The 113,522-nt window shown below is 69.0% G+C and carries 105 protein-coding genes, 2 tRNA genes and 1 other RNA gene (2 of these 108 running past the window's edge); 85 read left to right on the top strand and 23 right to left on the bottom strand.

Features of this window, described 5'->3' with window-relative positions; translation table 11 throughout:
* From rpsM to rplQ, 4 genes are all read left to right on the top strand, one after another.
* Positions 1-93: the end of a 30S ribosomal protein S13 gene (gene rpsM / locus AC3WS6_RS15780; RefSeq protein WP_492501966.1), read on the top strand. It extends 282 nt beyond the left edge of the window; 93 of the gene's 375 nt are visible here — the last part of the coding sequence; its start codon lies off the left edge, out of view; the stop codon is at positions 91-93.
* A gap of 31 nt (positions 94-124) precedes the next feature.
* Complete coding sequence (rpsK, locus tag AC3WS6_RS15775; RefSeq protein WP_492501965.1) at positions 125-523, top strand: 30S ribosomal protein S11; 399 nt, start codon at positions 125-127, stop codon at positions 521-523.
* A gap of 133 nt (positions 524-656) precedes the next feature.
* Positions 657-1,646 (top strand): DNA-directed RNA polymerase subunit alpha, encoded by a 990-nt coding sequence (locus tag AC3WS6_RS15770; protein WP_201471273.1) that lies wholly within the window; start codon positions 657-659, stop codon positions 1,644-1,646.
* 33 nt (positions 1,647-1,679) lie between these two features.
* Positions 1,680-2,228, top strand: a complete 549-nt coding sequence (gene rplQ, locus AC3WS6_RS15765) for a 50S ribosomal protein L17 (protein ID WP_492501964.1) — start codon at positions 1,680-1,682, stop codon at positions 2,226-2,228.
* 79 nt (positions 2,229-2,307) lie between these two features.
* Here rplQ and AC3WS6_RS15760 read toward each other — a convergent pair whose 3' ends face one another.
* Positions 2,308-3,882 carry an AMP-binding protein gene (locus tag AC3WS6_RS15760; RefSeq protein ID WP_492501963.1) on the bottom strand — a complete coding sequence of 525 codons (1,575 nt, stop codon included), beginning with the start codon at positions 3,880-3,882 and terminating at the stop codon, positions 2,308-2,310.
* A gap of 110 nt (positions 3,883-3,992) precedes the next feature.
* On the opposite strand from AC3WS6_RS15760, the gene AC3WS6_RS15755 reads away from it, so the two are divergent.
* The 12 genes from AC3WS6_RS15755 to AC3WS6_RS15700 are packed head-to-tail and all read left to right on the top strand — an operon-like array spanning position 3,993 to position 14,994.
* Positions 3,993-4,793: a sulfite exporter TauE/SafE family protein gene (locus AC3WS6_RS15755; protein ID WP_492501962.1), complete on the top strand. Its 801-nt coding sequence runs from the start codon at positions 3,993-3,995 to the stop codon at positions 4,791-4,793.
* A 60-nt stretch (positions 4,794-4,853) separates the two neighbouring features.
* Entirely contained in the window at positions 4,854-5,321 is a 468-nt protein-coding gene (locus AC3WS6_RS15750; RefSeq protein ID WP_492501961.1) for an FAS1-like dehydratase domain-containing protein, read from the top strand.
* Positions 5,321-5,719 carry a MaoC/PaaZ C-terminal domain-containing protein gene (locus tag AC3WS6_RS15745; RefSeq protein ID WP_492501960.1) on the top strand — a complete coding sequence of 133 codons (399 nt, stop codon included), beginning with the start codon at positions 5,321-5,323 and terminating at the stop codon, positions 5,717-5,719. Before AC3WS6_RS15750 ends, AC3WS6_RS15745 begins: the two co-directional genes overlap by 1 nt.
* Positions 5,719-6,867 carry a UDP-N-acetylmuramate dehydrogenase gene (locus AC3WS6_RS15740; RefSeq protein WP_492501959.1) on the top strand — a complete coding sequence of 383 codons (1,149 nt, stop codon included), beginning with the start codon at positions 5,719-5,721 and terminating at the stop codon, positions 6,865-6,867. Before AC3WS6_RS15745 ends, AC3WS6_RS15740 begins: the two co-directional genes overlap by 1 nt.
* Before the next feature lie 8 nt (positions 6,868-6,875).
* Positions 6,876-7,487, top strand: coding sequence for a nicotinamide riboside transporter PnuC (gene pnuC, locus AC3WS6_RS15735; RefSeq protein ID WP_492501958.1), 612 nt, complete (start codon positions 6,876-6,878; stop codon positions 7,485-7,487).
* Positions 7,484-8,578: an AAA family ATPase gene (locus tag AC3WS6_RS15730; protein WP_492501957.1), complete on the top strand. Its 1,095-nt coding sequence runs from the start codon at positions 7,484-7,486 to the stop codon at positions 8,576-8,578. The genes pnuC and AC3WS6_RS15730 overlap by 4 nt, the downstream gene beginning before the upstream one ends.
* A 4-nt stretch (positions 8,579-8,582) precedes the next feature.
* Entirely contained in the window at positions 8,583-10,001 is a 1,419-nt protein-coding gene (locus AC3WS6_RS15725; protein ID WP_492501956.1) for a MoxR family ATPase, read from the top strand.
* Positions 9,998-10,675, top strand: a complete 678-nt coding sequence (locus AC3WS6_RS15720; protein WP_492501955.1) for a potassium transporter Kef — start codon at positions 9,998-10,000, stop codon at positions 10,673-10,675. Before AC3WS6_RS15725 ends, AC3WS6_RS15720 begins: the two co-directional genes overlap by 4 nt.
* Positions 10,672-12,570, top strand: coding sequence for a DUF58 domain-containing protein (locus AC3WS6_RS15715; RefSeq protein ID WP_492501954.1), 1,899 nt, complete (start codon positions 10,672-10,674; stop codon positions 12,568-12,570). The genes AC3WS6_RS15720 and AC3WS6_RS15715 overlap by 4 nt, the downstream gene beginning before the upstream one ends.
* Positions 12,563-13,171, top strand: coding sequence for a phosphohydrolase (locus AC3WS6_RS15710; RefSeq protein WP_492501953.1), 609 nt, complete (start codon positions 12,563-12,565; stop codon positions 13,169-13,171). The genes AC3WS6_RS15715 and AC3WS6_RS15710 overlap by 8 nt, the downstream gene beginning before the upstream one ends.
* Before the next feature lie 10 nt (positions 13,172-13,181).
* Positions 13,182-14,561 carry an AMP-binding protein gene (locus tag AC3WS6_RS15705; RefSeq protein WP_492501952.1) on the top strand — a complete coding sequence of 460 codons (1,380 nt, stop codon included), beginning with the start codon at positions 13,182-13,184 and terminating at the stop codon, positions 14,559-14,561.
* Positions 14,562-14,592: 31 nt separating this feature from the next.
* The gene (locus AC3WS6_RS15700; protein WP_492501951.1) at positions 14,593-14,994 is read left to right on the top strand and encodes a VOC family protein; all 402 of its coding nucleotides are present in this window, start codon (positions 14,593-14,595) and stop codon (positions 14,992-14,994) included.
* Positions 14,995-15,088: 94 nt separating this feature from the next.
* On the opposite strand, the gene AC3WS6_RS15695 is transcribed toward AC3WS6_RS15700, so the two are convergent.
* On the bottom strand, positions 15,089-16,288 hold the full coding sequence (locus AC3WS6_RS15695) for a pyridoxal phosphate-dependent aminotransferase (protein ID WP_492501950.1): 1,200 nt from the start codon (positions 16,286-16,288) through the stop codon (positions 15,089-15,091).
* Positions 16,289-16,409: 121 nt separating this feature from the next.
* Here AC3WS6_RS15695 and AC3WS6_RS15690 point away from each other — a divergent pair, with 121 nt between their 5' ends.
* From AC3WS6_RS15690 to AC3WS6_RS15660, 7 genes are all read left to right on the top strand, one after another.
* Positions 16,410-17,237 (top strand): PaaX family transcriptional regulator, encoded by an 828-nt coding sequence (locus AC3WS6_RS15690; RefSeq protein ID WP_492501949.1) that lies wholly within the window; start codon positions 16,410-16,412, stop codon positions 17,235-17,237.
* 79 nt (positions 17,238-17,316) lie between these two features.
* The gene (locus AC3WS6_RS15685; protein ID WP_492501948.1) at positions 17,317-17,775 is read left to right on the top strand and encodes a cupin domain-containing protein; all 459 of its coding nucleotides are present in this window, start codon (positions 17,317-17,319) and stop codon (positions 17,773-17,775) included.
* Positions 17,772-18,638 carry an acyl-CoA thioesterase gene (locus AC3WS6_RS15680; RefSeq protein WP_492501947.1) on the top strand — a complete coding sequence of 289 codons (867 nt, stop codon included), beginning with the start codon at positions 17,772-17,774 and terminating at the stop codon, positions 18,636-18,638. Before AC3WS6_RS15685 ends, AC3WS6_RS15680 begins: the two co-directional genes overlap by 4 nt.
* A gap of 32 nt (positions 18,639-18,670) precedes the next feature.
* Positions 18,671-20,341 (top strand): AMP-binding protein, encoded by a 1,671-nt coding sequence (locus AC3WS6_RS15675; protein ID WP_492501946.1) that lies wholly within the window; start codon positions 18,671-18,673, stop codon positions 20,339-20,341.
* 1 nt (position 20,342) lies between these two features.
* Positions 20,343-22,727, top strand: a complete 2,385-nt coding sequence (locus AC3WS6_RS15670) for a bifunctional salicylyl-CoA 5-hydroxylase/oxidoreductase (protein WP_492501945.1) — start codon at positions 20,343-20,345, stop codon at positions 22,725-22,727.
* Between the two features lie 65 nt (positions 22,728-22,792).
* Positions 22,793-23,200 (top strand): RidA family protein, encoded by a 408-nt coding sequence (locus AC3WS6_RS15665; protein ID WP_492501944.1) that lies wholly within the window; start codon positions 22,793-22,795, stop codon positions 23,198-23,200.
* On the top strand, positions 23,200-24,036 hold the full coding sequence (locus AC3WS6_RS15660; RefSeq protein WP_492501943.1) for a fumarylacetoacetate hydrolase family protein: 837 nt from the start codon (positions 23,200-23,202) through the stop codon (positions 24,034-24,036). The genes AC3WS6_RS15665 and AC3WS6_RS15660 overlap by 1 nt, the downstream gene beginning before the upstream one ends.
* Before the next feature lie 62 nt (positions 24,037-24,098).
* Here the strand turns inward: AC3WS6_RS15660 and ald are convergent, their stop codons facing one another.
* The gene (ald, locus tag AC3WS6_RS15655) at positions 24,099-25,193 is read right to left on the bottom strand and encodes an alanine dehydrogenase (protein ID WP_492501942.1); all 1,095 of its coding nucleotides are present in this window, start codon (positions 25,191-25,193) and stop codon (positions 24,099-24,101) included.
* A gap of 138 nt (positions 25,194-25,331) precedes the next feature.
* Here ald and AC3WS6_RS15650 point away from each other — a divergent pair, with 138 nt between their 5' ends.
* Positions 25,332-25,841, top strand: a complete 510-nt coding sequence (locus AC3WS6_RS15650) for an Lrp/AsnC family transcriptional regulator (RefSeq protein WP_492501941.1) — start codon at positions 25,332-25,334, stop codon at positions 25,839-25,841.
* A gap of 123 nt (positions 25,842-25,964) precedes the next feature.
* Positions 25,965-27,032 (top strand): AraC family transcriptional regulator, encoded by a 1,068-nt coding sequence (locus AC3WS6_RS15645; protein ID WP_492501940.1) that lies wholly within the window; start codon positions 25,965-25,967, stop codon positions 27,030-27,032.
* Between the two features lie 465 nt (positions 27,033-27,497).
* Here AC3WS6_RS15645 and AC3WS6_RS15640 read toward each other — a convergent pair whose 3' ends face one another.
* The 3 genes from AC3WS6_RS15640 to aceA form a co-directional block, all read right to left on the bottom strand.
* Complete coding sequence (locus AC3WS6_RS15640) at positions 27,498-27,932, bottom strand: hypothetical protein (protein WP_492501939.1); 435 nt, start codon at positions 27,930-27,932, stop codon at positions 27,498-27,500.
* An 80-nt stretch (positions 27,933-28,012) separates the two neighbouring features.
* A complete protein-coding gene (aceB, locus tag AC3WS6_RS15635; RefSeq protein ID WP_492501938.1) occupies positions 28,013-29,680 on the bottom strand; it encodes a malate synthase A in 1,668 nt (555 codons plus the stop codon).
* Between the two features lie 164 nt (positions 29,681-29,844).
* Positions 29,845-31,170, bottom strand: a complete 1,326-nt coding sequence (gene aceA / locus AC3WS6_RS15630; RefSeq protein ID WP_492501937.1) for an isocitrate lyase — start codon at positions 31,168-31,170, stop codon at positions 29,845-29,847.
* Positions 31,171-31,306: 136 nt separating this feature from the next.
* Here aceA and AC3WS6_RS15625 point away from each other — a divergent pair, with 136 nt between their 5' ends.
* A complete protein-coding gene (locus AC3WS6_RS15625) occupies positions 31,307-32,758 on the top strand; it encodes a helix-turn-helix domain-containing protein (protein WP_492501936.1) in 1,452 nt (483 codons plus the stop codon).
* A 6-nt stretch (positions 32,759-32,764) separates the two neighbouring features.
* Here AC3WS6_RS15625 and AC3WS6_RS15620 read toward each other — a convergent pair whose 3' ends face one another.
* Together AC3WS6_RS15620 and AC3WS6_RS15615 are read right to left on the bottom strand one after the other, a co-directional pair.
* Entirely contained in the window at positions 32,765-34,087 is a 1,323-nt protein-coding gene (locus tag AC3WS6_RS15620) for an MFS transporter (RefSeq protein WP_492501935.1), read from the bottom strand.
* 107 nt (positions 34,088-34,194) lie between these two features.
* On the bottom strand, positions 34,195-34,848 hold the full coding sequence (locus AC3WS6_RS15615; protein ID WP_492501934.1) for an amino acid deaminase: 654 nt from the start codon (positions 34,846-34,848) through the stop codon (positions 34,195-34,197).
* 135 nt (positions 34,849-34,983) lie between these two features.
* Between AC3WS6_RS15615 and AC3WS6_RS15610 the strand changes: the two genes are divergently transcribed.
* Genes AC3WS6_RS15610 through AC3WS6_RS15585 form a run of 6 tightly spaced genes read left to right on the top strand, consistent with a single transcriptional unit; the run spans position 34,984 to position 39,995 of the window.
* Complete coding sequence (locus tag AC3WS6_RS15610) at positions 34,984-35,676, top strand: HAD family hydrolase (RefSeq protein ID WP_492501933.1); 693 nt, start codon at positions 34,984-34,986, stop codon at positions 35,674-35,676.
* 2 nt (positions 35,677-35,678) lie between these two features.
* Complete coding sequence (gene phnD / locus AC3WS6_RS15605) at positions 35,679-36,668, top strand: phosphate/phosphite/phosphonate ABC transporter substrate-binding protein (RefSeq protein ID WP_492501932.1); 990 nt, start codon at positions 35,679-35,681, stop codon at positions 36,666-36,668.
* Between the two features lie 13 nt (positions 36,669-36,681).
* Complete coding sequence (gene phnC, locus AC3WS6_RS15600) at positions 36,682-37,494, top strand: phosphonate ABC transporter ATP-binding protein (protein WP_492502326.1); 813 nt, start codon at positions 36,682-36,684, stop codon at positions 37,492-37,494.
* Positions 37,491-38,318, top strand: coding sequence for a phosphonate ABC transporter, permease protein PhnE (gene phnE / locus AC3WS6_RS15595; protein ID WP_492501931.1), 828 nt, complete (start codon positions 37,491-37,493; stop codon positions 38,316-38,318). The genes phnC and phnE (AC3WS6_RS15595) overlap by 4 nt, the downstream gene beginning before the upstream one ends.
* Complete coding sequence (gene phnE, locus AC3WS6_RS15590; protein ID WP_492501930.1) at positions 38,315-39,148, top strand: phosphonate ABC transporter, permease protein PhnE; 834 nt, start codon at positions 38,315-38,317, stop codon at positions 39,146-39,148. The genes phnE (AC3WS6_RS15595) and phnE (AC3WS6_RS15590) overlap by 4 nt, the downstream gene beginning before the upstream one ends.
* Positions 39,135-39,995: a MurR/RpiR family transcriptional regulator gene (locus AC3WS6_RS15585; protein ID WP_492501929.1), complete on the top strand. Its 861-nt coding sequence runs from the start codon at positions 39,135-39,137 to the stop codon at positions 39,993-39,995. The genes phnE (AC3WS6_RS15590) and AC3WS6_RS15585 overlap by 14 nt, the downstream gene beginning before the upstream one ends.
* 112 nt (positions 39,996-40,107) lie before the next feature.
* Here the strand turns inward: AC3WS6_RS15585 and AC3WS6_RS15580 are convergent, their stop codons facing one another.
* Entirely contained in the window at positions 40,108-41,616 is a 1,509-nt protein-coding gene (locus AC3WS6_RS15580; protein WP_492501928.1) for a PucR family transcriptional regulator, read from the bottom strand.
* A 116-nt stretch (positions 41,617-41,732) separates the two neighbouring features.
* On the opposite strand from AC3WS6_RS15580, the gene gabT reads away from it, so the two are divergent.
* From gabT to AC3WS6_RS15550, 6 genes are all read left to right on the top strand, one after another.
* Positions 41,733-43,100, top strand: a complete 1,368-nt coding sequence (gabT, locus tag AC3WS6_RS15575) for a 4-aminobutyrate--2-oxoglutarate transaminase (RefSeq protein WP_492501927.1) — start codon at positions 41,733-41,735, stop codon at positions 43,098-43,100.
* Between the two features lie 112 nt (positions 43,101-43,212).
* Positions 43,213-44,595 carry a flavin monoamine oxidase family protein gene (locus tag AC3WS6_RS15570; RefSeq protein ID WP_492501926.1) on the top strand — a complete coding sequence of 461 codons (1,383 nt, stop codon included), beginning with the start codon at positions 43,213-43,215 and terminating at the stop codon, positions 44,593-44,595.
* Entirely contained in the window at positions 44,595-45,479 is an 885-nt protein-coding gene (locus AC3WS6_RS15565) for a universal stress protein (RefSeq protein WP_492501925.1), read from the top strand. Before AC3WS6_RS15570 ends, AC3WS6_RS15565 begins: the two co-directional genes overlap by 1 nt.
* Entirely contained in the window at positions 45,479-47,023 is a 1,545-nt protein-coding gene (locus AC3WS6_RS15560) for an APC family permease (RefSeq protein ID WP_492501924.1), read from the top strand. Before AC3WS6_RS15565 ends, AC3WS6_RS15560 begins: the two co-directional genes overlap by 1 nt.
* Before the next feature lie 46 nt (positions 47,024-47,069).
* A complete protein-coding gene (locus AC3WS6_RS15555; protein WP_492501923.1) occupies positions 47,070-48,536 on the top strand; it encodes an NAD-dependent succinate-semialdehyde dehydrogenase in 1,467 nt (488 codons plus the stop codon).
* Positions 48,537-48,647: 111 nt separating this feature from the next.
* Positions 48,648-50,012 carry an NAD-dependent succinate-semialdehyde dehydrogenase gene (locus tag AC3WS6_RS15550; protein ID WP_492501922.1) on the top strand — a complete coding sequence of 455 codons (1,365 nt, stop codon included), beginning with the start codon at positions 48,648-48,650 and terminating at the stop codon, positions 50,010-50,012.
* A 252-nt stretch (positions 50,013-50,264) separates the two neighbouring features.
* Here AC3WS6_RS15550 and AC3WS6_RS15545 read toward each other — a convergent pair whose 3' ends face one another.
* From AC3WS6_RS15545 to AC3WS6_RS15535, 3 genes are read right to left on the bottom strand one after another with little or no spacing between them, the layout of a single operon-like run.
* On the bottom strand, positions 50,265-50,918 hold the full coding sequence (locus AC3WS6_RS15545) for a response regulator (protein ID WP_492501921.1): 654 nt from the start codon (positions 50,916-50,918) through the stop codon (positions 50,265-50,267).
* Positions 50,909-52,042, bottom strand: a complete 1,134-nt coding sequence (locus tag AC3WS6_RS15540; protein ID WP_492501920.1) for a sensor histidine kinase — start codon at positions 52,040-52,042, stop codon at positions 50,909-50,911. The genes AC3WS6_RS15545 and AC3WS6_RS15540 overlap by 10 nt, the downstream gene beginning before the upstream one ends.
* A complete protein-coding gene (locus AC3WS6_RS15535; RefSeq protein WP_492501919.1) occupies positions 52,039-52,782 on the bottom strand; it encodes a DedA family protein in 744 nt (247 codons plus the stop codon). Before AC3WS6_RS15535 ends, AC3WS6_RS15540 begins: the two co-directional genes overlap by 4 nt.
* 117 nt (positions 52,783-52,899) lie before the next feature.
* On the opposite strand from AC3WS6_RS15535, the gene poxB reads away from it, so the two are divergent.
* The gene (gene poxB, locus AC3WS6_RS15530) at positions 52,900-54,624 is read left to right on the top strand and encodes a ubiquinone-dependent pyruvate dehydrogenase (RefSeq protein WP_492501918.1); all 1,725 of its coding nucleotides are present in this window, start codon (positions 52,900-52,902) and stop codon (positions 54,622-54,624) included.
* 143 nt (positions 54,625-54,767) lie between these two features.
* Here the strand turns inward: poxB and AC3WS6_RS15525 are convergent, their stop codons facing one another.
* Together AC3WS6_RS15525 and AC3WS6_RS15520 are read right to left on the bottom strand one after the other, a co-directional pair.
* Positions 54,768-57,566 (bottom strand): hypothetical protein, encoded by a 2,799-nt coding sequence (locus AC3WS6_RS15525; RefSeq protein ID WP_492501917.1) that lies wholly within the window; start codon positions 57,564-57,566, stop codon positions 54,768-54,770.
* A 40-nt stretch (positions 57,567-57,606) separates the two neighbouring features.
* Positions 57,607-59,430: an HSP90 family protein gene (locus AC3WS6_RS15520; protein ID WP_492501916.1), complete on the bottom strand. Its 1,824-nt coding sequence runs from the start codon at positions 59,428-59,430 to the stop codon at positions 57,607-57,609.
* 189 nt (positions 59,431-59,619) lie between these two features.
* Here AC3WS6_RS15520 and AC3WS6_RS15515 point away from each other — a divergent pair.
* The 8 genes from AC3WS6_RS15515 to AC3WS6_RS15480 all read left to right on the top strand — a co-directional run bounded on the left by AC3WS6_RS15515 (position 59,620) and on the right by AC3WS6_RS15480 (position 64,915).
* A tRNA-Trp gene (locus AC3WS6_RS15515) sits at positions 59,620-59,692 on the top strand.
* Positions 59,693-59,731: 39 nt separating this feature from the next.
* Positions 59,732-60,004, top strand: coding sequence for a preprotein translocase subunit SecE (secE, locus tag AC3WS6_RS15510; protein ID WP_194765229.1), 273 nt, complete (start codon positions 59,732-59,734; stop codon positions 60,002-60,004).
* 41 nt (positions 60,005-60,045) lie between these two features.
* Positions 60,046-61,137: a transcription termination/antitermination protein NusG gene (gene nusG, locus AC3WS6_RS15505; RefSeq protein ID WP_492501915.1), complete on the top strand. Its 1,092-nt coding sequence runs from the start codon at positions 60,046-60,048 to the stop codon at positions 61,135-61,137.
* A 197-nt stretch (positions 61,138-61,334) separates the two neighbouring features.
* On the top strand, positions 61,335-61,766 hold the full coding sequence (gene rplK, locus AC3WS6_RS15500) for a 50S ribosomal protein L11 (RefSeq protein WP_067121215.1): 432 nt from the start codon (positions 61,335-61,337) through the stop codon (positions 61,764-61,766).
* An 11-nt stretch (positions 61,767-61,777) separates the two neighbouring features.
* The gene (gene rplA, locus AC3WS6_RS15495) at positions 61,778-62,467 is read left to right on the top strand and encodes a 50S ribosomal protein L1 (protein ID WP_492501914.1); all 690 of its coding nucleotides are present in this window, start codon (positions 61,778-61,780) and stop codon (positions 62,465-62,467) included.
* 158 nt (positions 62,468-62,625) lie between these two features.
* Positions 62,626-63,438 (top strand): amino acid ABC transporter substrate-binding protein, encoded by an 813-nt coding sequence (locus AC3WS6_RS15490; RefSeq protein ID WP_492501913.1) that lies wholly within the window; start codon positions 62,626-62,628, stop codon positions 63,436-63,438.
* Positions 63,439-63,441: 3 nt separating this feature from the next.
* Positions 63,442-64,107, top strand: coding sequence for an amino acid ABC transporter permease (locus AC3WS6_RS15485; protein ID WP_492501912.1), 666 nt, complete (start codon positions 63,442-63,444; stop codon positions 64,105-64,107).
* A complete protein-coding gene (locus tag AC3WS6_RS15480) occupies positions 64,094-64,915 on the top strand; it encodes an amino acid ABC transporter ATP-binding protein (protein ID WP_492501911.1) in 822 nt (273 codons plus the stop codon). The genes AC3WS6_RS15485 and AC3WS6_RS15480 overlap by 14 nt, the downstream gene beginning before the upstream one ends.
* 7 nt (positions 64,916-64,922) lie before the next feature.
* Here the strand turns inward: AC3WS6_RS15480 and AC3WS6_RS15475 are convergent, their stop codons facing one another.
* A complete protein-coding gene (locus tag AC3WS6_RS15475; protein ID WP_492501910.1) occupies positions 64,923-65,627 on the bottom strand; it encodes a LysE/ArgO family amino acid transporter in 705 nt (234 codons plus the stop codon).
* A 70-nt stretch (positions 65,628-65,697) separates the two neighbouring features.
* Here AC3WS6_RS15475 and AC3WS6_RS15470 point away from each other — a divergent pair, with 70 nt between their 5' ends.
* The 6 genes from AC3WS6_RS15470 to AC3WS6_RS15445 all read left to right on the top strand — a co-directional run bounded on the left by AC3WS6_RS15470 (position 65,698) and on the right by AC3WS6_RS15445 (position 69,832).
* Positions 65,698-66,570, top strand: coding sequence for a LysR family transcriptional regulator ArgP (locus AC3WS6_RS15470; RefSeq protein WP_492501909.1), 873 nt, complete (start codon positions 65,698-65,700; stop codon positions 66,568-66,570).
* A gap of 198 nt (positions 66,571-66,768) precedes the next feature.
* The gene (locus AC3WS6_RS15465; protein ID WP_492501908.1) at positions 66,769-67,398 is read left to right on the top strand and encodes a SipW-dependent-type signal peptide-containing protein; all 630 of its coding nucleotides are present in this window, start codon (positions 66,769-66,771) and stop codon (positions 67,396-67,398) included.
* A gap of 2 nt (positions 67,399-67,400) precedes the next feature.
* On the top strand, positions 67,401-68,018 hold the full coding sequence (locus tag AC3WS6_RS15460; protein WP_492501907.1) for a SipW-dependent-type signal peptide-containing protein: 618 nt from the start codon (positions 67,401-67,403) through the stop codon (positions 68,016-68,018).
* Position 68,019: 1 nt separating this feature from the next.
* The gene (locus AC3WS6_RS15455; protein WP_492501906.1) at positions 68,020-68,637 is read left to right on the top strand and encodes a signal peptidase I; all 618 of its coding nucleotides are present in this window, start codon (positions 68,020-68,022) and stop codon (positions 68,635-68,637) included.
* Positions 68,634-69,293, top strand: coding sequence for a hypothetical protein (locus tag AC3WS6_RS15450; protein WP_492501905.1), 660 nt, complete (start codon positions 68,634-68,636; stop codon positions 69,291-69,293). Before AC3WS6_RS15455 ends, AC3WS6_RS15450 begins: the two co-directional genes overlap by 4 nt.
* Complete coding sequence (locus tag AC3WS6_RS15445; protein ID WP_492501904.1) at positions 69,290-69,832, top strand: hypothetical protein; 543 nt, start codon at positions 69,290-69,292, stop codon at positions 69,830-69,832. Before AC3WS6_RS15450 ends, AC3WS6_RS15445 begins: the two co-directional genes overlap by 4 nt.
* A gap of 9 nt (positions 69,833-69,841) precedes the next feature.
* On the opposite strand, the gene AC3WS6_RS15440 is transcribed toward AC3WS6_RS15445, so the two are convergent.
* Both AC3WS6_RS15440 and AC3WS6_RS15435 read right to left on the bottom strand, forming a co-directional pair.
* Positions 69,842-70,534 (bottom strand): YqaJ viral recombinase family protein, encoded by a 693-nt coding sequence (locus AC3WS6_RS15440; RefSeq protein ID WP_492501903.1) that lies wholly within the window; start codon positions 70,532-70,534, stop codon positions 69,842-69,844.
* Positions 70,535-70,620: 86 nt separating this feature from the next.
* Positions 70,621-71,985: a glucose-6-phosphate dehydrogenase gene (locus AC3WS6_RS15435; RefSeq protein ID WP_492501902.1), complete on the bottom strand. Its 1,365-nt coding sequence runs from the start codon at positions 71,983-71,985 to the stop codon at positions 70,621-70,623.
* 51 nt (positions 71,986-72,036) lie between these two features.
* On the opposite strand from AC3WS6_RS15435, the gene AC3WS6_RS15430 reads away from it, so the two are divergent.
* The 3 genes from AC3WS6_RS15430 to rplL all read left to right on the top strand — a co-directional run bounded on the left by AC3WS6_RS15430 (position 72,037) and on the right by rplL (position 74,978).
* Positions 72,037-73,830 carry a glycoside hydrolase family 15 protein gene (locus tag AC3WS6_RS15430; protein WP_492501901.1) on the top strand — a complete coding sequence of 598 codons (1,794 nt, stop codon included), beginning with the start codon at positions 72,037-72,039 and terminating at the stop codon, positions 73,828-73,830.
* Between the two features lie 233 nt (positions 73,831-74,063).
* Positions 74,064-74,552 (top strand): 50S ribosomal protein L10, encoded by a 489-nt coding sequence (gene rplJ, locus AC3WS6_RS15425; RefSeq protein ID WP_194765244.1) that lies wholly within the window; start codon positions 74,064-74,066, stop codon positions 74,550-74,552.
* Between the two features lie 48 nt (positions 74,553-74,600).
* Positions 74,601-74,978, top strand: coding sequence for a 50S ribosomal protein L7/L12 (rplL, locus tag AC3WS6_RS15420; RefSeq protein WP_042539579.1), 378 nt, complete (start codon positions 74,601-74,603; stop codon positions 74,976-74,978).
* Positions 74,979-75,095: 117 nt separating this feature from the next.
* On the opposite strand, the gene AC3WS6_RS15415 is transcribed toward rplL, so the two are convergent.
* Positions 75,096-76,100 (bottom strand): LacI family DNA-binding transcriptional regulator, encoded by a 1,005-nt coding sequence (locus tag AC3WS6_RS15415; RefSeq protein WP_492501900.1) that lies wholly within the window; start codon positions 76,098-76,100, stop codon positions 75,096-75,098.
* 284 nt (positions 76,101-76,384) lie between these two features.
* Here AC3WS6_RS15415 and AC3WS6_RS15410 point away from each other — a divergent pair, with 284 nt between their 5' ends.
* The 8 genes from AC3WS6_RS15410 (at position 76,385) to AC3WS6_RS15375 (ending at position 85,382) form a co-directional block, all read left to right on the top strand.
* Entirely contained in the window at positions 76,385-77,701 is a 1,317-nt protein-coding gene (locus AC3WS6_RS15410; RefSeq protein ID WP_201471325.1) for an ABC transporter substrate-binding protein, read from the top strand.
* Positions 77,702-77,804: 103 nt separating this feature from the next.
* On the top strand, positions 77,805-78,944 hold the full coding sequence (locus AC3WS6_RS15405) for a carbohydrate ABC transporter permease (RefSeq protein WP_492501899.1): 1,140 nt from the start codon (positions 77,805-77,807) through the stop codon (positions 78,942-78,944).
* Positions 78,941-79,900, top strand: a complete 960-nt coding sequence (locus AC3WS6_RS15400; RefSeq protein ID WP_201471327.1) for a carbohydrate ABC transporter permease — start codon at positions 78,941-78,943, stop codon at positions 79,898-79,900. Before AC3WS6_RS15405 ends, AC3WS6_RS15400 begins: the two co-directional genes overlap by 4 nt.
* 101 nt (positions 79,901-80,001) lie before the next feature.
* Positions 80,002-81,396: a cystathionine beta-synthase gene (locus tag AC3WS6_RS15395; protein WP_492501898.1), complete on the top strand. Its 1,395-nt coding sequence runs from the start codon at positions 80,002-80,004 to the stop codon at positions 81,394-81,396.
* Between the two features lie 59 nt (positions 81,397-81,455).
* A complete protein-coding gene (locus AC3WS6_RS15390) occupies positions 81,456-82,610 on the top strand; it encodes a cystathionine gamma-synthase (protein ID WP_492501897.1) in 1,155 nt (384 codons plus the stop codon).
* Between the two features lie 118 nt (positions 82,611-82,728).
* On the top strand, positions 82,729-84,087 hold the full coding sequence (locus tag AC3WS6_RS15385; RefSeq protein WP_492501896.1) for a multidrug effflux MFS transporter: 1,359 nt from the start codon (positions 82,729-82,731) through the stop codon (positions 84,085-84,087).
* A gap of 30 nt (positions 84,088-84,117) precedes the next feature.
* A complete protein-coding gene (locus tag AC3WS6_RS15380) occupies positions 84,118-84,753 on the top strand; it encodes a phosphatase PAP2 family protein (protein ID WP_492501895.1) in 636 nt (211 codons plus the stop codon).
* A gap of 29 nt (positions 84,754-84,782) precedes the next feature.
* The gene (locus AC3WS6_RS15375) at positions 84,783-85,382 is read left to right on the top strand and encodes a GNAT family N-acetyltransferase (RefSeq protein WP_492501894.1); all 600 of its coding nucleotides are present in this window, start codon (positions 84,783-84,785) and stop codon (positions 85,380-85,382) included.
* Between the two features lie 209 nt (positions 85,383-85,591).
* Here the strand turns inward: AC3WS6_RS15375 and AC3WS6_RS15370 are convergent.
* Positions 85,592-85,679: transfer RNA gene (locus tag AC3WS6_RS15370), tRNA-Ser, on the bottom strand.
* A gap of 268 nt (positions 85,680-85,947) precedes the next feature.
* Between AC3WS6_RS15370 and mpaB the strand changes: the two genes are divergently transcribed.
* The 12 genes from mpaB (at position 85,948) to trhO (ending at position 95,570) form a co-directional block, all read left to right on the top strand.
* Positions 85,948-86,997, top strand: coding sequence for a daptide biosynthesis RiPP recognition protein (gene mpaB, locus AC3WS6_RS15365; RefSeq protein WP_492501893.1), 1,050 nt, complete (start codon positions 85,948-85,950; stop codon positions 86,995-86,997).
* Positions 86,994-88,253 carry a daptide-type RiPP biosynthesis aminotransferase gene (gene mpaD, locus AC3WS6_RS15360; protein WP_492501892.1) on the top strand — a complete coding sequence of 420 codons (1,260 nt, stop codon included), beginning with the start codon at positions 86,994-86,996 and terminating at the stop codon, positions 88,251-88,253. Before mpaB ends, mpaD begins: the two co-directional genes overlap by 4 nt.
* Positions 88,250-89,437 carry a daptide-type RiPP biosynthesis dehydogenase gene (gene mpaC, locus AC3WS6_RS15355; protein ID WP_492501891.1) on the top strand — a complete coding sequence of 396 codons (1,188 nt, stop codon included), beginning with the start codon at positions 88,250-88,252 and terminating at the stop codon, positions 89,435-89,437. The genes mpaD and mpaC overlap by 4 nt, the downstream gene beginning before the upstream one ends.
* Before the next feature lies 1 nt (position 89,438).
* Positions 89,439-89,573 (top strand): MpaA1 family daptide-type RiPP, encoded by a 135-nt coding sequence (gene mpaA1 / locus AC3WS6_RS15350; protein ID WP_492501890.1) that lies wholly within the window; start codon positions 89,439-89,441, stop codon positions 89,571-89,573.
* Positions 89,574-89,610: 37 nt separating this feature from the next.
* Positions 89,611-89,736: an MpaA2 family daptide-type RiPP gene (gene mpaA2 / locus AC3WS6_RS15345; RefSeq protein ID WP_492501889.1), complete on the top strand. Its 126-nt coding sequence runs from the start codon at positions 89,611-89,613 to the stop codon at positions 89,734-89,736.
* A 37-nt stretch (positions 89,737-89,773) separates the two neighbouring features.
* On the top strand, positions 89,774-89,893 hold the full coding sequence (mpaA3, locus tag AC3WS6_RS15340) for an MpaA3 family daptide-type RiPP (RefSeq protein ID WP_328823983.1): 120 nt from the start codon (positions 89,774-89,776) through the stop codon (positions 89,891-89,893).
* Positions 89,894-89,957: 64 nt separating this feature from the next.
* Positions 89,958-90,779: a daptide-type RiPP biosynthesis methyltransferase gene (gene mpaM / locus AC3WS6_RS15335; RefSeq protein WP_492501888.1), complete on the top strand. Its 822-nt coding sequence runs from the start codon at positions 89,958-89,960 to the stop codon at positions 90,777-90,779.
* Positions 90,772-92,445 carry a daptide biosynthesis intramembrane metalloprotease gene (gene mpaP, locus AC3WS6_RS15330; RefSeq protein ID WP_492501887.1) on the top strand — a complete coding sequence of 558 codons (1,674 nt, stop codon included), beginning with the start codon at positions 90,772-90,774 and terminating at the stop codon, positions 92,443-92,445. Before mpaM ends, mpaP begins: the two co-directional genes overlap by 8 nt.
* Before the next feature lie 13 nt (positions 92,446-92,458).
* Complete coding sequence (locus tag AC3WS6_RS15325) at positions 92,459-93,175, top strand: ATP-binding cassette domain-containing protein (RefSeq protein ID WP_492501886.1); 717 nt, start codon at positions 92,459-92,461, stop codon at positions 93,173-93,175.
* A complete protein-coding gene (locus AC3WS6_RS15320) occupies positions 93,172-93,900 on the top strand; it encodes an ABC transporter permease (RefSeq protein WP_492501885.1) in 729 nt (242 codons plus the stop codon). Before AC3WS6_RS15325 ends, AC3WS6_RS15320 begins: the two co-directional genes overlap by 4 nt.
* Complete coding sequence (locus AC3WS6_RS15315; protein ID WP_492501884.1) at positions 93,897-94,631, top strand: hypothetical protein; 735 nt, start codon at positions 93,897-93,899, stop codon at positions 94,629-94,631. Before AC3WS6_RS15320 ends, AC3WS6_RS15315 begins: the two co-directional genes overlap by 4 nt.
* A 45-nt stretch (positions 94,632-94,676) precedes the next feature.
* Positions 94,677-95,570: an oxygen-dependent tRNA uridine(34) hydroxylase TrhO gene (trhO, locus tag AC3WS6_RS15310; protein ID WP_492501883.1), complete on the top strand. Its 894-nt coding sequence runs from the start codon at positions 94,677-94,679 to the stop codon at positions 95,568-95,570.
* Positions 95,571-95,596: 26 nt separating this feature from the next.
* On the opposite strand, the gene AC3WS6_RS15305 is transcribed toward trhO, so the two are convergent.
* The 4 genes from AC3WS6_RS15305 to AC3WS6_RS15290 all read right to left on the bottom strand — a co-directional run bounded on the left by AC3WS6_RS15305 (position 95,597) and on the right by AC3WS6_RS15290 (position 103,101).
* Positions 95,597-97,852 carry a transglutaminase TgpA family protein gene (locus AC3WS6_RS15305; protein WP_492501882.1) on the bottom strand — a complete coding sequence of 752 codons (2,256 nt, stop codon included), beginning with the start codon at positions 97,850-97,852 and terminating at the stop codon, positions 95,597-95,599.
* A complete protein-coding gene (locus tag AC3WS6_RS15300) occupies positions 97,839-99,074 on the bottom strand; it encodes a DUF58 domain-containing protein (protein ID WP_492501881.1) in 1,236 nt (411 codons plus the stop codon). Before AC3WS6_RS15300 ends, AC3WS6_RS15305 begins: the two co-directional genes overlap by 14 nt.
* A gap of 11 nt (positions 99,075-99,085) precedes the next feature.
* A complete protein-coding gene (locus tag AC3WS6_RS15295; RefSeq protein ID WP_492501880.1) occupies positions 99,086-100,075 on the bottom strand; it encodes an AAA family ATPase in 990 nt (329 codons plus the stop codon).
* 95 nt (positions 100,076-100,170) lie between these two features.
* On the bottom strand, positions 100,171-103,101 hold the full coding sequence (locus tag AC3WS6_RS15290; RefSeq protein WP_492501879.1) for a DEAD/DEAH box helicase family protein: 2,931 nt from the start codon (positions 103,099-103,101) through the stop codon (positions 100,171-100,173).
* Between the two features lie 49 nt (positions 103,102-103,150).
* Here AC3WS6_RS15290 and ffs point away from each other — a divergent pair.
* From ffs to AC3WS6_RS15245, 9 genes are all read left to right on the top strand, one after another.
* An RNA gene (gene ffs, locus AC3WS6_RS15285) (signal recognition particle sRNA small type) lies at positions 103,151-103,247 on the top strand.
* Positions 103,248-103,342: 95 nt separating this feature from the next.
* Complete coding sequence (locus AC3WS6_RS15280) at positions 103,343-103,954, top strand: rhomboid family intramembrane serine protease (protein WP_492501878.1); 612 nt, start codon at positions 103,343-103,345, stop codon at positions 103,952-103,954.
* 112 nt (positions 103,955-104,066) lie between these two features.
* Positions 104,067-104,684 (top strand): hypothetical protein, encoded by a 618-nt coding sequence (locus AC3WS6_RS15275; protein ID WP_492501877.1) that lies wholly within the window; start codon positions 104,067-104,069, stop codon positions 104,682-104,684.
* Positions 104,685-104,744: 60 nt separating this feature from the next.
* Positions 104,745-106,868: a phosphate acetyltransferase gene (gene pta, locus AC3WS6_RS15270; protein WP_492501876.1), complete on the top strand. Its 2,124-nt coding sequence runs from the start codon at positions 104,745-104,747 to the stop codon at positions 106,866-106,868.
* Complete coding sequence (locus tag AC3WS6_RS15265) at positions 106,865-108,085, top strand: acetate/propionate family kinase (RefSeq protein WP_492501875.1); 1,221 nt, start codon at positions 106,865-106,867, stop codon at positions 108,083-108,085. The genes pta and AC3WS6_RS15265 overlap by 4 nt, the downstream gene beginning before the upstream one ends.
* Positions 108,086-108,204: 119 nt before the next feature.
* Positions 108,205-108,993, top strand: a complete 789-nt coding sequence (locus AC3WS6_RS15260) for an HAD family hydrolase (RefSeq protein WP_492502325.1) — start codon at positions 108,205-108,207, stop codon at positions 108,991-108,993.
* Positions 108,990-111,494 (top strand): glycoside hydrolase family 65 protein, encoded by a 2,505-nt coding sequence (locus AC3WS6_RS15255; protein ID WP_492501874.1) that lies wholly within the window; start codon positions 108,990-108,992, stop codon positions 111,492-111,494. The genes AC3WS6_RS15260 and AC3WS6_RS15255 overlap by 4 nt, the downstream gene beginning before the upstream one ends.
* A 2-nt stretch (positions 111,495-111,496) precedes the next feature.
* A complete protein-coding gene (locus AC3WS6_RS15250; protein WP_492501873.1) occupies positions 111,497-112,576 on the top strand; it encodes a DUF2207 family protein in 1,080 nt (359 codons plus the stop codon).
* A 104-nt stretch (positions 112,577-112,680) separates the two neighbouring features.
* Positions 112,681-113,522 carry the start of a DNA polymerase III subunit gamma and tau gene (locus AC3WS6_RS15245; RefSeq protein WP_492501872.1) on the top strand. It continues 1,660 nt past the right edge of the window, so the window shows 842 of its 2,502 coding nt (coding positions 1-842); it begins with the start codon at positions 112,681-112,683; the stop codon falls past the right edge of the window.

Below are 113,522 nucleotides of genomic sequence, written 5' to 3'. Positions count from 1 at the left end.
GGCCTCCCGGTCCGTGGTCAGCGCACCAAGACCAACGCCCGTACCCGCAAGGGCCCGAAGCGCACCGTCGCAGGCAAGAAGAAGGCCCGCTAAGCGCGGCCCCAGGGACTAGGAGAACACTTTCATGGCTGCACCCAAGGCCGCCGCGCGCAAGCCGCGCCGCAAGGAAAAGAAGAACATCGCGCTGGGCCAGGCCCACATCAAGTCGACGTTCAACAACACGATCGTCTCGATCACCGACCCGTCCGGCGCTGTCATCGCCTGGGCATCATCGGGTGGCGTGGGCTTCAAGGGCTCCCGCAAGTCGACCCCGTACGCCGCCGGCATGGCAGCCGAGTCTGCTGCCCGCCAGGCTGCAGAGCACGGCGTCAAGAAGGTCGACGTCCTCGTGAAGGGTCCGGGCTCCGGCCGCGAGACCGCGATCCGCTCGCTGACGGCCGCCGGCCTCGAGGTCGGATCGATCCAGGACGTCACCCCGCAGGCGCACAACGGCTGCCGCCCGCCGAAGCGTCGCCGCGTCTGACACGGCTTGTTGAGCCGCTCGCGCCTTCGGGTGCGAGCGGCTTGACGCCCGCCAGCGGGCATCGACTTCCACAACTCAAGACCTCACCCCACCACATGTCATATAGCGGGCATGTGATCGAAAGGAACACAGAGTGCTTATTGCACAGCGTCCCACACTGACCGAGGAAAAGATCGTCGAGAACCGGAGCCGGTTCATCATCGAGCCTCTGGAGCCCGGCTTCGGATACACGATCGGCAACGCGCTTCGTCGCAGCCTGCTGTCGTCGATCCCCGGTGCCGCGGTCACCAGCGTTCGCATCGACGGCGTGCTGCACGAGTTCAGCACCATCCCCGGCGTGAAGGAGGATGTCACCGAGATCATCCTCAACATCAAGCAGCTCGTGGTCTCGTCGGAGCGCGACGAGCCCATCACGGCGTACCTGCGCAAGACCGGATCGGGCGAAGTGACCGCCGCTGACATCTCGGCTCCGGCCGGTGTCGAGGTGCACAACCCCGAGCTCGTCATCGCGACGCTGAACGAGACCGCGAAGTTCGAGCTCGAGCTGACGATCGAGCGTGGCCGTGGCTACGTCTCGGCGACGCAGAACCGCAACGAGTACGCCGAGGCCGGTCAGATTCCGATCGACTCGATCTACTCGCCGGTGCTCAAGGTCAGCTACCGCGTCGACGCCACCCGTGCCGGTGAGCGCACCGACTTCGACAAGCTCGTCCTCGACGTCGAGACCAAGTCGGCCATCAGCCCCCGCGACGCTGTCGCTTCGGCTGCCAAGACGCTCACCGAGCTGTTCGGCCTCGCACGCGAGCTGAACGTCGAGGCCGAGGGCATCGAGATCGGCCCGGCGCCGGTGGAGGCTGTGAACTCCAGCGAGCTGTCCATGCCGATCGAGGACCTCGACCTGTCGGTCCGCTCTTACAACTGCCTGAAGCGTGAGGGCATCAACACCGTTTCTGAGCTCGTCGCCCTGTCGGAGACGCAGCTCATGAACATCCGCAATTTCGGCCAGAAGTCGGTCGACGAGGTGCGCGACAAGCTCATCTCGCTCGGTCTGTCGCTCAAGGATTCGGTGCCCGGTTTCGACGGCGCCCACTTCTACAGCGGCAGCGAAGACGAGTCCTTCTGATACCCGACCTTTCTGACCAGGAGTTAGACGATTATGCCCAAGCCCACTAAGGGTCCCCGCCTCGGAGGCGGCCCCGCCCACGAGCGCCTGCTGCTTGCCAACCTCGCGGCTGCGCTGTACACCCACAAGTCGATCAAGACGACCGAGACCAAGGCCAAGCGCCTGCGTCCGCTCGCCGAGCGCCTGATCACCTTCGCCAAGCGCGGAGACCTTCACGCTCGTCGTCGCGTTCTCTCGGTCATCGGCGACAAGAGCGTGGTCCACACGCTCTTCGCTGAGATCGCACCCCTCGTCGCAGACCGTGAGGGTGGCTACACCCGCATCACGAAGGTCGGCAACCGCAAGGGCGACAACGCTCCCATGGCCGTGATCGAGCTCGTTCTCGAGCCCGTCACCCCCAAGGCGAAGTCGACCAAGAAGGCTGCCAAGGCTGAGAAGCCCGCTGAGGTCGTCGAGGAGGCTCCCGCCGAGGAGACCGCCGCTGACGAGGCTCCCGCAGCCGAGGCCGGCGCCGAGTCGCAGGCCGAGGGCGAGGCCGCTGAGGCCGCCGCTGAAGACGCTGTGGAGAAGAAGTCCGAGTAAGGACCTCGCTCACGACGAAGCCCGCCGCCCCTCTTCGGGGCGGCGGGCTTCGTCGTCTCCGCGCTCGGAGCGCGCGCTCTCACACCCGGGAGCGCAGATCCTTTCGCAGGATCTTCCCGGATGCCGACTTGGGAATCGCCTCTATGAACTCCACCTGCCGTACCTTCTCATGAGGGGCGACGTGAGCCGCGACGTGCGCCATCACCGCGTCCGCGTCGAGGTGCGCATCCGGCTGCCGAACGACGAACGCCTTGGGCACCTCCTGCCCATCGGCGTCGGGGACGCCGATGACGGCGGCATCCGCGATGGAGGGATGCTCGAGCAGCACGGCCTCGAGCACGGCCGGCGCGACCTGGTAGCCCTTGTACTTGATGAGCTCCTTGAGTCGATCGACGATGCGGAAGACACCGTCGTGGGTGACGGTCGCCACATCACCGGTGTGCAGCCATCCGTCGGCGTCGAGCATCTCGGCGGTCGCGTCCGGGCGATTGAGGTAGCCCTTCATGACCTGGGGCCCTCGGATCAGCAGCTCGCCGGGGTCGCTCGCCCCCTCGGCGGGAACCTCGACGTCGCTGCCGTCCTCTGCCACGAGCCTCGCCTCGGTGTTCGCGAGCAGCATGCCGACCGAAGAGCGGTCGATGTCAGCGCGGTCGTGGGGGATCGCGTGCGTCACGGGGCTCGTCTCGGTCATGCCGTATCCCTGGCACACCGTGCAGTCGAGCCGCGCCTCGACCGCGGAGGCGAGCGCGCCGTCGAGCGGCGCCGCTCCCGAGAAGATGACCTTGACCGATGACAGGTCGTACTGGTCGACGAGCGGATGCTTGGCGAGCGCGACCGCGATCGGCGGCGCGATGAACACCCAGCTCGTGCGATGCTCCTGAACGACTCTGAGGAACTCGGTGAGGTCGAACCGGGGCATCGTCACGAGCGCAGCACGCTGACGGAGTGCGAAGTTGAGCAGCACCGTCATGCCGTAGATGTGGAAGAACGGCAGCACCGCCAGCACGCGATCGTCGTCACCCAGCGAGATGGTCGAGCGGCACTGGCTCACGTTCGCGATCAGATTGCGATGCGTGAGCATGACACCCTTCGGGCGCCCCGTCGTTCCCGACGAGTACGGGAGCACGGCGAGGTGCGTCGCGGGGTCGAATGACACGTCGGGTGCGGCATGACCCTCGCCGAGCAGCGCCGGCAGGGACGGATGCCCCTCGGCGCCGTCGAGGACGATGATGTGATCGGCATCGAAGCCGAGCGACTCCGCCGCCTTCTTCGCGCCGGGAAGCAACGGCGAGACGGTGACGAGCCAGCTCGCATCGGCATCCGTCAGCTGGTTCGCGATCTCGTCGGGAGTGTAGAGCGAATTGATGGTCGTGGCGGTGGCCCCGGCCCGAAGGATGCCGTGGAACACCGTCGCGAACGCGGGGATGTTGGGGCAGAGCACGCCCACTCTGGTGCCGACTCCGACTCCCCGGGCGGCCAGTGCACCCGCGAACAGGTCGATCTGACCGATCAGCTGGCGGTAGCTGGTCGTCGCGCCGCTGACTCCGTCGACGAGGGCGACCGCGTCGAGGCGATCCTCCTCGACATCGCCGAACAGGAATTCGTGGATCGAGACCGCAGGGATCTCGACGTCGGGATAGGAACTGCGCACCATGGAGATCTCCTTCGATCCGGGCGACATCGTCGTCGTCGGTGCGATCCAGTGTCGCATAGGAAGAGACCGCGTCCCAAGGATCGAAGCGCGGTGAGGAGTAGGCTGATCCGGTGACTGACGCAGCGACCCTGAACAGAGGGCCTCGCGCCTACACGGCATTCATCGGGGTCGGCCTGCTCGCAGGCCTTCTCTCGGGACTCTTCGGCGTCGGCGGCGGCACCGTCATCGTTCCGCTGCTGGTGCTGTTCCTGCACTTCAACCAGCGTCTCGGCGCCGGCACCTCGCTGGCGGCGATCGTTCCGACGGCGACGGTGGGCGTCGTGTCGTACGCCGTCAACGGAGCGGTGGCGTGGATCCCCGCTCTCATCCTCGCGGTGGGAGCCGTGGTCGGGGCGCAGATCGGCACCCGGCTGCTGCCGAAGATCTCGCAGACGGTGCTGCGCTGGTTCTTCGTCGGCTTCCTCGGGATCGTGATCGTCAGCCTGTTCCTCGTCGTTCCTTCGCGCGATGCCGAATTCGAGCTCGGCCTGCTCAACGGGCTCGCTCTGCTCGTGGTCGGCGTCGGCACCGGCATCCTCGCGGGTCTGATCGGCGTCGGAGGCGGCGTGATCATCGTGCCCGTGCTCATGCTGGCATTCGGCACGAGTGACCTGGTCGCCAAGGGGACATCTCTTCTCATGATGATCCCGACCGCGATCTCCGGGACGATCGGCAACCTTCGCAACCGCAACGTCGACCTCGTCGCGGCGGCGATCGTGGGCGTCTCGGCCTGTGCGACGACGGCGCTCGGAGCCTGGCTCGCCACGCTCATCGATCCGCTTCTGGGCAACATGCTCTTCGCGGCATATCTGGTGGTGATCGCCGTGCAGATGGCGATCAAGGCGATCAAGGGGCGCAAGAAGAACGACTGACGGAGTTTGACCCGGCTGCCCTGGCACCATGCTCCACGACCGAGAAAGTAGGATCGAGGGGTGGCAGTGAACCAAGATCTGGTCGGCCGGGAGTTCCCGCCGACGACCCCCTACCTCGTCGGACGCGAGAAGGTGCGCGAATTCGCTCGTGCGGTCTTCGCCGAGGCTCCGCAGCACACCGACGTCGAGGCCGCTCAGGCCGCGGGCTTCGCCGATGTGGTGGCCCCGCCGACTTTCGCGATGGTCATCCAGGACCACACGCTGCAGCAGCTGCTCGCCGAGCCCGACTCGGGCATCGTGCTCGCGCGCACGATCCACGCCGAGCAGAAGTTCGCCTACACCCGCCCGATCGTGGCGGGCGACGAGCTCACAGGGCGGCTCCGCGTCACCGGCATCCGCATGATGGGCGGGAACGCCATGATCACGAGCGAGGCTCAGATCGAGGATGCCGCGGGCGAGCACGTCGTCACCGCGACCAGCGTGCTGCTGGTCGGGGCCGACGAGAGCGCAGAAGAGGGAGCCCAGTGATGCCGTACGCCGTCGGAGACGTGATCGCCGAGCGCACCGTCCACCTCACCCGTGAGTCGCTCGTGCGCTACGCGGGGGCATCGGGAGACTTCAACCCGATCCACTACCGCGACGACGTCGCCGCTGCCGTGGGCCTCCCCGGCGTGCTCGCACACGGCATGCTCACGATGGGCATCGCCTCGTCGGTGGTCGTCGCCGCACTCGAGCCGACGGCGCGCATCCTCGACTACGGCGTGCGCTTCACGAAGCCCGTCGTCGTCGACCCCGAGTCCGGCGCCGACCTGCACGTCGTCGCCACCGTGGGCGCCGTCGACGACGCCGCCACGCGCATCGATCTCAAGGTCACGTTCGGCGACACGACGGTGCTCGTCAAGGCGCAGCTGCGCGTCGCCGTCTGATGGGCGACACCCTGGTACGCGAGATCGAGCCGCTGCAGCTCGCCACGCTCACGACCCTGCGCACCGGTGGCGCACCGGAGCGGATGGTGGAGGCGTCGACGGCCGATGAGCTCGTCGCAGCGCTCCGCGACGTCTGGGCTCGCGGCGACGAGTGGTTCGTGCTCGGTGGCGGGTCGAACCTGTTCATCGGCGACGAGACGTTCGAGGGCACTGTCATCCGCGTGCTCACCCGCGGCATCGAAGAGCTGCCGTCGCCCCACCCCGGCCGCATCCGCCTGCGCGTGCAGGCCGGGCACGGCTGGGACGATCTCGTCGCCTACGCCGTCGATCGCGGCTATGCAGGGCTCGAAGCCATGAGCGGCATCCCGGGCACCGTCGGGGCATCGCCCGTGCAGAACATCGGCGCGTACGGTCAGGAGATCCAGGAGACGCTGGTCGAGGTCGACCTCATCGACGAAGCCACCGGCGAGGTGTCGGTCGTGCCGGCATCCGAACTGGGACTCGGGTTCCGCACGTCGGTGCTGAAGCATCACTACGGCAGCGTCCCTGAGCGTCGCGCCGTGATCCTCTCGGTCACGGTCGATCTGCTCGTCGCCGGTGAGCGCATCGTGCGCGGGGAGCAGCTGCGCCGTGCGCTGGCTCTCGACTCCGACGCGCCCGTGCCGCTCGCCTGGGTGCGCGAGCGCATCCTCGCCACTCGCGCATCCAAGGGCATGCTGCTCGATGACGACGATCCCGACACCCACAGCGTCGGCTCGTTCTTCCAGAACGCCATCGTGCCCGAGGCCGTCGCGCGTGCGCTGCCGCCCGAGTGCCCGCGCTGGCCCGTGTCACCCGACCTCGACGCCGTCACCGTGATCCCGCTCGCCTCGTATGACGGTCTCGTGCCCGCCTCGAAGGCCACCGAGAAGCCCGATGTCAAGGTGAGCGCAGCGTGGCTCATCGAGCACGCCGGCATCCGCAAGGGCTTCAAGCTGCCGCGTTCGCGCGCGTCGGTGTCGACCAAGCACGCGCTCGCCCTGACCAACCGGGGCGGCGCGACCGCTGCCGAGGTCTCAGAGCTCGCGCGTTTCATCCAGAGCCGGGTGCACGCCGAATTCGGTCTGGTGCTGCAGCCCGAGCCGGTGTTGCTCGGCGTCGAGCTGTAGGCCCGGTCGTGCTCGACTGGCTTCAGGCCGAATGGCCGCAGGTGCTCGGCTTCGTCACCGGTGCGGTGTGCGTGTGGCTGGCGGGTCGGCGGAACGTCTGGAACTATCCGATCGGCATCGCCAACAACGTGGTGCTGTTTTTGGTCTTCATCGGTGCAGGGCTCTATGCCTCTTCTGCGCTGCAGGTCGTGTACCTGCTGATGGGTGCCCACGGGTGGTGGCGCTGGACGCGTGGTGCCGAGCAGAGCCGCAGCTACGTCGTGCGCACACCGAGTCGGGCCTGGCCGTGGCTCGCACTCGCCGCCGTCGCCGGCACCGTGGTGTTGGTCTGGGTGCTGACGACGTTCACCGATTCGCAGGTCGCGATCGCGGATGCGGCGACGACCGCCGCGAGCCTGGTGGCGCAGTACATGCTGAACCGCAAGTGGATCGAGAACTGGTTCGTCTGGATCTGCGTCGACATCGCCTTCGTGGGGCTGTCGATCGTCGCAGGACTCTGGGTGATCGCCGCGCTCTATCTGCTCTTCATCGGCCTGTGCGTGATCGGGTATCGGTCGTGGCGGCATGCCGCGTCCCAGGAACGCTCCGGTGTGCCCGGCGTGGCAGCTGCCCGCGCATGAGCAGCGCCGCACCGGGTCGCGGGCGGGGCCACGGCCTCGTTCTCGGCAAGTTCTATCCCTTCCACAGCGGGCACTCGCACCTGATCCGCGAGGCGCAGCGGCAGAGCGACCGCGTCACCGTGCAGGTGCTGGGAGCGTCGGTCGAGTCGATTCCGCTCGAGGTGCGTGCCGACTGGATCCGCGAGGCGCACCCCGGCGTGCGCGTGATGGCGGAGATGGACGATGCTCCGGTCGACTTCGAGTCGGAGTCGGCGTGGGACGAGCACATGACCGTGATCGATTCGCTGCTCGACGGCCCCGTCGACACCGTGTTCTCGTGCGACGCCTACGGTGGTGAGCTCGCGCGCCGACTCGGCGCCCGCTGGGTGCGCATCGACGAAGGCCGGCGTATCAATCCGATCTCGGGCACCGCGATCCGCGCCGATGTGGCCGCGCACTGGCACGAGCTCACGCCCGCGGTGCGCGCCTGGCTCACCGCACGGGTGGTGGTGTTGGGGGCGGAGTCCACCGGCTCGACGACCCTCGCTGAAGCGCTGGCCGACGGGCTCGGCACACACTGGGTGCCGGAGTACGGGCGCGAGTACTCGGAGATTCGCGAGGGCGGGCTGAACGCGCCGTGGCACAGCTCTGAGTTCGACCTGATCGTCGACCGGCAGATCGCCCTCGAGCAGCGCGCGCTGCGCACGGTACCGCTGCCGGTGCTCGTGTGCGACACCGACGTGCTGGCGACCTCTCTGTGGCATGAGCGCTATGTCGGATCCACGGCCGCGCGCCTCTTCGCCGCAGCAGAGGCGCACCGGCCGCTGCTCTACGTGCTCACGGGCGACGAGATCCCGTTCGTGCAAGACGGGATGCGCGACGGCGAGCACATCCGGCACGACATGCAGCAGCGCTTCCGCGACGTGCTCGCGACGCAGCCCGTGCCCTGGATCGAGGTGCGCGGGGGTGTGCAGGAGCGGGTCGACGCCGCCGCATCCGCCCTCGAGCCCCTGCTGGCGGATCATCTGCGGTTCGCCGTGCCGCTCGAGGCGAGGCCGCTCGACGAGCAGCGCGCGCTGCAGCAGGGCGCCCGATCGACGTCGTTAGGATGATCGCATGCCCGACCGCTGGAACAGAGTCTCCGCCTCGCCCACGAACCCCGGCAGCGGTCACGGTGTACGAGAGCTGACGGCCGAAGACCTGTTCCGTCCGGCCGAGCGCACCGCGGTGCCGCTGGACGAGCGGCTGCGCCAGGTCTACTACTGGATCGTGAACCGGGCGGTCATCTCGCCCTACTACGACATGGAGTTCTCGCACGGCGAGCCGCTCGCGATCGAGCTGGGAGACGCCGGTGCGACGGTGACTCTGCCCACTCAGGCGTCGTTCTCGTCGAACGTGCTCGTGCCGCTCCTCACCTTCGCGGTCGGCGGCAAGTGCCTGCTGATCGGCGGTCCGGGGCGTGGCAAGACCACGGTGGCCGTGCTCATGGGAGTTCTCGCCGGAACCGCGTCGGACGACGTGCGGCGCGCCGTGCAGCAGGGGCAGCCGCAGTCCGCGCTGCTGACGATGGTGGTCGAGGGGTATGTCGAGAGCCACGACCAGATGCGCAGGACCGCGCCCGACGGGGGAGTGGAGAGCTGGTTCTTCACGGCGAACGACGATGCGGGCGGAGGCACGTTCCCTGTGATCCAGGCGCTGCGCGACCGCATGGACGTCACTGTGCAGGCGGCCGGCTTCAACAGTCGCTTCTTCGACGAGCTGATCACCCGGGTCGAGGCGGGCGAGAAGCCCGAGGAGCATCTGCCCGCTGAGCTCGCTTTCGACGAGGAGCAGCGCTCCGAGATGCGCGCGGCCGTTCGCGCGGTGCCGATCCCGGATGCGGTGCGCGATCGCCTGCGGTTCTTCCTCAGCCACTTCGAGTTCGTGCAGCACGGCGGACGCCGTTTCGAGTACCGCACGAAAGACGTCGTCACCACTTCGGGCGGCCGGGTCGGCGAGGTCATCGAGGCCAACAGCGGCGCCGACCTCGACGTCGACCTCGGTGCGCAGACCCGCAACGGGCTGTCGGTGCGGGCTCTGCAGACGCTCATCCTGTATTCCAAGGCGATGGCCTGGTTCCGAGGCGTGGAGGCGGTCGAACTCGACGACGTCGCCGCGGTGCTGCCGTTCGTGCTGCGAGGAAAGCTGCTGCCCAACACCACGCACCCGCGGTTCGATGTGGGGGCGGAGCGCGAGCTCAGCACAGACACCGTCAGCTGGCTGGCCGACCTGTTCGCGCAGTCGTGCCGACAGTACGACTCTCTCGGACGCGACTCAGACGACCAGGTCGCGAGGCTTCTCGACGAGTTCGACGGCGGACTCGACGGGGTCTCGGCGCTCGAGGCGTCTCGTCGGATCACAGCCGTCGAAGCGCAGCTGCGCCGCATCGCCACGGTCGGCAAGCTGTACGGCCGTGACTTCGACGACGTCATCGCGCTGAAGTACCTGCATCAGCGGTACACCGCCTATGTTCGCTGGCAGGAGCTGCGCGGGTGATCCGCCAGCCCGTGCAGCTCGCGAACGCGCCCGCGCCCTTCGCGCCGGCGGCGCTCGCGGATCTCTCACCGGTCGGACTCGACGCCGCGCTCGCGGCGGATTCGGTCGCCCGGGCGCACGGCGACGCCGAGTTGTTCGCGCGTGCACTCGCGGCGGGCGTCGCGGCAGAACCCTCATCGCTGCACGATCGCGACCGCACCCTCGATCTGGTGGCGATCGCGGCATGGCGGGCGGGGGCGCTCGGGCTCCGTGCCGACGCGCTGTCGCGGCTCGCCGCCTCCCCGACTCCCGAGTCGCGTGTGGCAGCGGCCGCCGCTCTGGGGCTCGCCGCAGACCACCTCGACGCCTTCGTGCGCCGCCAGCAGACCGACCGGTTCTGGTGGCCGGGCCGTGCCGATCAGCGCGGGTACGTGCTCGCCGTCGGAGGATTCCGCGGCCTGGGCGGCGCCTGGATCCATCCCCCCGAACGCGTCGACCGCCTCACTGAGCCCGGCGCCTTCGCGTTTCTCGTCGCCGGCTCCTGGTGGCGGCTCGACGCCGACGTCTGGGGCTCGCGGCTGGCGCTGCTCGCCGAGCAGCCTGCGCTGCCGGACGCGTCGATCGACGACGGTGTGACGGTGGTGATCGGCGCCGACACGCACCTCGCCTGGGTGCACGTGAGGGAGGCGCAGTGACGGCCGATCCCACGCGCGGCTCAGCGAGGCGCGAGAACGAACCCGACCCGATCCCGCTGACCGACGACGCGCGTCGGGCGTGGGAACGAGCACTGAACCTGTGGCGCGTGCGACTCGACGACCCACGCATGCGTCCTGGAGCGGCGGAGCGGCACGGGGCTCCCGCCTGGTTCGCCTTTCCGCCCTCGGTGACCATCGACCCGCAGTACCTCGCCGAGCGGGGGCTCTCGGACGAGCTGTGGAGCATGTTCGCGCACGAGATCGGGCATCACGTTCTGGCGCCGAGCACGCGCATCGACGCCCTCAAGATCGACCACCAGATGGCGCGGGCGATCACGATGGTGACGCAGCGAGATGCCGGCGACGGCGCTCGACGCCTCGGCAACATGTGGAGCGACCTGCTCGTGAACACGCGTCTCGCGCAGCTGCAGCGGGTCGAGGCCGGCGGGTCCGTCCCGACGCGCGATCTGGGCATCGTGCGGCTCGGTCGTGCGCTCTATCCCGCGCCCGCCGACAGCAGGGACCGGCTGTGGTGGGTCTATTGCCGCGCGTACGAACTGCTGTGGCAGCTGCCACAGGGCACGTTGTGTCCACCGCAGGCTCCGGATCGTCCGGTGGCCGAGAGCGTGACCCAGCGCCTGGTGCCGCTGAGCGCGATCCCCTCGAAGCATCGTGAGAAGGAGCGGCTGCTGCGCGAGGCGAGGGCAGAGCGCGAGCGCGTCGCGGCCGAGCTCGCCGGTGCCACCGCCACGAATCCTCCTGTCGACGCGGCGCTCGTCGCCGATGCGGTGCGCACGTTCGGCACCGATCCGGTCTCGGGAGCCGCGCTCTTCGCGGTGATCGCCGCACCGTATCTGGCCGAACAGGATGCCGAAGGCGGATGGCCGCTCGAGCCGCCCGTCGGGTGCGGCGTCGACGACCGTCCCGCGACGGCTGCCGAGCTCGGTCGCCTGCTGGCGGATCAGCGACTGCGCGCCGATCTGCCTCCGCATCCGGGGGCCGTCATCGGCACCGACGACGACGAAGGCGAAGGCGGACCCGAAGACGAGAGTCCCCCGGATGCCGGGCAGCGACTCACGATCGCGCGCACGCTGCAGCTCTACCGTGACAGCGATGAAGATGCGGTGCTCGCCGCCTGGTACCGCACCGAGGCCGCCACCTGGGTGCGGCCGATCACGCGACCCGCCCCGTCGGCACCCGCCGGGGGCATCCCCGGACCGCTCGAGCTGTGGGAGGTCGGCGACGCCCTCGGCGACATCGACTGGCCCGTCACGATGCGCTCGGGCGCGGTGATCCCCGGAGTCACCACTCGCCGCCGGTCGGAGCTCGACGACGAGCCCCTGACGCGTGAGACCAGCCTCGAGCTCGACCTCTACATCGACTCGTCCGGGTCCATGACGCACCCGCGTCGGGGATCGCCTGCCGTGCTCGCGGGAACCATCCTCGCGCTGTCGATCCTGCGCGGCGGCGGTCGCGTGCGGGTGACGAGCTTCTCGGGAACCGGCGAAGTGGCCGGGATGCCGCGGTTCGGTCGCGACCCGGTCGAGATCATCGCGGCGATCTCGCTGTTCTTCGGTCGATCGACCTCTTTCCCCCTCGACCTCTACGCCGCACGGTACGCGAACCTCCCGTCTGCGCAGGACGACACCCAGCGGCACGTCGTCGTGCTGTCGGATGACGGCCTGGTGTCGATGTTCGGGGTCGGCAACGAGCCCTATGCCGGGGTCGCCCGCCAGGTTCGAGAGGTGCTCACGACGGGTACGCTCGTGCTCATGGATCCTCGTCGCCAGGTCGCGCAGCTCGCCGAGCGCGACGGCTACGACGTGGTCTACCTGCACACCATGGCCGACGCCCCCGCCGCGTGCGCCGCCCTGGCGGTGACGCTGCATGGCTGACACCGAGGCGCTGCTCGCGGCCTGGAGCGAACGCTCGGGCGGGGAAGCAGAAGCGTGGGCCCGCGCGAGGACGGGGCCCTCGGTGGAGTCGGTCGCCGCACGCCTCTCACGCGTACCGCAGGAGTTCCTCGACGAGCGGGTGTCGATCCGTGCCCTCGCCGGAGACATCCTCGGTGCACCGATCCTCGCGCAGCGCTTCGACGACGACCTCCGCGTGCGTCGGGGAGCGGGCATCGCGCTCTGGCTCGTGGCGAGCGAGAGCGTGATCGAACCGCTCACGCCCGCACTCGCACATGGCCGGCCGGCGCTCGCCGTCGACGCACTCGCGCTCCGCGTGGCGCCCGTCGCCGATCCGGCGGCATGGACATCCGACGACGAGCGCAGAAGCGAGGCCGCTCGCACCTTCCTGCTGTGGTGCGGATACCTGCCGGCCGGTGAGGATGCGGCGACAGCCGCCTCGCTGCTCGCGGCGTGCGACTCGCTCGCTCGCGACCGCGCACTCGCCGAAGCGTACGAGGGCCACCGCCACCGCGCCGAGATCGCGCGCAAGCTCGACGAAGCCCGCCGCAAGGAGGCGGCGGCGCGGTACTCCAGTGAGTGATGGACCCTCGGTGAGCGACGGCGCCTCGCTGAGCGATCCCGACCTTCTCGCCGGGCTCGCGCTCGCCGAGTACGCTCCCGGCGAGGCGGCGGTGCTGACGGATGCCGAGCGCTGGCCCACACTCGATGCTGCGGGGGCAGGTCGACTGTCGCGATGGCGCAACCACCCCGACGCGCCGAGCTGGACCCACGCGACGGGTGACCGCCTCACCGCTCCGCAGATCGAGCGGGTGCGGCATGCGCTCCCCACCGGCGGCTGGATCGCGGAGCACCTCGATGCCGCGCGGCGCACCTTGCGATACCGGGGCATGCCGGCGGATGCCGTGCTCGCCGACTTCCCCACGATCTCGCGCCGAGACCTCGTCGACGACCTCGCGGCTTTCGTGCCACTCGACGCCGACCTCTCCCGCATGCTGCATGGCACCAGCTCGGGGTCGACCGGTGCAGCGCTGCTGATCCCCGACGACGTCGAGGAGGTCGCTCGCGGATTCCATCTGCTCGTCGCGCTCGCCGCATCCGCGGGTGCGTCGGTGACCGCCGTGGGGGAGCGGATGGCAGTGGCCAACCTCGTCTTCCAGCGCCAGGCGTTCACCTACGTGTCCGTCATCTCGAGCTTCGACCAGTGCGCGATGGCCCGGCTCAACCTGCATCCCTCCGCCTGGCGGGGAGTCGACGCTCGTGAGAGGTTCCTCGCACAGGCCGATCCGCAGATCCTCAGCGGGCACCCCACGAGCCTCGCCGAGCTGATCGACTCGGGCCTCGACGCGGTGCTGCATCCGCGCGTGATCTTCTCGGGGGCGATGGCGCTGTCAGGCCCGCTGCGTGCGCGGCTCGAGGCCGCCTTCGCGTGTCCGGTGCTCGATGTGTACGGTCTGCACGAGACCAGGCCGATCGCGGTGCGCTCCGACGACGGGCCGTTCCGAGTGCTGGATCGCAGGGTGCACGTGGAGGTTCTCGACCCGCACAGCGACAGTCCGGTGCCCTCCGGCGAGATGGGGGAGATCGTCGTGACCGCGGGCGAGAATCCGCTGCTCCCGCTCGTGCGCTACCGCACCGGCGACCACGGGCGCCTCGTGACCCTCGACGACGGCGGACTCGGCATCGCCGATCTCGAGGGACGCGAGAACACACGCTTCCGGGCGGCGACGGGCACGCTCGTGCCCTGCGTCGAGCTCACCCAGCAACTGCAGTCGCACGGCGCCGAAGGGTGGTCGGTCGAGCAGAGCGCCGATGGATGCGTACGTGCGGTGATCGCGGGCGGAGATGAGGTCGGCGCGCGCGCCGCACTCACCGCTCTGCTGGGCGAGCCCGTGGAGCTGCGGCGGGTCGAGCGGGTCATCGACCTCGGCGATGGCAAGCCTCGGCGCTACCGGAGTGCGGTCGCAGACTGACAGCGTCGCCGGATCGCCGTACACTCGCCGCATGACCGGATTGATCCCCTACCTGCTCTTCCCCGGCAACGCCGCAGAAGCGCTCGAGCACTACCGATCGGTCTTCGGCGGCGAGCTGCAGACACTCGACTACGCCGCGGCCGGCCGTCATGACGGGCCCCGCGACGCGATCGCGCACGGGCAGCTGTCGGGACCGGTCGAACTCGCGGGTGCAGACGCCGGCGCCGACGACGATGCGGTGCAGATGAGCGGCATGTTCCTGTCGCTGCTCGGCACGGCGGATGCCACCACCCTGACGAGCTGGTTCGATCAGCTCGCGGGCGGTGGTCGCGTGATAGACGCCCTGCAGAAGCGGCCCTGGGGCGACTACGACGGAACCCTCGTCGACCGTTACGGCATCCGCTGGCTCATCGGCTTCCACGACGAGGACTGACCCCGCGTCCTCCTGGTCGTTGAGCGAGGCCGCGAAGCGCCCGCGTTCTCCCGGTCGTTGAGCGAGGCCGCGAAGCGCCCGAGACGAAACGCCGTCAGCCGAACAGTCGCTGCAGACGCTGCACGCCCTCGAGCAGCTGGTCGTCGCCGAGCGCGTAGGACATGCGGATGTAGCCCGACGGACCGAAGGCCTCGCCCGGGACCACGGCCACCTCTGCCTGCTCGAGGATCAGGTCGGCGAGCTCGAGCGAGGTGGTCGGCGTCACTCCGCCCCACGTGCGTCCGAGCAGCCCCTGCACGTCGGGGTAGACGTAGAAGGCTCCGAGCGGGTTCGGCACGACGAGGCCGTCGATCTTCGCCAGCTCCGACACGATGAGTCGACGGCGGCGGTCGAACGCCTCACGGAACTGCTCGGCCTCGGTCTGCGGCCCGTTGAGGGCGGCGATCGCGGCCCTCTGTGCGACGTTGTTCACGTTGCTCGACAGGTGCGACTGCAGGTTGCCGGCGATCTTGATCGCATCTGCGGGGCCGACCATCCAGCCCACCCGCCACCCGGTCATCGCATAGGTCTTGGCCACGCCGTTGACGAGGATCGTCTGACCGGCGAGGGCCGGCACTGCCTCGACGATCGATGTCGCGGTGACGCCTTCGTAGGTGAGGTTCTGGTAGATCTCGTCGGAGATGACCCAGATGCCGTGCTCGAGCGCCCACTCGCCGATCGCCGCGGTCTCCTCGGCCGTGTAGACCGAGCCTGTCGGGTTCGACGGCGACACGAACACGAGCACGGTGGTGCGCTCGGTGCGAGCGGCCTCGAGCTGCTCGACGGTGACCTTGTAGTCCTGGTCGGCGCCGGCGAAGACCTCGACCGGCGTTCCGTCGGCGAGGCGGATCGCCTCGGGGTAGGTGGTCCAGTACGGAGCGGGCAGCAGCACCTCGTCTCCCGGGTTCACCACGGCCTGGAAGGCCTGGTAGACCGACTGCTTGCCGCCGTTGGTGACGATGACCTGGCTGGGCGACACTTCGAGGCCCGAGTCGCGCAGCGTCTTCGCGGCGATCGCCTCGCGCAGCGCCGGGAGCCCCGGAGCCGGGGTGTAGCGGTAGCTCGCCGGGTCGGCCAGCGCCTCGGCGGCGGCATCCACGATGAACTGCGGCGTCGCGAAGTCGGGCTCGCCGGCGGCATACGAGATGACGGGCTTGCCTTCGGCCTTGAGGGCCTTCGCCTTGGCATCGACCTTGAGGGTCGCGGACTCGGCGATGGCGGACAGCTTGCGAGAGAGAGGAGCGCGTTCGGTCACGACTACGAGCGTACTCGGCCGGACGCAGCCGGCGAGGGGCGACCCTCGTCAAGAAACGTCATTCTTTCGGACGGGGAGCGGTGCTCCGTCTTGCGCAGGCGCGCCGCTACGCTGAGTGGACGTGAAGACGGACGGGGATGGCGTGGATGCCGACGAGTTGACGCCCGAGGCGGGGGTGCGTCCTCAGCACCTCATCGTGACGATCTTCGGGCGGTATGTGCGCGCTCACGGCGGTGAGATCCGCATCGCGGATCTGATCGAGATGATGAGCGCGCTGGGGGTCGATGCCGGAGTGGTGCGATCGTCGGTGTCACGCCTCAAGCAGCGCGGCATCCTGGTGGCCGAAGGGGGCGGCGCGTACCGCCTCTCAGCTTCATTGGACGAAGTCTTCGCAGCCGGGGATCGCCGCATCTTCGAGCCGCGTCGCGCGGGAGTCGATGAGCCGTGGCTGCTCGCCTCGTTCAGCGTTCCCGAGAGTGAGAGGCCAGTGCGGCACCGGCTGCGCAAGCTGCTGCAGAGGCTGGGTTTCGGCCAGGTGAGCGGCGGCCTGTGGGTCGCCCCCGGCCAGATCGCCGACGAGGTCGGCGCGGCGCTGCGCAGCGCCGGACTCGACGGATACGTCGAGCTGTTCCTCGGCGCGAGGGTGTCGTCGGATCCGCTGCGAGACGCGGTGCGCGAGTGGTGGGACCTGTCGGCGATGGAGCCGCTGTATCGCGGGTTCGTGGATGCGTTCGGCGACGCCGTGGATGAGCGGGATGAGAGCGCCGCCTTCGCCGCCCACGTGCGTGCGATCACGCAATGGCGACGTCTCGTGTACCTGGATCCTGGGCTCCCGCTCGATCTCCTGCCCGCGGGGTGGGTCGGCGTCGAGGCCGGCCGCCTGTTCGCCGATCTGCATGAGCGGCTGGAGCCGCATGCGGAGCGCTTCGTGAGCACCGTCATGCGCTGACGCTTCATATTGCTATCGCACTTGCGTGACGGTCGTCACGTATGTGACACTTCTTCGACACGCAAGCGAAGGAGCTTTCATGACCGAGCACGAAATGCGCGCAGACGCCGAACTGCGCTGGGACCGAGTGCCGCAGGTGACCCGCGCGGGCGAGGAAGACACCCAGACCATGTCGTCGGGTGGGTGCATCCGCGTGTCGGGAGTGGGCCCGCAGCACACCGAGGCGACGAAGATCTGGTTCGGCCAGGTCTCGAACGACCCGGGGTACCGCTCGCTGCCCCACCACCACGGCGAGGCCGAGACCGGCGGCTACGTGCTCAGCGGCTCTGCCCGCATCTACTTCGGCGACGGCTACCGCGAGTACCTCGACATGAGCGCCGGCGACTGGGTGTTCGTGCCGCCGTTCATGCCGCACGTCGAGGCGAACATGTCGGTGACCGACGAGCTGATCTGGCTCACCACGCGCACCCCCGACAACATCGTCGTCAACCTCGATGATGTCGACGACGCGACGCTCAACGGATTCCGTAGGGCATGACCACCTCCGACGCCTTCCACCGGGCGATCGCGCTCACCGAGGTGCATACGGCGTTCGGGGGCAGGGCGTTCGAGGCGCAGCCGCAGCCGGTGCCCTGGCCCAAGGCCTATGGGGGCGACACGGTGGCGCAGAGCGTGGCGGCTGCACTGCGCACTGTGGACGACGATCGTGCGCTGCACTCGGTGCACAGTTCGTTCCTGCGCGGGGTGGATGTCGAGGAGCCGGTGCACTATGACGTCGAGGTGATCCGCGACGGGCGCGGCTTCTCGACGCGGCACGTGCGCGGTCACCAGCACGGCAAGCTCGCATTCATGGCGACGGCGTCGTTCCATGTGCCCGAGGCGTTCCCCGCGCATGGCCCGTCGATGCCCGCTGTGCCGTCGCCCGAGAGTCTGCGGTCATCCGCGCAGGCGCTCGAGGGCGTCGAGGGGGCTGACATCGACTACTGGTCGCACGGGCGCAGCTTCGACATGCGCCACGTGCCTGGGCCGATCTACGTCGAGGTCGAGGGCGGGCGCGCGGCGCATCAGGCCGTCTGGGTGCGCTCGTTCGATCGTCTCGACGATGACCCGCGCACACATCAGGTGGCGATCGCCTACGTCTGCGACTACACGATCCTCGAGCCGGTGCTGCGAGTCCTCGAGCTGCCGTGGCGGTCGGAGGGGCTCATCACCGCGAGCCTCGATCACGCGATGTGGTTCCACTCGCCCGCCCGTGCCGATGAGTGGCTGCTCTATGCGCAGGAGTGCGGCGGCATCGCCGACGGCCGCGGCCTGGGTATCGGCCGGTTCTATACGCAAGACGGACGCCTGGTGGCGACCGTCGCCCAGGAGGGGATGATCCGCCCGGGTCGTCCGCTCTGATTCTCTCTCCGTCCTCTTCCGAAGGGAACGCAATGACGCTCTCCCCCTCAGCGCATGTCGACATGTTCACGCGCGACTCGCTTCCGCCGGCCGACCTGTGGCCGACGCTCGAGTTCACGATCCCCGATGTGCAATACCCCGAGCGGCTGAATGCCGCGGTCGAACTGCTCGATCGCACGATCGAGCGCTTCGGCGCAGACCGACCGGCGATCCTGCTGGCGGACGGCTCCTCATGGTCCTACGGCGAACTGCAGCGTCGGGTCGATCAGTTCGCCGCCGTGCTCACCGACGATCATGGGCTCGTTCCCGGCAATCGTGTGCTGCTGCGCATGTTCAACGGACCCTGGACCGTGGTGTGCTGGCTCGGCGCCCTCAAAGCGGGCATGGTCGTCGTGACCACGATGGTCGCCTGGCGTGCTCAGGAGCTGCACCCGATCGCGGCCCGCGTGCGGCCGCGTCTCGCGGTCGTCGATCACCGCGGCCTCTCGGACGCGGAGGCCGCCTTCGGCCGGCTCGACGATCCTCCGGCTGTCCTCGTCGCGGGCGGCGATCACGACCTGCTGATCGAGGCGTGCGCCACCAAGGACGCAGGCTTCGTCGCGGTCGACACCGCCGCCGACGACGTGGCGCTGCTCGGCGCGACGAGCGGAACGACGGGTGTGCCGAAGATCACGATGCACTTCCACCGTGACATCCTGGCGAATGCCGACACGTTCGGGCGCCACGTGCTGCACCTCGGCCCCGACGACGTCAGCGCGAGCACGGCGCCGCTCGCGTTCACCTTCGGTCTCGGAGGCAACGTCGTCTTCCCGTTGCGCAGCGGGGGAGCGATGGTGCTGGTCGAACGGGCGACCCCGGTCGAGCTCGCCAAGCTCATCGCGCCGCTCGGCATCACGGTGCTCTACACGGCGCCGACCGGGTACCGGAGCATCATCAAAGAAGAACTGGCCGGCGAGCTCCGCAGACTCCGCATCGGCATCGCTGCAGGCGAGCACCTCACGATCTCGACGTTCGAGGCGGTCGAGGAGGCGAGTGGCCTCCGGCTCATCAACGGCATCGGCTCGACCGAGATGCTGCACGTGTTCGTCTCGGCATCGGGCGAGGACATCCGCCCGGGATCGACGGGTCGCGCGGTGCCCGGGTACCGCGCGGTCGTGCTCGATGATGACGGAGCAGAGGTTCCCGCGGGCGAGCCCGGGCGGCTCGCAGTGATCGGGCCCACCGGGTGCCGGTACCTCGACGACGAACGCCAGCGCGTGTATGTGCAGGGTGGGTGGAACGTGACCGGAGACACGTTCGTGCAGGATGACGACGGGTATCTCGTCTTCCAGGCACGCAACGACTCGATGATCGTCACTGCCGGCTACAACGTCGGCGCGCCCGAGGTCGAAGAGGCCGTGCTCGACCACCCCGGCGTGCTCGAATGCGCGGTCGTCGGGTGCGCCGACGACGAGCGGGGCATGATCGTGGTCGCTTTCGTCGTGGCGCGCGAGGGGGCCGGGGCCTCGGCGGACCTCACGGCGAGCATTCTCGATCACGTCAAGTCCCGCATCGCGGTCTACAAGTGTCCGAGACGCATCGAGTACGTCGAGGCGCTGCCTCGCAACCCCAGCGGCAAGGTGCAGCACTTCATCCTGCGCGAGCAGGCTGCCGCGCACGCTCAGCCCCACACTCACACCCAGACACAGACCCAAGGAGCCTGACATGCGCGTAGCCGTCATCGGCGGAGGGCCCGGAGGCCTCTACTTCGCCGCTCTCATGAAGCAGCTCGACCCTTCCCACGACATCACCATGTGGGAGCGCAATGCTCCCGACGACACTTTCGGGTTCGGCGTCGTCTTCAGCGACGAGACGCTGGGAGGCATCGAGAACGCCGACCCCGTCATCGCGCAGCGGATGGGGGAGCAGTTCGCACGCTGGACCGACATCGACATCGTGTTCGGCGGCGCCACCCACACCATCGGCGGGCAGGGCTTCGCCGCGATGGGACGGAAGGAGCTGCTGCAATTGCTGCAGCAGCGGTGTCTGGAGCTCGGTGTGACGATCCTGTTCCGCACACCGGCGCCGGATGCCGAGGTCCTCATGGCCGAGTACGATCTCGTGCTGGCGGCCGACGGCGTGAACTCCCAGGTGCGAGGTCAGTTCGCCGATCGATTCGGTCCGAACCTCGATCGACGGGTGTCGAAGTACATGTGGCTCGGCACCGATCGGGTGTTCGAGGCCTTCACGTTCGCCGTCGTGCACACCCCGCACGGCATCATGCAGCTGCACGGCTACCCGTACTCCGATCAGGGCAGCACCTTCCTGATCGAGATGCACGAAGACGTCTGGCGAGCTGCCGGCCTCGACGCCACCGAGAGCGAGGTCTTCCCGCCGGGTGTGAGCGACCAGTACTCGGTCGACAGGCTTGGCGACTTCTTCTCCGAGGTGCTCGACGGCCACGACGTGTTCACCAACAACTCGAAGTGGCTGAACTTCACGACGGTGACGAACGAGCGCTGGCACCACGAGAACCTGGTGATCCTGGGTGATGCGGCGCACACGGCGCACTTCTCGATCGGCTCGGGCACGAAGCTCGCCATGGAGGACGCTCTCGCGCTCGCCGCCTGCCTGCACGAGCACGCCTCGCCCGAGGATGCGCTCGACGCATATGAGACCGAGCGACGTCCGGTGGTGGCCTCGACCCAACGCGCCGCACAGGCCTCGCTCGAGTGGTTCGAACGCATCGGGCAGTATGCCGACCAGGATCCGCTGCAGTTCTCGTTCAACCTCCTGACACGCAGCCGCCGCATCACTCTCGACAACCTCGCTCTGCGAGACCCCGCTTTCGCGGCTGACGTCGTGCAGGGCGCCCCGCTCATGTCGCGCGCACCCGACGAGCCCGCGATGTTCCGTCCGCACCGGATCGGTCGACTCGAGCTCAAGAACCGCATCGTGGTGTCGCCGATGGACATGTATTCGTCCCACGAGGGGGTGCCGGGGGATTTCCACCTGGTGCATCTCGGGTCCAAGGCCATGGGGGGTGCAGGACTCGTCATGACCGAGATGGTGTGCGTGTCGGACGAGGGTCGGATCACTCCTGGCTGCGGAGGGCTGTACTCCGACGAGCAGCGCGACGCATGGGCGCGGATCGTGACCTTCGTTCACCGGCACTCGACCGCCCGCATCGGGGTGCAGATCGGCCACTCCGGAAGAAAAGGCTCGACCCGGCGCATGTGGGAGGGCATCGACCAGCCCCTCGACACGGGCAACTGGGACACCCTCGCCCCCTCGGCTCTCTCGTACAGCGATCAGAACCGCGCACCGAGAGAGATCGATCGCGAGACCATGACGCGAGTGCGCGAGGAGTTCGTGGCAGCCACCGAACGCGCTGCGGCTGCGGGCTTCGATCTGGCCGAGCTCCACGCGGCGCACGGGTATCTGATCTCCTCGTTCCTCTCGCCGATCTCGAATCAGCGGACCGACGAATACGGCGGGTCGCTCGAGAACCGCCTGAGGTACCCGCTCGAGGTGTTCGACGCGATGCGCGCGGTGTGGCCGAGCGAGCGCCCGCTCGCGGTACGCCTCTCGGCGGAGGACTGGATCGACGGCGGCAACACCGTCGACGACGCCGTCGAGATCGCCCGAGCGTTCATCGCGCATGGCGCCGACGCCATCGACGTGTCGTCGGGACAGGTCGCGAAGCACGAGCGGCCGCGGTTCGGTCGCAGCTACCAGACACCGTTCGCCGACGCCATCCGCAATCGGGTCGCGGCGGCCGCAGGGGTCACCGTGATCGCGGTCGGTGCGATCTCGAGCCATGACGACGTCAACTCGATCCTGTTGGCGGGGCGCGCCGATCTCGTCGCGCTGGGGCGCACGCACCTGTGGGACCCCCAGTGGACACTGCACGCCGCGGCCGATCAGGGCTATCGGGGCGCGGGTGCCGACTGGGTGCCGCAGCTGCGCGCAGGATCGCGCAAACCCCCATCGTCGCGCACGGATGCCGTGCGGCCACGCCTCGCCCTCGTGCGGGATCCCCTCGACGTCGCCGCTCCGAGCCATCGGCGTTGGCGCCCCGAACCGGCGGCAGACGCGCTCGCGCGCTGAGCCGGGTCCTCGTGTCATCCCATTCGCATCGCCATGAATCCACACCGAAACGAAGGAGTCCGCTCATGACGCGGCAGATCATCAATCCCGGCTCGCTCGTGAAGCCGGTCGGCTTCGCCCACGGCGTGCGTGCCGGCGAGTTCGTCTACCTCGGCGGACAGACAGCCATGGACGCGGAGGGTCGGATCGTCGAAGGGGGCATCGTCGAGCAGTTCGTGCAGGCGTTCTCGAACGTCCTCACCACCCTGACTGCAGCAGGCGGCGAGCCCGGTGACCTCGTCGACGTGACGATCTACCTGACCGACGTGGGCGACTATCAGCGCAACGGTCGAGAGATCGGGCGTCGCTGGCGAGAGCTCGCCGGCACCGAGTACCCGGCGATGGCGGGCATCGGCGTGACACAGCTCTGGCAGCCGGAGGCGATGATCGAGATCCAGGGTGTGGCTCACATCGCGGCTTCGCAGGGGGCCTGATGCGGCTCGCGACGGTGCACAGCGATGGCGGTACTCGCGCGGCGGTCGGCGACGACTCCGGCTGGGTGGTCTTCGACGAGGCGGATGCGCAGGAACTCTTCGCCACCTCGGGGTGGCAGGATCGGGCCGAGGCCGCCCTGCGGCATCCCGCCCGCGTCGATCTGGAGCCGCGGGAGTTCGCGAATCCGGTGCCGCGCCCGGCGAAGGTCTTCTGCTGCGGCCTGAACTATCGGGACCACATCGTGGAGACGGGCCGGCCGGTGCCCGAGTTCCCGACGCTGTTCGCGAAGTTCGCCGACACGCTCACGGGTCCCGTCGATGACATCACGGTGCGCGACTCGGACCGTCTCGACTGGGAGGCGGAGCTCGCCGTCGTCGTCGGAGCCGAAGTGCACCGCGCCGACCGCGCGCAGGCGAGCGCCGCGATCCTCGGATACACGGTGGCGAACGACATCTCGATGCGGGACTGGCAGCAGCGCACCCTGCAGTGGCTGCAGGGCAAGGCGTTCGACGCCACGACACCCGTCGGGCCGTGGATCGTCACCGCGGATGAGATCGACCCGCGACGGGGCCTGCGCATCAGCTGCTCGGTCAACGATGAGGTGATGCAGAACGGAGACACTGCGGAGCTGGTCTTCGATGCCGCCGACCTCGTCGCCTACGTCTCGCAGATCACCGTGCTGCGGCCGGGCGACATCGTGCTCACCGGAACCCCGGGCGGTGTCGCTCTCGGCATGCCCGATCCGCAATGGCTGCGCGACGGAGACGTGGTGGTGACGGAGATCGAGGGCATCGGGCAACTGCGCAACGCCATCCGTTTCAACGCTGCTCCGTAGTCACTGCCGCAGAAGAGAGGAAGGGCGGGGAGTCGTTCCCAGGCCCTTCCTCTTCGCTGCGCTCAGGTAGTCGTGAAGCCGTGCGCCCGAGCCACCGCATCGAGGGTGATGCGTCCGCCCTGCACGTTCAGCCCTCGTGCCAGTGCCGGGTCGTCTGCCGCGGCGGCTTCCCAGCCCTTTCCGGCGATCGCCGACACGTACGGCAGCGTCGCGTTCGTGAGGGCGCGGGTCGCCGTCTCGGGCACGGCCCCCGGCATGTTGGCGACGCAGTAGTAGATCGAGTCGTGCACCGCGAACGTCGGGTCGTCGTGGGTGGTGGGACGCGACCCCTCGAAGCATCCGCCCTGGTCGATCGCGATGTCCACCAGCACCGATCCGGGCTTCATCGCGGCGACCATGTCGTCTGTCACGAGCTTCGGAGCGGCGGCACCCGGGATCAGCACCGACCCGATCACGAGGTCGGCCGAGAGCAGCTCGTGCGCGATGTCGTAGCGGCTCGAGGCTCGGGTCTCGAGAGCGCCGCCGTAGCGGTGCTCGAGCTCGCGCAGACGAGGCAGCGAGATGTCGACCACGGTGACCTTGGCACCGAGCCCGAGGGCGTTCGCCGCCGCGTGCTCACCGGCGACGCCGCCGCCGATCACGACGACCTCGGCGCGCGGGGTTCCGGCGATGCCGCCCAGGAGCATGCCGCGGCCCCCGGCCGAGCGCATCAGAGAGTACGAGCCCATGGTGACCGACAGCCGCCCTGCGATCTCGCTCATGGGGATGAGCAGTGGCAGGCTGCGGTCGGGAAGCTGCACGGTCTCGTAGGCGACTGCCGTGGTGCCTGCGTCGACGAGCGCCGTGGTGAGCGCGCGGTCGGCTGCGAGGTGCAGGTAGGTGAAAAGGGTGAGGTCGGAACGGAGGAATCCGTACTCCTGCGCGATCGGCTCCTTCACCTTGATGAGCAGGTCGGCCTCGCCCCACGTCTCTTCGGCTGTGGCGACGATCTCGGCACCGGCTGCTCGGTACGCCTCGTCGGTGATGCCCGATCCGATGCCCGCTCCCGACTGCACGAGCACGCGATGCCCTTCGTGCACCAGGCGGTCGGCACCCGCGGGGGTCAGCGCGGTGCGGTTCTCGTTGTTCTTGACCTCGGTCGGCACACCGATCTTCATCGATCCTCCAGGTGAGAGCTCTCGGGCCGCAGCACGATCCAGTGTCGCGGTGGGATTCAGAATCGCAGAAACGTCGATTGATCGCCATGATCACTGAAGAAGATTCGGCACCGAGGGAGATGCTGCATAATCGTTCGCATGGAGACCTCCCCTGACGGTCCGCCGTCGAACACCCTTCGGGCGCCGGCCCTCGATGCGGTCGACGCGAGGATCGTGCAGCTGCTCAGCGCCGACGGACGAATGACCAACGCCGAGCTTGCCGGCCACCTCGGAGTCGCGCCCTCGACCGCCCACACGCGGCTGCGAGCCCTCGTCGAACGCGGAGTGATCACGGGCTTTCACGCGAGCGTCGACGAACGGATGCTGGGCGCCGGTCTGCAGGCGATCATCGGTGTGAGTCTGCGCCCCAGCGCTCGCCGCGAGAGCATCGTCGAGTTCGCCGATCGCGTGCGGGCTCTTCCGCAGGTGATCCAGGTCTTCTTCCTCGGCGGCGATGACGACTTCCTGCTGCACATCGCCGTGGCCGATTCCTCGGAGATGCGCGAATTCGTGCTCGAGCACCTCTCGGCCCAGAGCAGCGTCGCCTCGACCCGCACGAGCATCGTGTTCGACTATCACCGCAACTCTGTGGCGGCATCCTTCCGCTGACGATCGCTGCTCGTTCCGCGGTGCTGTGCAGCATATTGCACGCGGGCATCCACGATGCCTATCGTGAGGTCGGGGATCGGTCGCGACGTCTGGGAGTGGCGCGCAGAGTTTCTGGGGGACGACATGGTGCGCACGCTGGACGACGGGCAACTGAGCGCGTGGGCTCGACGGCTGGCCGGTGGAGCGGCCGGTGATCGCGAGGGCGCGTCGACGGTGGTGCCCGACTGGCTCAAGGCGAACATCATCAGGCTCGACGGCCGCATGGGGATGATGCAGCTGTCCAACTTCGGCACGATGGGCGCCGAAGACCCGGCGGCCTTCGAAGCGGCGCTGTTGCGTCGGTCGATCGGCGCGACCATGCTCTACAGCACTCTCGAGACCGCACACACGGTGAGCTACGACCGAGATGCGCCGGGCGGCGAGGACATCGTGATCATCGGCATGTCGAACCAGGGCGGGCAGCGGCTGCGCACCGCGACCGGCCTGCAGTCGATGGGCGTGGGGCGGATGGGATTCATGTCGAGTCTGGGCACCTCGGCCGTCGAGCACTTCGGAGTGAGCGAGACGACGGGTGTCGTCGTGCCGATCTCGGCCGTCGGCGGGCACCGGCAAGTGCTGGCCAGAGGATCGGAGGTCTTCCCCGACACTCCACTGACCAGGGCGGCCGGTGCGGCTTTCTCGCGCATGCTCTACGAATGGATGCTCGACCCCGATCAGGGCGTCGGCGCGCTCGCCGGCACCGAGTCCGCGCTCGTGGCACTCGTGAGAGCGCTTTTCCGGCAGTTCCCCGGGGACGGGGAGACAGACAGGGCCAGCGAGCTGCGGGCCGAGGCGACCCGGGTCATCGACGCGCGTCATCGTGAGGCGGAGTTCGGGATCGACACGCTCGCCACCGAACTGCACGTGAGCCGACGGCAGCTGTTCCGGCTGTTCTCGGGCACCGACGAGACGCTGGCGGAGCGGCTGCTGCGTCGTCGACTCGACACCGCGCGGGAGGAGCTCCTGGCCGCACCTCCGCAGGACCTCGCGACCGTGGCCTCGCGGTCGGGATTCCTGGATGCCGGCGCTCTGCGTGCGCAGTTCGCTCGCCACGTCGGTGTGAGTCCGAGCGCCTTCCGCCTGGCGGCGACTCAGCCCCGCCTCGCGGAGGCGATGCTGCTGTCGAACGAACAGGCGAATCCCACGCCGTGACTCGAGTGCCGGCGTCGTCGGGTGCACCGCCCCGCGGATGCCGTGCAGAGTGACGTGCGAGCGCGGAAGCCGTGCCAAACATGCCGCGGAGTGCCCGCGTGCGCGCACCCGGTGACAGGACGCGCTCGCGCTGTTCCGCACGCATCGGCCGGTGCATAACCTGAACCTGCCCGTGCCCCCAGGCGGGCCATGACGGGGGAGAAGAGAGGAGCCGCGGCTCCTTTCGGACTCTCTCGCCACGGCTTCCGGACGTGGCGGTGACGCCCGTCCGGAAGTTCGGGGGCAGGCGCGATGAGCGTCGGGCACAGCGGATCGCACGCGCAGGAGAGCGCAGCGGACGTGCGGGTGTCTCGATCGGGGGGACGATCGGGACACCCGCGAATCGCCGCTTCACCGAGAGGACGCCGGCGGGGTCCCGCGATCGGCCGAGATCGGGTGAGCTCGGCCGAGAGCGGTGCAGGGTCGTCAGGCGCCGAAGGATGCGGGCAGTGCGCAGTAGTCCGCGAAGCGACGGGTCGGGTTGTCCGGATCCGTGACGTCCACGATGGCGGAGGCGATCGAGTGCGGTTGCTCGTCGCCCGCGAGCTGCCACAGGATGTGGTTCCAGATCCCTCTGGTCGATTCGCTCAGCAGCGCGGCCGGGCCGGAGACGATCAGCACAGCACCCGAGTCCTCGCGCGCACGGAACGGTGCGACGATGTCTTCGCGCACCTGCTGTGCGATGCCCTCGGCGCTGTGCGCCCGCTCGACCTGCTGGCCGGCGGCAGCCAGTGCCGTCGCCAGGTCGTCGGCGGCACGTCGAGATCGCTCGGGGTCGGCTCCCGCGACCGCGAGCAGCCGGCGTCCTCGCGGGTAGAGGTGGAGGAACTCCGAGGAGATGTCGGTCCAGACGTCGCTCATGCTCCCAGGCTACGCCCGCTCGCACGGAAGAGCCCCTCGGCGCCGGATCACGGCATCCGAGGGGCTCTGCGTCGCCCCGGTCAGGCTTCGTCGACGAGGAACCTGCTGTAGGCGCCGAGCGTCAGGAACGCCGGGAACTCCTCCTGCAGGGCGACCTCGCGGAACACGGCTGCGGCGTCGTCGAAGCGGTCGCCGCCGTGGCGCTCCGTCTCGTCGAGAACCTCGGAGATCAGGCCCTCGACGTACTCGGGGGTGATCGGCGTGCCGTCTTCGGTGCTGCGATCCTGGTGGATCCACTGCCACACCTGCGAGCGGCTGATCTCGGCGGTGGCGGCATCCTCCATGAGGTTGTCGATCGCCACCGCGCCCAGGCCCCGCAGCCACGCCTCGAGGTACCGGATCGCCACCGAGACGTTGTCGCGCACGCCCCGCGCGGTGATCGGACGGCCGATGTGCACGTCGAGCAGCTGCGCCGCGGTCACCGCGACCTCGGGCCGCTGACGATCGACCTGGTTCGGTCGCTCACCGAGCACGGCGTCGAACTCCGCCTGCGCGGTGGGGATCAGATCGGGGTGGGCCACCCATGTGCCGTCGAAGCCGTCGCCGGCCTCACGCTTCTTGTCGGCCGAGACCTTCTCGAAGGCCCGTGCGGTGACCTCGGGGTCGCGGCGGTTGGGGATGAAGGCGCTCATGCCACCGATCGCGTATGCGCCCCGCTTGTGGCAGGTCGCGACGAGCAGCTCGGTGTAGGCCCGCATGAACGGGACGGTCATCGTGACCTCGCTGCGGTCGGGGAGCACGAACCGTGCGCCCCTGCCGCGGTAGTTCTTGATGATCGAGAAGATGTAGTCCCAGCGTCCGGCGTTGAGGCCCGCGCAGTGATCGCGCAGCTCGTAGAGGATCTCGTCCATCTCGAACGCCGCGGGCAGCGTCTCGATCAGGACGGTCGCCCGGATCGTGCCATGCGGGATGCCGATGTACTCCTCGCTGAACGAGAACACGTCGTCCCACAGCTTCGCCTCTTCGCTCGATTCGAGCTTCGCGATGTAGAAGTACGGGCCACGTCCGTTTGCGATCAGCTCCTGCGCGTTGTGCAGGAAGTACAGACCGAGGTCGACGAGCGAGCCGGATGCCGCCGTACGACGCCCCGCCCGGTCGATGAACTGCAGGTGCTTCTCGGGCAGGTGCCAGCCGCGAGGCCTCATCACGATGGTGGGGGTGCGCTCGGCCGTGACGCGGTACTCCTTTCCCTCCGCCGACCGGAACGAGAGCTCGCCCCGAATCGCGTCCCGCAGCGACAGCTGGCCCTCGATCACGTTCTTCCAGGTCGGGCTCGTGGCGTCCTCCTGATCGGCGAGCCAGACGCGGGCGCCCGAGTTCAGGGCGTTGATCGTCATCTTCGGATCGGTCGGTCCGGTGATCTCGACCCGGCGGTCTTCCAGGCCGGGGCCCGCGCCGGCGACCCGCCAGTCGGCATCCGCGCGGATGTGCGCGGTGTCATCGCGGAACCGGGGGTCGTGGCCGTTGCCGATCTCGAACCGGCGGCGCATGCGATCGGCGAGACGATCGTGTCGGCGTGAGGCGAACCGGTGGTGCAGCTCGGTGAGGAACGCGAGCGCCTCGGGTGTGAGGATCTCGTCGTAGCGCTCGCGCAGGGGGCCGGTGACGGTGATCGCCGGACCCTGCTGCGTGGTCTGGATCGGAGCCGTGGTCGGGCTGGTGGTCGGGGGTGCGGTGGGAGTGGTCATGATCTGAGTCCTTTGCGTGGGTGCGTGCGTTTCGTCTCGGGCGGCTTCGCCGTCCTCGCTCAACGACCGGGTGGTCTCGGGCGGCTTCGCCGTCCTCGCTCAACGACCGGGTGGTCTCGGTCGTTGAGCGAGGAGCGGAGCACCGAGACGAAATGCGGTGCGGCTTAGTGGAACTGCGCGGCTTCGGTGGAGCCGGCGAGGGCGAGGGTCGCGCTGTCGGGGTTGAGCGCGGTGGAGATGACGTCGAAGTAGCCGGTGCCCGCCTCGCGCTGGTGCTTGGTGGCGGTGTAGCCGTTCGCCTCGGCGGCGAACTCGGCCTCCTGCAGCTCGACGTACGCGCTCATGGCGCGCTCGGCGTAACCGCGGGCGAGGTCGAACATCGAGTGGTTCAGGGCGTGGAAGCCGGCGAGCGTGATGAACTGGAACTTGTAGCCCAGGTCAGCCAGCTCCTGCTGGAACGTCGCGATCTCGGCGTCCGACAGGTGGCGCTTCCAGTTGAAGCTCGGTGAGCAGTTGTAGGCGAGCAGCTTGCCGGGGAACTGCGCGTGGATCGCCGCGGCGAACTCGCGAGCCAGCTCGATGTCGGGCTCACCCGTCTCGACCCACAGCAGATCTGCGTACGGCGCGAAGGCCAGGCCCCGGCTGATGACCGACTCGATGCCGGGGCGGATGCGGTAGAAGCCCTCGGTCGTGCGCTCGCCGGTGGTGAACTGCTGGTCGCGCTCGTCGACGTCGCTCGTGAGCAGGTCGGCGGCGAGAGCATCCGTCCGCGCGATGATGACGGTCGGAACGCCCGCCACATCGGCCGCGAGGCGAGCTGCGTTCAGGGTGCGGATGTGCTGCTGGGTGGGCACGAGCACCTTGCCGCCGAGGTGGCCGCACTTCTTCTCGCTGGCGAGCTGGTCTTCCCAGTGGATAGCGGCGGCACCGGCCTGGATCAGCGACTGGGCGAGCTCGTAGGCGTTGAGAGGTCCGCCGAAGCCGGCCTCGGCGTCCGCGACGATCGGCGCGAGCCAGTCCTGGGTGACCTCGCCCTCGGCGTGCTCGAGCTGGTCCTGGCGGATGAGCGCGTTGTTGATGCGCCGCACGACCGCCGGCACCGAGTTCGCGGGGTAGAGCGACTGGTCGGGGTAGGTCTGACCGGCGAGGTTGCCGTCGGCCGCGACCTGCCAGCCCGAGAGGTAGATCGCCTTGAGGCCGGCGCGCACCTGCTGCACGGCCTGGCCGCCGGTGTAGGCGCCGAGCGCACGGACGTAGTCCTCGGTGTGCAGCAGGTTCCACAGGTTCTCGGCCCCGCGGTGGGCGAGGGTGGAATCCTCACGGACCGACCCGCGAATGCGGATGACGTCCTCGGCCGAGTAGGTGCGCTCGACGCCGTCCCAACGGGGATCGGTCTCCCAGATCTCCCGGAGCGCGGCGGCCGTCTGAACCTGGTCGCCGGCGCGCAGCCCTGCGGGGCGGGGCGTCTGGTTCTGAGCGGTGTTCGTCATGGTGTCTCCTCCGTTGGATGCCCGGACCGTGAAGCCGGGTGGCGTGTGTCCACTCTGAGTGAATTTCTCGCCGCTCACCCACCGAACCCGGAGTGAAGATCGCCGGAAATTCTGTTTCTGTGACAGAATCGGCCGCATGAGCACCTCAGCGATCGAAGAAGACGCCGACGCCCTCACAATCGGACGCCGCATCCGTCAGCTGCGCACGGCCCGGGGGATGACCCTGGACGACCTCGCCGCGGCCGTCGATCGGGCGCCCAGTCAGATGTCGATGATCGAGACGGGGAAGCGCGAGCCGAAGCTCACGCAGCTGCAGGCGATCGCGCGCGCGCTCGGCGTGACCATCGACGCCCTGCTCGAAGGTGAGCCGCTTGACGAGCGCAGTGCGATCGAGATCGCGCTCGAACGGGCGATGAAGGGCCAGACGTTCCAGGCTCTCGGCATCGAGCCCTTCCGGATCGCGAAGAGCATGCCCACCGACGCGCTCAAGGCCCTGCTCGCGCTGCACGGCGAGATCGACCGCCTCAAAGACGAGCGCGCTGCCACGCCCGAGGAGGCGCGGCGAGCGAACGTCGAGCTGCGCCACCTGATGCGCAGGCAGGACAACCACTTCGCCGACCTCGAGACCAAGGCGGCCGAGATCCTCGCGGCGGTCGGGCACCCCGGTGGACCTCTCACTCAGCGCACCGCCTCCGAGATCGCCGCCTACCTCGGATTCACCCTGCACTACGCCCCGGATCTTCCGCAGACCACCCGCAGCGTCGCCGACCTCGCGAACGGGCGGCTCTACCTGTCGAGCAGTGTTCCGGCCAAGGGCGATGCGCGGACCGCCGTGCTGCAGGCGCTGTCGAGTCGCATCCTGGGCCACTCCGAGCCCCGCAGCTATGCCGAGTTCCTGCGCCAGCGCGTCGAGACGAACTACCTCACCGGTGCGCTGCTGGTTCCCGAAGCCCACGTCGTGCCGGCGTTGAAAGACGCGAAGTCGCGTCGGGCGATCTCGATCGAAGATCTGCGCGACGCCTACTCCGTCTCATATGAGACGGCTGCTCATCGCTTCACGAACCTCGCCACGCGTCACCTCGACATCCCCGTGCACTTCCTCAAGGTGCACGAGTCGGGCACGATCACCAAGGCATACGAGAACGACGACGTGAACTTCCCGACCGACCGCCTCGGTGCGATCGAGGGGCAGATGTGCTGCCGCCGGTGGACCAGCCGGGTCGTGTTCGACGAGGACGACCGGTTCAACCCGTACTACCAGTACACCGACACGGGCAACGGCACCTACTGGTGCACGGCGCGCGTCGAGGCGTCGAGCGAGGGGATGCACTCGGTCAGCGTCGGCGTGCGCTTCGACGACACCAAGTGGTTCGTGGGTCGTGACACCGCGCATCGCGGAGTGTCGAAGCACTCCGTCGAGGTCTGCTGCCGCAGGGCGCCGGCAGACCTCGAGGAGCGCTGGCGTGAGAACTCCTGGCCCAACGTGAAGACGCCACGCACCCTGCTGGCGACCCTTCCGACCGGTTCGTTCCCCGGCGTGGACACGACCGACGTCTACGAGTTCCTCGACGCGCACGCGCCGCGCTGAGAGACCTCAGGTCAGCGCCGCGGGCTTCTTCGGCACGAGCGACACCGCGACCGCGGCCAGCAGCGCCACGATCGCGAACGCGACGAAGTTCCACTCGACGCCGATCGCCATCGAGGCCAGCCATCCTCCGACCATCGGCCCCATGATCGCTCCGATGCGCGCGAAGCTCAGCGCCCACCCGGCGGCGGTGGCGCGCACGGAGGCCGGGTAGTAGTCGGTGATGTACGCCGTCAGCACGAGTGAGGTCGAGATCGACCCGACGCCCGAGATCGCGACGAACACGAGGTTGAGCAGCATCGAGTTCGGGAACATCATCAGCAGGCACGCGACCCCGCCCAGCGTGTAGAAGACGATCAGCACCGGCTTCGAACCGAAGCGGTCGGCGAGATGCCCCAGCACGAGTCCGCCGACGGCCGAGGCGAGGCTGAAGACCATCAGGAACGTGAGTGCCGGCCCGAGGTCGTACCCGGCCGCGCGCATGATCGAGGGCAGCCAGGAGTTCAGGCCGTAGACGAGCAGCAGTCCCGAGAACAGCGAGATCCACAGGAACACGGTCGAGCGCAGGTAGCGGCGCGAGAACAGCTGCTGCAGGATGCTGTGCCACGGCATCCGCTCTCCGGGCTTCACCTCGGGGCGCGGGGCCAGAACATACGGGTCGATGCCGAGTCGCTTCGCCTGCGCTGCGGCGCGGTCGTGCAGGCCGCGGTTCTCGAGCGACTCGAGCGACTCCGGCAGCACCTTCGCGATGATCGGCAGGAGGAGGATCGGGAAGGCGCCGACGGCGATGACCCAGCGCCATCCCAGATGAGGCAGCAGCAGCATCGCGACCAGGGCTGAGACGACGATGCCGAGCGAGTAGCCGGAGTACATGATGCCGTAGTTGAGTGCGCGTCGTCTCGGCGCCGAGAACTCGATCGTGAGCGCTGCGGCCACCGGGATCACGCCGCCCATGCCGAGTCCGCCGAGGAAGCGGAAGAGGCCGAAGAGTTCGGGCGTGGGTGCGAGCGCGGCACCGAGCTGCATGATCGTGAAGATCGACATCGACACCAGCAGCATCTTCTTGCGGCCGACCCGGTCGCTCAGCGTTCCGATGAAGAGGGCACCGATCAGCATGCCGACGAGCGCCCACGATGCGAGCCCGCCGAGTTCCACGGGGCTCAGTGCCCAGGCGGAGTCCTCGGCGAGGGCGGGCAGTACCGCGCCGATCACTCCGATGTCGTATCCGTCGGCGAGGATCGCGAGCCAGCAGCTGAACAGGACTATGCGGGTGACCGCCGGGGGCACGGGCCAGATGGCGTCGGGGGATGTGGTCGATGAAGTGGCAGACAACGTCGTCTCCTTCGCGGTGACGCGACAGTGCGTCAAATGGGGCGGTCGATCAGACCGGTATTGCGAAACTATGACGATAGTCAAGAAAATGCAATATACGAATGAGGTCAGACGGCGTTCCAGCGAAGGCGGGCGACGGATGCGAATTCCGCGCGCACGGAATCTGCGTCGGTCACGGGAAAGAGGGTGATGAGCAGGGGAGGTGTCTCTGCCGTGGGGGCGACCGCGTACGCCAGGGCAGCGGCGCCGAGCCCCCGGCTGAGTCCGAGACGGGTGCTCCGGCCGTCGACGCTCACCGTCGTGGCGAGAGTGGCACGCGCGAGGATGCCGGAGGCAGCCCCACTCGCCCTCTCGAGCAGGCTGCGTCCCTCCTGCCATGGCAGGAAGGCGTGGGGGGCGAGGCCGCAGGCGACGGCGAGCTCGCCACCGATCCACCGCTCGCGTTTGAATCCGTACGGTGTCTCGACGAGCGACAGCAGGTAGCCGTAGCAGTGCAGGAGTCCGGCGTTGCCGATGGGCCACTCCGCGTCGATGCCGGCACGTCGGTGCAGCTCGGCGAACAGAGACCGCGAGATGACCGAGGCGCCGACGTTCTCGTCGATCACCGTCGACAGGCCCCAGGCGTCGAAGCGCGCCCGCTCGCGGTCGTCGTCGATCGACTCCGTGAGCCAGGGGAGACTCCCGATCGCAGCGATCGCGGCTTCTGACGAGTCCTCCTGAGCTCGCCTCGCGGCGGAGAGGAGGGCGTGGAGTTCGGACACGGCGTTCACGCTACAAGATCCAAGTGGACGGATTGTTCACACGGTGTTCACGCGATCGGGACTTTATGTCCACAATTGCTAGGCATGCTGGACGAAGCGTCCGCAAGAACCGAAGGCGGATGCGGAAAGAGCTCCGTGAACTCCCTCCTCCTCTTCGACTTCGACGGCACGATCGCGCTGGGCGACGGCCCCGTGCTCGCGTACGCAGCGCACGTGGCCGCGTCGCTCGGCGACCAGCCCGGGTTCGTCGACGGCATCCGCGCGACGCTCGCGGCAGCAGACGGCGCGTCCCTCGACGGCTATGACGCGGTGCGCCGAGCAGCCATCGCCCAGGGCGCGGACTCCGGGCTCCTCAGCGCCGCATATCTTGCGAGCCGCGCCGAGCTCGCAACTGCGGCAGCGCCGATCACGGCTCCCGACGGGCTCGCCGACTTCCTCGCCGCGGCGGCTCCTGCCGCTGAGCGCGTGCTCGTCACCAACGCGCCGGCGATCCGCATCGGCGAAGCGCTCGAGGCGCTCGGTCTGACGGGGCTGTTCGATCGCATCGTCACGAGTGCCCGCAAGCCCGGCGGTCTGGTCGCCTTTCTCGCTGCGCTGCCCGCCGATGCTCGGGTGCTGAGCGTCGGAGACATCTGGCACAACGATCTCGCTCCCGCCCACGCGCGCGGCCACGCGACTGCGCTGATCGGCGGCTTCCCCGACGGCGAAGCGACTCCCACCTACCGCGCTGCCGACTTCGCGACGCTGATCCCTCAGCTCGAGGAGTGGCTGCGCCATGAACCCGCACATCTCCCCACCCTCACCTCTCCCACCCCCATCGAAGGATGACCATGCGTATCTCTCCGTTCCGCCGCACCGCCGCGAGCCTCATCGCGGCCGGCGCACTGCTGACCGTCGCGCTCGCCGGATGCTCGAGCACCACGGCCGCGCCCGAGGGCTCGGCCGCACCCGCCGCCGATCCCGATTCGCTCGTGCTCGCGCTCGTGCCCTCGCAGGACCAGGACGGACTCGTCGAGACAGCCGCACCGCTCACCGACTACCTCACCGAGGAGCTCGGCATCGAGGTCACCGGGGTCGTCTCGAAGGACTATCAGGCCGCCGTCGAGGCGATGGGCGCAGGCCAGGCACAGATCGGGTTCCTGCCCTCGCTGCAGCTGTGGCAGGCGAATGACATGTACGACGCCTCTGTGGTGCTGCAGACCGAGCGCAACGGCAACATCACCTACCCCGCCCAGTTCATGACGAACAACCCCGACAAGTACTGCGACGACGAGCCGGTCGAGCGTGACGGAATGCTGTTCTGCAACGGCGCCGACGCGATGACCGGTCCCGCGGGACTCGACAGCATCGGCAAGGTCGAGGGCGCGAAGGTCGCCGTGCTCGGCCCCGGTTCGCCCGCCGGGTACATCTACCCGATCCTGGCCCTGCAGGAGGAGGGCCTCGACACCGACACCGACATCCAGCAGATCCCCGTGACGGCGAACGACGCCTCGGTGCTGGCCGTCTACAACGGTGACGCCGAAGTCGGCTTCAGCTTCTGGGACGCGCGCACGATCGTGCAGAAGGACACCCCCGACGTGGGGCAGAAGGTCGTCGTCTTCGCGATGACGGAGGAGATCCCGAATGACGGCGTCGCCGTGTCGTCCGACCTCTCGCCCGAGCTGCAGGACCGCATCACGAAGGCGCTCGAGGACTTCTCGAACACCGAAGAGGGGTCGGAGATCCTCACCAGCATCTACTCGATCACCAAGCTCGCGCCGGCCGACCCGGACTCGCTCGACGTCGTGGCCCGTGCCGCCCAGGCTCTGGGGCTGCAGTAAGTTGTCGGATCTCATCTCGACCGTGGACGCCGCAGCCCAGGCTGCGGCGTCCACGCCGTGGTCGATCCGTCTCGATGAGGTCACGGTGCGCTACCCCAACGGCACCGTCGGCCTGAATCGTGTGTCTCTCGACATCGCTGCGGGCGAGATGGTCGTCGTCGTGGGCCTCTCGGGGTCGGGCAAGTCCACGCTCATCCGCACCATCAACGGGCTGGTGCCTGTCACGAGCGGCACGCTCGACGTCGGTGAGCACCGGGTCAGCGCGGCCTCTGCGCGCACTCTGCGGCGGCTCCGAGGAGACATCGGCATGGTGTTCCAGGGGTTCAACCTGGCGGGCCGTGCGAGCGTGCTGCAGAACGTTCTGGTCGGCCGCCTCGCCCACACCCCGCTGTGGCGCACGCTGCTCGGCGCATACCCCGAGGCAGACAGGCAGCTCGCGTACCACGCGCTCGATCGAGTCGGCATCCTGCAGAAGCTGCACTCCCGGGCCGCTGACCTCTCGGGCGGGCAGCAGCAGCGCGTCGCGATCGCGCGGGCACTCGCACAGGAGCCACGCATCGTGCTGGCCGACGAACCGGTCGCGAGCCTCGATCCGCCCACCGCGCACGGCGTGATGAACGACCTGCGGCGCATCAACCGCGACCTCGGCATCACTGTGCTCGTGAACCTGCACCTGCTCGACCTCGCACGGGAGTACGGTGCGCGGATGATCGGCATGCGTGCGGGCGAGGTCGTCTACGACGGCCCCGCGACCGGCGCGACGGATGCCGATTTCGAGGCCATCTACGGGCGTTCGCTCACCCCGGAAGACCGGTTGGACGCATGACCGACGTCACTCCTCCCGCGCTCACCATGCGAACCGGTCTCGATGTGCCCGCCCGCCCGCGTGGCGCGTGGAAGGGACCGGTCCTCGCCGCAGTCGTCATCGCTGTCACGGTGGTCATGTGTCTGCCCGGCATCGGGATCGGAGTCGACCTCGCTGCGATCGCGCGCAACTGGCAGAACGGTGCTGACAAGATCATCAAGCTGCTGATGCCCGACTGGAGCTTCTTCCCGCGCACGCTGCCGCCGCTGGTCGAGACGCTGCAGATGGCGGTGATCGCCACGGCGATCGGTGCGGCGATCTCGCTGCCGCTCAGCTTCTGGGCGGCACACGCGACCAACCCGAACGCCCCGGCACGCATCGCCGTGCGCGGTGTGCTCAACGTCATCCGCAGCGTGCCCGACCTGCTCTATGCCGCGATTCTCGTGGCGATGGTCGGCGTGGGCGCGCTGCCCGGCATCCTGGCGCTGTTGCTGTTCAACGTCGGCATCATCGTGAAGCTGGTCTCAGAGGCGATCGACACGAATGATCGAGGGCCTCTCGAAGCGGGCCGCGCTGTCGGGGCGAGCCAGGCGCAGATCAATCGCACGCTGGCGCTGCCCGACGCCTGGCCCGCGTTCGCGAACCAGACGCTCTACGTGTTCGAGCTGAACGTGCGCGCCTCCACCGTGCTGGGACTCGTCGGTGCGGGCGGCATGGGACTGCTCATCGACGCGGTGCGCACGTTCTATCGGTACGACCAGCTCTCGCTCATCATCCTGGAGATCCTGATCGTCGTCATCGTGATCGACCTCGTCTCCGACGCGATCCGCCGGAGGCTCGTATGACCGCTCTGCTCTCGCCCCTCGCCGCGATCGCCGCCATTCCCGACAGGCCGCGGAGGCCGTGGCTCACGGCCTCCTGGATCATCGTCACGGCCATCGTCGTGCTGGCCTTCTGGTCGATCGACATCGACTGGGGTCGTCTCGTCGACCTCCCCGCCGAGATCGTGCGGTACACGGTGCTGATGTTCGGCGACCCGAACTGGCAGAAGCTGCCCGAGGCCCTGTGGCAGACCTGGCGGAGCATCGAGATGGCCTGGGTCGGTACGGTGCTCGGCATCCTGCTCGCGACACCGTTGAGCCTCATCGCCGCCCGCGGCTTCGGGCCCGCCTGGCTGCGGGCGCTGCTGCGCGGACTCTTCTCGCTGATCCGGGCGGTGCCTGAGATCATCATCGCGATCGTGATCCTCTCGGTCACGGGTCTCACCCCGTTCACGGGCGCGCTCGCGCTGGCGATCAACGGGATCGGCACGCTCGGCAAGTGGGGTTACGAGGCGGTCGAGGCCGTGCCGCGTGGGCCCATCGAGGCTGCTCGCGCAGCAGGCGGCGGCACGATACAGGTGCTGCGCTGGGGGGTCTGGCCTCAGGCGGAGCCCGCATTCTGGTCCTTCTGGCTCTACCGCTTCGAGATCAACGTGAGGTCGTCGGCGGTGCTCGGCCTGATCGGCGTCGGAGGAATCGGTGACATGCTGACCTCCTACACCCAGTACCGTGAGTGGTCGACGGTGGGTGTGCTGCTCATCGTGGTCGTCGTCGTGACGATGCTGGTCGACGGGGCCTCCGGAGCCATCCGCCGCCGCATCATGGAGGGAGCCCGAGCCCGTGTTCTCTCCTAGTGCGCCGCCCACCGCACGTATCGCCTCGGTTCTGAACACTCTGCAGCCGGCAGAGCGACGCGTCGCCGAGCTGATCGTCGAGTCGGCCGACGACGTCGTGGAATGGACGGCGCAAGAGCTCGCCGAACGCGCCGGCGTCGGCCGTGCGACCGTCGTGCGCGCATGCCAGAGCTTCGGGTACCGCGGCTATCCGCAGCTGCGCGTCGCGCTCGCCGCAGAGCTCGGAGGCGGCGCCGATTCGACAGTCGATCACGGTCCCGGCGTGCTCGGGCGCATGCGGGGCGAGATCGACCGCCTCGCGGCATCCCTTCCGGCGCTGGCGAGCCTGCTCGAGGCTGACGCGGTGAGCGAGGCCGTGCGTCTCGCGGCATCCGCACGCCGTCTGTTGGTGCTCGCGAACGGGCTCTCGTCGCCCATCGCCAGCGACCTGGCAATGCGGCTCACGGCCTCGGGACGTTCGGCCGAGTTCATCGCGGATGCGATCGCCCAGCAGATCGCCGCACGGCATCTCACACCCGACGACGTCTGCCTGATCGTGAGCGGATCGGGTGCCAACGAGGCGAGCCTGCGGGTCGCGACCGCGGCGGCCCGGGGCGGTGCGACGGTCATCGCGCTCACGTCGTTCGCCTCATCGGCGCTGACCGAAGCGGCGACGCTGTCGCTCGTGATCGCGCCGACGGGAGTGAGCTTCCGGGATGAGCTCGAACACACCTCGCGCGTGGCGTACCTCGTGTTCGCGGAGGTGTTCGCCGCGGCGGTGACCACGGAGCGGGGTGCGGATGCCGTGACGGCGCGCGCTCACGCGCTCGAGGTCGTCTCGGACAACCTCGGAGAGAGCGAGTCCTGAAACCCGCCTTCCGCGGCGAGACCCGTGTCCCTGCGGTGAGTCTCGTCCCCGAAGGTGGGTTTCGCGGCGAGACCCACCTTTCGCGGCGAGACCCACGTCCGCGTGAGATCGACTAGTCCTGCGCGGTCTGCAGCAGAGTCCACAGTTCGGCCCGGGCGGGGAAGGTCGACAGGTCGGCGCCGAGGATCGTCCCGGCCTGCGTGATGCGCGACCGCAGCGTGTGGCGGTGCACACCGAGGGCCGCCGCGGCGGGGTCGGCCTTCGCGTCGTGCTCGAGCCAGGTGCGCAGCGAGCGTTCGAGGTCACCACCCGATCTCGCGTCATGGTCGCGCAGGGGAGCGAGTCGCGACTCGGCGACCAGCCGCGCCTCGTCCGTCGCGAGTGCACTGAAGATGCTGGAGCCCGCCGCATCGGCGAAGTGGAAGACCCCGGGTCCGGACTGCTGCCGCAGCGCCGCGAGAGCCTGGGCGTGCGCTCGCGAGAACGCGTCGTACGACTCGGAGCCTGAAGCACCGATGCGGATGCCGAAACGTGCGGCGACCTCGTCGAGCAGCGCGTCGTCCGTGGTCGACAGGCACAGCACGACGCCCTCCGGGGATTCGGCGAGGAAGCTGGCGGTGCCGTGCTCGGCCCGGCGCCTGTCCCACCAGTCCACGAACGGGCCGGCCGGGGCATCTGCGGCGATCGCCACGACGACGGGCGCCGACGGCATGCCGCCGAGCACCTTGCGCGCCAGTGACGGATCGTCGTCCTGCAGCGAACTCAGCAGCTGCGAGTGCAGCCGGCGCTTGCTGCGAGCGAGCTGGTCGCTCTGCTCGAGTGCGAGTCCGGCCATCGCGATCACCGATGTCACGACGGTGCGGGCCTCGGCATCCAGAGCGTCGACGGCCAACGCGATCACGCCGCGCAGGTGACCGCCGCGGCCGACCGTGAAGAGCGTGAAGGTCTGATCGCCGATCGTCAGCGACTGCCCGGCCTCGAGGCCGCGGGTGAGGATCTCGGTGACGCGCTCGCCCAGCTCGGTGAGCCGGTCCGCGTGCACGGCCGACCGGGGGTGGGACAGCTGCAGTGCGCCGGATGCGTCGTACATGCCCGCCCAGACGCCGAGCCGGCGCCCGAGTTCGGCGACGGTCGCATCGAGACCCCGGGGGCGCAGGGCTGCCAGTGCGAGGGCGCGCTGGGTGTCGAGCGCCCAGGACCTGCGGGCGTAGGCCTGTGCGGCGATGGCCTCGGAGTGTGCGCGGGCGACGGCGATGAAGGGCGTGCGATAGGGCACCTCGAACAGCGGGATGCCGCGTCGCGCGCACTCGACGATCAGCTCGTCGGGGATCGCAGCGCGGTGCACGTCGGTGCCGAAGCCGAGGCCGAGGACTCCGCGATCCGCGAGGCGCCCCACGTACACGTCGACGTCGGTGCCGGCGTCGAACTGCGTTCCGGTGGTCAGCAGTGCGAGGTCTTCGGCGAGGAACGGTGTCGGGTCGGCGAGGTCCGAGCTGTGCACCCAGCGCAGCGGGCGGTCGAGCGCGCCCTCGGGCAGTGCGTCTTCGGACGAGATCAGGCCGAGCCCGAGATCGCGGCGTCGGAAGAGCGCGCGCAGCGTGGGCTGCTCGGTGTCATCCATGTGCGGCGCTCCCGTCTGCCGTCGTCACCCTCGTTGTACCGACTGGCACCTGCTACTTCGAGATTGTACAGTCGGGCGAATGCGCAGGCGATGGATGCGGTCGTACGCTCACGGACATGGCACTCCTCGACACCGCAGCTGTTGCAGTTCCCCTCGGCGGACCCGAGCTCCCTCAGGAGCGACGCCTCGTCACCGAGCTCCCCGGACCCCGGTCGGCCGAGATCCTCGCCCGAAAGGCCGCCGCTGTTCCCGCAGGCGTCGGACACACCGTGCCGGTCGCGACCGTCGCCGCGGGTGGGGGCGTCGTCGTCGATGCTGACGGCAACTCGCTGATCGACCTCGGCTCGGGAATCGCCGTCACCACGGTCGGCAACGCGCACCCGAAGGTCGCCGCCGCCGTCGCCGCGCAGGCCGCGCAGTTCACCCACACCTGTTTCATGATCTCGCCCTACGAGTCGTACATCGAGGTCGCCGAGGCGCTCAACCGCATCACTCCCGGCGACTTCGCCAAGAAGACCGCGCTGTTCAACTCGGGAGCGGAGGCCGTGGAGAACGCGATCAAGATCGCCCGCAAGCACACCGGACGCCAGGCCGTCGTCGCCTTCGACCACGGCTACCACGGCCGCACCAACCTGACCATGGCGCTGACCGCCAAGTCGATGCCGTACAAGAGCGGCTTCGGTCCGTTCGCCCCCGAGGTGTACCGCGCCCCGATGTCGTACCCCTTCCGCGATGGGCTCGACGGCATCGAGGCCGCAGCGCGCACGATCCTGCAGCTCGAGAAGCAGATCGGCGCCGACAACCTCGCCGCCGTCATCATCGAGCCGATCCAGGGTGAGGGTGGCTTCATCGTCCCCGCCGAGGGCTTCCTCCCGGCGATCGCCGACTGGTGCCGGGAGAACGGCGTCGTCTTCATCGCCGACGAGGTGCAGACTGGCTTCGCGCGCACGGGCCACATGTTCGCGAGCGAGATCTTCGGCATCGAGCCCGACCTCATCACCACCGCCAAGGGCATCGCGGGCGGTCTGCCGCTCGCGGCCGTCACCGGTCGCTCCGACATCATGGACGCCTCGCATGCGGGCGGCCTCGGCGGCACCTACGGCGGCAACCCGATCGCCTGCGCCGCGGCGCTCGCGGCGATCGACGTCTTCGAGAACGACGGCGTGATCGAGCGCGCTCGCGAGATCGGTGAGATCCTCACGGCACGCCTCGGAGCCATGCAGGAGAAGGACGCCCGCATCGGAGACATCCGCGGCCACGGCGCGATGATCGCGGCCGAGTTCGTCGACCCCGAGACCAAGGCGCCGGATGCCGCGCTCACGGCAGCCGTCGCCAAGGCGGCCATCGCCCAGGGCGTGATCGTCCTCACCTGCGGCACCTACGGCAACGTGATCCGCTTCCTCCCGCCGCTCGCGATCGGCGATGACCTGCTGAACGAGGGTCTCGACGTCGTCGCGGCCGCGCTGGCCGCCACCGCGGGCTGACAGACCTGCAGCCGCGGTGCGTCCGCGACTGCCACCACACGTCCGGCCGCGACGAGGATCGGGGGATTTCGAGTCGCGGCCGGCACACCCGTTTCCAATGAAGGAGAAGCAGATGGCTGAGATCACTCGCGACGTGCTGATCGTCGGAGCCGGAGCCGCAGGGCTCACGGCAGCGAACGACCTGCGCAAGGCCGGCCTGTCGGTCGCCGTACTCGAAGCACGTGATCGCGTCGGCGGACGACTGTGGACCGACGTCATCGACGGCGCCATGCTCGAGATCGGCGGCCAGTGGGTCTCGCCCGATCAGGATGCGCTGAAGGACACGATCGAAGAGCTGGGACTCGAGACCTACAGCCGCTACCGCGAGGGTGACAGCGTCTACGTCGGGCCCGACGGTCAGACGCACCGCTTCACGGGCGAGATGTTCCCGGTGTCGGCGGAGACCGAGGCGGTCATCGCCGAGATCACCGAGCGTCTCGACGCCATGGTCGCCGAGATCGACCCGGATCGTCCGTGGGAGCACCCCTCGGCGAAGGAGTGGGACTCGGTCACGTGGGACGCGTGGCTCCGCGCGCAGACCGACGATGACGAGGCCGTGCGCAACCTCGCGTTCGCGACCGGTTCCGCGATGCTCACCAAGCCCACGCACTCGTTCTCGCTGCTCCAGTCGCTGCTCATGGCCGCATCCGCCGGTTCGTACTCGAACCTCGTCGACGCCGACTTCATCCTCGACAAGCGCGTCGTCGGCGGTCTGCAGAAGGTGCCGCTGCTGCTCGCCGAGCGTCTGGGCGACGACGTCTTCCTGGATCAGCCGGTGCGTTCTCTCGAGTGGAGCGCCGACGGCGTGACCGCGACGACCGACGACACCACCGTGCGCGCCCGTTTCGCGATCCTCGCGCACGCTCCCGTGCTCTACAGCCGCATCGCCTTCACGCCGCCGCTGCCCCGACGCCAGCACCAGATGCACCAGCACATCTCGATGGGCTTCGTCATCAAGGTGCACGCCGTGTACGACCGCCCGTTCTGGCGCGAACAGGGACTCAGCGGCACCGCCTTCAGCCCGTACGAGCTGTCGCACGAGGCCTATGACAACACGAACCACGGTGACGAACGCGGCACCCTCGTCGGCTTCGTGAGCGACCAGAACGCCGACGACCTGTTCACGCTGTCGGCCGAAGAGCGCAAGGAGCGCATCCTCGAGTCCCTCTCGCACTACTACGGGCCCGAGGCGAAGAACCCGGTCGTGTATTACGAGAGCGACTGGGGCACCGAGGAGTGGACTCGCGGAGCGTACGCGGCGAGCTTCGACATGGGCGGACTGCACCGCTACGGCGCCGACCTCCGCTCGGCCGTCGGCCCGATCCACTTCGCGTGCAGTGATATGGCGGGCGCCGGTTACCAGCACGTCGACGGGGCGATCCGCATGGGTCACCTCGTCGCCTCGAACATCGTCGAAGCCACTCGCACCGCCGGCGACACGGTCGAGGTCGGCTGATGACCGGCGCTGTCGTCGTCGGCTACACCGCGACGGATGCGGGAGCGGATGCCGCGGCCCTCGGCGCCCGTCTCGCGCGCAGCCTCGGGGCGGTGCTGCACCTCGTGATCGTGCTGCCCTCGGAGGGCACCCGCAGTGCGGCCGTTCCCCCCGAGCGCGCGTATGAGGACCACATCCGCCGTCAGGCGAAGGAGTGGCTCGAAGACGCCGTCGTCCGACTGCCGCAGGAGCTCACCCGCACGGGCCACGTGCGGTTCGGCGAGTCCTTCGCGGAAGGCCTGATCGCCGCAGGTGAGGAGTTCGACGCCAGACTGATCGTCATCGGCACCGCCGGCGGCAGCATCTTCGGCCGTCATCGCCTCGGCAGCGTCGCCTCCGAACTGCTGCACTCGTCGACGATCCCCGTCGCACTCGCTCCGGCGGGCACCGCGGAGCAGGACGACCACGTGCTTCCTCGCGTGACGGCCGCGGTCGGCAACCGCGCCGGCGCCGACAACCTCCTCGATGAGGCCGCCGCGATCGCGACCGAGTCGCGCGTGGGTCTGCGTCTGGTCTCGCTCGTGCCGTTCGACGTGCCGCCGGGACTCGACACCGGAGCGATCCGCGTGGTCGGCGACGCGCACGCGAACGATGTGCTCGAAGTGGCCAAGAGCCTGCTGCCCGAAGACCTGAAGGCCGAGGTCGAAGAGGCCCCCGGAGACACCGTCGAAGACGCCGTCGCGAACCTGTCCTGGCTCGCCGGCGAGGTCGTGCTCGTCGGATCCAGCCGCCTGGCGCAGCCCCGCCGCCTGTTCCTGGGCTCGACCGCAGCGAAGATGCTGCACGAACTGCCCGTCCCCATGATCGTCGTCCCGCGCACGCGCGCCGAAGCAGGAGTCCGCTGATGAGCAGCACCAACCGGGCAACGGAGCCCGCATCCGGCGTGACGACCGGCATCTCGCAGAAGGGTCTGAGCGCGGGAGCCGTCGGAGTGCTCGGAGCCGTCGTGATCGGCGTCTCCACGATCGCCCCGGCATACACACTCACCGCCTCGCTCGGTCCGACCGTCGCCGTCGTCGGCACCCAGGTGCCCGCGATCATGCTCGTCGGCTTCATCCCGATGCTCCTGACCGCCTTCGGCTACCGGGAGCTCAACCGGATGATGCCCGACTCCGGCACCTCGTTCACGTGGGGAGTGCGGGCATTCGGCCCGTGGATCGGCTGGATGACGGGCTGGGGCCTGATCGCCGCGACCGTCATCGTGCTGTCGAACCTCGCCGGCATCGCGGTCGAGTTCCTCTTCCTGCTGATCGCCCAGCTCAGCGGCAATCCCGAGATCGCCGACCTCGCGTTCAACCCGATCATCAACGTGGTCGTCTGCCTGCTCTTCATGCTCGGGGCGACGCTCGTGTCCTACCGCGACATGCAGACCACGCAGAAGTTCCAGTACATCCTGGTCGGCTTCCAGGTGCTCGTGCTCGTGGTCTTCGCGACCGTCGCGATCGTCAAGGCGGTCTCGGGAGACGCTCCCGAGCCGACACCCTTCTCGTGGTCGTGGTTCAACCCGTTCGAAGTGCCGTCCTTCAGCGCCTTCGCCGCAGGCCTCTCGCTGTCGATCTTCATCTTCTGGGGCTGGGACGTCGTCCTGACCATGAACGAAGAGACGAAGGACCCGTCGAAGACCCCCGGTCGTGCCGCGATGGTCACGGTCGTGGTCGTCGTCGCCCTCTACCTGCTGCTCGCGATCGGACTCATCATGTTCGCCGGTGTCGGCACGGGAGACTACGGGCTCGCGAATGAAGACATCTCGGCCAACGTGTTCTTCGCGCTGTCGGATCCCATTCTCGGACCGCTCGCGTTCCTCGTCTCGCTCGCCGTGCTGTCGAGCTCGGCGGCCTCGCTGCAGTCGACCGCGGTGGGCCCTGCCCGCACGCTGCTCGCGATGGGGCACTACGGCGCCCTGCCCAAGAAGTTCGCCCGCGTCAGCCCGCGCTTCTTCACCCCCGGCTATTCGACGATCGTCTCGGCCGTGGTCGCATCCGTCTTCTACGCGGTGATGCGTCTCGTCAGCGAGAACGTCCTCACCGACACCATCCTGTCGCTCGGCATGATGATCTGCTTCTACTACGGACTCACCGCGTTCGCGTGCGTCTGGTACTTCCGCAAGCAGTGGTTCGACTCGGCCAGGAGCTTCTTCTTCACGTTCCTGTTCCCGCTCGTCGGCGGTGCGATCCTCGCGGTGCTGTTCGTCACGACCCTCATCGACTCGATGGACCCCGCGTACGGCAGCGGATCGAGCATCGGCGGCGTCGGGCTCGTGTTCGTGCTCGGCGTCGGCATCATCGTGATCGGCATCGTCATCATGATCTGGCAGTCCATCAAGCGGCCGGCGTTCTTCCGCGGTGAGACGCTCAGCATGGATGCTCCCGCGAGCGTCCGTCGGCGCTGACCGCGTCCCCGGCATCCGCATCCCTCCTCCCACAGAAAGAGATTCCATGAGCACTCAGACCGAGCAGGCGCTGCTCGACAGCATCCCCACCGGCCTCTTCATCGGCGGAGAGTGGATCGACGGCGAGACCGGGGGCACGTTCGACGTGAAGGACCCTGCGACGGGTGCGGTCATCCGCACGATCGCGGATGCGACCCCGGGCGACGGCATCCGCGCGCTGGATGCCGCCGTCGCCGCCCAGGACGCGTGGGCCGCGACCGCACCTCGCACGCGCAGCGACATCCTGCGCCGGGCATTCGACCTCGTGCAGGAGCACAAGGAGGACCTCGCGCTGCTGATGACGCTCGAGATGGGCAAGCCGCTCGCCGAGGCGCGCGGAGAGGTCGGCTACGGAGGCGAGTTCCTGCGCTGGTTCAGCGAGGAGGCCGTGCGCATCAGCGGCCGCTACGGCATCAACCCCGAGGGCACCGGCCACATGGTCGTCTCGCAGCGGCCCGTCGGTCCGTCGTTCTTCGTGACGCCGTGGAACTTCCCCTTCGCGATGGCGACGCGCAAGATCGCCCCCGCGCTGGCCGCCGGTTGCACCGTCGTGATCAAGCCCCCGGCACTCACGCCCCTCACGACCATCTTCTTCACGTCGCTGCTCGAGAAGGCCGGCTTGCCGAAGGGCGTGGTCAACGTGGTGCAGACGTCGAAGTCGTCGGCGCTGTCGGCCCCGATCATCGCCGACCCGCGCCTGCGCAAGCTGTCGTTCACGGGTTCGACCGAGGTGGGTCGCAAGCTCATCGCGCAGGCCGCCGAGGGTGTGCTGCGCGTGTCGATGGAGCTCGGCGGCAACGCGCCGTTCGTGGTGTTCGACGATGCCGACCTCGACAAGGCGGTCGACGGCGCACTGGCTGCGAAGTTCCGCAACATCGGCCAGGCGTGCACCGCCGCCAACCGTTTCATCGTGCACAAGGATGTCGCCGGCGAGTTCGCGAAGCGGGTCACTGAGCGCGTGAACGCGATGAAGATCGGCCGCGGCACGGAGGAGGGCGTGGCCATCGGTCCGCTCATCGACGAGGATGCCGTCGCCAAGGCCGGCGAGCTCGTCGATGACGCCGTCGAGCGCGGCGCAACCCTGCTCGCGGGTGGCAAGGCTGTCGAGGGCACCGGCACGTTCTACGAGCCGACCGTGCTCACGGATGTCGTGGCGGGCTCGGCGATCCTTCGCGAGGAGATCTTCGGCCCGGTGCTGGCGATCGCGACGTTCGACACCGAAGACGAGGCAGTCCGTCTCGCGAACGACACCGAGTACGGGCTGGTCTCGTACGTGTTCACGGAGAACCTGCAGCGCGGGCAGCGCATGATCGACCGGCTCGAGACCGGCATGATGGGTCTCAACGTGGGCGTGGTGTCGAACGCGGCTGCTCCCTTCGGCGGCGTCAAGCAGTCGGGCGTCGGCCGCGAGGGCGGTCTCGAGGGCATCCACGAGTACCTGTCCACCAAGTACACGCTGATCCCGGTCTCCTGACCCCTCCGGTCGTTGAGCGAGCGGAGCGAGACGAAACGCACTCACCGCGTTTCGTCCCCGGGGCTCCGCTCCTCGCTCAACGACCGGGACCCGAAAGAGAGGACGAACCACATGACCGATTACGCCGTCATCAACCCCGCCACCGGAGAGACGCTGGCGTCCTTCGACACGTTCACGGACGCGCAGATCGAGGAGGCCGTCTCGGCCGCCGACGAGGCGCACCGCGAGTGGTCGCGGTCGTCGACCGTGGCCGAGCGCGCAGCGCTTCTCCGTCGCGCTGCCGAGCTGCACCGCGAACGCCGCGAGGAGCTCGCCGACGTCTTCGTGCGCGAGATGGGCAAGCCCCGCGAGGCCGCGCTCGGAGAGGTCGACTTCGCCGCCGACATCGCCGAGTACTACGCCGACCAGGCCGAGGCGATCATGGCCGACCAGCCGATCGCCATCCTCGGAGACGGCTCGGCGATCATCCGCCGGTCCTCGCTCGGACCCCTCGTCGGCATCATGCCGTGGAACTTCCCGGCCTACCAGATCGTGCGCTTCGCGGCGCCGAACCTGATCGTCGGCAACACGATCCTGCTGAAGCCGGCACCGCAGTGCCCGGAGTCGTCGACCGCGATCGAGGCGATCTACCACGACGCCGGATTCCCGAAGGGCGCGTACCAGAACGTGCTCGCGACGAACGAGCAGATCGCCGACATGATCGCCGACCCGCGCGTGCAGGGCGTCTCGCTCACCGGCTCCGAGCGCGCCGGTGCGGCGGTCGCCGAGATCGCGGGCCGCAACCTCAAGAAGGTCGCGCTCGAGCTCGGCGGGTCCGACCCGTTCATCGTGCTCTCGACCGATGACCTCGACGCGACCGTGCAGGCGGGCGTCGACGCGCGACTCGACAACAACGGGCAGGCGTGCAACGGCGCCAAGCGGTTCATCATCGTCGACGACCTCTACGACGCCTTCGTCGAGAAGTTCACGGCCGCGATGGCATCCGTGCAGGCGACCGACCCGACGCTCGACGACACCGTGCTCGGCCCGGTCTCGTCCGAGACGGCGGCCGAGAACCTGCAGAAGCAGATCGACCAGGCCGTCGAACAGGGCGCGACGCTGCTGACCGGCGGCACCCGCGACGGAGCGTTCTTCGCTCCGACCGTGCTCGCCGACGTCACGCCCGAAATGAACGTCTACCGGGAAGAGCTCTTCGGCCCCGCGGCGGTCGTCTACCGGGTCGCCGACGAGGACGCCGCGGTCGCCCTCGCGAACGACACGACCTTCGGGCTCGGCTCGTACGTGTTCACGACCGATGCCGAGCAGGCAGAGCGCGTGGCCGACAACATCGAGGCGGGCATGGTCTACGTCAACCTGGTGCTCGCCGACAGCCCCGAGCTGCCGTTCGGCGGCATCAAGCGCAGCGGCACCTCGCGTGAGCTCGGCCACCTCGCCGCCGACGAGTTCGTCAACAAGAAGCTCATCCGTATCGGCTGAGCGGCGGCCCGCGCGAGGGGCGGATGCGGTACGGCATCCGCCCCTCGTTCGTGCGCGACGGCGCGCAGATGCATGCCGAAATCAGGCTCGTCCTTCGTGCGCGACGGCGCGCAGATGCATGCCGAGATCACAGATGCAGGTCCGGAAGAGGTTTTCCGGACCCGCATCCGTGAAATGGGCATGCAGGTGGGTGCGGGTGCGGGTGCCAGTGTGCGCAGTGCGCGCCCGGTCCGGCTGGGGCGCAACGCTCGGTCAATCCGTCGACTGACCGAGGTAGGCGAGCACGGCGAGCACCCGTCGGTTGACGCCCGAGCCCGAGGCGACCCCGAGCTTCGTGAAGATCGTGTTGATGTGCTTCTCGACGCCGCTCTGGCTCACGAACAGCCGCTCGGCGATCGCCGCGTTGCTGTGCCCCTCGGCGATCAGTTCGAGCACGGCGGCCTCGCGCTCGCTCAGTTCGGCCATGCGAGGGTCCGGACCTGTGCGGTCGGCGATCAGACGCCGGATCACCTCGGGGTCGAAAGCCACGCCGCCCCCGGCCACGCGCACGATCGCGTCGAGGAAGCCCGCGATGTCCGAGATGCGGTCCTTGAGCAGATACCCGACGCCGCCGCGCCCGTCGAGCAGCTCGCTCGCGTAGCGCCGCTCGACATGCTGCGACAGCACGAGCACGGCGACATCCGGGTGCTTCTCCCGGATGACGAGGGCTGCCCGGATGCCCTCGTCGACGAAGTCCGGCGGCATCCGCACATCGACGATCACCAGATCGGGTTCGTCTGCCGCCAACGCCGCCATGAGCGCATCGGCATCGGCGACGGAAGCACTCACCTCGTGCCCCTCGGCGACCAGCAGCTGCACGATGCCCTCGCGCAGCAGGGTCGAGTCTTCGGCGATGGCTATCCGCACGGGATCACCGCCTCGATCACGGTGGGACCGCCCGCGGGGCTGTGCACGTGCAGGCGGCCGTCGCGTGCGGCCACGCGCGAAGCGATGCCCGACAGGCCGGTGCCCGCGGCATCCGCCCCGCCGATCCCGTCGTCCTCGACCGTCACGGTGAGAGCCCCGGGCCCGGTGCGCACCCGGATGCCGATGACACTCGCCCGTGCGTGCTTGATGGCGTTGGTGACGGCCTCGCTCGCCACGAAGTACGCCGCCGTCTCGGCGCCGCGATCGGTCATGACCGGGCCCTCGACCTCGAGGTTCACCGGCATCGCGACGCGGTCGCGCAGCGCTTCGAGCGCCGCCGCGAGTCCATCGCGCTGCAGCATCTCGGGATAGGTCCGCCACGCCACATCGCGCAGATCGTCGAGGATGTGTTGCGTCTCGCCCCGCGCGCCGCTCAGCAGGCGCCGCGCCTCGTCGGGTTCCGCCCGCTCGACGCGGGCCAGCAGGATCGACAGCGCCACGACCCGCTGCTGCACTCCGTCATGGATGTCGCGCTCGATGCGCCGACGCTCGGCATCCACCGCCGCGACGACCTCGTCGAGGGTCGCGTGCAGGCGTACGACCTCTTGAGAGAGCTCACCCGCGCCAGGGCGTTGGAACGACTGCCACACGCGTCGTTCGAGCCAGGCGATGCCGCCGAGGCCGGAGAGGGCGAGGAAGAGCAGTACGAGGCCGGGGATCACGAACAGTCCCACGGTCGTCCACGTGACGCGTCCGGGACGCGCGCTGAACAGCGTGACCGGGCCGCCGGTCGCGGCGGCGACGAGCATCTGGATGCCGACGACCACCCCCGCCACGATGAGGATGAGGATGCAGAGCACCACCAGCTGCAGCAGCGCCGAGACCGCGAGCAGCCCGCGCAGCCGCGGTGCACGCGGGGGAGTGCGACGCGGGATGCCGTCGATCCATGAGAGGCGCGCGGCCACCGAGCGCACCACCGCCGGCGCCGGACGCCGAGGGGCGGTGACCAGCGCGATCAGCGTGGGAACGAGCATCACGACGCCTGCCACGGTGCCGCCGAGCATCCGCACCGCATCCCGCAGGATCGAGCGCGGCGGTGCCGCAGCGCCGGTGGGAGACGTCATCTCTCCATTGTGCCGCGCGTGGCCGTGATCTCTGCGTCGCGCGAGTCGCGCGCATCGCGGAGCTTCGAGCCGCGCTCGTCTTCAGGGCGCGTCTCCCGCTCGTCGTCGGACTCCGTTCCGCGCGTCCGCTGGCGCACCCGCGCGACCACGAACATCGAGACCGCGATGATCACGGCGCCGATCACGATCACCTGCAGGCCGTCGGCGTACTGCTCGATGTGATGCCACTGCTCGCCGAGCAGGAAGCCCGCCATGACGAAGACCGTGTTCCAGATCGCGCTGCCGGCGGCGGTGAGCAGCGTGAACTTCGCCAACGGCATCCGCTGCACCCCCGCGGGGATCGAGATCAGGCTGCGGAAGATCGGGATCATGCGTCCGAAGAAGACGGCCTTCGCGCCGTGGCGCGCGAACCACTCCTCAGTGCGGTCGACGTCGCTGACCTTCATCAGCGGCATCCGCTCGACGATGCGGCGCAGGCGCACGGGGCCGAGCCAGGCACCGAGACCGTAGAGTGCGAGGGCGCCGACGACGGAGCCGACCGTCGTCCACACGAGCACCTCCCACAGCACGATCGTGCCCTGGCTCGCGGTGAAGCCCGCCAGCGGCAGCACGACCTCGCTCGGGATGGGCGGGAACAGGTTCTCGATCGCCACGGCGACGCCGGCGCCGACACTGCCGAGCGCCTCCATCAGGCCGATGGCCCAGTCCGCGAACACGTTCAGGTTGTCAGAGGCCGCCATGATCTCGACGTTACAAAGCGGTGCGGATGCGGTCACTGCGGGTGCCCGTCGACCAGGGTGCGGAAAACCGTAATACTGCCGGGCCGCCTGCCTCGGCCCCGGGCGTAGGGTCGAAGCATGGCCACTGTCGCAGCGAACATCGTCAAGACCCTCCGCGCCAACGGGATCGACCGTGTCTACGGTCTTCCCGGTGACTCCCTCAACGGCTTCACCGACGCGCTCCGCAAAGACGGGAGCATCCGTTGGGTGCACGTGCGGCACGAAGAGTCCGCGGCCTTCGCCGCCGCGGCGGATGCGTCGCTGACGGGCGAGCTCGCGGTCGTCGCCGGCTCGTGCGGACCGGGCAACCTGCACCTCATCAACGGACTGTATGACGCGAACCGCTCACGGGTCCCCGTCCTCGCGATCGCCGCGCACATCCCCACGACCGAGATCGGCACCGGGTACTTCCAGGAGACCCACCCGCAGGAGCTGTTCCGCGAATGCAGCGTCTACGTCGAGTACGTGGCCGACCCCAAGCAGATGCCGCGCCTTCTCGAGATCGCCATGCGCGCCGCGATCGAGCAGCGCGGAGTCGCCGTGCTCGTGATCCCCGGCGATGTGGCCCTGGCCGAGATCGCCGACGACCGCGCCGTCGTCATCGAGCGCACCCGCCCCGTGGTCGTGCCGAGTGGAGACGAGCTCGCGCGCGCCGCGACGCTGCTCAACGCCTCGACGAAGACCACGATCCTCGCCGGAGCGGGCGTCGAGGGATCCCATGACGAGGTCGTCGCGCTGGCCGACCGGCTCGGTGCCCCGATCGTGCACGCGCTGCGCGGCAAGGAGTTCATCGAGTACGACAACCCGTTCGACGTCGGGATGACGGGGCTCCTCGGCTTCGCATCCGGATACCGGGCGATGGAGGCGGCCGACACGCTGCTGGTGCTCGGCAGTGACTTCCCCTACGAGCAGTTCTACCCCGAGCACGCCACGACGATCCAGGTCGACATCCGCGGATCGCAGCTCGGCAAGCGGCATCCGCTCGATCTCGGACTCGTGGGCGACGTGGGGGCGACCGTCACCGCGCTGCTGCCGCGACTCGCGGAGAAGAGCGATCGCGGTCACCTCGACGACTCGACCGCGCACTATAGCAAGACGCGCGCGAAGCTCGACGAGCTCGCGACGCCGACCAAGGCGGGGCGGCCCATCCACCCGCAGTACCTCGCCCGGCTGCTCGACGAGCAGGCGGCGGACGACGCGATCTTCACCGCCGACGTCGGCTCGCCCACGGTGTGGGCCGCACGCTACCTGTCGATGACCGAGAACCGACGCCTGATCGGCTCGTTCACCCACGGATCGATGGCGAATGCGCTGCTGCACGGCATCGGTGCGCAGGTCTCGCATCCCGATCGCCAGGTCGTCGCGCTCGCCGGCGACGGCGGGCTCGCGATGATGCTGGGCGAGCTGCTCACCCTCACGCAGAACAAGCTGCCGGTGAAGACGATCGTCGTGAACAACTCCTCGCTGAACTTCGTCGAGCTCGAGATGAAGGCCGCGGGCTTCGTGAACTACGGCACGGAACTCGTGAACCCCAGCTTCGCCGCGATCGCCGAAGCGATGGGCATCTTCGCCCGACGGGTCGAGAACAGCGAAGACCTTCCGGATGCCGTGCGCGAGGTGCTCTCACATGACGGCCCCGCCCTGCTCGACGTGGTCACCGAGCGGCAGGAGCTGTCGATGCCGCCGGCGATCGAGGCCGCGCAGGTCAAGGGGTTCGCGCTCTACGCGATCCGCACGGTCATGTCGGGCAAGGGCGATGAGCTGCTCGACCTCGCGCGGGCGAACTGGCGTCAGTTCCTCTGAGACCGCGGGCGTTTCGTCTCGGTCGACTCCGTCGTCCTCGCTCAACGACCGGGAGCGGTCATGTTCTCGGTCGTTGAGCGAGCAGCGGAGCAGCGAGACGAAACGCGCTGCGTCCCCGGATCGTGAGCGCGCAGCGCGACGGCTCAGCTGTCGAGCAGTGCCCGCACCTCGGCGGCCTCGACGGGGCGGCCGAGAGCCTCCAGCACATCACCCAGTTCGAGCGCCGACACCTGCCTCAGCGGCGGGTTCGCCTCGGCGTGCTCGATCGCCGAACGGTAGATCGGCACCGCATCCGCGCCTCTCTCGCCCCCCACGAGCAGACGTGCCGCGAAGAGCTCAGACCCGCCTGCCGACCCGCCGTCTCCGAGGGCGGCGAATCCGTCGGCCGCCGTGAGCGCTGCGGCGATCGCCTGGTCGCTGTGACCGAACTCGGCCAACGCCCGAGCGCGCGAGTCGGTGACGTCGGCCAGCAGCCATGCGGCGTCATGCTCCTGCGCGAGCGCGGCCACTTCGTCGAACAGCGGGAAGGCCCGCTCGTCGCGGCGCGCACCGTAGGCCTGGCCCAGATTGTGCAGCACGTCGACGAGTGCGCCGACGGCATCGGGGGCTTTGCGGGCGATCTCGGATGCTGCTTCGAGCGAGGCGATCGCCTCGTCGTGCTCGTCGAATCGCGCGAGGATCCTGGCGCGTTCGGTGAGCACGACCGCCTGATCGGCATGTTCCTCGTCGGCGCCGAAGAGATCTGCGGCGTAGCCGAACGCGCCGACCGCCTGGCCGAACTCCCCGGCCGCCGCGAGGGCACGGGCGAGCAGCGAGGCGGTCATGCCGCGGGATGCCGCCGACACCTCGGCCTGTTCCTCGCGCTCGAGCACATGGCCGAACAGCTCGGCGGCCTCTTCGGCGTGCCCGGCAGAGAGCATGGCGCGCGCGAGCCGGAAGTCCACTCCCGTCGCGTCGTCGCCCTCCTGTGTGAGCGACCGGGAGGTCACGCGGTACCGGGTCACGGCCTTCTCGTGGTCGCCGGCGTCCTCCCAGAGGGCTCCGGCGAGCAGGTGCGCAGACGCCAGGGCCTTCGACGCGCCCAGGCCCGCGAGCAGTCGGCAGGCCTCGTCGGCGTCGGCGGCGCCCTCGGCGAAGGCCTCGCGGCCGCCCCGCACGCGCGCACGGGTCTGCAGCGCCTGCGCGCGGTGGCCGACGCTCAGGTCGTCCTGCGCGAGCAGGCGGTCGAGCAGAGCGGATGCAGCCTCGGTGTCGCCCTTCTGCAGCACCGCGGCGATCGCGACGAGCGTCGTCGTGTTGGCGAGGCGCGAGTCTTCGGCCTCCGCGAACGCCCGTGCAGCACGCTCGGCCATCTCCAGCGCGGCGTCCGGCTCCTCGGCGTGCATGTGCAGCGAGGCGCGGCTGATGGCGAGGTCTCCGCGCGACCACGCCGGCAGGTGGGTCGAGGTCGACAGCTCGTGGTCGAGGGCTGCGACGGCATCCGGGGTGTCGAGGCCGAAGGTCGCGAGGCCGAGGCGCTGCTCGAGGTCGGCCTGATCGTGCTTTCCTGCCGCGCGCAGCGCCTCGATCCGCGCGGGGAGCAGCCCGACGGCCTCGTCGGTGCGGTCGAGTGCGATCAGGATGCCGAGTCGCATGGACAGCAGCTGCGCGAGCTTCGCGGGATCTTCGACGGCGAGGGCATGGGGGAGAGCCTGCAGCGTCTCGTGCTCGGCGCCGTATTGCGCGAGGTCCATCGTGCGATCGAACCATGCATCGGCATCGACCGGGGTCGCGGCGTCGGGCGTCGCGACGAAGGCGTCCGAGCGGATCGGCACGTCGTAGTGCTCGTCGGCGAGCGAGCGGATACGCGCGAGGCTGCGCTCATGTCCGTCGGTGCCGTCGCGGCGGTCGAACTCGGCGCCGATGCGCTCGGCGGTGGCCCAGGCCGCCGTCGCGAGCTCTTCGGCCGTCCAGGTGCCCTCATGCGTTCCGAAGAACCGCTCGAGAGCGTCGGAGTCCGCACCACGCACGGGAGTGTCACCGTGACCTGTGGCCGTGACGCGATCGAGCGCGAAGGCGATCGCCGCGAGGGCGGCGAAGTGCGCGTCGACATTCAGGCCGTCGTGCGCCAGCCAGGAGAGGTGTCGCTCGACGAGCGAGAGCGCCCTCGCCTCGTTGCCCGTGACCGCTGCGAACACGATGTTGTTCGCCACGATGCGCAGGTTGTCGGGATTGTCCTTGGCCAGGCGATAGCTGCGCAGATGCGCGCTCTTGGCCTCGTCGAACCGCCCGGCGCGCAGGTAGGGGAGCAGTACGCGCGAGAGCGCGTGCTCGGGCTCTTCGCCGCACGAGAAGCCGCCCTCGAGCATCTCCTCGACCAGGCGGATGGCCTCGGCATCGCGGTCGGTCTCGGCGAAGAAGCCCGCGAACTGACTGCGACCGCACGCGTCGCAGTGACTGTGCTCGTCGCGCGGGGTCGCTTCCAGGCGCACGCGCAGAGCCTCGGCGTCGTCGAGGCGTCCCGCGTCCCATGCGTCTTCGAACCGAGCGGTGAGCACGCCGCTGAGGCCGAGGCCCGCGGTGCGATAGTGCGCCTCCATGTCGTCGAGCACGGCCGCGATCTGGTCGACCGAGAACGCCGGCGACGAACGCAGCGCGGATGCCATCCATTTGAACTGCCACATCAGGTCGGCGCCGCCGTAGTCGAGGTCGGCGGGGAACCGCTGCGGGTCGGCGTCGTGCCTGGCCAGACACCACGCGAACGAGTTCAGCATCACGTCTGTCGCGCCGTTCATGTTCGCCGACGCGGTCTGGCGCATCCGCGCCTGGTATTCGAGCTGCTCGTCGCCCAGCTCCACGGCCAGCGCGACCGCCTCCGAGACGAGCGCCTGCTCGGCGGGACCCCACGGGGTGATGTCGATCTCTTCGATGAGCTGCTGGAAGCGCTTCTTCGGACGGGCCATGGGAGAGGTTCTCTTTCTGCGGTTCAGGGCACGTGGGGGCTCACGGCGCGCCCGGGAAGGGGATCGAGTCCCCCTCGACGCCGGCCGAGAGCGCCACGAGGTCGGTGAGCGCGGTGGTCATCAGAGCACGGTCGGAATCGCTGAGCGGATGGTGGCCCGCGAGCAGCGCCTGGATGTACAGCAGCTGCACCGTGCGCGCGAACACCGCGTCGTCCTGCACGCGCACGAGAGCGCGCACGACCTGGTTCGACCAGTTCAGGCACAGCCGGGTGGTGAGGTCATCGTCGCGGGAGGCCGAGAGCGTGCTGTCGATGCGGTCGAGCACCCCGCCCCACAGTGATCCGGTGATGCCCTTGGTGCGTCCGCGGTCGATGCGGCGCAGCACCTCGGGATCCGCGACATAGAGCGCGGCGAGGTCCGGGCGATCGATCGCCCGCACGGTGACGGAGCACCCGGATGCCGCGAGCACGCCGCCTGCCCGTGCCTCGAGCGCGACGGCGAGGTCGCGGTCGTCGAGCGGAGGAGGGTCGAGCCGATCGAGCTCGCCCGTCACGTCGACGGCCTCGACCGTGAGGTGCGGGTAGAGGTCGGGAAGCATCCGCACGAGATCCGCGTCGTACAGGTAGCCGCCGTTCACCAGCACTTCGGAGCCGGGCGAGATCCCCGCGACCTGCCGGAACTCGTCGACCGTCGCGGCGTATCGCACGTGCGGGAACCGCTCGACGAGGTCGCCGATGCGCAGCGTGCCGTGCGTGGTCTCGAGAGTCAGCCAGCGTGTGATGAACTGCGCGAGCTCCTCGTCGTGCCGCACGAGGGATTTGAGCCCCACCTCGTGGATCGCCACGAACTGCGCGAGTCGGTGCGGCTCGCGCAGACCGAGCTCGAGGATCCATCGACGGATGCCGGCGCCCAGCTGTTCGCGCGCTCGCTCGAGTGCCGCGTCGTCGACGAGCGACTCCCGACTCGCGGTGGGGGCGAGACCCGTGGAGTCGATCACCGCTCGCACGAAGAACGCCCAGTCGGGGAGCAGATCGTCGACCCGCTCCGACAGCAGCATCCGCCCCAGATACATCCTGGTCGCCTGCCGGGCGCCGGGGGGAGGTGCGAACGGCAGCACGTAGGCGAGGCCGCGGGTGCCGGTGGCCGACTCGCTCAGCTCGATCACGTCGAGGGGTGCCGCCCCGAGCAGATCTCGCCCGTATTCCACTGCCTCCTCGAGGTGCTCAGCGGCATCGAGGAACGGTGCGCGTCGCGTGACGTCGACCTCGCCGTTCGGGGTGTCGATCGTGACACGCACGGGCAGGAACTCGGCGAAGGTCGTCGCGAGCTCGCGCACGGCGGCGGGGCGCAGCAGTTCGTCGGCGTCGAAGCGGGGTCTCAGATGCACGCTCGTGCCGATGGGGAGGTCGTCGTCGATCTCGACCACGCGGAAGGTGCCGTCGGCGCTGCCCGTCCATTCGACGGCAGAGCCGCCCCTCGCACTGCGGGAGCGGATCACGATCGTGTCGGCGACCATGAAGCAGCTCAGCAGGCCGATGCCGAACTGGCCGAGGTAGTCGCTGCGGGGCAGATCGAAGATGTCCCGCTTCGAGCTGCGGCCCACCGTGGCGAGCAGGTCGGCGACCTCGGCGGCGGTCAGCCCGACGCCGTCGTCGCGCAGCACGAACTCGGGGGAGGAGTCGCTGAGCGGAGTGATCCGGATGCGTCCGCCCCCGCCGTCGACCTCGTGGCGCGCTGTCACGGCGTCGCGAGCGTTCTGCAGCAGCTCGCGCAGATACACCCGTGGGCTCGAATAGATGTGACGGCTGAGCAGGTCGACGACACCGCGCAGATCCACCTGGAACTGCTGCACGTCAGCACTCACCCGCATCGCCTCTCGTCGAACCCGCTCGAGCCTAACAACAACACGGATGCCGGCGCCGGTTCGGAACCGGCCGGGGGATGCCGTATGCTTGACGAGCAGTTGTTGTCTGCATTCTTTCGCCGTGCCCCGGTCCTTCCGGCCAGGTTTCGGTGGCAGGATGAAGATCACACCCCGAGACCACCGGTCTCTAGGGCGGTAGCTCAATTGGCAGAGCAGCGGTCTCCAAAACCGCAGGTTGCAGGTTCGATTCCTGTCCGCCCTGCGCGTCAGCGCACGCTGACACACGAAAGGTACATTCAGGATGGATCAGGACGAACCGCGCGGCGATGTCGTCGCGGCCGGCGCCACCCGCGAGAAGAAGCGCGGACCCCTCGGCTTCTTCGGGAGCATCGCCCTGTTCTTCCGTCAGGTCATCGCTGAGCTTCGCAAGGTCGTCACGCCGACCCGCAAGGAGCTGGTCAAGTTCACCGCGGTCGTGCTGGTCTTCGTGCTGATCGTCATGGGCATCGTCTACGGTCTGGACACCTTGTTCGCGTGGGTGACGCACATTGTTTTCGGAGTTCCCGGCGCCTGATGCCCTTGCGGCTCGTGCCGCAATGATTGGAAAGAAACAACGTGTCTGAACGATATTCCGACGACGCCGACTGGGCGACTGCCGCTGAGCAGTCCAGCGAGGAAGACGAGGCCCAGGAGGGCAACGTCCTCGCAGCCGAAGAGAAGTCCGTCACGTCGGCCGAGCACGTCGCCCTCCACATCGAGGACGTCGACGGCGAAGACGACGACACCACCGATGAAGACACCGACATCGAAATCGACGACCCGGAGGCTGACGCGATCGTGAACGACGCTCTCAACCTGGACGAAGCGGCTGAGGCTGAGGCCGCCGCTGAGGTCCTCAACGATTCTGTGGCCGAAGAGACCGCCGAGCACGAAGCCGAGGCGGCCGACGAGGTCACCCCGTACGACGGGCCCGACGTGAACGGCGAGGACGACCGCCCGGTCGTCGACGTCGACGGCGACGACCCTGTGGCCGCAGCCGTCGAGGCTGAAGAAGACGCCGAGTCCGACGAGGACGACGCGGAGGAAGACCCCTACGAGGCCTTCCGTCTCGACCTGCGCATGCTCCCCGGCAAGTGGTACGTCATCCACTCCTACGCGGGCTTCGAGCGCAAGGTCAAGGCCAACATCGAGCAGCGCAAGTCGACGCTCGAGGTCGAGGACGAGATCTATCAGGTCGAGGTCCCGATGGAAGATGTCGTCGAGATCAAGAACGGCCAGCGCAAGATGGTCACCCGCGTGCGCATCCCGGGCTACGTGCTCGTGCGCATGGAGCTCACGGAAGACACCTGGTCGGTCGTGCGCCACACCCCGGGTGTCACCGGCTTCGTGGGCAACGCCCACAACCCGACGCCGCTGCGGTTCGAAGAGGCCTTCAACATGCTGAAGTCGCTCGTCGAGGTCAAGGACGTGCCGACCGCCAAGAACATCGCGGCCAAGGGCGGCGTCGCCGTCGCACGTCCGCTGCCCGCCGAGGTCGACTTCGAGATCGGCGAGACCATCACGATCAAGGAGGGCTCGTTCGCGGGTCTTCCGGGTTCGATCAGCGAGATCAAGCCCGAGAGCGGCAAGCTCACCGTGCTCGTCTCGCTCTTCGAGCGCGAGACTCCGGTCGAGCTGTCGTTCGACCAGGTCACCAAGATGGGCTGACCCAGCCCCTCGAAGTGCACGAGAACGGCCGTCCCTTCGGGGGCGGCCGTTCTCGCGTTCCGGCATGCCTCAGGATCAGGTAGACTTGTGTGGTTTGCGTGCCGCTTCGGCGTGCGCCCAGACGACCGCAGCCCGGAGATGCCGGGTTCGCGGGAGAGCGGATGCACACGGCATCCGTTCGATGAAAGGAAGAGGATATGGCACCGAAGAAGAAGGTGACCGGCCTGATCAAGCTTCAGATCAACGCCGGTGCAGCCAACCCGGCGCCGCCGATCGGCCCCGCGCTCGGTCAGCATGGCGTCAACATCATGGAGTTCTGCAAGGCGTACAACGCCGCGACCGAGTCGCAGCGCGGCAACGTCATCCCCGTCGAGATCACCGTCTACGAGGACCGCAGCTTCACCTTCGTCCTGAAGACCCCGCCTGCCGCGGAGCTGATCAAGAAGGCCGCCGGCGTGCCCAAGGGCTCGTCGACGCCTCACACGGTCAAGGTGGCGAAGATCACCAAGGAGCAGGTCCGTCAGATCGCCGAGCAGAAGCAGGCCGACCTGAACGCTAACGACATCGAGGCTGCCTCGAAGATCATCGCCGGCACCGCCCGTTCCATGGGCATCACGGTCGAGGGCTGAGGAGAATAATCATGGCTACGAAGTCAAAGGCTTACAAGGCTGCCGCCGAGAAGATCGAGGCAGACCGTTTCTACACTCCCTCCGAGGCAGTCGCCCTCGCCAAGGAGACCGGCTCGACGAAGTTCGACTCGACCGTCGAGGTCGCGCTGAAGCTCGCTGTCGACCCCCGCAAGGCGGACCAGATGGTGCGCGGCACCGTCATCCTGCCCCACGGCACCGGTAAGACCGCTCGCGTCATCGTCTTCGCCACCGGCCCCGCGGCCGAGGCAGCGATCGCCGCAGGTGCAGATGAGGTCGGCGGCGCCGAGCTCATCGAGAAGGTCGCCGGCGGCTGGACCGCGTTCGACGCGGCCGTCTCGACCCCGGAGCTCATGGGCCAGGTCGGTCGTCTCGGAAAGGTCCTGGGTCCGCGTGGACTCATGCCGAACCCGAAGACCGGCACCGTGACCCCCAACACGGCCAAGGCCGTCGAGGAGATCAAGGGCGGAAAGATCGAGTTCCGCGTCGACAAGCACGCCAACGTGCACTTCGTCGTCGGAAAGTCGTCGTTCTCGGCCGAGCAGCTCGACGAGAACATCGGCGCAGCGCTCGAAGAGATCGTGCGCCTCAAGCCGTCGAGCTCGAAGGGCCGTTACATCCAGAAGGGCGCCGTGTCGACCACGTTCGGCCCCGGCATCCCGCTGGACGTCAACGCCATCTGAGTGTGATTCACGAAAGGCCCCCGCATCTGCGGGGGCCTTTCTGCGTGCGGGGTGCGACATCCGGCGTCATCGGATGTGGGATGCTGGCGACAGTCCGCGTACTGTAGGTGAGTTCCGCGTCACAGCACCCGCGCCTCACCGCACCCCAGGAGGGTCACATGTCCCGTCGTCTCATCGCCGCCACCGCACTGGTCGTCGTCGCCGCAGCGCTCACTGCCTGCAGCGGCAGCACCACTCCCGCCGAGAGCGGCTCGAGTGAGAGCGGATCCAGTTTCGGCCTCGTCACGGACGGCACTCTGACCGTCGCGACCGAGGGCACCTACCGTCCGTTCAGCTTCCACGACGACGGCGGCACCGGCGACCTGACCGGATTCGACGTCGAGATCATCCAGGCGGTCGCCGACAAGCTCGACCTCGAGGTCGAGTTCCAGGAGACGCAGTGGGACGCGATCTTCGCGGGCCTCGACGCGGGGCGCTTCGACGTGATCGCGAACCAGGTGAGCATCAACGAGGAGCGCCAGGAGAAGTACCTGTTCAGCACCCCGTACACCGTCTCGCCCGGAGTGATCGTGGTCGCCGAGGACGACGACTCGATCTCGTCGTTCGACGACCTCGAGGGCAAGACCACCGCGCAGTCGCTCACCAGCAACTGGTACGAACTGGCGACCGAGTCCGGTGCCACGGTCGAGGGTGTCGAGGGCTGGGCCCAGGCCGTCGAGCTGCTGCGTCAGGGCCGTGTCGATGCGACCATCAACGACAAGCTGACCTTCCTCGACTACGAGACGACCAACAGCCCGTCGGGTCTGAAGATCGCCGCCGAGACCGATGAGGCCGGCGAGCAGGCATTCGTCTTCACGAAGGACAAGACCGACCTGGTCGAGGCCATCGACGGCGCTCTCGAAGAGCTCCGTGCCGACGGCACCCTGGCCGAGATCAGCGACAAGTACTTCGGCGAAGACGTGACCCAGTAACCCATGGAGAACCCCTGGCAGCTGTTCTTCGACTCGCTCGGCCCGATCGCCCTCGCGGGTGTGACGGTGACGGTTCCGCTTGCGCTGATCTCGTTCGCGCTGGGCCTCGTGCTCGCCATCGGCGCGGCGCTGATGCGGATCTCGGTCAATCCCGTGTTGTCGAGCATCGCCAGGTTCTACATCTCGGTGATCCGCGGCACGCCGATGATCGTGCAGCTGTTCGTGATCTTCTACGGGCTCGGATCGGTCGGGCTCAAGCTCGATCCCTGGACCAGTGCGATCATCGCGCTGTCGCTGAACGTGGGCGGCTACGGGGCCGAGGTGGTGCGGGCGGCGATCCTCTCCGTACCGAAGGGGCAGTGGGAGGCCGCGTACACGGTCGGCATGAATCGCACGCGCACCCTCACCCGGGTGATCCTGCCGCAGGCCGCGCGGGTCTCGGTGCCGCCGCTGTCGAACACGTTCATCTCGCTGGTGAAGGACACATCGCTGGCCTCGCTGATCCTGGTGACCGAGCTCTTCAAGGTGGCGCAGCAGATCGCGGCGGCCACTCTGGAGTTCATGGTGGTCTATCTCGCAGCCGCGCTGGTGTACTGGGTGATCTGCCTGGTGCTGTCGTTCGGCCAGAGCGCACTCGAGAGGAGGCTCGACCGCAATGTCGCTCACTGATCCGGCGCGCGCGCCCAGGTCCACGGCAGATGCGCTGCTCACCGCTCGCGGCCTGCACAAGCGCTTCGGCGACAACGAGGTGCTGCGCGGCATCGACCTGACTCTGCACCGCGGCGAGGTCGTCGTGCTGATCGGTCCGAGCGGATCGGGCAAGACGACGGTGCTGCGTGCGCTCAACGGACTCGAGACGCCGGATGCCGGCACGATCGTCGTGGCCGGCGGTCCCGACGTCGACTTCGCCCCGTCGGATCCGGTGTCGAAGCGCACCCGGGCGCAGAAGCGTCTCGCGCTGCGCGACCGCTCGGCGATGGTCTTCCAGCACCACAATCTGTTCCCGCATCTCACGGTGCTGCAGAACGTGATCGAAGGTCCGTGGCGGGTGCAGGGCAGACCCAAGGTCGAGGTGATCGCCGAGGCGCGGGCCCTGCTCGCCCGTGTGGGGCTCTCCGACAAGGCGGATGCGCGACCTCACGAGCTCTCGGGCGGCCAGCAGCAGCGCGTGGGCATCGTGCGTGCGCTCGCCCTGCGACCCGACCTGCTGCTTTTCGACGAGCCGACGAGTGCGCTCGACCCCGAGCTGGTGGGCGAGGTCCTGCTGGTGATCAAGGAGCTCGCCGACGAGGGGTGGAGCATGGTCGTCGTGACGCACGAGCTGAGCTTCGCGCGTGAGGCGGCCGATCACGTGCTGTTCATGGACGGTGGAGTCGTGATCGAGCAGGGTGCGCCCGCACAGCTCTTCGGCGCCCCGCAGCACGAGCGCACGAAGCGCTTCCTGACCCGCATCCTCCGACCGCTCGACGGCGACTGACGGCGGGTCAGCCGATCAGCACGGGCATCACGAGACTGATCGCGATCACGATCATCACGACGGCGATGATGCCGTCGAGCACCCGCCACGAGCGCTCGGTGCGCAGCCACCGGCCGAGATGGCGTGCGCCGAATCCCAGGGCGGTGAACCAGATGATGCTCGCGGCGATCGCCCCCGCCGCGAACAGCCAGCGCTCGTCGCCGTGCGTCGCCGCGATGGATCCGAGCATGAGCACGGTGTCGAGGTACACGTGCGGGTTCAGCCAGGTGAGGGCGAGCACTGTGAGCAGCACGGGTGCGAGTGCGGTGCGCGTGGCGGTGGCGGTCGTGCCCGCGAGCGTGCCGGTCGCGGTGCGGACGGTCACCGCGTGGTCAGAGGGTGCGTCGGGGTGTGCCGCGACAGCATCCGCACCGTTCACTCGCAGCTCCTCTCCGCCCCGCCAGGCCCGGCGCGCCGCGAGCAGACCGTAGACCAGCAGGAACGCGGCGCCGGCCCAGCGTGCGACGACCACGAGCCAGGGCGCGGCCGAGATCACGACGCCGAGTCCCGCGACCCCGGCTGCGATGAGCAGCGCGTCCGACAGGGCGCACACGATGACGACGGCGAGGACATGCTCGCGACGGATGCCCTGCCGCAGCACGAAGACGTTCTGGGCGCCGATCGCGACGATGAGGGAGAGGCCGAGTCCGAGACCCGAGAACACGGAGAGCATGCGTCAACGGTAGGACCGCCCCGACATCAGCACCAGCGAGGATTCCTTGTGAACCATTAGCATCGCTCATGTGAAGATCGACCCCGAACTCGCGTCCACCGTGGCCGCCGTCGCCGACGAGGGCACCCTCGATGCGGCATCCCGCGTGCTGCAGATCACGCCGTCGGCAGTCAGTCAACGTCTCAAGGCGCTCGAGCAGCAGCTCGGTCGTGTGCTGATAGTCAGGTCCAAGCCCGCTCGGCTCACCGAGGCGGGGGAAGCGGTGGTGCGTCTCGCGCGACAGGTGGCGCTGCTCGAGCACGACGCCCTCGGCGGACTCGGGCTCGACGGAGATGCGCCGCGCATGCGCGTGCCGCTGGCGGTCAACGCCGACTCGATGGCGACGTGGTTCCTGCCGCCGATCGCCCGGCTCGCAGCCGTGCACGACATCGATGTCGACCTGCACCGCGACGATCAGAACTTCACCGCGCGCCTTCTCGAATCGGGCACCGTGATGGCAGCGGTCACCAGCGAGCAGACGCCGGTGGCGGGATGCTCCGTCGCCCCGCTCGGTGTGCTGGAGTACCGGGCGATGGCCGAGGAGCGCTTCGCGGAGCGGTGGTTCCCTGACGGGGTCACCCCCCAGGCACTGGCCGCTGCCCCCTTCGTCGACTTCGACCGACGCGACACCCTGCAGCATGCGTGGCTCCGATCGCAGGGCGTCGCGCCCGAGGGCGTGCCGCGACACTATGTTCCGGCGTCCCACGACTTCGCGCTCGCGGTGCGGCTGGGGCTCGGATGGGGGATGGTGCCGCGCCTGCAGCACGATGACGCTCTCGTGCCGCTCGGCGGCGATCCCGTACGGGTCGCTCTCTACTGGCAGCAGTGGAACCTGCGCTCCGACCTGCTCGACGTGATCGCGGCGGAGGTCGCCGACGAAGCGCGTCGGGTTCTCGTTCGCTGACGTCGACACCGAGATGCAGGATCGCCTGATGGGGCAGCATTTTTGCTGAATGAACGTTCAATCGAATTGTCGATAACCCTTGTGATCGGCCATTATCTGGATCAGGATGGCTCGCAACACCTGAATACGTGGATGCAGATCACCCAGGAGCGATCATTCCCAGGCGTCCGCGAGAGCCGATTCCTGAGGGGGAACGAGATGGCGACGAAGGATACGCAACGCAAGGTTCTGGCGGTTCTGGCGGGAGGTGTGGTGCTCGGCGTCGGCGTCGGCGTCGGCGTGACTCTCGCGGCGTGGAACGACTCGGAGTTCGCGACCGGGACGTTCGCGGCCGGCTCCTTCAACCTCGAGGGCTCGACGACGAGCGCCACGGCCGACTATGCCGACCACAACGTCGACGACGGCGATGCCGCCGCATCCTTGGTGTTCCAGCTGCCCGAGGTCGCGTCGTCGATGTCTCCGGGCGATGTCGTCTACGCACCGTTCTGGGTGCGTCTCGACAGCACCACGACCAACGACGCGACCCTCATTCCCGCAGGGATCACCGCAGGGACCGGCGGCAATGAGGCGAACCTCTCGTACACGGTGACAGCGATCTCCGCAGCCGATGCGTGCGATGCGACGGCCGCGGGCACGGTGGTCGCGACCGGCGCGACGCTGAGCGACCAGACGGGCGCGACCTCGGTGCCGCTGACGCAAGGAGCCACAGCCGGCACCGCGGGTACTCCTGTGCAGCTCTGCTTCGCCGTCACCGCCGGCGCCGATCTCGAGCAGGGCGACCTCGCGACAGCGACGTGGGAGTTCACAGCCACCTCCATAGCCAACTGATCATGGCTGACACCCGCAGCGGCATGCGGGCGGCGAAGCGACTGCGCTCCCGCCGGATACGCGCCCTGCTCGCGGCCGGAATGGTGTTCGGGGTCGGTGCGACGATGACTCTCGCCGCCTGGAACGACTCCGAGTACGGCAGCACGACCTTCACCGCCGGCCGCTTCGACATCGTGGGCGCCACCGACGGCACGACGTTCTCGAGCCATCCCGTGGGAACGCCCGCCGCCCTGACCTTCACGGCACCGTTCACCGCCATGGTTCCCGGCAGCACCGTGTACTCGCTCTTCAGCGTGCGCACGGCGAACCCCTCGGTCGCCGGCTCGCTGCAGCTGAACGTCGTGTCGACCACGGGCACGGGGCTCGGCACCTATCTGCGCTACGGCGTGCGTGCGATCGGCGGCACGACCTGCAACGGCACGACCTATGCGGCCGGAACCTCGGTGGTCCCCGACAACTCCGCGATGAACACGGCAGGCACGACGACGCAGGCAGTGGCGGCGAACTCGGGAACGACCGTCAACTACTGCTTCGCGGTCTCGCTTCCCGCGGCGACCGACAACACCGCGCAGGGGCTGACTGCCGTGCAGACGTGGCAGATCCTCGGAACGGCGTCGTGAGATGGCGAGCGAACCGGCGGTCGATGCCCCTCTCACGAGGCGCAGCCTTCGGGAGTCGGCGGAGGATGACCGGGCGCCGCACACCGACGACGCGTCGGCTCCCCGTGCGCGACGAGGGCGCGGCGCAGGGCGGATGCTCGGCGACATCGCCTTGTGGGTGGCCGCGCTCGCCGGAGTCGCCTGCATGATTCTCGTGGTGCTCGCGCTGACTGCGAACATCACGCTCATCATGTTCCGCACGGGGTCGATGTCTCCGACGATTCCCGCGGGCGCCGTCGCCGTCGTGCAGCGGGTGCCGGCATCCAAGATCGAGGTCGGCGACGTCGTCACCGTCGACCGTCCCGGCGATCTGCCGGTGACCCACCGGGTCACTTCCGTCGAGGCGGGCGCCGACGACGCCCAGCGCCTCATCACCATGCGCGGCGACGCGAATGCCGACGACGACCCTTTTCCCTACGAGGTGACTTCGGTGCGCATCGTCCTGTTCTCGGTGCCGGGGGTGGCCGCGGCCATCGCCGGGCTCGGGGATCCCCGTGTGCTCGGGGCGCTCACGATCGGCGCGTCGGTGCTCGTGGTGTGGGCGTTCTGGCCCCGCGCGGCACGTGAGGTGGGCGCATGAGGGGGAGAACCCGAGTGCGGCTGCTCGCGGCGATCGCGGTGTCGACGATCGCCGGCATCGGCGCGCTCGGCGTCGGGGGCCCGGCCGTGGCCGCCCCGACGACCGCATTTGTGCAGGGGCAGGTGCTCCGTCTGGTCTCCGTCGCCGATTGGGATGCGGCGGCGAGCCTGCGGCCAGGAGAGCCGGTGCGATGGGACGTGACGGTGAGCGCCGACGCCCCCGATCCCGGCACCGTGAGCATCGGGATCAGCGCACGCGGCGATGCGGACCTGCTGGTCGACGCGCACGTGTGCATGCGGGCCTGGGAGGGTGCGGAGTGCCCTGGAGGCGCGCGTGCGCTGAGAACCGCGTGGCCGCTGCCGCGCGACGGAGTCGAGGTCCCACTGGTCGATATGTCCGACGGCGATGTCGCGCATCTGCGGCTCTCGATCGCGCTCGGCGGCCCGGATGCCGGCAGCACCGAGGTGCGCGTGCATGCTCAGGGGGCGGGCGAGTCGGCCGTGATCGGTCCCGACGGAGGACTCGCGGCCACGGGCATGTCGACGGATGCGCGGTGGGTGCTGGCCCTCGGGGGAGGGCTGTTCCTGGCCGGCGCGGCTTCCGTCGTCCTGCGACGTGGCAGGGGCCCTGCTGACGCAGCCGGTGGCCGCTCATGACCAGGCAGATGCAGCATCGCGTGCTCGCCGGAGTCGCCGGCGTCGCGCTCCTCGTGGGTGTGGCGATCACCCCCGCGGCCCAGGTCACCGACGCCGCCTTCACGGACGGCGAGCACGCGACCGCGACGTTCGCGGCGTTCGACGTGCCCGAGCCCGTGAGCTCTCGAGTGCCCGGCTGCACCGCTCAGAGCGGCCTGGCGGGGGTCAACCCCACCGTGACGATCTACTGGCGGGTCCCTGCCGGAGTCACCGGTCTCTCCCTGACCGACGCGGAATTCGGTCTGGCCAACAATGCGGGGCTGCTCGAGCCGATCCTCAGCAACCTGCTGCAGAACGTCAGCACGTCGGGAACGCCGACGGCCTATGTGACGACGATCAGCGGGGCTCTTCTGGCCAACATCCTCGGTGGATCGAAGACGCTGGGGATCCGCTTCAACGGACCCGGCGGGTGGAAATCGCACTGGCTCGTCGCGACAGCCTCATTCGGGCTGCTCGGCGCCAATCCGCAATGCGTCATGAGCACCCGCCTCAGCTACTGAGCGGCAGGATCAGTCGGCGAGAGCCAGGGCACGGAAGGCGTCGCGCTCGCGCAGATGCTCGCGGCGGCTGGCTGCGGCCGCAGCCGTCGCCTCGGCGATCCGGGTCGGCACCTGCTGGCCTGTGGTGCGGCGGTAGAGCTCGTCGATCAGGTCGGTGGCAAGGCCCACGAGCTTCGCGATCTCGCGATCGTCGCGATCGATCCAGAGGCACCGCGGCTCGTCGTGGATGGGTGCGAAGTCGACGTGCTCCTCCCACACGAACAGCGTGCGTTCCGCACCCAGAACGTGCTGCTGCCACCACACCTGTCGGAGGTAGGTGCGGGGGATGCCGCGGAAGGCCTTGTTCGTCGTCTTGATCTCGGCGAGCTTGACGCGGCCGTCTGCATCGACGGCGATGCCGTCGGGGGTCGCGAGGTGACGGTGCTCGACCTCGGCGCGGAACAGCGCGGAGGAAGGCAGGATGCCGTGGGTCGCCGCGACCCACGCCGCGATCTCGGGCTCACGGCGTCGTCCGTGATCGGTGTACGCGTTGCCGCCGAAGCGGGGGCCGCCGCCGAGCTTCGAGTCCGCCGCGCGGGCGATCGACCTCTCACTGGTGAGGCCTGCCACGTCGGTCGCGGTGATCCCGCGGGAGCGTGCCCGCATCCAGGCCACGCGGTCACGGGAATCCGCGACGATGCGAGCTTGGAGTTCCGGGGTCACCTCTCGAGCGTAACCCCGTCCGCCGACGCTCCGCTCGCGCACACGCCGCTCGCACCATCCCTCGGCGATCGCTCTGCGCCGACGGATCAGCCGTGTGCGGGCCACCCCTCCGGGCCGGATGATCCGGCGACGTAGTCGTCGAGCGGAACATCGCCCCGCCGCCACGCCTCGAGGATGGGCGCCACGATCCGCCAGGACTGCTCGGCGGCGTCACCCCGCACGGCGAGCATGGGATCGCCGTCGAGAACGCCGGACAGCACCTCGGCATAAGCCTTGAGCGCTCCTTCTCCGAGCTCGGCCGTCAGCGTCGCCCGTTCCAGCTCGAAGGGGTCCTGCGACGCGTTGAGGTTCAGCTCGAGCGACATCCGGTCGGGTCCGAGCGAGAAGCGCAGCACCGCTCCGTCCGACGTGCCTGTGAGTCCGCGTGGCAGGTGGCGGACAGGGCGGAAGCGCACCACGATCTCCCGGGCAGGCGTGCCGAGGGCCTTGCCCGAGCGGAGCCGGAACGGGATGCCCGCCCACCGGGCGTTCCGCACCTCGAACGTCGCCTCGGCGAGTGTCTCGGTCTCTCGACTCGGGTCGACGCCAGGTTCGTCGACGTACGACGGCTTCGCCGTGCCGTCGATCTCGCCGGCGGTGTAGCGGGCGCGACGGGACGATGCCGCGGCGTCGTCGCCCCACACCGTGGTCGCGCGCAGCACCGCGCCGGTCGCTTCGCGGAAGTCGACCTCGTCGAGAGTGGCCGGCTCCTCCATCGCGAGCACGGCGAGTACCTGAAGGAGGTGGCTCTGGATCATGTCGACCAGAGCGCCGGCACGGTCGTAGTACCCCGCACGTCCCTCGAGTGCGAGGGACTCGTCGTACACGATGTCGACCGATTCGATGCTCTCGGCCGACCAGAGGGGCTCGAGGATGCGGTTCGCGAAGCGTGCCCCGAGCAGATTCAGGGTGGTCGACCGGCCCAGGAAGTGGTCGACGCGGAACACCTGGCTCTCGGGCACGAGCGCGGTCAGGATGCGGTTCAGTTCGCGGGCGCCCGCCTCGTCGGTGCCGAAGGGCTTCTCCATGACGAGCATCGTGCCGGCGGGCAGCATGTCGGGAGTGAGCGCCGCGATGCATGCGGCGGCGACGGCCGGAGGCACCGCGAAGTAGACGGCGACCTGACCGGTGAGTCCGCCGAGCAGCGAGCGCAGCTCCTCCGCGCGGGTGATGTCGGTGCGCCGGTAGGCGACGTCCACCCGTGACGCGGCGTCGTCGGCGTCCATCGTCGCGAACGCCGTCGTCACGACGGTCTGCAGCTCGGCATCCGACCATTCCTGGCGGTCGGCGCCGATGATGCGCACCGAACGCTCGGGCTCTCTCGTCAGCAGTTGGCCCAGTGCAGGCAGGAGGAGCCGGGAGGTGAGGTCGCCACCGGCCCCGAGGATCACCAGCGTCGTCGCATCGGTCATGCACTCACCGTAACCGCTCCGACCCCCGGGTGAACATGCGAGACTCGTTCGATGCCCGCTCCCATCGAGGACTACGCCCTGCTCAGCGATTGCCGCACGGGCGCGCTCGTGTCGAAGGAGGGCAGCATCGACTGGCTCTGTCTGCCGCGCTTCGATGCGCCCTCGCTCTTCGGGGCGCTGCTGGGGGAGCCGAGCAACGGATGCTGGAGCCTGCGCCCGCTCGACGCGGATGCCACCTCACAACGCCACTACGTGTCGGACACGTTCATCCTCGTCACCCGGTGGGAGACGGCCGACGGCATCGCCGAGGTGCAGGAGTTCATGCCGCATCAGGCGTCGCGCACCGATGTCGTGCGGCGGATCGTCGGCATCGAGGGGCGAGTCGATTTCGTGACCGAGCTGCGCCTGCACTTCGACTACTCCCGCAGGCTTCCCTGGGTGCGGCAGGTGGGCACGGCCGAGGAGCCTGCGCTGCATGCGACGGCCGGACCCGAAGCGGTCGTCGTCCGCGGGGTGCGGCTCGTGGCGGAGGACCATCGGCACCGCGCCGAGTTCCGCGTCGCAGCAGGAGAGATCCGCGACCTCACCCTCAGCTGGTTCCTCTCGCACGAGCACGCGCCGAAGCCGCTCGACGTCGACGACGCGATCGCCGCCACTCGGTCGTGGTGGCAGGGGTGGGCGAGCGGTATCCAGCACGAGGGTCCCTACCGCAGCGAGGTGGTGCGGTCACTGCTGGTGCTGCGCGCCCTCACGAACAGGGACACCGGGGGGATCGTCGCGGCGGCGACGACATCGCTCCCCGAGCAGTTCGGCGGCGCGCGCAACTGGGACTACCGCTTCGTCTGGCTGCGGGACGCGGCGCTCACGCTCGAGGCCCTGATCGCACACGGCTTCCTCTCCGAGGCGCATCACTGGCGGCGCTGGCTTCTGCGAGCGGTGGCCGGCGAGCCGAACGAGGTGCAGATCATGTACGGGATCGCGGGGGAGCGCGATCTCATCGAGCGCGAGCTCACGAGTCTGCCCGGGTACGAGGGGGCAGCACCCGTACGCATCGGCAACGGTGCGGTCGACCAGTATCAGGGCGACGTGATCGGCGAGGTGCTGGTCGCGCTGGAGTGCGCCCGCATCGCCGGACTCGAGGAGGGCGACTTCTCGTGGCCGCTGCAGAGGGCGCTGATCGAGCAGGTGATCGCCGCGCTCGATCGTCCCGACAACGGCATCTGGGAGATCCGCGGCGAGCCGCAGTGGTTCACGCACTCGCGGGTGATGATGTGGGCGGCTCTCGACAGAGGGGTGCGCGCGGTGCAGGAACGGGATCTCCCGGGTGACGCCGTGCGGTGGACGACGGTCCGCGACGGCCTGCGGCGCGAGATCGACGAGCGCGGAGTCGACGAGGCCCGGGGCTGCTTCGTGCAGCACTACGGGTCGACCGAGGTCGACGCCTCGCTGCTCGTTCTTCCCCAGGTCGGGTACTGCGCCCCGGACGAACCGCGCATGCTGCGCACCGTGGAGCAGATCGAGCGCACCCTGCTGACAGGCGGGTTCGTGCGCCGGTACCGGACGGAGTCGGGCGTCGACGGGCTCGACGGGGGAGAGCATCCCTTCATCGCGTGCAGCTTCTGGTTGGTCGAGCAGTACGCGACGAGCGGCCGGATCGACGAGGCCCGCGACCTGATGGCGCGGCTGATCGCGATGGCGAACGATCTGGGCCTGCTGTCGGAGGAGTACGACGTCGCGAATGCGCGGCAGGCGGGCAACACCCCGCAGGCACTCTCGCATCTGAGCCTGATCCGCGCCGCCGACGCACTCGCAGGGCACGGCGGGCGCGCGGCCCACCGGCGGTGATGCGCGGGATTTGGGCAGGGGATGCCGGTGGGGTAGAGTAGGAGCAACCGAAGACCGCTGGTCATCGTCGTGCGTGTGAACGCGAGGCGATCGAAGCTCTGCTCAGCAGGGGCCCGCGCAGGACACGAACTTCTCAAAGCTCCGTGCGCTTGCGCCGGAGCTTTTCTGTTGCATGCGGTCAGGGGTCGGCGCCTCACCTCCGTGAGGCGCCTCGTACACACCAAGGAGTGACCATGGCGCAGAAGGACGCATCGGTTGCCGAGCTCACGAAGTCATTCGAGAACTCGACTGCCGTTCTGCTGACCGAGTACCGCGGTCTGACGGTTGCCCAGCTCAAGGAGCTGCGCAACAGCATCCGTCAGGACGCTGAGTACGCCGTGGTGAAGAACACGCTGACCAAGATCGCCGCCAACAAGGCTGGCATCACCGCGCTGGACGACGACCTCAAGGGTCCGTCGGCCGTCGCGTTCGTGCATGGTGACTTCGTCGCCACTGCCAAGGCTCTTCGTGACTTCGCCAAGGCCAACCCGCTTCTCGTGATCAAGGCCGGCATCTTCGAGGGCAACGCCCTCTCTGCCGACGAGGTCAACAAGTACGCCGCGCTCGAGAGCCGTGAGGTTCTGCTGGCGAAGGCTGCGGGCATGATGAAGGCCACGATGGGCAAGGCTGCGGCCACCATCGATGCTCTTCGCGAAAAGCTGGAGACCGCTGAGGCCGCGTGAGCGACCTGCGATCTCGTTCAACACACCCATCTATCTAGGAGATACATCATGGCTAAGCTCACCACTGAGGAGCTGCTCGAGCAGTTCGCAGGCCTGACCCTCGTCGAGCTCAACGACTTCGTCAAGGCGTTCGAGGAGAAGTTCGAGGTCACCGCTGCTGCCCCCGTCGCCGTTGCAGGCGCAGGCGGCGGCGCTGCTGAAGAGGTTGAGGAGAAGGACTCCTTCGACGTCATCCTCGAGGCTGCCGGCGACAAGAAGATCCAGGTCATCAAGACCGTCCGCGAGCTCACCTCGCTCGGTCTCGGCGAGGCCAAGGCCGTCGTCGACGGTGCTCCCAAGGCCGTGCTCGAGGGCGCGAACAAGGAAGCAGCCGAGAAGGCAAAGGCTGCCCTCGAAGAGGCAGGCGCCACGGTTACCCTCAAGTAATCCGTTCCAGGTCGCGGCATGATGCCTCGCCCTGGAAGCGTCTGAACGCTTCACGAAAGCCCCGGGTCCGCCCGGGGCTTTCGTGCGTCCGGGGGCTGTGCTCGAGAGAAGCTGCGGTCAGCGCCGCCCGGCCGTGGAGCTTCGGACGACCAGCGAGGATGCCGTCACGGTGCGCTCGCGCGGGGAATCCGGGTGGTCGATCTGCTGCCGCAGCAGGCGCACCGCCTCGTGCCCCTGTTCGCGCGGTGACTGCCGGATGGTCGTGAGTGCGAACATCTCGGCGTGCTGGTGGTCGTCGACGCCGACGATGCTGAGCTCGGTGGGAACGGCGATCCCGAGTCGGCGGGCGGCGATCATCGCGCCGATGGCCGCCTCGTCGCAGACGCCGACGAGGGCCGTGGGGCGCCCTCTGCGATCGCCGAGGAGCTCGACGGCCGCGGCGTAGCCGCCGGGCATCGTCGGGCGTGAGTCCGCGATCCGCGCGACCGCCTCGAGCCCCGCCGCGGCGAGAGCCTCGAGATATCCCTCGACGCGCTGCGCATCGCCGAAGCTGAGCTCGTCGGGATCCGTGGAACCGCCGACGAAGGCGATGTCGGTGTGGCCGAGCTCGATCAGATGCTCGGTGGCGATGCGGGCTGCGGCGATGTCATCGATCGACACCGCGCTGGATCCCTCGCTGTAGGGCCCGACGCTCACGAGCGGCCGTTCAGAGCGGTGCAGTCGCTCGAGCTCCTGAGCGCTGGGCTGGATGCCGACCGCGATGATCCCGTCGAATCGCCGCCCCGGCAGCACCGTGTCGAACAGCCGCTCGCGGGTCTCAGTGCCCTCGCGGATGCCGTAGAGGGCGAGCTCGTAGTCGAAGGCGAACAGCGACTCCTGGATCCCGGCGAGCAGCTCCGAGAAGAACCACCGGTCGACCGGCGGCATGATCACGCCGACGGTCTGCGTGCGACCTGTCGCGAGGCTGGTGGCGGAGGAGTGTGCGACGTACGCGAGTTCGCCGGCCGCATCCGAGACGCGCTTGCGCGTGTCTTCCGAGACGTAGCCTCGTCCGCTGAGCGCGCGGCTCGCCGTGGCCTTCGATACGCCCGCACGCGCTGCGACATCGGCGATCGTGCTCATCGGTCCTCCTCGACCAGTACCCTCACGCGCCGGTCCCACTCGGTCGCGCCGATGTCAGCGTAGCCTCTCGGCCACGAGAAGGGAACCGGTTCCAGTCCGGGGGCGAGGGAGCGCTCCCACGGCCCGACCGAAGCGTGTGTGGAATGGTTGCGAGCTTGTGACCATCGCTTATTGTGCCTGCGACGCAGACCCCGATAGGTTGTCCTGGAATCGGTTCCCGATTCCGTGCCGAGGGGCGGCGCGGCATCGATTGGGAATCGCAAAACTCGAAGAGGAGAATTCACATGGGTCTGTCACAGCGTTCCCGGCGTTACGCGCCGATCGCTCTGCTGGGAGTCGCGGGTATCGCGCTCGCCGGCTGTGGAGCTCCGGGCGGCACGGACGGCGGGGGAGATGGCGGCGGCGGCGACAACACCGTCACGATCTACGGCACGATCGTCGAAGGAGAAGCAGAACTTCTCGCAGAGTCCTGGGCGGACTTCGAGAAGGAGAACGACATCACCATCAAGTACGAGGGCAGCCAGGACTTCGAGACTCAGCTCGGCACCCGCGCACAGGGCGGCAACCCGCCCGACATCGCGATCTTCCCGCAGCCGGGTCTGTTCGCGGACTACGCGGCACGCGACTTCCTGAAGCCGGCGCCCGACGCCGTCGAGGCCAACGCCAAGGAGTACTGGACTCAGGGATGGGTCGACTTCGGCACGTACGAGGACGAGTTCTACGGCGCGCCGCTCATGGCCAGCGTCAAGGGCTGGGTCTGGTATTCGCCGACGAAGTTCGCCGAGTGGGGCGTCGAAGAGCCCACGAGCTGGGACGAGCTGCTCACGCTGACGCAGACCATCCAGGAGAAGAGCGGCAAGGCTCCCTGGTGCGCCGGCTTCGAGTCGGGCGTCGCGACCGGCTGGCCCGGCACCGACTGGATCGAGGATCTCGTGCTCCGCAACGCGGGCGCCGACGTCTACGACCAGTGGGTCAAGAACGAGATCCCGTTCACCGACCCGCAGATCAAGGAGGCGTTCGACGCCACCGGTGAGATCCTGCTCAACCCGGCCTACGTCAACGGCGGCTTCGGCGACGTGCGCTCGGTCAACTCCACGGCATTCGGCGATGTGGCCCCCGCGGTCGCGAGCGGCGAGTGCGCGCTGACGCACCAGGCGTCGTTCCTGTCGGGCTTCTTCCCCGAAGACACCAACATCGCCGAGGACGGCGACGTGTGGGCGTTCCTGCTTCCGAGCCAGAGCGAGGACGAGACGTTCATCACGGGTGGTGGCGAGATCGTCGGAGCGTTCAGCGACGACGAGGCGACCCAGAAGGTGCTGGAGTACCTGTCGAGCCCCGAGTGGGCTGACAGCCGTCTGGCACTCGGTGGCGTGACCTCCGCGAACAAGGGCGTCGACATCGAGGCCGTCGAGAACCCGATCCTGCAGGAGTCGATCAAGCTGCTGCAGGACGACTCGGTCACGTTCCGCTTCGACGGTTCCGACCAGATGCCCGGCGCCGTCGGCTCGGGAACCTTCTGGAAGGGAATGGTCGCGTGGATCAACGGAACCTCGACCGATGAGGTCCTGACCCAGATCGAGACCGGCTGGCCGTCCAGCTGATCGGATGAGGTGGGCCGCCCCTCGGGGCGGCCCACCTTCTCCCTCGCGGTCCGTGCGTCGTCGCAGGGACCGCCGATCAGCTCCGTCTCATGAAGGGGAATCCATGAACGCGACTGTGTTCTTCCAATGGATCGGGTCTCTGCCCCCGATCGCCCAGGCTCTCGCGGTGGTCATCGCATTCGCGGTGGTCGTCGTCGTCATCCTGCTTCTCGTCGACATCGCCCCTCGTCGAGGTGCGCTCTACACAGGCATCCGCTTGGCGATGTGCCTGCTCATCCCGTTCGCGGTGATGTGGTTCTTCAACTCCTACTACTGGGCCATGGGAGTCGCAGTCGCCGTCGGTGCGCTCTTCTTCTTCCTCGACTACCGCTCCCGCGACGGGGCCGGGTACCTGATCCAGCTCATCGCCTTCATGGCTCCGGCCATGCTGCTGCTGCTCGCGGGGCTGATCCTGCCGTCCATCCAGACCGTGTACGCGTCGTTCTGGAACTCCTCCGGCACCGACTTCGTCGGCCTCTCGAACTATCTCTGGATCTTCACTCAGTCCGACGGCGTCACCTCGGTCGTGAACACGATCGTGTGGGTGCTGCTGGTCCCGACGCTGTCGACCATCGTCGGTCTGGCGTATGCGGTCTTCATCGACAAGACGCGCGGCGAGAAGATCTACAAGCTCCTGGTCTTCATGCCGATGGCGATCTCGTTCGTCGGTGCGAGCATCATCTGGCGGTTCGTCTACGCCTACCGCGGTCCCGAGTTCGAGCAGATCGGTCTGCTCAACCAGATCCTGGTCTGGTTCGGCGGTGAGCCGCAGCAGTTCCTGCTCAACGGGCCGTGGAACAACCTCGCGCTCATCGTCGTGCTGATCTGGGTCCAGACCGGTTTCGCGATGGTCGTGCTCTCGGCGTCGATCAAGGGAGTTCCCACCGAGCTCCTCGAGGCGGCCGAACTCGACGGTGCGAACGCCTGGGAGCGTTTCCGTTCCGTCACGATCCCGTCGATCAGGCCGGCGCTGATCGTCGTGCTCACCACGATCTCGATCGCCTCGCTGAAGGTCTTCGACATCGTGCGCACGATGACCGGTGGAAACTACGGCACCTCGGTGCTCGCGAACGAGATGTACACGCAGTTCACCAAGTTCGAGGCGGGACGCAGCGCTGCGCTCTCCGTCATCCTGTTCATCCTGGTGCTCCCGATCGTCATCTACAACGCGCGCCAGATCAAGAAGCAGCGGGAGATCCGATGACCGACACCGTGAACTCAGACACCGGACAGAGCACGAGGGCGATCACGACCGCCGGACGCTTCGAAGCCTCGGCCGGGCGGGCGCGCAAGCGCCTGAGCCGCCCGTGGGCGACGGTCGCCTCGATCGTCATCGCCGTGCTGTGGACGATTCCGACGCTCGGACTCTTCATCTCGTCGTTCCGCGAGAGGGATGCGATCGAGACCAGCGGCTGGTGGACGGTCTTCACCAACCCGCAGCTCACCATCGACAACTACGTGGCCGTGCTGCAGTCGGGCACCACGCAGCTGACGATCCTGGAATCGTTCTTCAACTCGATCGTGATCACGATCCCCGCCACGCTCATCCCGTTGATGATCGCGGCGATGGCCGCGTACGCGTTCTCGTGGATTGACTTCAAGGGCCGCAACGCGCTGTTCATCTTCGTGTTCGCGCTGCAGATCGTGCCGATCCAGATGGCCCTCGTGCCGCTGCTGTCGTCGTTCTCCCGCGGCATCAACCTGTTCGGCGTCCAGGTGACGCAGGGGCTCGACGTCTCGGGCGGTTACGCGCAGGTGTGGATCGCCCACACCATGTTCGCGCTGCCGCTGGCGATCTACCTGCTGCACAACTTCATGTCCGAGATCCCCGGCGAGATCATCGAGGCGGCTCGCGTCGACGGCGCGTCCCGCGGGCAGATCTTCTTCCGGATCGTGCTGCCGCTGACGATGCCGGCGATCGCGTCGGTCGCGATCTTCCAGTTCCTGTGGGTCTGGAACGACCTGCTCGTGGCCCTGGTCTTCGCCGACGGAGCAGCCTCGCCGATCACGAAGGTGCTCGCCGAGATCACCGGACGCGGCGAGGGCTGGTATCTGCTCACCGCAGGCGCGTTCGTGTCGATCATCGTCCCGCTGATCGTCTTCTTCTCACTGCAGCGCTACTTCGTGCGAGGGCTGCTCGCGGGGTCGACGAAGGGATAACGGTGTCGGCGGGGTGGGTGACCCCGCAGACACGGCACCGGATGCCGCGGTCGGGCGACACACAGCCCCGGCCGCGGCATCCGTGCACGTACGCTGTGACCATGAAGTACGCAGAATCGATCGTCGACCTCGTCGGCGACACGCCCCTCGTGAAGCTCCGGCACGTCACCGAGGGCGTCGCGTGCACGGTGCTCGTCAAGCTCGAGTACCTCAACCCGGGCGGCTCGTCGAAGGACCGCATCGCCTCGCGGATCATCGACGCGGCCGAGGCCGCCGGCGATCTGCGACCCGGCGGCACGATCGTCGAGCCCACGAGCGGCAACACCGGCGTCGGTCTCGCGCTGGTCGCCCAGCAGCGTGGTTACGACTGCATCTTCGTGGTGCCCGACAAGGTCGGCGACGACAAGATCGACGTGCTGCGGGCATACGGCGCCGAGGTGATCGTGACGCCGACGTCGGTCGCCGCCGACAGCCCCGAGTCGTACTACAGCGTGAGCGACCGCCTGGCGCGTGAGATCCCCGGCGCTTTCAAGCCGAACCAGTACGAGAACCCGAACGGCCCCCGCAGTCACTACGAGACGACGGGCCCCGAGATCTGGCGTGACACCGACGGGCAGGTGACGCACTTCGTCGCCGGAGTCGGCACCGGCGGAACCATCACCGGCACGGGGCGGTTCCTGCGCGAGGTCTCGCAGGAGCGCGTGCGCATCGTCGGCATCGACCCCGAGGGCAGCGTCTACAGCGGCGGCACCGGACGCCCGTATCTGGTTGAGGGCGTCGGCGAGGACATCTGGCCCGGATCCTACGACCCGAGCGTGCCGCATGAGATCGTGGCGGTCAGCGATGCCGAGGCGTTCGCGATGACTCGACGACTCGCGCGCGAAGAGGGGATCCTCGTCGGCGGCTCCAGCGGCATGGCCGTGGTCGGTGCTCTGCGCGTCGCCCGCGATCTTCCGGCGGACGCCGTGATGGTGGTGCTCCTTCCCGATGGCGGACGCGGCTATCTGAGCAAGATCTTCAACGACGGGTGGATGCGGTCCTACGGGTTCAGCGACATCGAAGACGGAGAGACGGTCGCCGACGTGCTCGAGACGCGTTCTCTTCGACAGGCGCAGCGTCCCACGGGAGCAGCGGGGATCCCGGATCTCGTGCACGCGCATCCGTCGGACACGGTGCTCGAGGCGATCGGCATGATGACGGAGTTCGACGTGTCGCAGCTCGTGGTCCTCAGCGCCGAGCCGCCGGTCATGATGGGCGAGGTCGTCGGCACGGTCGACGAGAAGGGGCTGCTCGATCTGCTCTTCCGCGGCGACGCCAAGCCGACGGACGCCGTGGGCGACCACGTGGGGGAGAGGTTGCCCCTCATCGGCATCCACGCATCGCTCGCCCAGGCGCGGCTCGCGCTCGCCGAGGCCGACGCGCTGCTGGTGACCGAGGGCGGCAAGCCGCATACGGTGCTCACGCGCCAGGATCTGCTCTCGTACATCTCGCGCTGAGGCGACGCCGGGCGTAACAGGGAGGGATGCCGGGTCGGGGCCCGACGTAGGCTGAGACCATGTCCGAGCACGCCTTCTCCACCCGAGCCATCCACGCAGGTCAGGAGCCCGATCCCACGACCGGATCGATCATCCCGCCGATCTACCAGGCATCCACCCACGTGCAGGACGGGATCGGCGGATTCCGCGACGGCTACGAGTACAACCGGGCGGGCAACCCCACCAGGTCGTCGCTCGAGACGCAGCTCGCCGCTCTCGAGAACGGTGCGAACGCGCTGTCGTTCGCGTCGGGTCTCGCCGCGGAGGATGCGCTGCTGCGCGGCATCCTGAAGCCCGGCGACCACGTCGTGCTCGGCAACGACGTCTACGGTGGCACCTATCGCCTCTTCGCGCGGGTGCTCGGCCCCTGGGGCATCGAGATCTCGACCGTCGAACTCTCCGACGTCGACGCCGTGCGCGCCGCGATCCGCCCCGAGACGAAGATCGTCTGGATCGAGACCCCGAGCAACCCGCTGCTGAAGATCGTCGACATCGCACTCGTCTCAGAGGTCGCGCACGCGGCGGGGGCGATCGCCGTGGTCGACAACACCTTCGCCTCTCCTGCGCTTCAGCAGCCGCTGTCGCTCGGGGCCGACCTCGTGGTGCACTCCACGACGAAGTACCTCGGCGGGCACTCCGACGTGCTGGGTGGTGCGATCGTGTTCGGCGACGACCGGTTCTACGAGCAGATCAAGTTCCAGCAGTTCGCGGTCGGCGCGGTCTCCGCTCCGTTCGACGCGTGGCTGACGACCCGCGGCATCAAGACCCTCGCGGTGCGCGTGCGTCAGCATTCGGCGAACGCGCAGGCGATCGCGGAATGGGCGTCGGAGCGCCCCGAGTTCGCGACCGTGTACTACCCGGGGCTCGCCTCGCACGCGGGTCACGAGCTCGCGGCGCGCCAGATGAGCGGCTTCGGCGGCATGCTCTCGCTCGGGCTCTCCGCCGGGGCAGCTGCCGCGAAGGCGTTCGCCGAGTCGACCGAGCTCTTCCAGCTCGCCGAGTCGCTCGGCGGCGTCGAGTCGCTCATCGGGTATCCGCCCGACATGACCCACGCGTCGGTGCGCGGCACAGAACTGGCCGTGCCCGAGAACGTCGTGCGTCTCTCGGTGGGCATCGAAGACGTCGACGATCTGATCGCAGACCTCGAGCGGGGCCTCGCGACCGTCTCGCACTGACCGGGCCGGGACCGCACCGGGGGTCGCGCGCGGGAGGCCGGGGGAGAGCGATAGCATGGACTCCTCTGCGGCTCGAATCGATTCGAGCCGAAAATTCCCCTCGATCCCGGAAGCACCTGTGTCTGACGCGCCTCGCACCGACTCCATCCCCACCGCCCCCGAGCGCACGGCCACCGGCAGCATCCGGATCCCGTCGTCGACGGGAGCGATCCGCACCCTCGGCGCGAACCCGGCCACCGCGCCGATCATGCTGCACCCGGGCGATTCGATCTCGAACGGCCGCCGTGCGCTGTACATCGTGCTGCTCGGGGCGCTCACCGCGCTCGGGCCGTTCACGATCGACCTGTACCTGCCGGCGTTCCCCGTGCTCGAGCGCGACTTCGACACGACGGCGGCCGCGATCCAACTCACGCTCACCGGCACGATGATCGGCTTCGCCCTCGGCCAGCTGGTTGTCGGCCCGCTGAGCGACAAGGTCGGTCGGCGCCTGCCGTTGATCGCCGTGACGGCGCTGCACGTGCTGGCGAGTGCGGCGGCCGCGCTGGCTCCCACTCTTCCGCTCCTCAGCGGCGCCCGCGTGCTGATGGGGGTCGGTGCGGCGGCCGGTGGCGTGGTCGCGATGGCCATCGTCCGCGACCTCTTCGGAGGGCGTCGTCTGGTCGTGATGCTGTCGAGGCTCGCACTGGTCTCGGGCGTCGCGCCCGTCGTGGCGCCGCTCATCGGCTCGTGGCTGCTCACACTGATGCCGTGGCAGGGCATCTTCGTGGTGCTCTCCCTCTATGGAGTGGTCATGCTCATCACGACCCTCATCTTCATCCCCGAGACGCTTCCCGCCGCGCGCCGGCAGGACAAGGGCGGGGCGACCGTGCTGCAGCGCTACCGTTCGGTGTTCTCCGACCGTGTCTTCATCGGTGTGCTGATCATCGGCGGCATGACGTTCTCGGGGCTGTTCTCCTATCTCTCGGCCTCGCCCTTCCTGTTCCAGCAGACGCACGGGCTCGACGCTCAGCAGTACGGCATCCTGTTCGCCGTGAACTCGCTCGGTGTGGTCGTCGGAGTGCAGACGGCGTCGCGACTCGCGGCGAGGTTCGGCCCACAGTGGGTCATGGCCTACTCGACGGCGGCGCTGCTCATCGCCGGCACCGCGATCATCGTGACCGACCAGCTCGGACTCGGCCTGTGGGGTACCGTCATTCCGCTGTTCTTCTTCATGACCGCGTGCGGCTTCACGTTCCCGAACGTGCAGGTGCTCGCGCTCGACCGCCACGGCAAGGCTGCGGGAACCGCCGCCTCGGTCATCGGCGCGACCAACTTCGGCGTGGCGGGACTCATCTCGCCGATCGTCGGATGGGTGTCGCAGGGAGCCGGGATCACGGCGACGACCATGGCATCCGTCATGGTCGGATGCGCGGTCATCGGCGTGCTTTCGCTCTGGCTGATCGTGCGGCCGCGCACCGTCGGCATGCTCGCTCCCTGATTTTCAGCTGACGACCGGCAGAATAGACCGATGAGACGACGAACGCTGCTGTGGTGGGGAATAGGGATGCTCGCTGCGGCGACGCTCCTCGGAGCGGCGATCGTCTTCGGGTACACCGAGCCGCCGGGATTCGACAGCTGGTGGAACGACACGATCAGAGCCGTCCGATCCGACTGGATGCTGTCGTTCGCGCTGCTGCTCGATCACATCGGCGGCGGGTGGGTGGCGATCCTGCTCGTGCCGCTGCTGGTGATCATCGCGCTGCTGATCGCCCGGCGTTGGCAGGCGGCGGTGTTCGCTGCCCTGGCCTTCCTGGTGAGCGCCGGTGCGGTGCAGTTGCTCAAGAACCTCTTCGGCCGTGCGCGCCCGGAGGACATGATCGTGACGAGCGACTTCGGCTCTTTCCCCTCGGGGCACGCCGCCAACGCGGCGACCATCGCGATGGTGCTGTGGCTCGTCTTCCCGCGCGTGTGGACGGCGCTTCTCGGGGTGGCCTGGGTCCTCGCCATGGCGATCTCGCGCACTCTGCTGTCGGTCCACTGGGCCACCGACACGCTCGGCGGCGCTCTGGTGGGGGCCGGCGTCGTGCTCGTGCTCGGTGCCTGGCTGCTGCCATGGGTGAGCAAGAAGTCGCGGGATGACCCTGCGGTGGCGCCGGTAGGCTGACGGCACACCCCACTCACCGAGGAGCCGTCGTGTCACGCATCCGTCCGTACCGCCCGTCCGATCGTGCTGCTCTCTCCGAGGTCTGCACGAGGACCGCGGACGCCGGGGCCGATGCCACCGGAATACTCTCGGACGACGCGCTCTGGGGCGACCTCTTCGCGGTGCCCTATGCCGAACGGCACCCCGACCTGGCCTGGGTCGTCGAGACCGATGACGAGCGCGTGATCGGTTATCTCGTGGCCACCGATGACACGGATGCGTTCGCGACCTGGTTCCGCGACGAGTGGTGGCCGGGCCTGCATGAGCGCTACCCGCGGCCGTCTCACGCGACGACGCGCGAAGAGCGGATGATCGAGTACGGCTATGCGCAGGCCCCCGGCACGAACCCGCACGCGACGGAGTACCCGGCGCACCTGCACATCGACCTTCTGCCGGAGACGCAGGGGCAGGGCCTCGGACGTCAGCTCATAGAGACGCTGTTCGCCGAGCTCACCCGACGCGGGGTGCCCGCACTGCACCTCGGCATGGACCCGAACAACACCGGCGCCGCCCTGTTCTACAAGAGACTGGGTATGCATCCGCTGCCGGCCGAGCCCGGCGGACAGAGCTTCGGAGTGCGATTCTCGTAGGGGGCTGTCCCTGTTGGGCCCCCTGTGGGGCTCCCCGCTGGGCTCCCCGCTGGGCTCCCCGTTGGGCGGTCGACTCCCTGTCGGGCGGAAGGATGCTGCCGCAGCATCCGCCCGACGCCGAGAAGTCCGCCCTACGTGGTGACGGCGGGACTCCGGTGCTCGAGAAAAAGCCAGAGGGCCCCCGCTGGCGCGGAGACCCTCTGGCTTCTTGGCGGTGACGGCGGGATTCGAACCCGCGGTTGCTTGCACAACACACGCTTTCCAAGCGTGCTCCTTCGGCCGCTCGGACACGTCACCAGGGAACAACCTGAACAGTCTATCCGATCGGGTCGGAGGTCCGTGACCACGCCGGATGCCGCGGCACCGGCCCGTCGCGGAACCTGGCGCTGCCGGAACGATCGCCCGCCTCTGGCCTGACGCGCCGCAGACACTGCCCCTGTCGCCGGGGCGTTCTCTCATCGCGTTCGGCGATTCCATATGAAACATATTGCATGCGGTGCGTCTTCTTTATAGCGTCATATGACGACGAACCAACGTCGCAGTGACGTCATCCTGGGGGGAAGACATGCACAACGGATCGACGGAGGCCGAGACGGAGCTTCGCGATGCTCGAGCGCTCCGAGAGTGGATCACCGGCGAACAGAAGCAGTTCTCGCGGGTGTTCTCCGTCGAGACGGACGCTCAGATCGACGACCTCCAGGCGCTGTTCGGTGCCGATGACGTGCTCTTCCTTCCGGCGGCGGGCGAACCGTACCGAGGACCCGCGCATGTCGTGCGGTACAGCGGGGCGCTGAGCGAGATCGGCGATGAGCTGTTCATCGGCGATCGCAGCGTCGAACTCCAGGACTACATCGCTGCGGAGTTCATCCAGATGGTGGGGCCGACAGCGGTGTGCATCGGCGATGCTCCGGGCTGGCACGCCTTCGTCGACGACGCCGAGGTCGCTCGCCGGACAGGGGTCTTCCCGACGGCGTTGCTCGATCCGAGAGTGCTCCTCGTGAACCGCGGCGCTCTCACAGACCCGCTCGGAGTCGCGCGCCCGACCGCCTTCAGAATCGGGGCGCACGGCCGCGTCAGCCTCGGGGTGCTCGGCGCAGACATCGGTCGGGTGGGCGCCCCGGAGACGACGTTCACCGCTCCTCGTCCTCGAAACCTGGAACTGGGGAGCGCCGTGCGTCAGGCGATGTCGGTCGACGGCTACACGAGCCGACCCTGGATCGGCAGATACCTCAACGCGACCGATCTCATGAAGATGCTCCGGCTGGCCAACGGTGCGGCGCGAATCTCCGGCTTCGGATGGACCGCTCTCGAAGACGGTGGCGCCGATGCCGAGCCGCGGAACGACGACCCGTTCCTGATCGAGATGACCGAGGGCGTCGTTCTGGCGGACACCGTCTCACTACGCCGCCGGTTGCTCTCGCCGGTCACCGCTGTGGTGGTCGCGGCCACCCAGACCTCGAGCGCAGTGGAGGTCGCCGGCGAACGGGTCGCGCGGAGGTGCGGCCTCGATGTCAGCCACGCCACCCGGCTGTGCCGCGACGCCGTCTCTGCGCTCGGCATCCATCCGGGGGCGCGAAGCGTAACCTCGTCGCCGGTGACGGACAGCGCGCGATGACCGTCCCGCACGCGCTGTGGCCCTCGATGCTGCCCGCAGACGCCACCTTCACGCGTGATCGCGTCGCCGTGGGCGCCGCCGGGAACACCATCGCCTTCGCGGACGGGTCCACGCGTCTGTGCGCCACGAGCGGACTGTGGAACGTCCCTCTCGGGTTCGGCAATCCGGCGGTGTCCGAGGCTGTCGACAAGGCGACGCGAGATGCGTCTTATCTGTCGCTGTTCCGCGCGCCCCATCGATATGCCGAGGAGGCGGCCGAAGCGCTCGTTGCGCTTGCGGATCCGCTCCGGTACAGCCGGGTCGTCTTCGCGACATCGGGAGGTGCGGCGAACGATGCGGCGATGAAGCTCGCCAGACAGTACTGGTGGCAGAGGGGCAGCACCTCACGGTCGCTCGTCGTCGGTCTGAAGGGCAGCTACCACGGCACGATGTACGGCAGCCACGCGCTGAGCGGAGACGAACTCCTCCAGTCCGTCTACTCCGTCGACCGCCGGTCGGTGCGTCACGTCGCGCACAGCGATGACGGTGAAGAGCTGGAGGCGCTGATGAGACGAGAGGGAGACAGGGTGGCGTCCGTCGTGGTCGAGCCCGTTCTCGGCAGCGGCGCGCATGCGCTGTCGGATGCCTTCGTCTCTCGACTCCTGGCGCTGCGCGAGAAGCACGGCTTCCTCCTCGTCGCCGACGAGGTCGCGACGGGCTTCGGCCGCACGGGAACGATGTTCGCCACGGACTGCTGGGCTGCGGCGCCCGACGTCCTCATCCTCTCGAAGGCACTGACGAACGGCGCGACGTGCGCTGCCGCCCTCCTCGTGGGCGCCCGCGTCGCTGGGGAGTTCGCAGGCGGGGGCTGGACGTTCGTCCACGGCGAGACGCAGGCGGGAACGCCGGCGTGCGCGGCGGCGATCATCGCCGTGATCGCCGAGCTGCACCGTATCGACGTGGAGAGAATGACGCGCGAACTCGCGGACGACCTGTCACGTCTGGCGTCGAGTCTCGCGTCGGAGGGTCTCGTCTCGGAGGTCACGGGGCGAGGATGCTTCGTCGGACTCGGCATCCGTGACGCCGACGGCGGCACTCTCTCGGGTGCTGAGGTTCTCCGGGTCGTGTCGACCATCGCGCACAACGGCGTGCTGGTGCATCCGGGCCCGAGCGCGATCCAGCTGATCCCCGCATACGGCTTCGATGCCGGTGAGCTGCTGCGCGTCGAGTCTGCCGTCCGTGAGGGTCTGAGGCAGGCGCGCGAGATGGCGTCATGACCGCGCGGTTCACGGGACGAGTCCCGACGCTCTGGCACGGGCAGGGGATCACGTCGCAGACGGTCACGCGTCTCATCTCCGGGCGGGAGGCTGTCGTGATCGCGGATTCGTCGATCTCCTCGTCCCTGCCGGTCGGTGCATCGACGCGAGTGATCGAGATGGACGCCCGAACGGTGAACGTCGACACCGTCGTGAGAACCGCTCGGGAGGTCGTTCGTCGCAAGCCCGACGTGATCGTCGCCGTCGGGGGAGGGACGGTGCTCGACGCCAGCAAGCTCTCGGCCTTGGCGCTCGCTCCTGACCGCGTGTTCGACTTCGTGGTCGAGCGCTCCTCGCGGTCGGCCCTGACCTTCATTCCCGACGTTCCGCCGCCCGTCGACCTGGTGGCCGTCCCGACGACGCTCGGCACCTCGTCAGAGACCAACAGCGTCGGCATCCTCAAGAACGAGAGCGGATTCCGGTTGGTCGCCGGCCGCTCGCTGCGGCCGCGCCACGCGGTCATCGACCCGTGCAATCTGATGACTCTGAGCCCCGCCGCGGTCAGAGAAGGGACCATGGAAGCGTTTCTGCGTCTGGCGGGCGCGTCGACGAGCTCGCGTCAGAGTGAGCGGGCGAGAGATGATGCGGTCGCTCTCGGACGGGCGCTGCTCGACGCGGGCACCACGGACTCGCGGTCCGCTGCGGCACGGCTGCGCATCGCCCGATTGAGTGCGGCGACTCAGCGCGCGGGGGCGTTGCGCGGGAACGACCCTTACAGCGCCCGGCACTGGTACATCGCCAACGAAACCGCCTTCGTGCTGGGGGTCCGAAAGATGGTGGCCAGCGCGGCGATCATCGCCGCCGTGTGGCGCCGCATCTGCTCGGGGGATCCGCGGTGGGGAGATCGCGGAAGTCTGGAGCGGTTCTGGGTTCCGATCGCCGACGGGACGGCCCTGCCGCTCGACCCCTCGGCAGGAATCGCCACGATCATCCGGCGATGGGGTCTCACCCTGCCACCGAGGCCCACCACCGGTGAGGTGGGCCGCATCGCGATCGCCATCGAAGGACGCTGGGGTGATCGCCTCCCCATGCTTCCCGGTCTCCGCGCGGACGATTTCAGCGAACTGCTCCGAGATTCCCTCTGGGGCCCGAGGCGTCGGCATCGAACGCCGACTTCAGACGATCTGCACAGAGGGGGTGATTGACATGGAGACCACACACACCGGGCGTATCGAGTTCCAGGAACTGGATGCGATGGATGCTCTCAGTTGGGAGAGCTTCTACAAGGGCATAGGAGCCGCGCTGGTGCTCATCGGCATCGGCGCAGCAGCTGCCACCTGACCACATTCTCTGACGAAGGAAACGAACGGAGGTGAACATGCAGACTGCGACACCGACTCTCGAGTTCACGGAACTCGAGGCGATGGAAGCGCTCGATGACGGACTCGATTTCACCCGCGGATTCGCGCTGGGCGTGATCATCGGCATCCTCGCGCTCACCTAGCGAACACGTGCGCACGGTCCCCTTGAGGAGGTGAGAAATGCAGACAGAGTCACTCGAGTTCCTGGAACTCGACCAGATCGATGCCCCGCTCGAATGGTGGGAGCACGCGAGCTACATCATCGCCATCATCGGCGGCGCTGCCGCGATCGCGACCTGACCGAAGGGTGCGGGCGTGCACAGCGCGTCCGCACCTGCGAACTCTCAAGAAAGGCGTTATCCGGATGTCGGACCTGTTGACCCGTTCCATGCAGGCGCGGCTGAGCGAGGCCGGTGCTGTTCCGAGAGAGCAGGACCTGTACTCAGGGACCGGCGCGGATTTCTACGAGCGTCTGGTCGGAACCGACCGTGCCGAAGTGCGGGAGGTGCTGGCGCTCGCGCGACGCGCACGGGGGCCCATCCTCGACATCGCAGCAGGCAGCGGAAGACTGACGATCCCCCTGCTGCGGTCGGGGAATCGGGTGACCGCGATCGACCTCTCCGACGACATGCTCGCCCATCTTCGCCGCGCAGCGCCGCCGCGCGCCATGCTGAACTGCGTCGTGGCGGACATGCGCGACTTCTCGCTGGCGCAGCGTTTCGCGCTCGTGATCCTCGGCGCCACGTCCATCACCCTGCTCGATCGCGCGGGCAGAGTCCTCCTGTACGAGAACGTGCGCCGTCACCTCTCCGAGGGCGGCGTCTTCGCACTCACCGTGGCGGGCGGGGCCTCCGCCCAGGAGATCGCGATGCCCGGAGACCGCGAGATCCGCGTGCCCGGATCCGACGGCGAGGAGGCGTACCTCTTCTCCCAGCAGATCGACGCGGCCGGCGACGCACGCGTCGTCAACTGGGTTCGCGCCTCGGAGATCGAAGACGGCCGCGTCGCGACCGTCTTCACGAGTCGGCTGCGGCTGCTCAGCGATGAGCTCCTCTCGGCGGAGCTCAGGCAGGCAGGTTTCACCGCACCTGACATCTCGGCCGTTCGGACGTCGCGCGGAGAGGACATCCTCCTCCTCACCACGACACGAGCGTCGGCGTCGCACACGAAGGACGACCATGACTGAGAACAGGGTCCTCCGCCTCCGACGGCCGCGCCATGCAGCTCCGCTCACCGCGGATGCTCGTCCGCGCCTCGCGACGGGCGTCGCCTTCGAGCAGTCGACAGATGAAGCAGCCTGGATCGTGCTGCTGCACGGGGTGCCGACGTCGAGGGTGTCCCGAACCGTCGTCGATCTGCTGAGGGCGATGGATGGCGAGTCCGCTCTCGACGAACTGCACGGGAGGTTCGCGGCATCCGAGCCCTTCGAGGGCTTCGTCTCTCTGGTCCAGCGCTTTCACGCCTGCGGTCTGCTCGAAGGAGGTGCGCGCGCGGCGCGCGGACGGGTGGTCTATCGGCCGCCCTTCACCCTTCAGCTCGCGACGCTGCGCGCGCCGACCATGTTCGGCAGCGTCGACCGCATGATCGGTCCGCTCTCGCGACGAACGGTTCTGATTCCCCTTGCCGTGCTGCTCGCCCTCGGCCTCGTGGCGGCCTCGCTCCAGGCGGGTGAACTCCTCGACGTCCTCGCCGAGCCGACGCCGATCGCCGGGCTGGTGTCTCTCGTCATCGTGCTGTCTCTTCTGACGCTGCTCCACGAGGGCGCCCACGGGGTCACCCTCACGAGGTTCGGCGGGAGCCCCCGCAGGGCGGGGGTCATGCTGTTCTACCTCACCCCTGCATTCTTCGTCGATGTGACCGACGGGTGGCGACTCCCAGACCGTCGTCACCGTGTCGCGATCGCTCTGGCCGGACCTGCGGTGCATGCGGTCACCGGCGCAGTCGCCGCGACCGCCGCGCTCGTGGCCCGTCAGCCGGTGATCCATCAGACCCTGCTGCTGCTCGCGCTGTCGTGCGCCGGCATCGTCGTCGTCAACCTGATCCCGTTCGTGCGGTTCGACGGCTACATCGCCCTCATGAGCGCTCTGGACGAACCGAACCTCCGAGCACGGAGCATTCGTGACGGTGCCGATCTCCTGACGCGTCTGCTCTTCGGCGGGCCGCGGAGGAGCAAGAGCCTGGACACGTGGTGGAGTGTGCCGTTCGGACTCGCCAGCCTGATCGCCCCGATGGTCCTGGTGCTGTTCGCGGTCGATCGAGTCTCCCGCGCGCTCGCCGGAGGCGGACCGGTGCTGGGCCTTCTCGTGGTGTGTCTGGAGGTCGCGGTGCTCACGGTCGGCCTGGTGTTCGTCGCTCGCGTACTGCGCCGCGTGCTCCGCGCGGGCGTCTCCGTGGTCCGCTTCACGGTCGTCTGCGTGGCGCTGGCTTCTGGCATCGCGGTCGCAGGAGGAGCGATCTCCGTGCCCGTGACGGCGACGTTCGGGTTCACGTCACACCACGGCGAGATCGTCCTCGTGCACGTGGAGGAGAGCGTCGGGACGAACGTTCCTGACGGCGCACACGTCGAGCTGATGACCCACGGGATTCTCGTGAACATGCCGGTGGGCGAGGGGATCGTGCGTCCACGGCGGGCGGAGCCGACGACGGTTCCGCTCGACGCGCTGTTCCCCGTCGACGCCGACGGGGCTCGGATCCCGGCTGTGATCGTCGCCGGTGTGGATGCCTCCGGCGAGACGGACGACGTACAGACTTCGGGGCAGGCGCGCGTCGAGCTCGGGACGAGGAACCTGTGGCAGACGATCTGGGCGAGTGCCGTGCTGTCGCCGCTGTCGATCGCTCGAGGCGAGAAGTAGGAAAGGAACGAGGATGAACGACAACGCAATCGAGGTCAGAGGACTCACGAAGAGGTACGGGAATCGGGTCGCCGTCGAGGATCTGTCGTTCGCGGTGCCGTACGGCTCGATCGTGGGACTCCTGGGGCCGAACGGAGCGGGCAAATCGACGACTCTGCGAGCGATCGTCGGGCTGCTCGGGCCGACGAGCGGTGAGAGTCTCATCGACGGCGCGCCGTTCTCCGCACTCGACAACCCCGCGGCGCATGTCGGCGTTCATATGGACGGGTTCGGTTTCGAGGGCGGCATCACGGCCAGGCGCCACCTGGAGATCTCTCGGCTCGCGGCCGGCGCTCCACGCGGTCGAACGGAGGAGGTGCTCGACGAGGTCGGGCTGACCGGAGACGCCCGGCGTCGCGTGAAGACGTTCTCGACCGGAATGGCTCAGCGACTGGGATTGGCTGCGGCCCTGATCGGGTCACCGCGGACACTCATCCTCGACGAACCCGCGAACGGCCTGGACCCGGACGGTATCCGCTGGCTGCGGCGATTCCTCCGCGACTACGCGGCACGTGGAGGAACGGTGCTCATCGCCAGCCATCAGCTCCCCGAGTTGGAGCAGGTGGTCGATGAGGTCGTCGTCATCAAACGGCGCGCTCTCTTCGTCGGGCCGCTGCACGATCTCGTCTCGAGCGGTGGCGATTCGCTCGAGAGCAAGTACTTCGATCTTGTCGAAGGAGCCGCCGCATGAGGGCCGCCGTCCGCAGCGAGCTGCTGCGCGCCGTGAGCGGGAACTCCATCGTGCCCGTCTACCTGGTCGCGCTCCTGATGCCCGCTTTCGTGCTGTTCTCCGACGGCCGGGGACTCGACTTCACGGGCATCGATCCGGCCGCGGTCTCGCTCCGCCTTCTCGAGCCGCTCGCGTGGTCCGGTGTGTCCGCTGCGTTCGTGGCGGCCTACAGCGTGACCCGCGAGTGCTACTACCAATCGATGGACAGGACGCTCACCGCGGTGGGTTCGCCCCGCACGTTCGCCGGCAAACTCATCGCGGGCGCGCTCGTCGCCGTCGCCCTGACCGTCGTCATCTTCGCGGTCTGGACGATAGGCGTCTCGGTCGCTCTGATGCAGGACGGACTCTCACTCGAGCTCACATCGGCAGCATGGCGAGGATACGCGGGAGCGATGGGGAGCGCGATCCTCGGTGCGTTCATCGGAGGGGCGGTGGGCTGGATCACTCGGAACTACTACGTGACCGCGGCGATCGTGCTGATCCTTCCGCTGGTCGTCGAGCTCGCGCTGCTGCGATCGGCGCCGGAGGTGGCGAAGTTCTCACCGGGTCTGGTCCTCGCCGCGCTCAGCATCCCCGAACATCAGCACACTCTGCTCGGCTTCGTCCCCGCCCTCTGCCTCGGGCTCGCCTGGACGGTCGGGTTGGTCGTGGTCGCCTGGCTCCGGGAGCGCGGGAGGCGTGCGTGATCGGCCGGGCGCTGCGAGCCCAGGCGCACAGCTTCTCGGGAGACATCGTGCTCTGCTGGGTGTCGGCGGCATCGATCGCGATGGCACTGTCACTCGTCACGAGCATCTCCCCGGATCTCGTGACGGCGGGCGCCGCCGCTCGAGAGGCCTTCGCCGCGCCGTTCAGCGCCGTCCTCGCGATGTACGGCGCTGTTCTCGCGTCGGTCTACGGCTGCTTCCGCTACACCGTCGACCGACGGGACGGAGTCATCGCCCAGCGGCTGATGCTTCAGCACCGCGGGGCGACGCTCGCGGTGAGGCTGCCGGCAGCGGCGCTCGGCGGCGCGATCGTCGCTCTCGCCGGAGTCGTGAGCGGCCACATCGCGCTGACCGTCACCGGGGGTGGCATCCCTGTGCAGTGGGCGTCCGTCTGGTCCTCGCTGGCACTCGGAGCCACGGCCGCGGTCTGGGGGATGTGCGTCGGAATCCTCGTGCAGGCGCACCTCGTCGCCCTCTTCCTCGTGTCGGCATCCATGGGGTCGGCCATCCTGGTCGCGCTCTTCTGGAAGACCGGCGCCGTGTACATGCCTCTCCTCGCGATGCTCGAGGCGCTGCGCTTCGACCTCGGTGCCGTCGGAATCGCGCCGGCAGACACCCTCGACGGTTCCGCGGCGGTCGTGGTCGCGACCGGCTGGTTGGTGGTCATCCTCGTCGCCGCGGGTGTCACGTTCCTCAGAAGAGACGTGCGGTAGTCGCGCCGCGGGCTGGCCTCACCCCGTCCGGCGTAAAATCGCTGGGTGGCAACCCCCAAGATCGTCCTCTTCTACGTGTTCACCCCGCTCGCCGACCCCGAAGCGATCAGGGTGTGGCAACGCGATCTCGGCGAGGCGCTCGGGCTCCGGGGCCGACTGATCATCTCGAAGGACGGTGTGAACGGGACCCTCGGGGGCGACCTCCTCGTGCTCAAGAAATGGGCGCGATCGTTCCGGTCGTACGCGCCGTTCGCCGACGCCGACATCAAGTGGAGCGAGGGCACGGGGGTGGACGCCGACGGCCGAAGCCTCGACTTCCCCCGGCTGAGCGTCAAGGTGCGCGACGAGATCGTGTCGTTCGGCGCTCCGGGCGAACTGCGGGTCGACCAGGGGGGAGTGGTCGGCGGCGGCACCAGACTGACCCCCGAGGCCCTGCACGAGCTGGTCGAGGAGCGCGGCGACGACGTGGTGTTCTTCGATGGACGCAACTCCCTCGAGGCCGAGATCGGACGCTTCCGAGGCGCGGTGGTTCCCGATACCGACACGACGCGCGACTTCGTGCAGCTGCTCGACTCGGGCACCTACGACCATCTCAAGGGCAAGCCCGTGGTCACCTACTGCACCGGCGGCATCCGCTGCGAGGTGCTCTCGAGCCTCATGACCTCGCGTGGCTTCGGCGAGGTGTATCAGCTCGAGGGCGGCATCGTGCGCTACGGCGAGAAGTTCGGTGACGACGGCCTCTGGCAGGGATCGCTCTACGTGTTCGACAAGCGCGGATCCGTCGACTTCTCGGATCACGCCGCGGTGATCGGGGAGTGCGCGGGATGCGGTGCCGCGAGCAAACGCACCGCGAACTGCCCCGACCCCTCGTGCCGCACCCAGTTCGTGGTGTGCGAGTCGTGCGATCAGGTGCGCTGCACCGTGCACGCCGCGGACTGACGCGCACACCCGGACAGCGCACGGACTCAGGCCGCCAGCACCCCGTCCGAGCGGCGGCTCGCGAAGAGCGATCGCGGTATGACGAAGGCGACGACACGGGTGCGCGCATCCACGCTGCGCCTGAGCTGGCTGAGCACTCTGCGCAACGGCTGCTCCAGGTCGCTCGCGGCGCTACCGGGCGCCCGAGCGTAGCTGGCCCGTTCGACCGCATCCGTGAGAGCGCGCATCGCGTCGGCATCCACTCCGTGGTCGCGCACCAGATCGTCGCCCCGCATGCGAGGGCTCTCGGCATCCGAGAGGGTGACACCGAGGTCGAGCATCGTCGCGCGGAGCTCCGCCCATGCGGATGCCGCGTCGCCGCGTCGCGCGTTGCGTCGGCGCACCGCACCCGTCGTGAGACGGATCGCGGCAGGCAGGAACACCACGAGCAGCACTCCGAGCCCACCCAGCACGACCGGGGTCGGATCGACCCGTTGACCCGCGCTGGTCGCGCCCGTGTTGTCTCCGGCATCGTCGCGCTCGATCTCGGGGGCGGCGGTCTGTTCGGTGCTCGGGGCAGTGGTCTGCGTCGGCGTCGTCGTGCCGCTGCTGCCGCCGCCCGTGGTCGTTCCCGCGGCGAAGGCGGTGGGCACCCCGAGCGATGCGGTCGGCTCGAACGGCACCCAGCCCACACCGGGGAAGCGCACCTCGGGCCAGGAGTGCAGCTGATCGCTGGTGACCGAGTAGACCGATTCCTCTCCGCGGTTCGTGTCGGTGAGTGCGCCGGGCAGATAGCCGACGACGATGCGCACGTCCATCCCGAGGCTCTCGGCCATGAGGGCGAACGCCCCGGCGAAATGGATGCAGTACCCCGACCGCACCTCGAGGAACTGCGCGACCGCGTCGGCGCCCGTGCCGTCGAAACCCTCCTCGACGGGGGTCTCGAGGGAGTAGCTGAACTGATTGCGGAACCACGACTGCAGGGCGATCAGACGGTCGTAGTCGTTGGTCTCGTCGGCGGTGACCTCCCGGGCGGTGGCGGCGATCACATCGGGCAGCTCCACCGGTTCGGCATCGGGGTCGAAGACCGGCTCTGCGGCGGGGATCGCGCGGATCTGCTCCAGTGTGGGGCTGACGCGCGTCGAGCGCACCGTGTAGTCGTTGCCGACGGCATCCGCCGTGCGCGAGGCGACCGTGCGGTTCTCGGGACTCACTCGCCACGCCGCCGGCACTCCCTGCAGGCTCGTCGCCGGGTAGGGGACAGGCAGCCACGAGCTCGACATGCGGATGACGCGGATCGAGGTGGTCTGCTCCGTCGTGGCGATGTCGGGACTCCACTCCTCGGGGCCGAAGCCCTCATCCTGCGCCTGCAGGCCACCGCGATCGGGCTCCCAGACGCGCCCGTCGAACTGCGACAGGGTGGTGAGGCGCAGGTAGGGGGCGGTCGTCGCCGTGGTGGCCAGGGTCAGCACCTCGACCGGGTTCGGCTGCCTGAGGTCGTCGCCCAGGCGCAGTGACGCGTCGACCGTGACCCCGACCCCCGTGCCGGCGACACCGGGGGACAGCGGGAGTGCCGGTGCGATCAGGATCGTCGAGGCGAGCGCGGCCACCCCGACGCCAGCGGCGAGAGTCGTCGATGTGCGCCGCGGCGTCTCCGGGTTCTGCACGGCGGTGTACCGCAGCAGCACGAGCACGAGCACGGCGAACACCACGAACCACACGATGTCTGCGTCGCCGAGCGTGGCGATCATGGGCGTCGCCCCGACGGCGGCGGTGAGCAGGGCGGCGACGATCGCACCGCGCTGAGCGACGAGCGCATCGAGCACGATGGCGACGAACGCGAACCCCACTCCCATCATCGCGGCGAGCCCGGGTGACGACTCGAGAGGGGCGACCCCGTGCACGATCTCGTCCCACGCCGAGACGGCCAGACCCTGGAACACGGCCAGCGTCCGATCGGTCGGGATCACTCCGAAGAGAGCGGTGCCCCCTGCGACGAGCAGGGTCAGGGTGCCGCATGCCACGACGATCTGCACCCCCATCGTCGCGAGGTCGCGCTGCCAGGACTTTCGGCGTCGCAGCGCCGTGCGCGCGATCACGCCCGTCACGCCGATGACCACGATCATCAGCAGCACAGTGGCCGACCACGTGCCCGGGGCGATGACGGCGGTGTACGGCCACATCGCGACGAGTCCTGCCGCGGCGGCGAGCACCGAGGGGACGATCATGCTCGGGGGCAGGTCGTGCTCGCGGTGCCAGGCCGCTCGTGCGGGGCGAGGCCGCGTGGTCTCAGCCTTGAACATCGGCGTCCCCCCGCCGGTCGGCCGAGGACATGGTCTGCCGCTCGGGAAGAACGTCTTCCCATGCCTCGGCGATGTCGTCGCCGAGGACGGCGAACCGCCACCCCAACTGCACCGCCGCTGCCTCGGCGCCCTCCTTCGGCGCGCTGGCGAACAGCATCGGGGCGGCCGCGCCGGACGGACGCAGCAGCGCGGCATCCTCTTCGTCGATCTCGCCGGTGATGTACACGAGCGGCCCGGGCGGGGTGCCGCCCACCAGCGCCGCCAGATCACGCGAGTCGCCCCTCGGACTCACCAGGGCGAGCGCGACGAGCAGGCCGTCACGGTCGTCCTCGTGACCGCGCAGCGTGCCCAGCAGAACGCCGGCGCTGTCGATCACGTCGACTCCGTACCCTTCTTGCATCAGGTGGACGGCGGCCGAGGCGCACAGCGACACGGCCGTCTCGAACGAGTCATCGGCACCGGTGCCGGTGGAGGTACCGGCTGCGGCGGCGCTCCAGCGCGCGGCGCTGCGATCGAGCACGACCAGGGCGTCGGGACTCGACTCCTCCTCTTCCTGTCTCACCATCAGCTGACCGCGGTGCGCGGTGGCCCGCCAGTGGATCCGTCGCATCGAGTCGCCCGAGATGTAGCGTCGCGGCGACAGGTTGTCGCTGCCCTGCCCGAGACGGCTCGACGAGGTCTGTGCGGTGCCGCCCGCGGCTCCGACCCTGACCGTGAGGGGTGCGAGCGTGAACACCTCGGGCACCACCGTCACGGTCCGCGTCTCGCCGAACTCCTGCTCGCGCTGGGCGAGCCCGAACGGGTCGACCGTGCGCAGTACGAGAGGTCCGATGGGCCAGACGCCGCGCCGCACGCCGGTGAGCAGATAGCTCAGCCTGCCCGTCTCGGAGGGGAACTCGCCGGCGGCGTCGCCCGAGACGGCGGCGTCGGGCAGCACGTCGCGCCAGAGTCCGCGGGGGACTCGCAGCGCCCGCAGCGAGAAGCGCAGCGTCACTCGCGAGGTCTCCGACACCGTGAGCAGGTCGGTCGAGATCTGCCGCGCGACCGTTCCCGAGCGACGGGGGAGCACGACGACCAGGACCGCGATGAGCGTGAGCGCCAGCAGCAGGACACCGACATACAGCAGCACCGCAGCCCCGAGCACGTTCGCGGCGATCAGGCAGCCCACGCCGGCGAGGAGCGCAGCCGTGCCCCGGAGCGTGAGTGTCGGACGGCGTCGCATGAGGAGAGGACTCAGGCGCGCACGGCCACGGGCACGCGCACACGCTCGGCGATCTGACGCAGAGCCGACTCGACAGGCTGGGCGCCGGCCCGATGGGCACCGCGTGCGGGGAGCAGACGGTGCGCGAGAACCGGGATGAGCAGCGCAGTGACGTCGTCGGGGATCACGAAGTCGCGGCCGTCGAGCGCCGCCCACACCTTCGCGGCGCGGATGAGCTGGAGGGTCGCACGGGGGCTCGCGCCCAGGTGCAGGTTCGGGTCGGTGCGCGTCGCCTGCGCGAGTGCCACCGTGTACTCCTCGATCGCGGGAGCGACGTGCACCGAGCGCGCCCACGCGATCAGGCCCGAGATGGATGCGGCGTCGGCCACGGCAGTCACCGCCGCCAGGGGGTTGACCGTGTCGCGCTGCCGCAGCATCTCGGCTTCGGCCGCCGCATCCGGATACCCCATCGAGATCCGCATCATGAATCGGTCGCGCTGCGCCTCGGGCAGTGCGTATGTGCCCTCCATCTCGAGCGGGTTCTGAGTGGCCACGACGAGGAACGGATCGGGCAGCATGTGCGTCGATCCGTCGACCGTGACCTGTCCCTCCTCCATCGCCTCGAGCAGAGCCGACTGCGTCTTGGGCGAGGAGCGGTTGATCTCGTCGGCGATCACGATGTGCGCGAACACGGCCCCGCGCTTGAACTCGAACTCGCGGTCGACCGGGTTGTACACGCTCACGCCGGTGACATCGCCCGGAAGCAGATCGGGCGTGAACTGGATGCGGCGCACCGTCGCGTCGATGGTCGCGGCCAGTGCTCGCGCCAGCATCGTCTTGCCCACACCCGGCACGTCCTCGATGAGCAGATGCCCCTGGGCGAGCAGACACACGATCGCGCTCCGCACGGCATCCGGCTTGCCGTCGATCACACGTCCGATCGAGCCGATGATGGCCGACGTCTGCGCGGCGAACTGCTCGGCGCCGACGACGGTCGGGATCAGGGGCGGATTCTCTGGCATGCGTTCCCTCTCACGTGGGCGCTGCGGTGCGCGTGGATCGATCGTATCGCCGCTCCCTGCACATGGGGTGACAACGGGATGCGCCGGTGGTCGCCTCAGCCCCAGACGCGTGCCCGCGGTTCCGCGCCGTCGAGTCGGCTGTCGCTGCTGCGCGCGACGCGCAGCAGCGCGAGCCCCTGCATCCCGCCGAGCTCATGCAGCGAGCACGGACCGATGGCCTCGCGCCAGTGTGCGTGGAATCTCTCGGCATCACCCCGTCGGCGGCCGATCAGTCTCGGCACCGCGAGCAGCGTGCGGCCGGGCGAGAGTCGATCGGCCAGGCGTTCGATCGAGCGCAGCCGCGGGAGCCCCGCGGTGTCGACTCGCAGCAGGAAGCGCGGCGTGCGCACCGGGGCGAAGAGCTCCTGCACGGCGTCGGCGACCACCCGGGCGTCGTCTGCCGAGCCGCCCAGCTCGATGCGGATGCGAGTGCGGTCGGCGTCGTCGGTGCGTGCGACGATCGACGACTCGTCGATGGCGCCGATGCGTCCCGCGTCGTGCAGGGCGCGGGCGACGACGGTCGCGGCGGCTCGATAGACCTCGGCCGGACGGGAACGATCACGAAGGGTCCGGCCGAGCACCCGCAGCGCAGACGCCGCCGCCCCCGTGAGACCGCCGGCCGCCACGACCCCGAGGGCGAGCGGTGCCGAGGTCGCGAGTCCCAGAATCGCCAGCACAGCGAGCACCGCCGCCGTGCCGGCCGCGCCGAGTACGAAGGACCCGATCGCTCCTGCGCTCGCCGCCCGTCGGGTGAGCAGCAGGGGCGACCGTGTGGAACGGCGCACCGTCACGACCTCGCGGTCGCGCGACCGGTAGGGCTCGCCGATGCGCCACTGGCTCCGCGTCTCGGCGCGAGTGGGCTGCTGCGCCTGCACGAGCGCGTCGAGGTCGGCGACCGACACCGACGAGTCCTTGTCGAGCACGCGTTGCCAGGTCTCGAGGCCCGCCGCCGGGAGTGCATGCCCCACCCCGCTCACGATCCGACCGTCGCCATCGGCACTCACTCCCCTCAGGTGGGAGTGCCGACGGCGCAGGCGATCCGATTCCGATCCGTCGTCGAGGTCGACGTGCGATGGGATCAGGCACACGACCGACCAGTTGTGAGCGACCTTCTCGGTCCACGCGGGATCGAGCCTCAACGTGCGTCCGCGCAGCTGCTGCGTGCCCGACGCAGTCGCCACCGTGGTGAGGTCGATCAGGGTGTTCACCGAAGGGCAGTCCCAGCCCTCGCCGAGCAGACCGCGCGTGCCCACGAGCAGGCGCACGTGGCCGCGACGGATCAGCTCCGACACCGCGCTCACGAGGCGTCCGCTGCCCACGCCGGGTGCCTGCAGCTCTCGGAGCGGACCGATCCCGTCGACGACGTCGACCGGTGCCTCGAGGATCTCAGCGAGCGAGTCTGCGATCCCGTGCGCGTCATCGGCGCGCACGCGCAGGTGGCGGGAGGTGAGGAGCACGGGGCACAGGTCCGCGACGACGGGGTCGACGGCGAGCAGATCGAACGTCCGGAGCGCGCCCGCGGGCGCATCGCCGACCAGTCCTCGACTGTTGCCGTGCGCCACGAAGTCGGTCACGACCACGGCGCGCACGCGGTCGCCATCGGCCCCGGCGAGCTCGCGCCGCAGTATCTCGACCGCCGCATGGTCTTTGGCGGCCGAGAAGGCGAGTGTCGTCTCGACCGGGTCGCGTCCGCGGCGGATGCCCCGATCCGTCAGCGCGTATCCGAAGTCGGCGAGCGCGCGCCGCACGTACTCCCATTGCCCCTCGGCATCGGGGTCGGACAGCAGACGGCTCTGCGCGAAGCGCGCGAGCACGGTGAGCAGGTCGTCGGTCGTGCAGCGGCCGAGCAGCGCAGGCGGGATCGCGGCGATCAGCGGATGCTGCGGTGCGACCTCCCGCAGCACGAGCCCGCAGGATCGCGTGAGGGGGAAGTCGGCGGAGAACGCGCGATCGAGCCGTGCGAGGGACGTCTCGTCGCGAGGGTCGTGCCCGCCCGCGAGGTCGGGAGCGTCGGCATCCGTCGGCTGCAGCTGCTGCTCGAGATAGCGGACGCCGTCGGGTGTCGAGAGCACCTGCCTGATCAGATCGTGCAGCAGACCTTCGTGGCGACGGATGAACGCGGCCTCGGCCGGGGTCGGCTCGGTGAACGCCACATGGTCGCGGTAGGGCGCCAGGTGTCCCTCCTTCACGACGGCGGGCGTCGGCACCTCGTAGTCGACCTCGCCCAGCAGGTGGCTGTAGTTCTCGAACTCGGTCTCGTCGTCGGGCGACGGCAGCGTCGCCGTCAGTCCGATCAGCAGGGGCGCTGCCCCGGTCTCGCGGATGCGGCCGGCCAGATAGGCGACGACGACGGCCCAGTGGTCGAGCAGATGGTGGCACTCGTCGAGCACGATCGTGCGCACGCCCGCTGCGACGATCCGATCGATCAGCGCGACGGCATTCGGATGCAGCACCCGGGCGAGCTCCTCCGGCCGCTGCCGCGTGAAGCGCGAGCGGAGCCGCCGTGCGCGGTTGCGGATGCCGGACCGATACGCCGCGGCGTTGTCGACGGCGAGTGCGGCGAGCCAGGTCGCGGCGTCCGCCTCGGTCCGACCGGCCGCGACGAGTTCATCGATCCACACCGTGCGAGCGAGGTCGTCGAAGGGCGAGCTGTCGGTGGTCACGCTGAGCAGCTGATAGGTCAGGACGGTGAGATCGCCGAGTCGATCGGGGTCGTCCGAGACAGAGGACGGATCGACGGCCAGGTCTGCGGCCGTGCGCAGCCACTGATGGCGAACGGTCACGGTGGGCGACAGCACAAGCGCGCGGTGACCTGCTCGAGCCGCCAGGAGCAGACCGAGCAGCGTCTTGCCCGATCCCGGCGGGGCGACGATGTGCAGCGGCCCGTCGCCCTCGAGGCCCGGATGCTCGAGCACCTCGGCCTGATAGGTGCGCAGAGTGCCCGAGAAGCGCCAGGTCGACAGGGGGGCGGCGGTGGCGGGAGGCATGACCCGACCAGTCTGTCAAAGAGCGGGTGCGGAGATCGGCTAGACTGTTCTCGGCTCTCCGCGTGGCGGCATCCAGGCCAATTCCCCCAGGGCGGAAACGCAGCAAGGGTAACCGGGCTCTGCTGGGTGCGCGGAGAGTCACTTTCTTTTCCGGCACGCGCTCGCCGCATGCTCCCCCTGTCTGCGGGGATGCACCGTCGGCTGTCAGCGTCCTCCGGGTCAGCCCTGTCAGGATCATGATGTGACCAGGCCCGACATGACCAGCACCGGCGGCCCTTCTCGGGAATCCGCTCTCGCGCGCTTCGCCTCGCCGGTGCTGCTGCTGGCCGCCATGTGGCTGGTGCAGCTCGTCGACGCCGTCCTGCCGCTCTCCTTCACGGGCTTCGGGCTCCGCTCCTGGGATCTCACCGGTCTCGCGGGCATCGTCGTCTCGCCTCTGCTGCACGCGAGCTGGGCGCACCTCATCGCGAACTCCGTGCCGTTCCTCGTGCTCGGCTGCCTCGTCGCCGTCGAGGGGACCCGCCGGTTCTGGGCCGTGACCGCGTTCGCGGCGATCATCGGCGGCCTCGGCACGTGGATCGTGAACGCGCCCGGCGCTCTCACCGTGGGGGCCTCCGGCCTCGTTTTCGGGTACTTCGGCTACACCGTCATGCGCGTGTTCGCGCCCGGCCGCGTGTCGCACCGCATCCTGTACGCCGTCATCGCGATCATCGTGATCGCCTTCTACGGCGGATCCATGCTCGCGGGGGTCGTCGGCGTGCGCGACGGCATCTCGTGGCAGGCGCACCTGTTCGGGGCGATCGGCGGCGCACTCGCGGCCTTCGTCGGCCGCGGATCGGCCCGCCGATCGTGAAGGTCGACCCGCGATGACCGCCGGTCGTGGCGCGAGCACCGCGAAGAGACGCGCGTCGAAGAGGCCGACATCGCGATCGCGGTCGGCGAAGAGTCGCTCGGCGCGGCCGGGTGTGCGCCGACGCACGTCGCCGCGCCGCCGCGCGCAGAAGCGGCTGCAGCGCAGACGGATGCTCGGTCGATGGGCCCTCGCCGCGGCCGTCGTGATCGCGGTCGCCGGGGCGGCGGTGGCGATCCCGCTGAGCCTCGCGCACGAGAAGCCCGTGGCGATCTGCCTGAGCGACCCGACGACCTTCCCGCAGCACGGCGTCGCGGGCTGGGAGGGCGAGCAGCTCGAGAACGCGGCGACGATCATGCAGACGGCATCCGCGCTGGGGTTCGGTCGAGACGGGCAGATCCTCGGGGTGATGACCGCCATGGGCGAGAGCAGCCTGCGCAACATCGACTACGGCGATTGGGAGACCACCGGATTCACGAACCCCGACGGCAGCCGCACGACGAGCATCGGGCTCTTCCAGCAGCAGGAGTGGTGGGGGAGCGTCGAGCAGCGCATGGATCCGGCGACTGCGGCGACCCTGTTCTACGAGCGACTGGCGCGCGTGCCGGAGTGGCATGCGCTCGACCCGTCTCTCGCGATCCATCGGGTGCAGATCAACCTCGACCCGGCGTACTACACCCGCTACCGGGCCGACGCCGTCGCGGTCGTCGACGCGCTCTCGACGGGCTGCTGAACGCTTTCTCCCGGCCGGCGACCCAGCGAATCCAGAGTGAGGTGCACCTAAGCTGGGGGCGTGGCGCAGAGCATCTACATCACCTCGGCCGAAGGCCATACCGGAAAATCCACGATCGCCCTCGGCGTCCTGGACGCGCTCATGCGGGTCACCCCGCGGGTCGGCGTCTTCCGTCCGATCGCGCGCTCGGTGACCGAGCGGGACGAGGTGCTCGAGCTGCTGCTCGCGCATGACGGCGTGCAGCTCGACTACGAGGACTGCATCGGCGTCACCTACGACGATGTGCGCGACGATCCCGACCGGGCGCTGTCGACCATCGTCGCGCGGTTCAAGGCCGTCGAGGCGCAGTGCGATGCCGTCGTGATCATCGGCAGCGACTACACCGACGTCGCGAGCCCGGCCGAGCTCGGCTACAACGCCCGCATCGCCGCGAACCTCGCCGCCCCCGTGCTGCTCGTGCTCAGCGGGCGCGATCAGCAGCGCCAGGCCGAGCAGCTCGGCACCACCACCGCCCGCACGGCCGCGGCGGTCGGTCAGATCGGCGCGCTGGCCCTGGCCGAGCTCGAAGCCGAGCGGGCAGAGCTGTTCGCGGTGGTCGTCAACCGCGCCGACCCCGACATCCTCACCGACATCGAGGCGGCGGTCTCTGCGGTGCGCCCGACGAAGAGCACCCCGGTGTGGGCGATCCCCGAAGACCGCACGCTCGTGGCGCCGTCGATCCGCGGCATCCTCTCGGCGGTCGAGGGGAGACTGATCAAGGGAGACCCCGACCGGCTCGGGCGCGAGGCCCTGACGATCGTGGTGGCCGGCATGTCGATGGTCAACGTGCTGCCGCGACTGACCGAAGAGGCCGTCGTGGTGATCCCCGCGGACCGCACCGAGGTGCTGCTCGCCACGCTGCTCGCCGATGCCTCGGGCACCTTCCCGCGCGTCGCCGGCATCATCCTGAACGGTCCGTTCCCGTTGCCCGAGCCGATCGTGCAGCTTCTCGACGGCTTCACCTCGACGGTTCCGATCATCGCGACCGACCTCGGCACGTATGACACCGCCGTGCGGGTCATGGGCGCTCGCGGTCGCATCTCGCCCGAGTCCCGCACACGCTACGACCGCGCGCTCGGGCTCTTCCAGACCCACGTCGACATCGCCGAGCTGACCACTCAGCTCGGCCTGGCGGAGTCGCGTGTGGTGACTCCGCTGATGTTCGAATACGGGCTCATCGAGCGCGCCCGCGCCGACCGCCGCCGCATCGTGCTGCCGGAAGGCGACGACGACCGCATCCTGCGCGCCGCCGCGACCCTGCTGGCACGCGAGGTCGCCGATCTGACCATCCTCGGCGACGAGAACGCGGTGCGCGCCCGTGCGGTCGAACTCGGCATCGACATCACCGCCGCGCAGGTGATCAGTCCCACCGACCCCGAGCTCGTCGAGCGTTTCGCGGCCGAGTACGCGCGGCTCCGCGCGCACAAGGGCATCACGGTGGCGCAGGCCGCCGACACCGTGACCGACGTGTCGTACTTCGGCACGATGATGGTGCATCTGGGCCTCGCCGACGGCATGGTCTCGGGCGCCGCGCACACGACCGCCCACACCATCCGCCCCTCGTTCGAGATCATCAAGACCAAGCCGGGCGTGAACGTCGTCTCGAGCGTCTTCCTCATGGCGCTCGCCGACCGGGTGCTCGTCTACGGCGACTGCGCGGTGATCCCCGACCCGAGCAGCGAGCAGCTCGCCGACATCGCGATCTCATCGGCTGCCACCGCGAAGCAGTTCGGCATCGAGCCGCGCATCGCCATGCTGTCGTACTCCACCGGAGAATCCGGCACCGGGGCCGACGTCGACAAGGTGCGCGCCGCCACGGCGCTCGTGCACGAGCGTGCACCCGAGCTGCTCGTCGAGGGGCCCATCCAGTACGACGCGGCCGCCGACGCCGCCGTCGCGAAGGCGAAGCTCCCCGACTCCGCGGTCGCCGGCCGTGCGACCGTCTTCGTCTTCCCCGATCTCAACACCGGCAACAACACGTACAAGGCGGTGCAGCGTTCGGCCGGTGCCGTCGCGATCGGCCCTGTGCTGCAGGGCCTCAACAAGCCGATCAACGACCTCTCCCGCGGTGCGCTGGTCGACGACATCGTGAACACGGTCGCGATCACCGCGATCCAGGCGCAGGCGGAAGGGACGGCATCGTGACTGCGATCCTCGTGATCAACAGCGGGTCGTCCTCGCTGAAGTACAGCCTGATCGACATCGAGAACGAGAACGAGCTCGCGAGCGGACTGATCGAGCGCATCGGGCAGGATGCCGGGGCCATCACGCACACCGTGCGGCCCGACACGACCGCGGATGCCGTGGTGACCATGCTCGACGGCTCATACGAGCAGGAGCGTCCGGTGGCCGACCACGCCGAGGCGTTCTCGGTCATGCTCGAGCAGTTCGAGGCCCACGGCCCGTCGCTCTCCGAGCGCGCACCCTCCGCCGTCGGGCATCGCGTCGTGCACGGAGGAGCGCGGTTCTACGCCCCGACGCTGGTGACGCCCGACGTCGAGCGGCAGATCGACGAGCTCGCGGTGCTGGCCCCGCTGCACAACCCCGCCAACCTCGCCGGCATCCTCGCGGCGAAGGCGGTGTTCACCGACGTCCCGCATGTCGCGGTGTTCGATACGGCCTTCCACCAGACGCTGCCGCCCGCGGCGTACACATACGCGATCGACGCCGAGCTCGCTGCGCGGCATCGCGTGCGGCGCTACGGTTTCCACGGCACGAGCCATCAGTTCGTGAGCGAATCGGCGGCCGCCTTCCTCGGACGCGACCTGGGCACGCTGCGCCAGCTCGTGTTCCATCTGGGCAACGGTGCATCGGTCACCGCGATCGACGGCGGGCGCTCGGTCGAGACGTCGATGGGTCTCACCCCGCTCGAGGGTCTCGTCATGGGAACGCGCTCGGGCGACCTCGATCCGGCGGCGCTCGTGCACCTCTCGCGCCGCGCGGGGTACTCGATCGATGACCTCGACGCGCTGCTGAACTCACGCAGCGGCCTCAAGGGCCTCGCGGGACGCAGCGACATGCGCGACATCCTCGCGGGGCGAGAAGCCGGCGACGAGGCCGCCACGCTGGCCTTCGACGTGTACATCCACCGTCTGCGCGCGTATGCGGGGTCGTACATCGCTCAGCTCGGCGGTGTCGACGTGATCTCGTTCACGGCGGGTGTCGGCGAGAACGCCCCCGCCGTGCGCGCCGAGGCCATGGCCACGCTCGGGTTCGCGGGTGTCGAGATCGACGCCGGGCGCAACGCGGCGCGAGCCAGGGGAGTGCGCCGCATCTCGACCGACGCCTCGTCCGTGACGGTGCTCGTGGTGCCCACGAACGAGGAGCTCGAGATCGCCCGGCAGACCTCGCGGATGCTCTGACCGGCATCCCGCCGACGCGAATCCGCGATCGGGGGTTACCGCCGACGCCTCGGCCCAACTACGCTTGCACAGTGGCACGGAGAGGTGCCGGAACCATCGTCCTTCTCCTGGAGGCTCCTGTGCCCGAAGCACTGCCCGACCTGCTCCGCGCCGACGGGGTCCTGTTCGACCTCGACGGCGTGCTCACACCGACCGCCGAGGTGCATATGCGCGCCTGGAAGGTCGTGTTCGACGAGGTGTTCGCCCGTTGGGGCATCGAAGCGCCGTACACCGACGCCGACTACTTCGACTACGTCGACGGCAAGAAGCGCTACGACGGCGTCGCGAGCCTTCTGCACAGTCGCAACGTCGAGGTGCCCTGGGGATCGGTCGACGATCCGCCCGAGGCCGAGACGATCTGCGGCATCGGCAATCGCAAGAACGCGGCCTTCGCGACCTCGCTGCGCGCCGAGGGCATCGCCCCGTATCCCGGTTCGCTCGCGCTCGTCGAGAATCTCTCCGCCGCCGGTGTCCCGATCGGCGTCGTGTCGAGCTCGAAGAACGCCGAGGAGGTGCTGGGTGCCGCCGGCCTCCGCTCGTTCTTCCGCGTCGTGGTCGACGGGGTGGTCGCCGAGCGCGACGGCCTCGCCTCCAAGCCCGCCGCCGACATGTTCGCCGCCGGCGCCGTGGCGCTGGGGGTGGACCCGGCCACGAGCGTCGCCGTCGAGGATGCGACGTCGGGTGCGGCCTCGGCCGCTGCTGCCGGATTCGCGACGGTGGTCGGCGTGGACCGCGGCACCGGAGCCGATGCGCTGCGCGCCGCGGGCGCGACGGTCGTCGTCGACGACCTCGATGCCTTCCTCTCTGCGCCGGGCGGCTCCGACGCCACCGACTCCGCATCCCGCTCCGACTCCGAGGAGACCGCATGATCGACCGCGAACGCTTCCCCGTCGACCCCTGGCGTCTCATCGAGACGCGCTACTCCGAGAGCGGCGTGGCAGAGACCCTCTTCAGCGTGGGCAACGGCTATCTCGGTCTGCGCGGCAACCACATCGAGGGTCGGGGAGCGCACGAGCACGGGACGTTCATCAACGGCCTGCACGAGACGTGGCCGATCCGGCATGCCGAGCAGGCGTACGGCTTCGCAGAGGTCGGGCAGACGATCGTCAACGCGCCCGACGCCAAGGTCATGCGCGTGTACGTCGATGACGAGCCGATCTCGTTCGACGAGGCCGACGTGCGCGAGTACCGCCGCACGCTCGACATGCGCACGGGTGTGCTCGAGCGCATCGTCGTGTGGGAGACCCCGTCGGGCAAGCGGGTGCGCATGCGCGACGAGCGCATCGTCAGCTTCGAGGAGCGCCACCTCGCCGTGCTCCGCCTCGAGGTCGTCGTCGAGAACGCGGATGCTCCGGTCACCGTCAGCTGCCAGATGATCAACCGCCAGGACGGCGCCGGCGTGTACGCGGGCACTCCTGTCGAGGCGAAGAGCGGCTTCGATCCTCGCAAGGCCGAGAAGATCGCCGAGCGTGTGCTCGAGCCGGCAGAGCACTGGCAGGACGGGCTGCGCTCGGCACTGTCGTACTCGGTCGCCGCCTCCGGCATGACGGTCGCCGTCGTCGCCGATCACGTGATCGAGACCGAGAACGACTACACGTCGCGCACGCTCATCGAGGAGGACATCTCGAAGAACGTCTTCCGCGTGCAGGCGAAGGCGGGTGTGCCGATCACCGTGACCAAGCTCGTCAGCTACCACACCTCCCGCGGTGTGCCGCCGCGCGAGCTGGTGGACCGCTGCCGCCGTTCGCTCGACCGAGTGCGTGTCGAGGGCGTCGACGCCCAGTTCGAGCGCCAGGCCGCATGGCTCGCCGCGTTCTGGGAGCGCAGCGACGTGCAGATCGGCGGCCACGACGACATCCAGCAGGCCACTCGGTGGTGCCTGCTGCAGCTCGCCCAGGCCTCCGCCCGCGCCGACGGCACGGGCGTGCCCGCCAAGGGCGTCTCGGGCTCGGGGTACAGCGGCCACTACTTCTGGGACACCGAGATCTACGTGCTCCCGTTCCTCACGTACACGTCGCCGCAGTGGGCGCGCAACGCGCTGCGGGCGCGTGTGCTCATGCTGCCGGCCGCCCGCCGCAGGGCGGCTCAGCTCAACGAGGCCGGCGCGCTGTTCCCCTGGCGCACCATCAACGGCGAGGAGGCCTCGGCCTACTACGCCGCCGGCACCGCGCAGTATCACATCAACGCCGACGTCAGCTTCGCGCTCGGCAAGTACGTGCGTGCCACCGGCGACGACGACTTCCTGCGCCGCGAGGGCATCGACATCGCGATCGAGACCGCGCGCCTGTGGGCGACGCTGGGCTTCTGGCGCACCTCGCGCATCGTGGCCGACACGAACGACGACGACGGCATCGAGACGTTCCACATCCACGGCGTCACCGGGCCCGACGAGTACACGACGGTCGTGAACGACAACCTGTACACGAACGTCATGGCGCGCTACAACCTGCGCTATGCGGCTCGGGTCGTGCGCGAGGCGCGTGAGGCGAACGGCGAGGAGTTCGCCAGGGTCGTCGAGCGCACCGGACTCGCCGAGGGCGAGGCCGAGGGCTGGGAACGGGCCGCCGACGCGATGTTCATCCCGTTCAGCGAGAGTCTGGGCATCCACCCGCAGGACTCGCTGTTCCTCGAGCGCGAGGTCTGGGATCTCGCACACACCCCGAAGGAGCAGCGGCCCCTGCTGCTGCACTTCCACCCCCTCGTGATCTACCGCTTCCAGGTGCTCAAGCAGGCGGATGTCGTGCTCGCGCTCTTCCTGCAGGGCAACCACTTCACGCCCGAGGAGAAGAAGGCCGACTTCGACTACTACGATCCGCTCACCACCGGCGATTCGACGTTGTCGGCGGTCGTGCAGTCGATCCTCGCCGCCGAGGTCGGCTATCAGGATCTCGCTCTGCAGTACTTCCGGCAGTCGCTGTTCGTCGACCTCCACGACCTGCACCACAACGCCGCCGACGGCGTGCACGTGGCATCCGCGGGCGGCGTGTGGACGGCGCTCGTGTGCGGCTTCGGCGGTATGCGCGACTACGCGGGCGAGCTGAGCTTCGACCCGCGTCTGCCCGCGGACTGGCCGTCGTTGTCGTTCCCGCTGCAGTGGCAGGGGTCTGCGCTGCAGGTCACGATCACGGCCGACGAGCTGCGGGTGCACGTGAGCACGGGCGAGCCCGTGCCGTTCAGCGTGCGTGACGCGGCCTACATCGCGACGGTCGGTGACGACGTGGTCGTCCCTCTCGCCGACCAGGGGCCGATCCTCTCGGGGCGCCCCACGCTGCGGCAGTTCGCCGACGCGCTCCGCGAGGACGGCACGCGGCTGTCGGCATCCGTGCCGGTGATCACGACCGCGATCCCGATCATCGAACCGATCGACTGAGGGTGCTGATCACGGCGGTGCTCTTCGGGCTCGTGCCCGGAGTGCTCCTGCTCGTGCTCGCGGTCGTCGAGCGCGCACGGTCGGTGCAGCGCGTCGCGTCTCCCGGGCCGCGGTTCGCGCCCGCGGAGCACGCGACCGTGCTGTCGGACGCTCTGCTGCTGAACGCCGACCGCAGGGCGGTCGCGGCCGCGCTGATCGACCTGGCCGTGCGACGCAAGGTGCGCCTGTTGGTCGACTCGGACGACGCGGATTCCCGTGGGTCGGGCCGACGTGAGCCGGTCGGCATCGAGATCGTCGAGGGTGCGGCGTTCACACCCGAAGAGCTCGGCGTGCTCGAAGCGCTGTTCGGCCCGGATCACACGCCGGGGCGGGTGCGCAGGTTCGGTTCGGATGCTCGGGCGCTGCACCGTCGGGTGCGCGGCGTCATCGACGAGGCCGAGAAGCGGCTCGCGAGTGCGGGGCTCATCGGTCGTGGCCGACGCGGCTGGGCCACGTTCCTGATCCGCGTCGCCGCGGTGCTGGTGGCGGGCGTCTGCCTTCTGCTCCTCATGGCCGCGTGGGCGGTGAGCGAACCCGGCGCCGCGCTCTACGCCGTGCTGAGCATCGGCCTGCTCGTCGCGATCGCGGCGATCGTGATCGCTCCGCGACCGTGGCGCCGTTTCCGCCCGGAGTCGCAGCCGGGGCGGGAGCATCTCGCGGGCCTGCGCGAGTACATCGCCCTCGCCGAGGCGGAGCCTCTGCGGTTCTCGCAATCGGCCGACGGGGCCGATCTGCGGGCCGATGTCTCTCCTGAGGCGTCGAGCGCCCGGCTGCAGAGGTTCCTGCTGAACGAGCGACTGCTGCCCCACGCGGTGCTGTTCGGACTCGAACGGTCGTGGGCGGCCGTGCTGCAGACAGAGTCGCGCGAGCTGCGCGTCGTCGAGGGCATCGACGGCGCCATGGAGGTCGCGGGTGCGGTGATCGAGGTGATCCAGCTGGCCGGCGGCGTCGTGCAGCTCGTGAGCGCGGTCGGCGATCTCGTCGACGCTACGGGCGGTGTGGTCGAGGTCGTCGGCGGAGTCTTCGAGGCCGTGTCGTCGTGATTCCGCGCGGCGGCTCGGTGCTCGCAGCGGCAGGGCGCAGAGCACGCGTGCTGCGGGCTGCCCCCGTCTGCCGGAACGTCCGTGGCACGCCGTAGGCTGGTGTGGTGACCACAGCCCTCTACCGCCGCTACCGCCCCGAGTCGTTCGGCGAGATGATCGGGCAGTCCCAGGTGACCGATCCGCTCATGACCGCACTCCGCGGCGACCGGGTCGGACACGCGTATCTCTTCTCGGGCCCCCGTGGCTGCGGCAAGACCACCTCGGCGCGCATCCTCGCGCGGTGCCTCAACTGCGCCGAGGGGCCGACCGATGTGCCCTGCGGCAGGTGCCCGAGCTGCGTCGAGCTGTCGCGCGCCGGCGGAGGATCCCTCGACGTCGTCGAGATCGACGCGGCGAGCCACAACGGTGTCGACGACGCTCGCGACCTGCGTGAACGCGCCACGTTCGCTCCCAGCCGCGACCGCTACAAGATCTTCATCCTCGACGAGGCCCACATGGTCACGCCGCAGGGGTTCAACGCGCTGCTCAAGCTCGTCGAAGAGCCTCCCGAGCACGTGAAGTTCATCTTCGCGACGACCGAGCCCGAGAAGGTGCTCGGCACGATCCGCTCGCGCACCCATCACTACCCGTTCCGCCTGGTGCCTCCCGCGGCCATGCTCGAGTACGTCGAGAAGCTCTGCGTCGAAGAGGGCGTGGTCGCCGAACGCGGTGTTCTCCCTCTCGTCGTCCGCGCCGGCGGCGGGTCGCCACGAGACACCCTGTCGCTGCTCGATCAGCTGATCGCCGGATCGGATTCACCGGCGGGTTCCGAGACGGTCACGGTCGCCTACGAGCGCGCCGTCGCCCTGCTCGGCTACACGCACGCCGCCCTTCTCGACGAGATCGTCGATGCGCTCGCCGCGGGCGACGCGGCAGCCGCCTTCCCCGCGATCGACCGTGTCGTGCA

This window comes from Microbacterium sp. EB106-03-03-XG65 (assembly GCF_058791955.1).
This window is presented reverse-complemented; position numbering and strand designations above follow the sequence as displayed.

Excerpts from the sequence above, each read along its gene's own strand:
- rpsK (WP_492501965.1), top strand. The coding sequence starts at position 125 with ATGGCTGCACCCAAGGCCGCCGCGCGCAAGCCGCGCCGCAAGGAAAAG.
- rplQ (WP_492501964.1), top strand. The coding sequence starts at position 1,680 with ATGCCCAAGCCCACTAAGGGTCCCCGCCTCGGAGGCGGCCCCGCCCAC.
- AC3WS6_RS15760 (WP_492501963.1), bottom strand. The coding sequence starts at position 3,882 with ATGGTGCGCAGTTCCTATCCCGACGTCGAGATCCCTGCGGTCTCGATC.
- AC3WS6_RS15745 (WP_492501960.1), top strand. The coding sequence starts at position 5,321 with ATGCCGTACGCCGTCGGAGACGTGATCGCCGAGCGCACCGTCCACCTC.
- AC3WS6_RS15740 (WP_492501959.1), top strand. The coding sequence starts at position 5,719 with ATGGGCGACACCCTGGTACGCGAGATCGAGCCGCTGCAGCTCGCCACG.
- AC3WS6_RS15730 (WP_492501957.1), top strand. The coding sequence starts at position 7,484 with ATGAGCAGCGCCGCACCGGGTCGCGGGCGGGGCCACGGCCTCGTTCTC.
- AC3WS6_RS15725 (WP_492501956.1), top strand. The coding sequence starts at position 8,583 with ATGCCCGACCGCTGGAACAGAGTCTCCGCCTCGCCCACGAACCCCGGC.
- AC3WS6_RS15710 (WP_492501953.1), top strand. The coding sequence starts at position 12,563 with ATGGCTGACACCGAGGCGCTGCTCGCGGCCTGGAGCGAACGCTCGGGC.
- AC3WS6_RS15700 (WP_492501951.1), top strand. The coding sequence starts at position 14,593 with ATGACCGGATTGATCCCCTACCTGCTCTTCCCCGGCAACGCCGCAGAA.
- AC3WS6_RS15685 (WP_492501948.1), top strand. The coding sequence starts at position 17,317 with ATGACCGAGCACGAAATGCGCGCAGACGCCGAACTGCGCTGGGACCGA.
- AC3WS6_RS15680 (WP_492501947.1), top strand. The coding sequence starts at position 17,772 with ATGACCACCTCCGACGCCTTCCACCGGGCGATCGCGCTCACCGAGGTG.
- AC3WS6_RS15675 (WP_492501946.1), top strand. The coding sequence starts at position 18,671 with ATGACGCTCTCCCCCTCAGCGCATGTCGACATGTTCACGCGCGACTCG.
- AC3WS6_RS15670 (WP_492501945.1), top strand. The coding sequence starts at position 20,343 with ATGCGCGTAGCCGTCATCGGCGGAGGGCCCGGAGGCCTCTACTTCGCC.
- AC3WS6_RS15665 (WP_492501944.1), top strand. The coding sequence starts at position 22,793 with ATGACGCGGCAGATCATCAATCCCGGCTCGCTCGTGAAGCCGGTCGGC.
- AC3WS6_RS15660 (WP_492501943.1), top strand. The coding sequence starts at position 23,200 with ATGCGGCTCGCGACGGTGCACAGCGATGGCGGTACTCGCGCGGCGGTC.
- ald (WP_492501942.1), bottom strand. The coding sequence starts at position 25,193 with ATGAAGATCGGTGTGCCGACCGAGGTCAAGAACAACGAGAACCGCACC.
- AC3WS6_RS15650 (WP_492501941.1), top strand. The coding sequence starts at position 25,332 with ATGGAGACCTCCCCTGACGGTCCGCCGTCGAACACCCTTCGGGCGCCG.
- AC3WS6_RS15645 (WP_492501940.1), top strand. The coding sequence starts at position 25,965 with ATGGTGCGCACGCTGGACGACGGGCAACTGAGCGCGTGGGCTCGACGG.
- AC3WS6_RS15640 (WP_492501939.1), bottom strand. The coding sequence starts at position 27,932 with ATGAGCGACGTCTGGACCGACATCTCCTCGGAGTTCCTCCACCTCTAC.
- aceB (WP_492501938.1), bottom strand. The coding sequence starts at position 29,680 with ATGACCACTCCCACCGCACCCCCGACCACCAGCCCGACCACGGCTCCG.
- aceA (WP_492501937.1), bottom strand. The coding sequence starts at position 31,170 with ATGACGAACACCGCTCAGAACCAGACGCCCCGCCCCGCAGGGCTGCGC.
- AC3WS6_RS15625 (WP_492501936.1), top strand. The coding sequence starts at position 31,307 with ATGAGCACCTCAGCGATCGAAGAAGACGCCGACGCCCTCACAATCGGA.
- phnD (WP_492501932.1), top strand. The coding sequence starts at position 35,679 with ATGCGTATCTCTCCGTTCCGCCGCACCGCCGCGAGCCTCATCGCGGCC.
- phnE (WP_492501931.1), top strand. The coding sequence starts at position 37,491 with ATGACCGACGTCACTCCTCCCGCGCTCACCATGCGAACCGGTCTCGAT.
- phnE (WP_492501930.1), top strand. The coding sequence starts at position 38,315 with ATGACCGCTCTGCTCTCGCCCCTCGCCGCGATCGCCGCCATTCCCGAC.
- AC3WS6_RS15580 (WP_492501928.1), bottom strand. The coding sequence starts at position 41,616 with ATGGATGACACCGAGCAGCCCACGCTGCGCGCGCTCTTCCGACGCCGC.
- gabT (WP_492501927.1), top strand. The coding sequence starts at position 41,733 with ATGGCACTCCTCGACACCGCAGCTGTTGCAGTTCCCCTCGGCGGACCC.
- AC3WS6_RS15570 (WP_492501926.1), top strand. The coding sequence starts at position 43,213 with ATGGCTGAGATCACTCGCGACGTGCTGATCGTCGGAGCCGGAGCCGCA.
- AC3WS6_RS15565 (WP_492501925.1), top strand. The coding sequence starts at position 44,595 with ATGACCGGCGCTGTCGTCGTCGGCTACACCGCGACGGATGCGGGAGCG.
- AC3WS6_RS15560 (WP_492501924.1), top strand. The coding sequence starts at position 45,479 with ATGAGCAGCACCAACCGGGCAACGGAGCCCGCATCCGGCGTGACGACC.
- AC3WS6_RS15555 (WP_492501923.1), top strand. The coding sequence starts at position 47,070 with ATGAGCACTCAGACCGAGCAGGCGCTGCTCGACAGCATCCCCACCGGC.
- AC3WS6_RS15550 (WP_492501922.1), top strand. The coding sequence starts at position 48,648 with ATGACCGATTACGCCGTCATCAACCCCGCCACCGGAGAGACGCTGGCG.
- AC3WS6_RS15540 (WP_492501920.1), bottom strand. The coding sequence starts at position 52,042 with ATGACGTCTCCCACCGGCGCTGCGGCACCGCCGCGCTCGATCCTGCGG.
- AC3WS6_RS15535 (WP_492501919.1), bottom strand. The coding sequence starts at position 52,782 with ATGGCGGCCTCTGACAACCTGAACGTGTTCGCGGACTGGGCCATCGGC.
- poxB (WP_492501918.1), top strand. The coding sequence starts at position 52,900 with ATGGCCACTGTCGCAGCGAACATCGTCAAGACCCTCCGCGCCAACGGG.
- AC3WS6_RS15525 (WP_492501917.1), bottom strand. The coding sequence starts at position 57,566 with ATGGCCCGTCCGAAGAAGCGCTTCCAGCAGCTCATCGAAGAGATCGAC.
- secE (WP_194765229.1), top strand. The coding sequence starts at position 59,732 with ATGGATCAGGACGAACCGCGCGGCGATGTCGTCGCGGCCGGCGCCACC.
- rplK (WP_067121215.1), top strand. The coding sequence starts at position 61,335 with ATGGCACCGAAGAAGAAGGTGACCGGCCTGATCAAGCTTCAGATCAAC.
- rplA (WP_492501914.1), top strand. The coding sequence starts at position 61,778 with ATGGCTACGAAGTCAAAGGCTTACAAGGCTGCCGCCGAGAAGATCGAG.
- AC3WS6_RS15490 (WP_492501913.1), top strand. The coding sequence starts at position 62,626 with ATGTCCCGTCGTCTCATCGCCGCCACCGCACTGGTCGTCGTCGCCGCA.
- AC3WS6_RS15485 (WP_492501912.1), top strand. The coding sequence starts at position 63,442 with ATGGAGAACCCCTGGCAGCTGTTCTTCGACTCGCTCGGCCCGATCGCC.
- AC3WS6_RS15480 (WP_492501911.1), top strand. The coding sequence starts at position 64,094 with ATGTCGCTCACTGATCCGGCGCGCGCGCCCAGGTCCACGGCAGATGCG.
- AC3WS6_RS15475 (WP_492501910.1), bottom strand. The coding sequence starts at position 65,627 with ATGCTCTCCGTGTTCTCGGGTCTCGGACTCGGCCTCTCCCTCATCGTC.
- AC3WS6_RS15465 (WP_492501908.1), top strand. The coding sequence starts at position 66,769 with ATGGCGACGAAGGATACGCAACGCAAGGTTCTGGCGGTTCTGGCGGGA.
- AC3WS6_RS15460 (WP_492501907.1), top strand. The coding sequence starts at position 67,401 with ATGGCTGACACCCGCAGCGGCATGCGGGCGGCGAAGCGACTGCGCTCC.
- AC3WS6_RS15455 (WP_492501906.1), top strand. The coding sequence starts at position 68,020 with ATGGCGAGCGAACCGGCGGTCGATGCCCCTCTCACGAGGCGCAGCCTT.
- AC3WS6_RS15450 (WP_492501905.1), top strand. The coding sequence starts at position 68,634 with ATGAGGGGGAGAACCCGAGTGCGGCTGCTCGCGGCGATCGCGGTGTCG.
- AC3WS6_RS15445 (WP_492501904.1), top strand. The coding sequence starts at position 69,290 with ATGACCAGGCAGATGCAGCATCGCGTGCTCGCCGGAGTCGCCGGCGTC.
- AC3WS6_RS15435 (WP_492501902.1), bottom strand. The coding sequence starts at position 71,985 with ATGACCGATGCGACGACGCTGGTGATCCTCGGGGCCGGTGGCGACCTC.
- AC3WS6_RS15430 (WP_492501901.1), top strand. The coding sequence starts at position 72,037 with ATGCCCGCTCCCATCGAGGACTACGCCCTGCTCAGCGATTGCCGCACG.
- rplJ (WP_194765244.1), top strand. The coding sequence starts at position 74,064 with ATGGCGCAGAAGGACGCATCGGTTGCCGAGCTCACGAAGTCATTCGAG.
- rplL (WP_042539579.1), top strand. The coding sequence starts at position 74,601 with ATGGCTAAGCTCACCACTGAGGAGCTGCTCGAGCAGTTCGCAGGCCTG.
- AC3WS6_RS15415 (WP_492501900.1), bottom strand. The coding sequence starts at position 76,100 with ATGAGCACGATCGCCGATGTCGCAGCGCGTGCGGGCGTATCGAAGGCC.
- AC3WS6_RS15410 (WP_201471325.1), top strand. The coding sequence starts at position 76,385 with ATGGGTCTGTCACAGCGTTCCCGGCGTTACGCGCCGATCGCTCTGCTG.
- AC3WS6_RS15405 (WP_492501899.1), top strand. The coding sequence starts at position 77,805 with ATGAACGCGACTGTGTTCTTCCAATGGATCGGGTCTCTGCCCCCGATC.
- AC3WS6_RS15400 (WP_201471327.1), top strand. The coding sequence starts at position 78,941 with ATGACCGACACCGTGAACTCAGACACCGGACAGAGCACGAGGGCGATC.
- AC3WS6_RS15395 (WP_492501898.1), top strand. The coding sequence starts at position 80,002 with ATGAAGTACGCAGAATCGATCGTCGACCTCGTCGGCGACACGCCCCTC.
- AC3WS6_RS15390 (WP_492501897.1), top strand. The coding sequence starts at position 81,456 with ATGTCCGAGCACGCCTTCTCCACCCGAGCCATCCACGCAGGTCAGGAG.
- AC3WS6_RS15380 (WP_492501895.1), top strand. The coding sequence starts at position 84,118 with ATGAGACGACGAACGCTGCTGTGGTGGGGAATAGGGATGCTCGCTGCG.
- mpaB (WP_492501893.1), top strand. The coding sequence starts at position 85,948 with ATGCACAACGGATCGACGGAGGCCGAGACGGAGCTTCGCGATGCTCGA.
- mpaD (WP_492501892.1), top strand. The coding sequence starts at position 86,994 with ATGACCGTCCCGCACGCGCTGTGGCCCTCGATGCTGCCCGCAGACGCC.
- mpaC (WP_492501891.1), top strand. The coding sequence starts at position 88,250 with ATGACCGCGCGGTTCACGGGACGAGTCCCGACGCTCTGGCACGGGCAG.
- mpaA1 (WP_492501890.1), top strand. The coding sequence starts at position 89,439 with ATGGAGACCACACACACCGGGCGTATCGAGTTCCAGGAACTGGATGCG.
- mpaA2 (WP_492501889.1), top strand. The coding sequence starts at position 89,611 with ATGCAGACTGCGACACCGACTCTCGAGTTCACGGAACTCGAGGCGATG.
- mpaA3 (WP_328823983.1), top strand. The coding sequence starts at position 89,774 with ATGCAGACAGAGTCACTCGAGTTCCTGGAACTCGACCAGATCGATGCC.
- mpaM (WP_492501888.1), top strand. The coding sequence starts at position 89,958 with ATGTCGGACCTGTTGACCCGTTCCATGCAGGCGCGGCTGAGCGAGGCC.
- mpaP (WP_492501887.1), top strand. The coding sequence starts at position 90,772 with ATGACTGAGAACAGGGTCCTCCGCCTCCGACGGCCGCGCCATGCAGCT.
- AC3WS6_RS15325 (WP_492501886.1), top strand. The coding sequence starts at position 92,459 with ATGAACGACAACGCAATCGAGGTCAGAGGACTCACGAAGAGGTACGGG.
- AC3WS6_RS15320 (WP_492501885.1), top strand. The coding sequence starts at position 93,172 with ATGAGGGCCGCCGTCCGCAGCGAGCTGCTGCGCGCCGTGAGCGGGAAC.
- AC3WS6_RS15305 (WP_492501882.1), bottom strand. The coding sequence starts at position 97,852 with ATGTTCAAGGCTGAGACCACGCGGCCTCGCCCCGCACGAGCGGCCTGG.
- AC3WS6_RS15300 (WP_492501881.1), bottom strand. The coding sequence starts at position 99,074 with ATGCGACGCCGTCCGACACTCACGCTCCGGGGCACGGCTGCGCTCCTC.
- AC3WS6_RS15295 (WP_492501880.1), bottom strand. The coding sequence starts at position 100,075 with ATGCCAGAGAATCCGCCCCTGATCCCGACCGTCGTCGGCGCCGAGCAG.
- AC3WS6_RS15290 (WP_492501879.1), bottom strand. The coding sequence starts at position 103,101 with ATGCCTCCCGCCACCGCCGCCCCCCTGTCGACCTGGCGCTTCTCGGGC.
- AC3WS6_RS15255 (WP_492501874.1), top strand. The coding sequence starts at position 108,990 with ATGATCGACCGCGAACGCTTCCCCGTCGACCCCTGGCGTCTCATCGAG.